Source organism: Colwellia sp. 12G3 (assembly GCF_002836775.1).
Lineage (GTDB): Bacteria > Pseudomonadota > Gammaproteobacteria > Enterobacterales > Alteromonadaceae > Colwellia.
Genome location: NZ_PJAQ01000007.1, coordinates 1 through 115,343 on the forward strand (window position 1 = coordinate 1; position 115,343 = coordinate 115,343).

The window sequence follows — 115,343 nt, forward strand, 5'->3', positions numbered from 1 at the left end:
ATCGATGATATTGGCGCTAATGAATTATTAATTTCATGGCTGATAACCCTGACCAAACTTTGCCATGCATTACGTTCTTCACTTCTCAAGAGGCTGCCAACGTCAGTGATGAATAATAGTTTATGGGGCTTTCCTGCTTCCCTAAATTCTTCAACATGCACATTGAACTTTCCTTGTTGATTGCCAAAGGTTAATGCCATAACTTTGCTTTGCCCATTACCGAGTTGCCTCAGTTGCTTTAACTGGTTTAGAGATGATCCAGATAATGACTTCCCCGTAATATGTAAAAGTTTTTCCGCTGTGGGATTAATGAGTACAGGCACACTATCAGCATTGAGTGCGATGATAGCGACATCAATATGATTAATAACAGTACGTAAGAGTAATTGGCTTTCTATCGACTCAAGACGCTGCTTACGGAGTCGGCTTGATAAGGTGTTGATTGAAGTAACTAACTCGTTAAGAGCGACATCGCCATGACTAGAGCGAGCTCTTAGTGTGTAATCTTCACGGATCATCGCATCAAGTAAGTTGCTTAAACTACGAAATTGGTAGGCTGATTTTTGATGTATTTGAGCATGACAATACAAAATACTGACACCACCCAACAATAGCGTAAGTAAAATCAAAAAAATTGAAATATCCGCAATAAACATCACTATGATTAACAAGATAAATGACGGTACAGAGGCAAATAACGATAAATGTACTAATTGTAATTCAAACGATTTTTTGGTTTGCATCGATGATCCATTATCCAAGGGGCGTTAAAAAGGTCGCTTAAATCATGACTAACTTATTTTTTCTAAGCGTCGATAAAAGGCACTGCGGCTTAACCCTAAAGATTTAGCGGCCTTCAAGGCATTACCATTAAAATAGCTAAGGCGCTGATCAATGATGGCTGATTCAATATCTGCTAGCTTTGCCAGCACTAAAGTATCCACTGCCGCTGTTGACTGTTTCTCTTGTTGACTTGGTAAACCCAGATCTTCAGCACTAATACTGTCTTTTTGACATAAGATTTGTGCCCGCTCCATCACATGGCTTAATTCTCTAATATTGCCAGGCCAATCATAGGCGCATAATGCTTTTTTAGCCGTATCACTGATGAGCAACGTATTTTTCATATTTTGTTTCGCGGCACTTTTTACCAAAAAAGATTCTGCCAACGGGATAATATCTTCCGCTCTATCCTTTAAATTAGGGATCTCAATCACGATTGTATTGATGCGATAAAGTAAGTCTTTCCGAAATTCACCGTTTTCAACTGCTTCGGTTAAATTAGCATTGGTTGCTGAAATTAAACGAACATCGACTGAAATCGTTTTATTTGAGCCAACTTTTTCAAATTCATTATCTTCAAGTACACGTAATAATTTTCCTTGTTGTGAATAAGGCGTGTTGGCAATTTCATCCAAAAATAATGTACCGCTATCAGCAAGCTCAAAGCGACCTATACGTGTTGATTTAGCATCAGTAAAGGCACCTTTTACGTGACCAAACATTTCACTTTCAAATAAAGTTTCAGTAACCGAGCCCATATTCACCGATATTTGATTAGCATTTTTACGTTGAGAATGTTCGTGAATATAGCGTGCAAACATGCTCTTTCCTGTGCCATTTTCGCCTGTTAACAATACACTTGCGTTACTTTTAGCGACTTGATTAATAACATGCATTGTTTGTTGCATCGCAGGTGATTGAGCAATTATTTCACCGTTAAATTCACTATCCACTTGTTGTTGTAGTAATTTATTTTGCTGAGAAAGTTTTTGTGAATTTTTTTCACTTTGCGCTAATTTTATTTGGTTTTTTATGATGGCAATAAGGCGATCTATATCCCAAGGCTTTTGCACAAAATCATTAGCGCCATTTTGCATGGTACTGACAGCAACTTCGATTGTCGCCCAGCCAGTCATGACAACAATAGGTAAGTTCTCATCTACTTTTCTGATTGACTCAATTAAGGCTAAACCTTCTTCACCCGATGTTGTATCGCTTGAATAGTTTAAATCCATTAAGGCTAAATCAACATTTTCTCTTTGTAGAGCGGCCAATGCTGCTTCAGGGGATTGCGTTAAAACAACCAAATAACCTTCACTTACCAATAGCATTTTTAAAGCAGACAGTATGTCAGTGTCATCATCAACTAATAATATTTTTTCTTTCATTACTGTCACTTATTTCTAATCGTTATTGCTTAAGTATATATTGATACGTCATCTATTTCTAAGTGATTAATTAGCGAGGATATATTAAGTCTATTAATATATCCTCTCTTATAAATTACTCGTAGTGCAGTGCATCACTAGGCTCTAATTGTAATGCTTTTTGAGTAGGTGCATAGGTTGCGTACATAACAATAGCGCCGATAAATACTGTTGTTGTTACAGCAATAATGATTAAAGAAAAATTACCTGTGCCAAATGTTTGCGACATCGCAAACCCCATACCTGTACCAGCCAAAATACCTGGAATACCACCCCACAATAATTGTTTAAATCCAGTCATTAGATACTCTTTGGTAATAATATCTTCATCTGCACCTAACGCGCGTTTAATGCCAATCTCTTGTGTTCTTTGATTGATGGTATTAGACATGACGCCATATATGCCACTCGCGGCAAGAAACGCTGCGGCTAAGCCAAACAATGAAATTAATTTACTAATAAATAAAATCGGCGCTGTATAACGTTCATTGCTTTGCTCATAGGTTTCAATTTTAAACGACGGTAATTGTGGATCGATAGACTGCAAAGTTTTACGCAATGTATTAGTCACCACAGATTGATCTGCTTTCATTTTAATTGCGATAGATATTTGATTACGCGGCAATTGGGTAAAAGGCCTAAATATTGTGGGCAGCCCCTTAGTTTCACGATTACCTTGTATGGTATTTTCAACAACACCAATAATTGATAACCACTTTACCTCGTCATTATTAGTCACTCTTAAGCGTTTACCAATAGGTGATTCATCAACAAAATTTGCTTTAACGAAACTTTCAGAGACTAACACCGAGCTTTTATCTAAACCGTGATCGGTATTGTTAAAGTATCTGCCCTGCTTTAGTTCAACCCCTAATTTGGCTAAGGCCTCAGGCATAATTGAGATATAGTTTACTTTCGGGAAGCTGGTGTTTTTGTTTTGTGTATATTCTTTTCCCTCAATCGCTATAGATGTTTTTAAGGCATAATCACCCGGCAATGCACTGGCTAACATGACACTTTCAACGCCAAGGCCATTTTCTAAACGGGATTTCAGTTGTTGTGAAAATTGTACTTTTTTCTCATCAGTGTCGTAATCCGACTCAGATAAAATGACTCTGGCAGTTAAGGTATTATCGGTATTTGCACCAATATCGTAATTACTCTGTTTATAGGCTGCATAAACCATCACACTGGCAGCAATGAGCACAGCCATTGAAATAAATATTTCACTAATCACTAATAACTTGTTTAATCTTCCTGCTTTTTTCCCTAACGCACCGCGCGTTCCATCGCGTAAAACGGCGTTAAAATCACCGCCTGAATTTTTCCATGCGGGTAACAATCCCGTCACTAATATAGTGCCGACAACAATCGCTAAAAATAATTTTATGGTGTAGGCGTCAAGGCCAAACTTCCACCAAAAGGCAGGTGGGTCAATAAAGAAAGTCGCCGTAATTGCTTCTGATATTTCTAAGCCCCAAGCCGCAACGAGTAGACCAATAACACCACCAAAACAGCAAATAATGATACTTTCCCACAGCATTTGACTGATTAATCGAGAGCGAGGAGCCCCTAAAGCTACCCTGATAGCGGTTTCTTTACCACGCTCTATCGCACGAGACAGTAATAAATTACCCACATTGATAGAAGCCAATACCAGAATGAATACCGCAACAATGTGCATTGAATAAATAACACCTTGCCCATTACCAGCCCCACTACCTGGAATAGTAGTAGCATATGCGCCAATACCTGTATTAGTTTCAGGATACTGTACAGCTATACGCGTCATAATAACGGAAAGTTGAGTATCAATCTCTTCTAGAGAAACCCCAGAGTTAATATGTGCAATACCACGTACTGATACCGATTGTTCTCGGGTTAGTTCATTGAGGTTATTTTTAAGTGGTAACCATAGCTGTGCTACATTTGGGAAAAAATATCCTTGTGGCATAACCCCAATAACACGATAACTTTCACTATTTATTTGTATATTTTGGTCAAGTACTTTGGCATCACCACCCAATTGGTTTTGCCATAAGTCATAACTAATCACCACAACCAACTCTGCTCCTGTAAGTGTTTCTGCCGTGGTAAATTCTCTGCCTAATAGTGGTTTTGTCCGTGTTATTTCAAATATATTTTCTTGTGCAAATACCCCGTTATATCGCCTCGCACCATCTCTGCCAGCAACATTAACGCTCTGGTTATAATAGGCGCCAAATTCAGATAAACCCTTGATACTTTTTTCAATCGCTTCATAGTCTAGAATGTTTACTTTGCTTTCGGTTTTAGTACCATTTTGTGAACCGCTGATGGTAATAATGGAATCACCATTCTCAAAGGGAAGGTCTTTATAGAGAACAGTATTAAAAAAGGAAAACATATAAACACTTAAACCTATGCCCGCCGCCATCACTAAGGTAGTTAATGCAGTAAAACCCGGTTTTTTAGCTAATAATCTCAGCGCATATTTAAAATCTTGAATAATCATAACAAGTACCTCTTTAAGCGACTGCTGTAGCAATTTTCGTTGCTGGAGCTTTGACATGATCTGCCACAACCTGACCATCAAGTATCTCGATAGTACGCTCTGCTTGCTCTGCCGATCTAGGGTCATGGGTAACCATGCAAATAGTCGCACCTTCTGCATGTAATTTTGCAAGTAATGCCATAACCGCAGCGGCATTTTTTGAATCAAGGTTACCTGTAGGTTCATCTGCCAGAATCATTGAAGGGTTACCTGCAATGGCACGAGCGACAGCAACACGTTGTTGTTGCCCACCTGATAGCTGTGAAGGAAAATGGTTGGCTCTGTGGCCCATATCGACTTTATCAAGGGCATTTTTTACCATTATTTTTCTTTCTTCTTTACTTAAATCTTTACGATAAGTCAGTGGTAGGTCTACATTCTCTTCTACATCAAGATCACTAATTAAATTAAATGACTGAAAGATAAAACCAATTTCCATATTTCTAATACGCGCTCTTTCTTTTTTAGAAATATCAGAAACATCATGATTAGCTAATTGATAATGTCCATTTGTACTGGTATCAAGTAAACCCAATAAAGACAATAAAGTTGATTTACCACAGCCTGAAGGGCCTGAAATTGAAACATACTCACCTTTGTTAATCGTAAGGGTGATATTACTGAGCGCATGTGTTTCTACATCTTCGGTATAAAAGACTTTTTCGATATTTTCTAACTTGATTAATGTGTTACTCATAGTGCTTTCCTTATTGTCTGATTTTATTGTCGTAGACTTTTAAAACTTTTAATACTGTTAATAAAAAATAACAGCTTAATTAATTCGTATTTTTTTATAGGTATCCCAGCTAGATGAATCTGAGATGATAATTCTTTCGCCAAGATGTAAACCTTCAACAACCTCAATCTGGCTAATTGAACCTTGTCCTAATTTCACCTTTATCCGCTCAGCAAATTGTCCGTCTTCGCTGAGTTTGTATAACGACGAATGACTTTGGCTTTGCGCGAATAATGGACGATTAACAAACAGCGTGTCTGCAATTTTGGTGATAGATATTTCACCCTCTACTGCGAGATCTGGTCGCGCTTCAACAGGTAATTCATCGACAAATTTAACGTCAACCTGCACATTACCGTTAACTACAGCAGGATCTACGCGCGTTACAACGCCAGCCACTTTGCTATTTCGTGTATCGATAACCACATGTTGGCCTATCACTACATTGCGTATTTGCAGCTCAGGTACTTGTAGTTCGGCAATAAGGGAGTCTTGCTGAGCGAGAATGGCAATATTGCCGCCCATAGCAATACGTTGACCTGGCTCTACCGCCACCGCTTGTACCACACTGTCGATAGTGGCATATATGTTCAAATGCTTAACTTGCTGTTCTGCACGTTCAAGCTCTTTACGCATTTTATTTAAACGAGCCATACGCGCTTCTTTTTGCACCTGAAGATTTTCGTTCATGGTGGTTAACACTTCTTGTTGTATTTGCCAGCGTTGTTTAAATTGAATCGTGGCTAAACGTGTTTGCTCATAATCTATTTTTGATATAACACCGCTACCTTTTCGAAAAAGCTCATTATGTGCTTCTTGTTTGAGTTTACTGCTTTCGTAATTAAGCTTGGCATCAAGCATTTGTGCTTTTTGAGCCAGTAATGCAGATTTCTTTTCAACCACATCAGCTTTAGCTTCAGCAAGTCTCGCTTCTAATTCCCAATGCGTCTCTTCTAGCAGTTGCTCTAGCTTAGGGTTACTGAGTTTTACAATAAGATCGCCTTTTTTTACAAATTTCCCTGCTTTGACGATGACACGCTCAACACGTCCTTCAACATTTGCAGAAAGCCATTCAATGTTATCGGGGATCAATAGGCCTGTACCGCGCACTGAAATTGAAAACTCGCCACGTTTTACCTGATCATAAACAAGAGTCTCACGGTCAACGGCAAAGTCAGCTTTACCTAGAAAAAGTAAATAATTACCTGCTAGTGCGCAGAGAACAAACATGAATCCCCAAAACACATACCTTTTGACGTTTGTTTTTTTGGCTTTAGCTATTGATATATCCACTATGACTGCTCCGCTAAAATATAAAATTAATTGTTTGCTTAGTTAGCTGTCTATTGCAGGCTCCGTGCCAGACAATTAACGCATTGATAAATAGGTGTATTTTAATTTAATAACAATTTACAGAGCCTAGTATCCCATTATAGGGAAAGCGTAAAAGTCGGTATAATCCCATAAATGGAATGAATAATTTAAGGGCGTAGATAGAAATTTCCAGCGAAGCTGAGACCAATAGAGTTGCTTTATTTGTGTCTCATGGCTTATGTCATGTTCATAAATTTTAATCTTATTTGAATTCAGGTTGTCGAGGGGAAAAATCAATTTGGCTTTCACATGATATTCAACCAACCCTTTTCCTGCGCTAGATCATTTGTATAATTACCTAAGTCACTTATTATTAAAGTAACGACCTTTTTTTGAAATGTATGATGACTAAATATATTAAATGGATAGTACTTATTGGTTTTATTGTTGGCGGATACTTTTGGTTTAGCCAAGAAAAACCAATAATGGTGACGGTAATACAGGCAAGTTATGGTGATGTAGAAAGCATTGTCGCCAATACTCGTGCGGGCACAGTATCATCATGCCAACGCGCTAAAATGTCATTTCCTATTGGTGGCACCATTGCAAGTATTGATGTCAAAGAAGGAGAGTTAGTTAGCCAAGGGCAAATTTTAATGAGCTTATGGAATGCAGATCGCCAATCTCGCATTTATGAAGCTAAAGCCTTAGTGATATCGCGCAGACAAACTAAGAACAGTGTTTGCATCAATGCCAAAAATGACACAAAAATATTAGCTCGCACTAAAAAACTTGTTACAGATAAGCTAACTTCACAAGAGAATTTAGATAATGCGTTGGCTAAATCTGAGGCATCTAACGCATCATGTGCCGCAGCTAACGCGCAAATTCATGTTGCCCAAGCAGTATTGAACACAACGCAAGCGAGTTTCGAACAAACTAAGTTATTTGCGCCTTTTGATGGCATTGTTGCTGAAATAACCGGTGAGATAGGTGAATATTCCACACCGTCACCACCGGGCATTCCTATGCCACCCGCAATAGATTTACTGACTCATCAATGCCATTACATTACTGCGCCTATTGATGAAGTTGATGCCGCAGATATTCAAGTTGGCGACCCCGTTATTATTCGTTTAGACGCTTTTCGAGAGCAAACATTTATCGGCACCGTTAAGCGTGTTGCGCCTTACGTGCAAGATTTTGCCAAGCAAGCAAGAACGGTTGATGTTGACGTAACTTTTAACAAGCAAGTCTTACCTAGACTACTCACTGGCTATAGTGCTGATATAGAAATAGTATTAGAAAAGCACGAAAATGTACTTCAAATCCCCACTGATGTTATTGTCGATAATCAGTTCGTTTTTATCATCAATCAAGACAGTCGCATAGAAAAAAGGGCTTTGAAGCTAGGGTTAAGTAATTGGCAACAAACCGAGGTAATTTCAGGTTTATCAGACCAAGATAAACTTGTGTCAACCTCTGGTAATAGTGCAATAAAACCTGAAGTTTTAGTAAGGGTAAGTGTAAATAATGACTCAGTTAACAATGACTAAGGTAATAGCGACTAAGCAAATAACGTTAAGCCATATTGATAAAACCTACCTAGTCGGTGAAAAGCCATTACATGTCTTAAATGATATTAGCCTGTCTATTGAGGCGGGCGAATACATTTCAATTATGGGGCCGTCTGGCTCAGGAAAATCGACATTATTAAACATGATTGGCTTACTTGATCGTGTCGATAATGGCAGTCTAGTCTTAGAAAATACAGAAACGACGGTATTAACTGAAGAGCAAAGGGCCAAATTAAGACGCAATTCACTGGGTTTTATTTTTCAAAACTTCCAACTTATTTCACGATTAACAGCATTAGAAAATGCGGAATTACCCTTGGTATTAGCCGGAGTTGACGCCAATAAAAGAAGTGAAATAGTCACTGAGTTATTTGAAAGCTTAGGTTTAGCCGATCGTTTACAGCATTTACCCAAACAACTTTCAGGTGGGCAATTACAACGTGTCGCAATAGCAAGAGCCATGGTGATGTCGCCGAAAATATTATTGGCTGATGAACCCACGGGAAATTTAGATCAAAAGTCGGGTAAAGAAGTGGTTGGTGTTCTTGAAGAATTAAACCGACAAGGCATTACCTTAATTATGGTGACTCATGACCATGAGCTTGGCGCCAGAGCCAATAGACAATTACAAATGGTTGATGGCGTAATTGTTGCTGACAGCGCCACTTGCATTGAAATAGGCACAAATAAGTGAAGTGGCGTGATAGCTGGCGCTTTAGCGCTCAGGTATTATTAAGACACAAAACCAGAACGGCGCTGCTGTCTTTCGCTGTTGCTATTGGTGTCTGCTCAGTATTGTTATTAACCAGTGTTGGCGAAGGCGCTCGTCATTATGTGAGTAAAGAATTCGCCTCTTTAGGTAGCGATATATTAATTATATTGCCCGGAAAAAAAGAAACCTCAGGTGGATCAATTCCTTTTTATAGTACAACACCTCGTGATTTAACTATAGAAGATGCCCAAGCGGTTAAACATTTATCCAGTGTTAAATCCGTTGCTCCCGTGATTGCTGGTACGGCTTTAGTCAGCCATAAAAATAAAAGCCGAGAAGTGATCGCTATAGGCTCTACTCAAGACTTTCTGAAGGTACGAAATTTAACACTCTCTCATGGTCGAGGTTTTAGCCAAAAGTCTGCTGATTTGGCCGAATCAATTTGTATTATCGGTGCTCAATTAAAAGATGATTTATTTGGTCAACAAAAAGCGATGGGACAGTGGTTAAAAATTGCTGAGCGCCGATATAGAGTGGTAGGAATATTAGAACAACGTGGTGAATCTCTCGGCTTAGATATGCGGGATATGGTCATTATTCCGATACGTAGTGCAGAATCACTGTTTAACTCACCGGCTTTGTTTCGTATTTTAATTGCATTAAAACCGCGCCAAGACGAGAGCCTAACCGAACAACGCATTTTATCGCTGATTAAAAAGCGCCATGATAATGAAGAAGACATTACCATTGTTAGCCAAAATGCGATGATGTCTTCATTCGATAGAATATCAAATTTTCTCACCGTAGCTATTGGCGTAATCGCCAGTATTAGTTTGGTGGTTGCGGGATTTTTGATCATGAACGTTAGCTATATTTCGGTGAGTAAAAGGCAGCAAGAAATTGGTTTATTGAAAGCCATAGGTGCAACCGCAACTGAAGTTCGTGTTATTTTTTTAACAGAGTCTGCTTTGTTAATTGGTTTGGGGGTCTGTTTAGGTCTAGCAGCTGGTTACACTATAGCGGCTTTGTTTAATCAGTTTATTGCCAGTTTTGTTTTGATAATCCCATGGTGGGCGGCACTAGCTAGTGGGCTAATGTCATTCGTTATCGGTTTACTTTTTACTTGGCTACCTGCAGCAAAGGCGGCTAGCCAAGATCCTGTTAGTGCGATGCGGGGTAATTAAATGCAATTTATTGATAAGCTTAATTGGATAAAAACATCATTATACTCACAACGAAAACGTACTTGGTTAACCGTTATCGGCTTTGCTACCGGTATTGCTGCCGTTGTTTTAATGAATTCAATAGGGGAAAGTTTACGGCAATATATTTTGAAAGAATTCACCCAATTCGGTAGTAATATTATTGCGGTGTCCCCCGGTAAAGCACAAACATTTGGCCTTGGCGGTTTATTAAAAACGGTTCGTCCACTGAGTTTGTCTGATAGCGAGCATTTACAAGCATTACCTGAAGTTGTTTTTACCGTGCCCGTTATCGCGGGAACCTCAAAGGTGCAAGCACAAGGGAAATTTAGACATACCGATGTGGTTGGCGTTAACCACATGGCCGCGGATGCTTGGCAACTTAATTTAGCAAGCGGTAGTTTTTTACCCGAAGATGATATTAACCGCCCTCGTCAATTAGCGGTATTAGGATCCTTGATAAAACAATCATTGTTTGGGCAATCAAATGCGGTGGGTCAATTTATTCATATTAGCGGAAGACGATTCCGTATTGTTGGCGTACTCCATGAAAAAGGCCAGTTTGTCGGTCAGAGCTTAGATGAGATGGTTTATATTCCGACCGCGAGTGCAATGCAATTATTTAATCGTGAAAGCTTGATGGAAATTGATATTTTCTACCATGAAAATATCTCATCTACTTTAGTAGCGAGTAAAGTAACACAACATTTGACTCGGTTACATGGTCGAGAAGACTTTACCATTGTCACCCAAGACGACATGATTTCAAGTCTTGATAATATTTTATCTATCATCAAAATTGCAGGCTCATCACTTGGTCTAATTTCACTGCTCGTTGGTGCGGTAGGCATAGCCACTATTATGTCAATAACAGTCAATGAGAGAGCCAGTGAAATAGGCTTATTAAGAGCCATTGGCTTTTCAACCACACTAGTAAGGCAATTATTTTTAATGGAAGCGGTGGTACTTGCGGTTGTTAGCGGCTTTATTGGATATTTAGTGGTGATGCTTTTATTACTCATCTCGACCTTTATTTTAGTCGATGTGCCCGTTGAAGCTGATATTGTCGTATTTCTCTTAACCTTAGTTTTTTCTGCTGTTATTGGTTTATTGTCTGGTATATATCCAGCAGTGCAAGCGGCAAAACTGCCCCCGATAGAAGCATTAAGAACACAATAATGTATAGGAATCCGTTTTAGTCTAAAAGTTAATGATGTAACAAACGCTTAGTTCAGTTATTTACCTCTTACTAAGATCACTTCGCATAGATATAGTCGATTAAATAAACTAAAATAACAGCAGTATTACTTTTGCGTGATGCACGCTTTGGTTGTGATAACTTTGAAATTTATCAGATATAGCTTATTGCTTTTTAATCGTTTTACGTGTTTTGGTATCTTATTTGTTGGTTTTATTATGCCAACTTATAGTAATGAGCACTCTTCAGAGCTTACTAATAAATACGCTATAGAATTGTTAACTGAGGACGATGGTTTTGTTTCTTCTGAGATATATTCGATCATTCAGGATAATCAGGGATTACTTTGGTTTGGCACCGCCGAAAATGGCGTGATGCGTTACGATGGCCGAAAAGTTACTCTCTTTGAATTTGATAGTATGAGTTCAAACGGTTTATCACATAATGGCGCTGGTAATCTCATGTTAGACCGTGACGGTAGAATATGGGTTGGCACTTGGGGAGGAGGGCTGAATCTTTATGAACCAAAATTAGGAACCTTTCAGCATTTTGTCCATGATCCTCTGCGCATTGATGCTATTTCATCGAACCGAATACAATCTTTATTTCATGACCAAGAAGGTTCTATATGGTTAGGCTCCTATGAGCATGGTTTAAATAAATATCTTGGTAATAATCGCTTTCAGCATATTGAAAAAGTTGATGAGGGAGCCGCGGGTTTATCCCATAATAGAATATGGGATATTGAAGACAATGGTAATGATAGCCTTTGGCTTGCGACTAGCTTTGGCTTAAATTTATACGATAAAAAAAATCATTCTTTTTCCTATTTTTTTCCTGACCCAGATAATCCCACAGCTACCGGCGCAAACGAAATCAGAAGTATTTTAAAAACGTCAAAAAATAAACTTTATATCGGTACACAAAAAGGTCCATTTGACTTTAATAAAGAAACCGGCCTTTTTACATCATTAAAAACTGCTGATGATCAAGACCTTGGTCAAGTGAACTCTATGATTGAAGATCAGCAAGGCTATGTTTGGTTTGTCACCAGTAAAGGCTTGTTTCGACAATCAAACATAAGTGCTCAAATTGATAATTTTGTTCTTGAGCATAATAATGACCTAAGAGTAATTTTCGAAGATAGCTCAAAAACGATCTGGGTTACCAGTGAAAATCACGGCATATATAAGATAGTGCCCCACCGTAAATTTAAATCTATTAATAACTCTGCACTTACAACGCCGAATGCCATCACAGTTGATGCTAATGGTGATTTACTCATTGTTTCTTCATCATCCCAATTATATAAATGGCACGTATCATCACAACAGCTAGAAACACTATCAGGCCCTATCTTTAGTCATGAAAATGGCTATGGCATAAATAGGTTGTTAGAAAAACCCATTATTATTCCAGCGGGTAATAATATTTTGTGGATTGCTCAGGATGAAGGTTTAGCAAAATTCAACTTACAAACTAAGCAGGTAGATCTATTAAGATACCCTAAATCAGATGCTAACTATAATGAGTTTCGAGAGATACGAGCGTTGAATACTGATCAATATGGAAACCTTTGGATAGGCACTTATAAAAATGGCGTTTATCGCTACGATCCTTCAACTAATATTTTTACTCACTTAGATGATTCTTTTGGGCTATCTCATCCAGAAGTATTAGAAATATTTAAAGATAACGAACAGAATATTTGGGTGGGTACCGGCAATGGTGTCAATCTTTGGGATGATATCAATCATCAGTTTATTTCATTTAAAAGTGATAATAAGAAAGCAGATAGCTTACTCGGAAAAATAGTTCAAGATGTGCATCAAGCTAGAGACGGAAAAATTTGGATTGCCACTCAAAAAGGACTCAATTTATACCTCCCAGAAACTCAAAATTTTAAGCATTTTGGCCGAAAAGATGGTTTACCTACTTCCTTAATACGTGCAATTGCAGATGATGAAAGAGGTCATTTATGGCTAACGACAAACAAGGGAATTTCAAGATTAAATCCATTATCGGGAGAAGTAGCTAATTTTGACAGTTACGATGGTTTGTTAGGTTTAAACTATTATGCAAATAGTCTTATAAGAGGCCATAATGAAACACTTTTTACCAGTAGTCAAAAAGGCATAGAATTCTTTAACACTTCGCATATAGAGACAAATAATAGCGAGTTTACTATTGTTTTAACTGGCTTTAATAAAATGGGCCAATCGGTAACACTTGAAAAGCCTTATTCTTATGTAACTGACATTCAATTATCTTATCTGGACTACTTTTTTTCTTTTGAATTCTCAGTCTTAGATTTTATTTCTCCTAGTAAAAATCAATATGCTTATAAACTAGAGGGCTATGATGATAATTGGATTGATATCGGCAATCGAAATGTTGCTTCTTTTACTAATTTAGATGGCGGCTCATATAAATTTTTAGTAAAAGCGACTAACAGTAGTGGTAAATGGGGAGAAAAATTACTGTCTATTAGCTTGTATATATCTCCACCTCCTTGGAAGACTTGGTGGGCGTATAGCTTGTATGTTTTAGTCACCGCACTTATCGTATTCGTTTTCATTTACTTCAGAACACGTATACACCGAACCGAAATTGTTAGACAAAAGCAATTTGTATTAGCACTTGAAGAACAAGTCATTGAAAAAACAGCCTCATTAAAAGCACAAGCTAATGACTTAATCGCTGCAAATAAAAAGTTAGAAGTACTTACCTATCAGGATGGCTTAACCGGGCTATATAATCGCCGTTATTTCGACAAAACACTGACAAAAGAAATCAAAAGACATTATCGTCAAAAGCAACCATTGTCCCTTATGATAGCCGATATTGACCACTTCAAACTCTTTAACGATTTTTATGGTCATCAGCAAGGTGATATATGCCTAAAAAAAGTGGCTCAATGTATTTCTGCTAACGTAGCGCGAACGACAGATGCTAATTGTCGTTATGGTGGTGAGGAGTTTGCAATTATCCTACCCAATACATCAGTGGAAGAATCAACTATTGTTGCTGAACGTTTATGTTTAGCCATCGAGAATATGAATATTGCCCATGAACAGTCTGAAACGTGCAAATTTGTTACCTTGACTATAGGCGTGGTGACTATCCCACCCGAGCAAAAAACATCGGTTGATTCAATTGTGTTGAGTGCAGATAATGCATTATATATTGGGAAATCCAAAGGAAGAAATAGAGTGGTACGAGCTGACAAGCCGATATAAACTATTCTTTTAAAATCAAAAACCCTACACCTAACCGACTACATACCGGACACCTTAAGAATAACGGAAAAAAAATAGTTTCTACCACTTTTGTACAAACAAACTTCCTAGTATTTTCTATAAAAAGTGTTATGCTAAATCCTCATCTAATGTCTGATTACCTCACAATTAAGGTAGATTTTTTGCTAGAGCTACCTAACCTCAAAAGCTTCGATAAAGAAGAGTTCAAACAACTGAATGTCGTTTCTTTATTTACCTTGGTAGGTATGGCAATTACTGCCATCATGGGACTTATTGGGCTGTTCAACGGAAATTTTATTTTAGCCAGCACTTTATTTTTCGCAAGCTTTATCTATTTCCTCGGTTATTACGCTTATCAAAAGTTCAACAATATAGAATTTAGTTCCGCAATAGTTCTCTATTCACTTTATTTATTAATGTTTTACCTTACCTACACTGGCGGTGTTGAAAACACAGGGCCTTTATGGATATTTATTGTTGCGCCTGTTTCCGTCTTTATTCATGGTTTAAAGCGCGGCTTGATTAATATTGCGCTATTCGTAACAATAATTAGTACCATAATGTTCATGCCAACCGAGATTATTGCTCATGCTGAGTACAGCATTGAGTTTAAATTACGTTTACTCTATTCTTTTTTAACGGTTACATTTTTGTCAGCCTTGTATGAATATTCAAGAGAAAAATCTTATAAACACGCACTGGAGTTAAGTAAAAAATATCAGCAGCTCGCTCATTTTGATCCCTTAACACAACTATCTAACCGTCGTGGTGCACTCTCCCTTTTAACGCAGGAAAAGTCGCGTATATCTCGTAACCAACAACCTTTTTCTATCATTTTATGCGATGTTGATCACTTCAAAAAAGTTAATGACCAATATGGGCACAATGCAGGGGATGCGGTTTTGGTTGAGCTTGCCAAAGTTTTTACTAAATACACCAGAGATCAAGATTGTATTGCTCGTTGGGGTGGAGAAGAGTTCATATTTATTTTGCCACAAACGCTGGCTGAAAATGCCAATATATTTGCAGAAAAAATCCAAGAAAGACTACAAGAGCATGTCGTTAATTATAAAGATGAAAAAATTAAAGTAACCGTTAGTATGGGCATTGAACAATTCAATGAAAATCAAAGCATTGATGAGGTAATCAACAATGCTGATAAGTATTTATATCAAGCAAAAAACGCGGGCAGAAATCAAATATTTCCAAAATTTTAATAGATACCCGTGCCACTTGACAGTGTTTGGATATAAATATTTAGTCTTTAAAACGCACCGCTAATACGTCACATTTTGCCCCGTGTAAAATGGCATTACTGGTAGAGCCTAATAGCAATTGCAAACCTTGCAATCCATGACTACCCGTTATAATTAAATCAACGTTCTCCTGCTCTGCAAAAGCTAATATTTCCCCACTGGTATGCCCTATAGGTATATGTAAATCTTGCTCGGTAATATTGAGCCTTTTAACCAAAGATTGCAGTACCTCTTTGGCTCGATCTTCTAATATCCGGGTAGTGCCAATGCTATCGGCAGAATCTAAGCCAGGAATAACACCGTATACACCACCATAATAAGCATTAGGGATAGGCTCTACTACGTGAATAACACTAAGTTTAGCTTGAGTGAATTGCTGTAATTGTGTGACCTTATCCTCAATATAGCTTTTAGTTTCATTAAGTTCTGTGGCAAATAAAATATGCTTATACATAAATTTCTCCTTCTCTTTTAAACAATCTTCTCTTTTAAACAATACCAATTTCACTAAATTAAAGTGGTATAACAATATTTTGCTTATAGCTTGCTTGCACAACATTAACTTTATGTTGGTATTTTAATTTTTGTGCGAGTATTTCCATAGCATCTTCCTCTCCATGTACCAGCACTACGGGTGGTTTATTTTCAAAACATTGATACCAATCCAGTAAGCCTTGTTGATCAGCATGAGCCGAAAAACCACCTATGGTGTGAACTTTAGCGTTCACTTGTATCTCTTCACCCCATAACTTAATGTTTTTACAGCCATCAACCAGTGACCGACCTAATGTTCCTCTGGCTTGAAAGCCAACAATCAGCACATGAGCATTTTCACGCCATATATTATGTTTTAAATGATGTTTTATTCGGCCACCAGTGCACATACCACTACCCGCAATAATGATAGCGCCAGAGTTAATTTGGTTAATTTTCATCGAGTATTCAGTCGTTTCTGACATATGAAGATTGGGTAAATCGAATAGTCCATCATTCTGTTGATTAACCTCAACTGCTTTTTTATCGTAGATCTCACTATGTTTAGCATAGACATTTGTCGCTTTTATCCCCATAGGACTATCGAGAAAAATCTGCCAATCATCGAGTTGCCACTCATCAAAATGTTGCTTAAATTCATAGAGTAACTCTTGAGTTCTACCGACAGTAAACGCTGGAATTAATATATTACCTTTGCCACTTTTAGCATTGGCAATAATCTCCCCCATTTCTTGCCAAGTATCCTGCCAACTGCGATGCAGTCGATCACCGTAAGTACTTTCCATTATGACTAAATCAGCATATTTAACTTCAAAAGGATCTCGTAGAATCGGCGCATTTTTATGACCTAAATCACCACTAAAGACGACTTTTTTACTAACGCCATTTTCAGTCAGTGTTAATTCAACGATAGCCGAGCCAATAATATGTCCCGCATCCCTAAGGGTTAGTTTAACGCCTTGACATATTTCCAACTCTTCATCATAAGCAAGCCCTTTAAAATACTGTAATGTTGTTTCCGCTTCTGCCGTTGTATAAAGAGGTTCAACTAATGTTGAGCCCTTACGCTCGCGCTTTTTATTTTCCCAACGCGCTTCTTTTTCATGAATATAACCTGAGTCGACTAGCATAATTTCGCATAAATCTACGGTGGCATTATGGGTATAAATAGCACCATGAAACCCCTCTTTCATAAGCATGGGTAATCGACCAGTATGATCAAGGTGCGCATGACTGACGATCACGGCATCTAGTTCTGTAACATCAAAAGGGAAGGCATCATGGTTGTGTCGCACATTTTCATGAGAGCCCTGTAACATGCCACACTCAAGTAGTATGTTTTTGTTGTTAACTTGCACCAAATAGCAAGAACCAGTGACTTCTCGAGTAGCGCCAAAAAATTTAATATTCATGTAATCTCCGTTGATAACTACTCAGTGAACTATTGCGGATAATAGGTATATTTGCTTGGCTTATAAGGTGCTAAGCTATAATTTGGCTGTAAAAAAGTGACCAAATCTATAAGTTCTGTCACTGTCATAACATCATTAAATATCTTCATTTTTGATCTTCCTTCTCCGGTTGTTTTCATGGCCGAATAAGGATACGACGATTTATGAGAAGGATTGATTACTGAAGTGAGCAACTCTGCGTAAGTAACTACTTGTGTTTTATCACCGCCAAGAGCAATTGAAATACTCTGATGTTTTTCAATATTATTATCCTCAATACCTTTAAGAGAATGACACGCTAAACATTGGTACTTTAAAAAAACCATTTTTCCTGAGTCAATATTGCCTTTGGGTAAGCTAAACCCTCTCGTGGAATCAACTCCCCTATCACAACTGAATAGTGTTAATGACATAACGATGAGTAAAGTAAACATAATATATTTCATTATTATTCCTCGATTGTCTTTTTCGGCTAGTATAATTAACTAAGCTAATTAGCCGTTATCGCTGCAGCTGTGGGGAAACTGGATTGTTAGAATGTAAGGGTTTTTGCTTGGCATGCTGGCGCTGTGTCTGCTGAGTTCACACGTTATATAAAACCAGTATATTCCGCACAAATTATTTACCTATCCCACTATAGGCTTAACTTTAAGTTTAGTAGAGCGGAGAAAATAACTCTAATCAAGGTGAGGAAATATTGATCAAGATCAATAACAGGCGGTGATTAGATTAACTGGTACTTTATTAAGACTCACGATGCAAAGTTAGGTCCTAATAACTGCCCAATAAAAGCATGAAGGATACTTTTATTTATTGCCTCAAGCGTACTGAAAAAATCGAGCGGCTATATAGGCGCTGTGGCTTTATCGACTAAATAAAGCATGGATTGATAGTCTATACCGGCATGATGCGATAATCCTATTTCACACGTTCGGCTATTGCTATAACCAACCGAACAATCCTTGGGCACTTGTTCTTTTAAGGTTGCCAAGGCATTTTCATTTAACTCTGGCGTAGTAAAGCCTTTATCTCCGGCAAAGCCACAACACTGAATATGCTCAGGAATAATGACATTGTTACTGCACAACTTAGCAAGTTGCTGCATTTTATCGGTTAAGCCCATTCGCCTGCTGCTACAAGTGACATGCAACATGATGGTGTCGTTTAATGGGGTAAACGTTAAGTGTTCAGCCAAGACCTCAATTACAAAACCTACTGGTTCATAAAGCGATAAACCTTCTGTCGCTGCTATATCTTCAAGTAACATTGATTTACACGGGCTAGTATCAATTAAAATAGGATATTGAACGTTTTCACTCAGCTTCGTTAGCATTGTTAATAGTGAACTGCTTTTATGCTCAGTTTTTTTAACATGCTTTTATTATTAAAGTAGGAATCAGTTGGCCATGCATAGGTGTTCTCCAAATATTTGTACAAGATAGTTTACAAAATATTCACTTGTTTTTTACTAAGTTATATTAAAATAAATCCTCTCTAAACAAGCAGTAACGTACTGAATAGCTGGATATAATTACAATAATGTAATGAAAGTGTAAAGAACACTGACAGTTGTATGATTAAAAAGTATCTCATAGTATGAATTCAAGCATCTGTAACCAAGTAGAAAATTTGGGCAGATGAAATGAATCTACAATTAAAAATTACAATAAAAATAATGAGGATTTCAAGATGTTCAAATACAAATCACTCCCACTAGCGATTGCGCTAGCTGGTCTATCTTGTAGCGCTATTGCTGAGAATCACCAAGCTGAAAACCACAATGGTGCATTCGACTTGGCAGTAGCTAACGAGTTCAAATTAATCGAAATGTTACGTAACTCTGGAAAAATATCGAAAGATGCCTCATTGAATGACGCAGAAATAGCACTTAGAGGTTATTTAAAAACACGCCAAGAAGCTGAACGTAAAAAAGTAAAACCTACTGATTTAAACATCGCTTCAAAACTAAGTGCGAATAAATCTAAATCGTTAACTCATTCAATGCAAAATGGCAAAGGTAATAAACTCGGCCAAGCAAAGAAAAACGCCCCCGCTAATATGGTGTTAGAAAATTATGCTGGCGCTAAGCGTACAGCGAAGATATTGGCCATTTTAATGGAGTTCCCAGATTTTCCACACAATTCAATACAACCTGGCGAATCAGGCATGTATTACGAAAATTATACGCCAGAGCATTATGCCGAAATATTATTTGGTGAAAGTGGTTGGACTGCGCCAAATGGTCATGTAGCCAATTCAATGAAAATGTATTATGAAGCACAATCTGGCGATAGTTACTCTGTTGAAGGTGCTGTTACTAATTGGTACATGGCATCAAAACCAGCAGCTTTCTACGGTAATAATGATGATGGCGATGCTCGTGCGTTAATAAGAGAAGCATTAGCCGCAGCAGCAGCCGACCCATCTGTTGATTTAAGTGAATTTGATATTGAAGACAGATTTGACCTTGACGGTGACGGTAATTACTGGGAGCCAGATGGACTGGTTGATCATGTCATGGTGTTTCATTCAAGTGTTGGTGAAGAAGCTGGTGGTGGTCAATTAGGTGAAGACGCCATTTGGGCACACCGTTGGAACTTAGGTGCGCCTTTTGCTATTCCTGGTACAACACCTGCTGTTGATCCTTTAGAACTTGGCGCAATGGGTGCTTACGATTATACAATTCAACCAGCTGACAGTGCCGTTGGTGTTGTTAGTCATGAGTATGCTCATGACCTGGGTTTACCAGATGAATACGATACAGAATATACCGGCCGTGGAGAGCCAGTTTCAAGCTGGTCTATTATGTCTAGTGGCAGCTGGGCTGGTCTTTTAGGTGGTACTGAACCAACAGGCTTTAGTGCATGGGCTAAACAAGAGTTGCAAGCAAGCTTAGGTGGCAATTGGATGCACGGAGCGACTATTCACATTGATGATTTAACCAGTGACGGTGTTACTGCTTTAATTGACCAAGCAGTGAGCAAAGGCGCTAATAACGACGCAATTCGTATTGATTTACCCGCTAAAGAAACAGTAATAGCGCCACCTACTAGTGGTGAATATGCTTATTTCAGTGGTTCTGGTAATGATTTATTCAATAGAATGGCAGGTGCTGTAGATTTGACAACAGCGACGTCAGCAACGGCTAAGTTTAAAGCCTGGTATGACATCGAAGCAGATTGGGATTATGCCTATGTATATGGTTACTCAAATGGCGTTTTCATTGGCATGTTACCAACAAGCGTATCAACCAACGACGACCCTAATGGAACAAGCAGAGGTAATGGCATTACCGGTAATTCTGGCGGTTGGGTTGATGTTGAAATCGATTTAACCCCGTATGCTGGAACGTCTGTTGAACTTTACTTCTTGTATGAAACTGATGGTTATGTAGCAAATCCAGGTCTGTACGTAGACGATGTTACGGTTGAAACAGATAACGGAATTGTCGCTATGGCTAATGCTGATGACACCGAAACATTCTTTGCTTACTTCGGTGGCTTTACTCTTGATACCGGTACTAGTTATAGCAATCATTATTACTTAGCAGAGTGGCGTACTCATCAAGGTATTGATAAAGGCTTGAGTCATATTAATGTTGCCGGCGAGAATATGGAATTCTCTGAAGGTTTGTTACTTTGGTATGTTGATGACAAATACACAAACAACCATGTAGGTGTTCATCCTGGAAACGGTTTCCTAGGTGTAGTTGATGCAGACCGTCATACCAATACTTGGGACGACAACAGTGCAGCATCTACTCGTTATCAAATCCATGATGCTACCTTTGGTCTCGACAAAACATCAAAGCTTCATTTAGATTTGAAAGCAAGCTACGGTATCTCGTTACGTGATAACTTTACTAAACGTAACCCTATGTTTGATGATAGTTCATCTTTCGTGAGCGACGACATCCCTGATGCAGGTCGTGCAGTACCGAACTACGGTTTGAAAATTCGTGTTTCTTCACAAAGTAAAGATAAGTCAGTTGGACAAATCTTAATTTATAAATAAATATAAAGTATATTAATTTATATTAAAAGCCGCTTTTATAGCGGCTTTTTTATTGGCTTTTTTATTGGCTTTTCATTGGCTTTTTATTGGTCATTCAAAATACCGTTACTTGAATCCGACCGCTATTTTGACTGAACATTTCTATCCGTAATATCTGCTTTCAGAATTTATATCTCTTTAGCCGTCGTCGCTTTATCCACTAAATAAAGAATGGATTGATAGTCTATACCAGCATGATGTGATAAACCTATTTCGCAGGTTCTGCTATTGCTATAACCAACCGAACAATCCTTGGGCACTTGTTCTTTTAAGGTTGCCAAGGCATTTTCATTTAACTCTGGCGTAGTAAAGCCTTTATCTCCGGCAAAGCCACAACACTGAATATGCTCAGGAATAACGACATTGCTACTGCATAACTTAGCAAGTTGCTGCATTTTATCGGTTAAGCCCATTCGCCTGCTGCTACAAGTGACATGCAACATGATGGTGTCGTTTAATGGGGTAAACGTTAAGTGTTCAGCCAAGACCTCAGTTACAAAACCTACTGGTTCATATAGGGATAAATTTTCCGTCGCTGCTATATCTTCAAGTAACATTGATTTACACGGGCTAGTATCAATTAAAATAGGATATTGACCGTTTTCACTCAACTCTGTAAGCATTGTTAACAGTGATTTTCTTTTCTGTTTAGCTTCATCAAACATACCTTTACTATTAAATGGCATGCCGCAACACTCACCACTAAAGTCAGGGCTAATAATGTCAAAGCCGGCCTTTTCTAACACAGCATAAGTCACTTCGGTTAATGAACGTTGCTCGGCTGCATCAAGAGCTTGCCCCATACTTCTGCTGGCACAACTGGGTATATAAACTACTTTTGGCTTGTTGTTCTTGTCGCTTGAAACAGCTTTAGGTTGATAGCTCGCTTTACTTGGCAGGTATTTGCTCCATAGTGGAATATTGTTTCCAGACAGCTTACGCACAGTGCCTGTTAATCCACCCATGGTTTTATTACCAATCAGCCGTTGACTAAAACCAGCAATAGCTAAAGAAACGCGTGTCATTTTTTCTATACTGGCAAAGTTATTAGCCAGCTTGTGTGATAGCCCATGGTATTTAGCATTGTTAATGTGGCGTAGCTCTCGAATAAGATCACCCGTATTAATCCCAACAGGGCAACGGTCTGCACATAAACCTGTTGCGGCACAGGTATCAATGCCTAAGTAATTGAAGTCTTTTTCAAGTTCACTTAATAATTGAGGATTATCACCCGAGGCTGTTAAACGACTAATTTCACGATACGTAGTAATACGTTGTCTTGGTGTCAGGCTTAAACCTTTTGAAGGACATACCGGCTCACAAAAGCCACATTCAATGCACTTATCAACAATGTTATGTGCTGCAGGGAGATTTTTTAAATTTTTGATGTGCGCTAATGGATCGTCGTTAATGATAACGCCGGGGTTGAGTAAGTTACTTGGATCAAATAAGGCTTTGATTTTCTTCATTAAGGCAAAACCTTGTTTACCCCATTCTAATTCAATAAATGGCGCCATATTTCGGCCCGTGCCATGTTCAGCTTTGAGTGAGCCTTGGTAATCTACCGCAACAAGTTGGCAAACATCATCCATAAAAGCCTGATATCGGTCTACTTCTGTTTGGGTTGAAAAGTCCTGAGTGAAAACGAAATGCAGATTACCATCAAGGGCATGTCCAAAAATAATGGCTTCATCATAATGATACTTTTCAAAAAGTGCTTGTAATTTAGCAACCGCATCTGCCAATTGTTCAACAGGAAAAGCAACATCTTCAATGATAACGGTAGTGCCTGTTTCTCGGACAGCACCAACGGCAGGAAAGGTACCTTTTCGAATAGCCCATAGTTGTGAGTACTCACTTGCAACATCGGTGAATTTAATCACATTGGTTTGCTCAAAAGTGCTTAACAAGGCTTCTAATGCTGCTATTTGTTCAGTTAATAAATTTTGATTGGCTGCGCGCGTTTCAATCAGTAATGCACCAACGTTTTTATCGAGTGATTTAATAAATTCAGGTAGGCCCGGCATATTACTAACAGAAGCTAACGAACGTCTATCCATCAATTCAACCGCCGATACATTAGCCTCAGCTAAAGCGCTTACCGCTGAGCAGGTTGTTTGCATATCAGCAAAGAATACTATCGATGAAGCACGGTATTTATGTTCAACCACAGTGTTATAAGTAATGGACGAAATGAAACCTAAGGTGCCTTCTGAGCCAATCATTAAATGGGCAAGAATATCGATAGGATCTTCAAAATCAATGATGGCGTTAATGGCATAACCGGTGGTATTTTTTAATCGATATTTATGTTTGATTAGCTCACTTAATTTTTCATCACTGCGGGTTTGGATGGCGAGTATTTTCAATCTTTCCAGCAGTTGCACGTGACTTTTTTCAAAAGCAGATATGCTAGCTGCATCAGCGGTGTCAAGTACACTACCATCATGTAAAACTAGTCGAATATTATCAAGTGTGTGGTAACTGTTTTGCGCGACACCACAGCACATACCACTGGCATTATTAGCGGCGATACCCGCTACCTTACAGGTATTAATGGAAGCGGGATCTGGGCCTATTTTACGGCCATAAGGTAATAAGTATCTATTTGCATCCGCGCCTATTACCCCAGGACCCAGTTTAATTTTTAGACCAAGATCTAATATCTCATGGTCACGCCAATTATTGGTCAGCATAATTAAAATAGAGTCAGACTGCGCTTGTCCTGAAAGACTGGTACCTGCGGCTCTAAATGTTACCGGTAATTTTTTTTGTGCCGCTGCCTTAATAACCCTAACGACTTCAGCTTCGTTATCTAAAATGAGTACTAATTGCGGTATTAAGCGATAGAAACTGGCATCAACGCCATAAGCTAAACGCCGAGTATAATCGCTAATAATGCGTTTTTCGGGAATAAACTCGGCAACTTCTTTAGCAAAAACTTGATAATGCTCAGATAACATAATATCTCTCAAATTAACTATTCAATAATAAAACAATCAGCGCTTTTGGGCCATGAGCACCATAAGCTAACGTTTGTTGAATATCCGCTGTTTTCGATGGACCTGAAATTAACACCACGTTAGTGGGTAATTTATCATGCCATTGTTCTGCTTCAATCAAACGAGCAAAGTCTGCATGTAACTTATTAGCATCAACAATAACAAAGTGCACTGACGGTACTAGCGATAAGCTTCTTGGCTCATTCTCATCAGGCCATAAAACAATAGTGCCTGTCGCAGCAATGGAGCAGCGTGAGCTTGATAAAGCCGCAGGACATTCATTAAAGAGTAATTCTTTATTATTATCAATCGAAAAATCATAAGGTTGTAGCTCTATATTGCTATCTAATCCATTAATAACTTCACGGTGAACATCGTTTCCGCCATAACATTTTTCACCACAAAGTAATGTCGTGATATTTAGCGCCGCAAGTTCCGCGCTAATGACCTCAGCTATATTCTCTTTCGTTGTTTGGATCACTTGTGCATGATTTTTCTCAAGTTCAGCAATAAACTGAGCAAGGTTTTCTTCATGACTGAACTCAGGGTAGATATAAGGAATTTCTTCAGGCAATTTATCATAATCCGCGCCGCTGACCTCCGCTTTCAATTTAGCAAGAATATTGCCACGAGCGTTGCTACTGATTGCATTGATGTCTGCTGATTTATTTGTCATAGGTTATCCTCGGCCGTGATCTGATTGCTTTTCTTGTTTGGACTTAAGCCGCTCATGTAAGGTTTTTGCTGCCGGTTTAGGCGCCGTTCTAACACTTGTCCAGCCACCCAATTTTTTCGGCATTAAAAAACGAAAGCGTGTTAATCCCCACATGGATAAGGCATACAGTGTTGATGATTTATGCACTTGCGACCAGACTTTCCAGATTAATGCTTCAACATGACTGCGACCTGCTCCCTGCCCTTGCATCACTTGAGGTTTATCACTTTTAGGTTTGACACTTTCTTCGCGCAAACGTAATAATATTTTAGGAATTGGGATTTTAACGGGACAGACTTCACCACACGCACCACATAAGGTAGATGCCGTTGGTAAATTACTGGTCGCATCAAGCCCTAACATGTGTGGCGAAATAATTTTACCAATAGGACCAGGATAAACGGTACCGTAAGCATGACCACCTATACGGGTGTAAACGGGACAATGGTTCATACAGGCACCACAACGAATACACTGCAAAGTTTGCCTTAATTCTTCATCGGCAAAGGCTTGGCTACGACCATTATCGAGTAACACCAAGTGCACTTCTTTCGGGCCGTCTTTTTCACCCTCTTTTCGCGGTGAATTGATCATATTAAAGTAGGTTGAAATAGCCTGACCAGTAGCACTACGTGTTAACAAACTTAACAAGGGTGGCACGTCTGATAAATGCTCCACTACTTTTTCTATGCCGGTTATCGCAATATGTAAATCCGGTATGGTGGTACACATACGGCCATTACCTTCGTTTTCAACTAAGCAAAGTGTACCGGTTTCAGCAACAGCAAAATTAACACCTGAAATGCCCACATCAGCCTGACAAAATTTGTCTCTAAGTATTGTTCTACCTTGTTGTATAAGGGTATCAACATCGGTACTGTACTCAAAACCTTCAATATTATCGGCAAATAATTGTGCCACTTGTTGTTTATTTTGATGGATCGCCGGCATGATAATATGGGACGGATGTTGCTTGGCCAATTGCACTATGTATTCGCCCATATCTGACTCAAGACATTCTACATTGCGCTCTTCAAGGTAGTCATTCAGTGCCGTTTCTTCTGACACCATCGATTTACCTTTAACGACGGTTTTACCCTTTTTTTGGGCAATCAGCTGGGCAATAATCTCATTGGCTTCGGTGATCGTTTCAGCCCAATGCACCTTAATGCCATTACTTTCAAGTTTGTCTTCTAATTGCTCAAGTAAATGCGGTAATTTTGCTAAACAACGTTGCTTAATTAATTTGCACTGTTCACGTAATACTTCAAGCTCATCTGCTGATGAAAAAGCGTCTTTACGCTTAGCCATCAAATAATCCATCGCCCCTCTAAAGTTTGATCTTAGCTCTTCATTGCCAAGGTCTCGGGTAACGTTGTCTCGAAAAGCTTTAGCTGATGCGGCATATTTACTTTCTGCTTCGTTAAACTGTTTCATAGCACTGCCTTAGCCGTTTTACCTTTTATGCGGTTAAGTAAATAACTAGCGATATGTTCACCGCGTAAGGACTCATTTTGATAATCGAGCGCGCCATTTATATTCATCATGCAGCCATGGTCAGCGCTGACATATCTAACAACATCACTTGCGACAAGGTTCTTACTTTTATCAGCGACCATAGCGGCAGAGATATCAGCATGTTTGACCGCAAAGGTACCACCAAAACCACAACATTCACTTTCATAGTCATGTAGCACTAATTCAACGTTCGCTAGTTGAGAAATTAATTTATTTCCGGTGATGTGAACACCCATCTCCCTTCTAGCCGCACAAGACGTATGTAAGGCAACACGCTCTTTTGGGCCTTGATCGATTGGTTTTAAACGCAACACATTTACTAAGAATTCGGTAAACTCGAAAACTCGCTGACAAAAATTTGTTATTTCTGCATTATTACCGACTGAATCCCCTACTGAATCACCGAGTAAATCAAGGTAATGATGACGCATCATGCCGCCACAAGATCCCGAAATAACAACAATAGGAATATCCAAAGGGAATTGTTTTACTTGGGCTAAAGCAACCGCTTTGGCTTCCTCTTTATAACCTGAATTATAAGCGGGTTGACCACAACAGCTCTGCCCTTGCGGATAGATAACTTCAATACCTTCGCGCTCCAATAACAGAATAGCATCCATGCCCGAATCAGGAAAAAAGCTATCGACGATACAGGTGCCAAATAAATAAACCTGCGTCGGTTTTTTAGGATAATTACGAAGATGCTGAGTGTTAACTTGTTGCATAGTTTGCTCTCTATTTTTAAATGTCTTTTAAACTTTGATTACTATTTACTTGGCCCTTTACTAGGCTAAGTTACTTAATGCGTTACTTAGCCTTTTATTTAGTTATAAAAGGGGATCGCTGATGTTAAATACGTTGATAGCAATTAAGCCAAGTACACCAACGGCCAGTACATAATAAATAGTGGGTAATATGGTTTTGCGCAATGTTCTGCCTTCTTGCCCTAATAAGCCCACGGTAGCGGAAGCGGCTACGACATTATGAATGGCAATCATATTACCCGCAGCAGCGCCTATCGCTTGTAAAGCCACTAACAAAGCACCTGAAACAGACAAGGCATTAGCTACTTCAAATTGAAACTGGCTTAACATCATATTACTAACAGTATTTGAACCTGCAATAAAGGCACCCAATGCACCAACACTTGGGGCAAATAATGGATATAGATCACCAAAGGTTTGCGCAACAAAACTTGCCATAGCAACAGGCATGGCTGCTAGATCAGCACCATTGACACCCGAATTAATTAAAATACGCACCATAGGAATGGTAAATACCAGCACAAAACCTGCACCTACTAAGGTAGTAGTTGACTGTTTAGCCGCATCAACAACTTGTTTAAATTTCATCTGATGTAAAAATAACGTCACGAGACAAACAAAAAACAAAATACCACCGGGTAGGTAAAAAGGCTGAACACTGGCGCTAATACCGACTTCACCCAAAATATTATTAAAGCCAAAGGAAATACTCTTTAACAACGCTTTAAACTCAGTTGAAACACGGCTAAGCACTAAAATTATTGCGACAAGTAAATACGGTAACCAGGCTCGCGTTAATGACATCGACTTTTTAGCTTCGTTATTATCTTGTTTGAATGATATTTTGCCTAACCAGTGCGCAGGCCACTGTTCTTTCGGTGCGAAATCCCACGATTTTTTGGGCATCAAAAAACCACGTTTTGCTAAGGGCACTACAATCGCCATACCGACTAACGCGCCAATGAGTGAAGGGAATTCAGCGCCAAGAAAAACGCCGGTTAGTGCGTAAGGGATAGTAAATGCTAAACCGGCAAACAGTGCGAAAGGCGTAATTTCAAAACCTTCTTTCCAACTTCTATTTTGACCAAAAAATCGCGTCAACATCACCACCATGAAAAGCGGCATTAACGTACCAACAATGGCATGACCAATGGCAACTTCAGAAGTAATTAACTGTAAAAATTGTTCCCAACTACTACCATTTGCAATTAACTGCTCCGTTAAATTACTTTTATCTAAGCCACTGCTGACACCTATAATAATGGGCGTACCTACCGCGCCAAATGACACCGGTGTTGACTGAATCATCATACCAATCATTACGGCCGATATGGCAGGGAAACCAATAGCCACTAATAAAGGCGCAGCAATGGCTGCAGGAGTACCAAAACCTGATGCTCCCTCAATAAAACAACCAAAAAGCCAAGCAATGATAATCGCCTGTACTCTACGGTCTGGACTGATATTAGTGAAACCGGCCCTTATCCGTAAAATGGCGCCTGAATGCTGCAAGGTATTAAGCAACATGATTGCACCAAAGATAATCCACAAAACGGCCATGGTGATCATTAACCCTTGAATTGAACTAGCAATGATTCGATTAAAACTCATTTCCCAGGCAAAAAAGGCTATTGCTGCTGTGACAGTATAAACAACAGGCATAGCCTTTTTTGCTGGCCAATGAAGACCTATAAGTAATATTGCCGACAGGGCAATAGGCATAAACGCGAGTAAAGCTTGTAGTGTAATTGACATATTTCTCTCTCCCCTACTTTTAGCAGGTGTTTTGTTACATTTTTATACAATCTAACCCTAACGACATTGTTTATATATAGCGCTATAATGAATTCATTATTAACTAAAAGAACATAATAGATGCCTAATGCTAGCGAATTAGCCTTATTTTCATTAATTGTTGAAGCAAAGTCTTTTAACAAAGCGGCCAAGTTGGCGGACATATCGCCTGCAGCACTTAGTAAGAAAATTTCAAAACTTGAGAAAACCTTAGGCATACAGTTACTGTATAGAACGACAAGGCGATTAAGTTTAACGGAAGCGGGAGAAGTGCTTTACAGCCACACTAAAGAAATTAATAACCAAGTAAATGATGCCGTGAGTGCGGTAAGTAGTTTTAGTGAAGGCTTAACCGGCACTATTAAAATGACGGTACCAACTATTTCAGGTGAACTTATCCTCGCGCAAGCGGTTGCGGAGTTTTGCCAACGGCACCCTAAATTACGTGTTGAAATGCGTTTAGAAAATGAGTTTGTCGACTTGATTAAAGAAGGGCAAGATTTAGCCATTAGAACCGGCGTGTTAAGTGACTCGAGTTTAATAGCAAAGCCTCTGCTGCAGTCTAACTGGATAGTGTGTTGTGCGCCCAGTTATATTGAAAAACATGGCACGCCACACACACCGCAAGAACTTTCCAGACATAACTGCATGGCCTACACCTATCAAGATAAAGGCGCCTATGATTGGTATTTTAGTCAGGCAGACGAAGAATATTATGTAAAAATATCAGGAAATTTTGCCACCAATAATTCACAAGCATTACGTAAAGCCGCATTGGCGGGATACGGCATAGTTTATATACCGCGCTGTAGTGTTTATGAAGATATGCAACAGGGTGACTTAGTACAATTATTACCTGCATTTCATGGCCGACAATTGGGGATTTATGCGGTGTATCCTTACACCAAACATCAATCGCAAAAAGTACGCTTGCTGATTGAACATATCAAAGATTGCTATCAACATAAGGCAGAGTATTTCTAATACTTTGCCATTACTTTAGGGTGCGTTAAGTGTGCAAGCGATTGACAGACTAATACGGAAATCGGCATCACTCTCAATGCTACAACTAACCCCATCAATGAACTATTAAATGTTAAAAAATCATCTTGTAGCTGGTGTACTTAACGCTACAATATTGTACATTCATCTAAATATTAAAATTTATTTTTGCAGCGTTCTCCCTGTTAAATTTTATTGCCAAAGCCCTAGACACTTAGTTAAGGCATTGTTAAACATGGTTAATTATTGACCGTGCCCGTGATTTAGCCTTTGATTTCATTAACTTTTTAATTTGATGTTTAGCCGTAATTAGACTTTACTTACTTATACAACATTTACCTTATAAAAGTATCTGGTTGATAATGAAATACATTCAAAATTTAAATTTAAAAGTGAAATTCACCTTATTATTTATCTTAATTGGACTCCTGCCTGCAATCATTATTGCAACGATATCTACGTCTAACAGTTCAAGTGACGTAACTATCAAGGTTTACAACCAATTAACGGCAATAAATCAGATTAAAAAACAGGCGATTATTACATATTTTGAAGAACGTCAGGGAGACATGGGTGTTTTAGTTAATATTGCTGATACATTAAAGACACGATCCTTCGAACAACTGACGGGCGTTAATACCTTAAAAAAATCACAAGTTCTCGATTACATCAATCACAATAATAACCAATTGAGAATTCTCGCTGCTGCCCCCTCACTACATAAATCATTATTTGGACTAAATACAAATTTCTCCAATAAAACAAAATGGCAGCAAGCATTAAGTGAAAATGATAAGTCATATAAATCACTACTCACCTATTTTGGTTGGTACGATTTTTTCATCTTAAATAATAAAGGTGACATCATATATTCAGTGACTCGTGAAAGTGATTTAGGCAAAAACGTCGTTAATGACCTTGGGAATACTTCTTTTAATCAAGCCTTTTCACGGGCAAAATCATCATCGTCTGATGATGTTAATTTTGCTGATTTCCTGCCATATCCTCCAAGTAATAACGAACCTGCGTCATTTTCAGTAAAAGCAGTTACCGTAAATAATAAACGCATTGGATATATTGCCTACCAACAACCCCTTGAAAAAATCAATTCCATTTTAGGTGATAGAACAGGACTTGGTACTTCAGGAGAGTCTTACCTGGTCGGGAGTGATAATAGAATGCGCTCCGATTCTTTTTTGGATCCAACAAAGTATTCGGTAAAAGCTTCTTTTGCCGATGATAACAAGGTAAACACCACCGCAACTAAAAGCGCTCTGCAAGGTAATAAAGGCACGGCAATAATTCAAGACTACAACAATAACGCGGTTGTCAGTAGTTGGGATTATATTCAGGTAGGAGACAATGTGAAGTGGGCGATTATTTCAGAAATCGATGTCACTGAAGCATTAAATCCTGTGACCTCGGATGGAAAAGAGTTTTATCGAACCTATATTGAAAAATATGGCTATTATGACTTATTTCTTATTAATCCTGATGGACATATATTCTACACTGTTACCAAAGAGGCCGACTTTAATACCAATATACTCAATGGTGCTTATGCAAGTTCAAATTTGGGTAGCTTAGTTCAACAAATCAGCCAAAGTAATAGTTACGGTTTTGTTGATTTCTCACCTTATGCTCCGAGTAATGATGATCCAGCAGCATTTATTGCTCAACCACTATTAAACAATAAAAATCAGCCTTCCATGTATATTGCCTTGCAACTTCCTCTTGAAGGTATACAGAGAATTATGGGTATTCGCGAAGGAATGGGCGAGACAGGTGAAAGCTACCTTGTTGGTGAAGATTTAAAAATGCGCAGTAATTCATTTCTCGACCCAGCAGGACATACGGTAAAGGCTAGTTTTGCTGGCTCTGTTGCCACAAATGGCGTTGATACAGAAGCTGCCAGACGCGCCTTAGCCAAAGAAAAAAATACAGACATTATCATCGATTATAACGGTAACCCTGTATTATCCTCTTTTGACTATATTGATTTTGGTCACTTCAAATGGGCGGTATTATCTGAAATGGATGAACCCGAAGCTTTTGCTTCTATCCATAACAACACTAAATTTATGATTATATTAATGTTAATTTTGGCCGCTTTCGTTGCCTTTATCGGCTTTTTTGTGGCAAAAAGAACGGCTACGCCAATTATTGAAATAGCAAATGTCGCTCAAGCAGTGGCGAATGGCGAACTTAATATAGAAGTAAAACAAACCTCTAATGATGAAGTGGGTGTATTGCAGTTGGCAATTCAGCAAATGATTTTAAACCTCAATAAGATGGTACAAAATATTTCAGGCGTTGCGCTACAACAAGCATCAACATCGGAAGAGCTCGCTGCAATCACCACACAAACAAGTGCTACAGTAACGGAGCAACAATCGATATCAGAACAATTAGCAACAGCAATGCAAGAGATGGGAGCGACCATTGGTGAAGTAGCGCAGAATACAACTAACACTGCAGCTGCAGTAGATGAAATTCAATTAATGGTTGTTGATGGTTCTCAAAAACTGGAGGGCACTTATAATTCCATTGTCGCTATGTCAGCTCAAATTCAAGAATCAGAGCAAAGTGTACAGAAAGTTAGATCAGATTTTGAACAAGTCGTTACTGTCTTAAATGTCATTAAGAGTATCGCCGATCAAACTAACTTATTGGCGTTAAACGCTGCGATAGAAGCAGCTAGAGCAGGAGAGCAAGGAAGAGGTTTTGCTGTGGTAGCTGATGAAGTACGCCAACTGGCAAAGCGTACCCAAGAAGCGACAACAGAAATTGATGGCATGATTTCAAATATTACTCTCGGCGCTAATTCATCAGTGGAGATAATGGCGAACAGTGTGACACAGGCTAGCGAAGTTCAAGCGAATGCCAAAGAAGCCACTGAGTTAAATCAAGTTATTGCGGGTAAAATGCAAAACATCAATGATTTAAGTATACAAATAGCCAGCGCCGCAGAAGAGCAAGCAGTGGTCGTTGAAGAAATTCTAAAGAGTGTTGAAACACTCAATTCTGGTGTAACCGAAACGAGTCAAGCGACCGATAATATCGCCGAATCTAGCGTCGAACTAGCCAGATTGGCCAGTGAATTAGAAAGTGAAATGTCATTTTTTAAAGTGTAGTTAACGGACTAATCAGGCCATACTTAGTCGCTATTGTTTATGAGTACCATTGTGTGGATGCCGACAATACAATGGTACTGTGTCATTGAAATTTTTAAGGTTCAATGTCAGCTTTTAATTCCTAAGAGTTAAGTACGAAATAGTTCAACGGACTTGTTAAAGCTAACAGCGAGTTCAGTCATTTTTAATGAAGTATCTCGACTTTCCATACTGCCTTGGCAAACCGCATCACCGACTGCTTTAAAATCTTCTACCCACGATCGCATATCAACCACTTGATTATGTGAATGCTCAGCCTGATTTGCAACGTCAGTACTTACACTGCTTAAATTCAATATGCTTGATTGAATAACTGACAATGACTCAACCGTTGCTTGTGACAAAGAAACCGCTTGGTCAGCCTGCTTTTGATTATTTTCCATCGAGGTGACTATTTGAGAAATGGCACTAACAATGCCTGCCAACATAGTATTAATTTCAATCGTTGACTGATGAGTACGCGTGGCAAGCGTTCTAACTTCATCAGCAACAACAGCAAAACCTCGACCAGACTCACCCGCTCTTGCCGCTTCTATTGCTGCATTTAGGGCTAATAAATTGGTTTGATCGGCAATACTCGCAATAGTACTGACAACAGTTGAGACTTGATCACCCGATTTTCGTAACTCAATTAGCATGCCCGATGATGCTTCAATATCATTCGCTAAGGCAGAAATACTTGTCGACGTTTTAGCGACTTGTTGTGCACCATTTTCAACAGCTTGTGCGCCTTCTTTCGCTTGCTCTGACGCATTATGTGACTGTTCAAAACCCTGTTCTATTTGGGCCTCTAAAGTCATCATACTTGATAATAACTGCTCTATTTTCTCATTCAACAGATTAACTTGTACGTCTGCATTTTCAGACGTTGAACCAAGCACATCAACCAGCTCATTGATATTATTTGCGATATTTCTGACATCGGTAATACCGCTATTAAACGCTCTAAGTAGGCGATTAACACTTTGTGCAGCAAGACCAATTTCATCATTAGAAAGCGTTGGCACCACTCTCGTTAAATCATAACTTTTCGCTACATGATCTAATTCTTCAGCAAGCGCCCGAATAGGTAAGGCAATTTTTTTATGAGAAAGGGTGTAAGCAACGCCAGCTACAGTCACTATGCTCGCAAGTAGTGCGAGAACCAGTAGTTGAATATCAGCAATTTCGGTATGGATTGCTGTTGAGCTATTGCTCGCATCTAGGCTGACATCATTACTTATTTGGGTTAACTTATTTGAGACATTTCTTGAGTATGTATCGACGTCAGCTAATATCTCACGCGCACCATCCCAATCAACCTCATCAGCAGTCATAACCCCATGAAGACGAGTCATCACGCTAACTAGAACCTTAATTTCTGCAACGATTGTTTGATGTTCTTGGTGCGATGCTAAAACACCATTGGCGACAAGTAATTCATCAAAATGTTGTTTGTTCTTACTCATCACACGGGTAAATTCATTCGCTTCAATCATAGTGCCATATAATCCGTAGGCCGCTATTTGTATTGCATCTAACGATTGTTTCACTTGTTGTAAATCATTTAACTCAGGCAAAGTTTCTCCAATGAACTGGCTAGTCCGCTGTTTTACCTCGCTCGCCGCACCAAATAAAGTCACTGAAGCCGCAATAGCGACAATTAACACTAGTAAGTAACCTAGTAAGACTTTTTTACTAATTGAAGCCATTCACTTCTCCCGAGCTTAATACGTTGAATGAAAGTACACTTAAATACTTATACACTAAAAAGAAATCAAGTATAGGATAGTGCCCATAAAAATCTATTTTTCTCAGATATTTACAGAGCTTCTATCGTCAACCTAAGTCGCTTAAATACCCCAAATAAATAGTTTATCAATAACATGAGGTGTACCTCCGAAATACTTTAAGCGGTAAAAAAAACTTTTGCAGCACAAGCCGACCAAGAGAGTTAACACAATAAGATCCGGTCAACCCAAGCCTAAAAAAAGAACAAGGTTTCTCTAGCCATCTCACTGATAAAGCGTTAATTTAGGCGACTGGTACAATCAGTAAGCTTATCTACAAGGGCTAAATAATGAAAAATACATTGGATAAATTTGATTATATTATTGTTGGCGCCGGCTCTGCTGGTTGTGTCGTTGCAGCGCGCTTATCTGAAGATCCCAATGTATCAGTGTGCCTTTTAGAAGCTGGAGGGCCTGATAAAAGTGTTTTTATTCATGCGCCGATTGGTTTAGCCGCCATGTTGCCAACTAAACTGAATAACTGGGCCTTTGAAACAATCCCACAGGCAGGTTTGAATGGTCGAAAAGGTTATCAACCAAGAGGAAAAACCTTAGGTGGCAGTTCATCCACTAATGCGATGTTATATGTTCGAGGCAATAAGTGGGATTACGACAACTGGGCTGCGCTTGGTAATGAAGGTTGGAGCTATGAAGACATACTACCTTACTTTAAAAAATCAGAAGCAAATGAAGTATTTAACGATAAATATCATAATGTAGATGGTCCATTAGGCGTTTCTAGTGCAAGTCATGCCAGTGACCTCAATCAGATGTTCATTGATTCATGTGTACAACAGGGTATTAAACATACCGATGATTGCAATGGCGCTGAGCAAGAGGGCGTTTTCTTATATCAGCGAACCATAAAAAATGGTGAACGTTGTAGTGCCGCCAAGGCGTATTTAACGCCTAATAAAGCACGAAAAAACTTAACCATTATTACCCACGCATTAACTGAAAAAGTACTTTTTGAAGATAAAACGGCTGTGGGTGTGCGCTACAAAAAAAATAATAAGACGATTGAAATCCTCTGTAATAAAGAGGTTATCCTCAGCAGCGGCGCATTTGGTTCGCCACAAATTTTAATGTTGTCAGGTGTTGGCGCCAAGCAACATTTAAAAGATAAAGGCATCACCAGTGTTCATGATTTACCTGGCGTTGGTCAAAACTTACAAGACCATATTGATTATGTGCAAACCTTTAAAGTGGATAGTCGCCACGATACTTTTGGTTTCTCCGTTAGAGGCAGCTTTAGAGTACTTAAATGGATATCCGAATGGAGAAAGACTCGAACGGGAAAAGTCACCAGTTCTTTAGCTGAATCTGGGGCTTTTTTTAGCACCGAAAGCGACTTAGTAGCGCCTGATGCGCAGCTGATATTTGTCCCTGCTATTGCTGATAACCATGCAAGAACGGTTAATTTTGGCCATGGTTACAGTTGCCATATTACCTTGTTACGCCCTGATAGTGTTGGTGAAGTAAAACTTAACAGTAGTAATCCTGAAGATTCCCTCGCGATAGATCCTAATTTCTTTCATCAAGATAAAGACATGGAAATAATCAAACGCGCCGCAAAAAAGATGCAAGATATTCTTGAGGGAAAGCCCTTTTCTTCCATTCGAAAGAAGATGCTTTATTTTGTTGAAAATGGTAATGACGAGCAACTTGAGAAAGATATTCGCAACCGTGCAGATACCCAGTACCACCCTTGTGGTACTTGTAAAATGGGACCAGTAGCCGATGAAATGGCTGTGGTAGATTCTCAACTAAGAGTACACGGCATGCAAAATTTAAGAGTGGTAGATGCGTCAATAATGCCTAAAATCATCACTGGCAATACCAATGCACCAACCATTATGATTGGTGAAAAAGCTGCGGATATGATTTTAGCAAATTAATATTTATGACTAACCAATTTAGAGGATTACATTGCTAAACATAGTCCATAAACATAATCATCAACCAACTTATTATTGAGTTTAGTGTTTTGGCGTAAGCAGTCTTCACGCTCAAAACCTAATTTCTCTAACAACTGATATGAACCAATATTATTCACCGAACAAGTAGCCGTTAACTTATTCACCCCCAACTCCGTAAAGGCATATTCTTTAAGCAGGCTTAACGCTTCGCTGGCAAACCCTTTACCTTGGGCACTGGGTTTCACCATAAAACCTACTTCAGCAATATTAGCCTGATGATTAACAATTTTCACCCCGATACTACCCAGTTTTTCACCGGTAACTATTTCGGTTATCCCCAACGTAAGCCAGTGTTCACTTGTTGCTGCCCAAGGTTGTGATTTAACCTCAAAAGCAGCCTTTGCCTCTGCATAAGTAAATGGCGTATATACGTGCTCCATCACCTGTGAAGACATTGATAGTTCGATAAATAGATCATAGTCAGAATGATCAAGGGGGGATAGTTGTATTCTTTTTCCGGTTAGTTTCACGTTATTTCCTTGGCTGTTAATTATTCCTATGTGGGCTTGAAAATAAGGCTGCTACATACGTTACCTCATCACGTTAATATCCCATACTTTCAATGCTGTAGAAACCATAAAAGAAAATGCCTATGAGAAGTGATTCATAACCGGTAAATGACGATGACAATTCCCGCACAACGCACTAAAAATAGAAATAAGCCGCTTAACTCTTTTTTTCACGTTTTTCAGAAAACCTTCCCTTTTTCGGTAAGCTCTATTTACCTAAAATCATACTTTTTATAATAACCCCTTTAAAATCAGCATACTAAAAACTGGCACACTATTCGCTCTATAGAGATTAAGTTACCTGGAATTATCGCTATCAACCTGAAGCTGTCTTAAAAAGCAGCATGGATATAAAAGCGTGGAGAGAAGCAACATGGATATCATAAAAACCACACCAGTGAAAAAACGCTCGTGGATAAAACCCGCAGCATTTATTGTTGGTGCTCTAGTGTTTAGTGTTTGGCAAATCACTCAAGCCAGTTCGGATACTAAGGTATCGCGCAGTGAATTGAGAATAGCTGCAGTACAAAAAAGTGATTTACCTTTTACCATTTCCGGCTTTGGCAAATTAATTTCTAAGCATAAACGTTTCTTAACATCACCAACGGTAGCCACAATTGAAGAAATTTTAGTGTTACCTGGCACACAGGTAATCGCTGATACCGTCATTATGAAATTAAGTAACCCTGATTTACGCCTACAAGTAAATAATGCACAAATGGAACTTGCTCGACACCAAGCTGGCTTGCGTGAGTTGAAGATTAATCAAAAAAGTGCCTATTTGGCGCATCAGGCAATACTAGTACAAATTAAATCAAACCTAGCGGCGGCAGAGTTAAAAGTTGAAGCACAATCAGGATTGGCCGCTAAAGGCATAGTATCATCGCTCGATTTTAAACGCTCTAAACTTGCCGCTACTCAACTAGCAGAGCAATTAGACATAGAGCAGCAAAGATTAGAGCACCTTCAAAGTGCTCACCAAGAAAAAATTAGCGTGCAAGGGCAATGGGCTAAACAGCTTGATGCCAACTTAGCATTAAAGCTGTCGTTACAAGCAGGCTTAGTGATTCGCGCAGATATTGAAGGGGTTTTACAATCAACGCCCGTCACCCTAGGACAAAGTGTCGCCGCAGGTGAGAAATTGGCACTGGTAGCAAGTAATAAAACCATGATAGCGCAACTGAAAATCCCTCAAAATGAGGCGCAAGATATTGCCATTGGCCATAAAGCGATAATCAATACCCGCAGTGCCTTTGTTAGCGGTGTAGTGAACCGTATAGATCCGGTGATTACTAACGGCAGTGTCGTTATTGATATCGATATTACCCAAGCATTACCCGTGAATGCCAGACCAGAGCTGAAAGTAGAAGGAAAAATTGAAATCGGCATGCTTAGCAATGCCCTTTACATAAAACAGCCTGTTGGCGTTAAAGCTCACTCAAGTAGTCAGGTTTTTACTTTACTTGCCAACCAACAAACTGCAACACTACGCACCATGAAGTTTGGTCGCGTTATTGGTAATAACATCGAATTACTTTCTGGTGCTAGTGAAGGTGAACAATTTATTGTTTCAGATACTTCTAGCTGGTCACCAAACCATAGCCTAACAATAACTGATTAATAGCCACTTATTATTAGTAACTAATTAATTAAAAAGGACTAAATCATGACCAAGCAAGCACTTATCGAACTTAAAAACATCCAAAAAGTTTATTCAAAAATAGACATGGAAACGCATGCGCTACGTGACATTAACATGGCAATTTTTGAGGGTGATTACCTCTCAATTTCTGGGCCATCAGGCTGCGGTAAATCAACCCTGTTATCACTGTTAGGTTTATTAGATACACCAACAAGCGGCAGTTACTTAATTAAAGGCCAAGAAGTAGCAAACTTAACGGCAGACGAGCGCGCTGAAATAAGAAACTTACATATTGGTTTTATTTTCCAAGCATTTAATTTAATTGATGAAATAAGCGTTTATGACAATGTTGCCTTGCCGTTGAAATATCGTGAGCCAAAGTTATCTGCGAAAGAAGTTGATGAGCAAGTGATGAGCAGTCTTAAAAAAGTAGAAATGCAGCACCGTTGTTCACACAAACCAAACCAACTTTCTGGTGGTCAGCAACAGCGTATAGCTATTGCCCGCGCACTCGTTGGCAAACCCAGTATTTTATTAGTGGATGAGCCTACCGGTAACTTAGATTCTAAAAATGGTGATTTAGTGATGGCTTTATTAGATGACTTAAATAAAGAAGGGACCACCATTTGTATGGTTACCCATGATCCGAGATATGCTGATCACGCTAAAATTAAATTGAATTTATTAGACGGTATTATTTTAGATAACATTGCCCTGGAAAGTGCCTTACAGGAGGCAGTATGAGATTTTTAATTAACGATATAAAAACCACTGCTGCGAGTTTATCTCGAGTACCTGGTTTTGTCTTAACCACTGTTTTTACCCTGTCATTAACCTTAGGTGTTTTATTAGCGGCCTTTAGTTTAAATCATTTATTGCTGTTTAAGGCGTTGCCTTATCCTGATGCTCAAAAGTTAATTTTAATGGAGCAAGAATTACAGGAAGGTGATAGAAAATTTTCTGGATCGCAATATTTTGTCGCGCAAAAGTTAATGTATCAAAAGCAAAAAAGCTTAGAGAGCATGGCGTTGGTTTTTCGTGATAACGCAATCTTGGCAAGTTTACGCGATAAACCGTTAACTGAGATCAGTTACGTTACCCCTGAATATTTTGACCTGTTAGGTACTCCCATGCTTATGGGGCGTGCTTTTACTGACCAAGAGAATATTGATAGCCATAAGGCCAATGCCTTAATTAGTGAACAGCTATGGCGTACACAGTATGGAAAAGATGCCAATATTCTCGGTCAGAGTATTACCTTAGGCGAACAGCAATATAAAGTAGTTGGTGTGGTCGCTTCGAGCTTTGCTGAGCCAAGCAACTTTGCTGACGATGCCAATTCACAAATCTGGTTACCATGGGATTTTCATGGCCAAGATGAGGAAAGCTGGAACTATGTATATAGTGCTACCTCAGCTATAGGTAAATTAGCGCCAACGTCATCAATAGCGCAAGTCACTGCGGAATTTAATACCCTTGTTGACCCTATCTTTCAACAAAATGGTCGAGTGGGTAAAGCGAAACATCAGGCAATTGTCGCTCAATTTCAAGATTTCCAAGTGGCCATCATTGGTGATAATAAATATATAGGTTTATTGGTGCTTTTGGGTGCTGGAGTATTGCTCCTCATTGCTTGTGCCAATATCGTTAACTTATTCTTTTCAAGAGCAGCGCAAAGACAGCGTGCTTTGGTGATACAAGCAACATTAGGCGCAAAACTTAAACATCTATTTTTCGATATTTGGTTAGAAAGTCTATTGTTATGTACCGCTTCAATGATTATTGGTTTAGTTATTGCGGGCTGGAGCATTGAGCTATTACGTAGTGTCGCCAGTCATGCACTACCGCGTTTATCCGAGTTGTCATTAGACTTAACTGCCGTCGCCTTTGCTGGTGTATTAACGTTAACCTTGTCACTCATATTTTCCGTTATTACCTTAAAACTGATTAACCATAAACAGTTAATTTCACAACTGCAATCTAGCGGTAAAGGTACTGGCGCACAAGTTAACGCTAAGGTACGTAATACACTCATTGCCAGTCAAATTTGTTTAGCAACGTTATTGTTATTAGTGACTAGCTTAGTGATGACTAACGCGCTTAACGTGTTAAATCACCCGCTAGGTTTTGATGATGAAAACCTGTACAACCTGAAGTTAGATATTGGAGAAGGTTATCCTGAAGATGAAGCTAAAATGCAACTTTCTCGTGATTTACTTAACCAGCTACAAAAAATGAATGGCGTATCAAAAATATCACGCGCTAGTAATCCTCCTATCAGGCGTGGCAGTAGCAACACCGGACTATTTAATAACGACAGTGTTAAGTTAGGTCACTTCTCTTTTGTATTCATTGATGACAATTATTTTAATACCGTTGGTTTAAAAGTGCTTGCTGGCCGCGGCTATAATCAACAAGATGTCAGAGACGATACTGACACCATTATTTTAAGCAAAGCTGCTGCGACAAAAGTGATTGCTGGCATAGGTAATGGTAACGGAAAAATTGAAGATATTATTGGTAAGGTGGTTTACTCTGCAGGTGGTGATACCTCGACAGTCATTGGCGTTGTAGACAATATTTACAACCCTTACAACCATGAAAAAACTCAGGGTGCTATGATGTATTTTTCGTCTTCTCGCACCAATTTCATTATCAGAATGCAAGATGGCAAGACTTTAGATAAATCACAGATTATTAATTTACTTGATGAGCACTTTGCTGAGGTTAAAGTATGGAAATTCACCTCTATTTCAGACATACATGAACAATTGGTTTACCAGAAAAAACTCACCTTATGGCTAAGTTTAGTATTAGGACTTTTTGCTTTGCTCTTGGCTGCCGTTGGTATTTATGGTGTTATTAGCTATAACAGTCAAATGCGCCGCTATGAATTAGGTATACGTATGTCACTTGGCGCGAAGAGTAAGCGTATTTTACTTGAGTTTATTGGTGAGTCATTTACCCCCATTGCTGCGGGTTTTGGCTTCAGTTTGCTGTTAGCTGTGATACTTTATAGTTTCGCACAGCAGCATATCAACCAATGGTTGAGTTTTGACTGGGTGATGGTATCAAGTTGCTTACTGGCATTAATCGCCATTGCGCTAGCTGCCTGTTACTTTCCAGCTAAAAAGATCATCGCCAGCGATCCGATTAAGGCACTGAGAAACGAGTAACAAACCATACTTTAAATTCGTCATTCCGGTTATTTCTTAAGCCGACGCGGAACGGATACCGCTTATGAGATAATGCAGACGGTACAGGAAGTACCTTATGAGATAATGCAGGAGCAATTATCCTGAGCAATTATCCTGAATGATTTTCTTTAAACACTAGACTCCCGATTAAACACTTCGGGAGTGACGGTAAGCAAATAGTTGCCGATAATAAGATCACATAAGAAAAACATAATGAAAAAAACAATAATTGTCGTTGATGACCAAAGTGATTTGCGATTATCCGCTAAATTTATTTTAGAAAACTACGGCTATAACGTTGTTGAAGCCGACTCTCCCCTACAAGCGCTTGAGGTTATAGCCGAACAAACGGTTGATTTAATGTTGCTTGATATGAATTTTCAGTACGATACCACGTCAGGCAAGGAAGGCTTGGACATGCTGAAAACCTTAAAAGAAAAAAATCATCACTTCCCCGTGATTGTCATGACCGCATGGTCAACGGTAGAAATTGCCGTTGAAGCCATTAAGTTAGGTGCGAAAGATTTCATTGAGAAACCGTGGAAAAATCAACGTTTGGTGCGAATAATTGAGCAACAATTTCAATTAGGCTCTGTGCAGTTAGAAAACAAAAGGCTAAAGGCACAACGTCCAACCAGCAACGTATTTATGCTAGGTGAATCTGCCGCAATGCAGTTAGTACTTACTCAAGCTAAAAAGCTTGCAGTAACAGACACTCCTATTTTAATTACCGGTGAAAATGGTACCGGAAAAAGTATGTTGGCTAAATTTATTCATCAACATTCGACGCGTTGTAATGAAAGTTACGTCACCGTGAATATGGGCGCCATTCCTGAAACCCTATTCGAAAGTGAACTGTTTGGTCATACCAAGGGCGCGTTTACCGATGCGAAAAAAGATCGTATGGGCCGTTTTGAAGCCGCTGAAGGTGGTAGTTTATTTCTCGATGAAATTGGTACCATTCCACTGAACTTGCAGCCAAAATTATTACGCGTGCTTGAATCAGGTGAATTTGAGCCAGTAGGCTCCAGTAAAACATTACAAGCACAAGTCAGGTTAATCGCCGCCAGTAATATCGACTTTCAACAAGCGATTGCTCAAGGTGATTTTCGCCAAGATTTATATTATCGCATCAATACAATCGTACTTGATATTCCGCCGCTTCGACGCAGAAAAGAAGATATATTGCCGTTAGCTCAACATTTTTTAGCAGAGAAAAGTCAGAAATACCATAAGTCGGATTTATTCCTATCGGAGCAAGCCAAAAAAGCATTAAACCATTACGATTGGCCAGGTAATATTCGTGAACTTAGCCATGTCATTGAACGCGCGGTACTATTAAGTGACAGTAACGAGATTGAAATAACAGGTTTAACAGACCAATTGTTAGACGGCACTCATAAAAGCAATGGCGAGATGCCCTTTATGACTATAGATGAAGCAGAGCAGCAATTAATTAAGCAAGCGTTACAAAAGTCTCAAGGTAAAGTCATCGAAGCAGGTGAATTATTAGGTCTGGGTAAAAATGCTATTTATAGACGATTAGAGAAATATCAAATTGACACAAAATCTTAATCCTAGTAGCAATGCTAATGCAAAAACTAATACTAGCATCAGTTTAGAGCGACGCTTTACCTGGCTTATACTCGCCAGCTTATTACCAACTTTAGTGTTGTTTATTGCCATGGGCATTGCCTTTGACTTTAAGCTACTGGGCTGGTCAACAGTAGGCTTGCTGCTTGCTATCATTTACACCTGCTTAGTCATAGCGCTCTACCGATTAGTTATCACGCCCTATTACAGTTTAACCAGCTTAACCGAAGCGTTAAAGATGGAAGATTATAGTCTTAGAGCTAAATCTCCTTTTAGTCGGGGTATCGTCGCTAAATTATTTAACGAGTTATCCAGTCTCAGCCAAAATTTGCAAGTGAGTAAAACCCGTTACGACCAACAAATGTTTTTACTTTATGGCTTAATTGAGCAGTTAGAATCACCGGTATTAGTGTTAAATCAAGATGATCAACTGCAACATGCTAACCCAGCGGTAAGCCAATTATTCTCAGTACCTTGGCAAACATTAAAACAAAGCCCTGCACAAAAATTAGGACTAAAAAAGCTTAATGGCTTTTGGGGATTTGATGAAAATAATCCGCTAAACGTTGGCAAGAAGTGGCAAATAAGACAAAGTGAGTACAAAGAAAATAACAATAACTACCAGCTACTTATGCTGAATAATATTAGTCAAGAGTTACAAAAAAATGAACAAGAAGCATGGCAAAATATTATCCGAATTCTCAACCATGAAGTGCGTAACTCTTTAACGCCTATTTCAGCACTGAGCCAAAATTTATTAGAAATGCCTGATCTCACCGCAGAGCAATGCCAGCAAGCGATTAAAATTATTGATAACCGTAGTAATAATCTCTTGGCATTTATTGATAGTTATTCAGATTTAGCCAAACTCCCTTCACCTAATACCCAGCAATTCGACTTAGCAGAATTATTACACGATATTGCTAACTTAGTGCAACAGGTAACAATTAAGCTAGCTAGCCCGTTAATTATCAAAGCAGATAAAGGCCAGCTTGAGCAAGTACTGCTTAACTTAATTAAGAACGCTAAGGAAGCACAGCGATCAAAGGCAAAGATAAATAAAGTTGTAGAACAAGCTTCAGAAGCAAGCAAGAACACCTTAGAGAAGGACATTGAAATTCAGGTTTTTAAAACCGAACAACAAGTGATTATTAAAGTGTTGGATCAAGGCTGTGGTATAGCTAATTCTGCTAATTTATTTGTGCCTTTTTACACCACTAAAGAAACAGGCTCTGGTATTGGTTTAGCCCTTAGTAGAAAAATAATAGCCAATCATCAGGGAGAATTGACGCTGACTAACAGAACGGACTTGGCTGATTCCACCGGTGCAGTTGCTACGCTAACCTTGCCCTTGGCTTTTAAATAATTAGCCGCACTACTGCGTGAACTACCTATGTTTATCTTTATAAATAAAGAAATCAACGAAGTAGAATAAAATTTAGCTATTCTGCACAATGTTAACTAATACCAAAAAGAAGACGTAATTTAGACGCTAAGTTATCTCTATGAATAATCCGCTTTGCCAAAGCCCGAAAGCGGGTACTCATACAATAGAATGATACTGACTATTTTATTTTCTGTATGACATTTTATTTTTCCAATTACCCAACAGTCTTTGATAAGTGCCATCTTTATGAATTTCGTCAATAATCAATGTGAGATTATCAATAACCTTTTGATTGGTATTCTTATTGCAAGCTAAATAAAATTCTGACCATAAATTACTAATCTCGTATTCTTTATGTAATTGATTGATATCAATGCCAGCCAATTTTGCTCTATAAGAGATTGTAATATCATCGGCAACGATAAAATCAATTTCCGAACGAGAGTAAAGGATATTGATTAAGGCATTAGAATTATCGAGTACATATAAATTGATACCCTCACTAAATCCCATTTCGAGTAATGCTTGATGAGGAGCATTATTGCGCTTTACTGCAGTGGTATACTTTTTAATATCTTCGAGACTACTTATCTTATAGTTCTGCTTGTTTTTAAGTCCCCAAACGATCGCTTTATTATTCTCAGTAATTCTCCCGATCCACGTAAACAAATTTTCTCTACTGGATAAACGAGCAATAGAAAAAATACAGTGATTCGGCTTTTTAAGGGCAAAATTATAGGCTACAGTCCAAGGATAAGCATTTATGCTATATCTATATTGGCTTCGCTTCATCACTTCAATCATCAATTCCGTCGTAAAACCAGATAAAACATTATTCTGGTCTACTATTTGATAAGGAGGAAAATGTTCTGTCACTAAAGCGACATCAACTTCTTTGGCACCAAAAACATCCACAGAAATAACAATGCACAAAGTTAGCAAAAACTTGCAACTTACTTTGTATTGAATATTAAATCGAACTAATAACTTAGTAAAATTCATCATAATGTTTAAATTACTAAATTTACTATGTAGGTGAGCTAAATCGTCTAGAGGCTCATAGTATACTATCTTTTTTATTCTCAACTAAACATCTCCAAGTTTCAGTTCAGCAAAACATACGTATTATTCATTTTACCATATAATATTAATAGTTTGAAAATACTGTAGGACCTAATGGGTAAGCAACTAATTATTAACATAAAATTTCACCTGATTTATACCAATAAAATGGTAAATTTAGTAATGGGTACTTAACTTTCGCCGTCTGAAATTAGCGAAGCGGATGTTAGCCATAACTACCTCTCATGTCAGGAATGCGCTGTTCAGGATTCAACTTAAATAGTACGAAATCCAACCAATAAAATTCATTCTACTGACTGATTACTTAAATAATATGAATAGCTATGGTAATAGTAGCTGAGCCAACATTGTATCGGTGCTCTCGCAAGATAAAGTCAACCATAGGGTTAATGAGTACGAGACCAGTACAATATGAGTTAAGCAACATGTTTTTAATGCGCGATCGGATACCCTAATGCTTCCCACTCGGGTAAACCTGAATGACTGACGCAGGTGATATTCTCTAGTCCCATCATTGCCAAATTAGTTAACGCTGTTTGAGACCGTCGACCAGAATGACAGTAAATATAAATGTGTTTAAAGTCTTTAAGTGCTTCGAGGTGATCGGGCTCTGTACCTAGTGGAATATTTTTACTGTTAGGAATATGACCCGTTAAATATTCTTCTTCTGTGCGGTTATCAATAATCAAATTATCAGGGTTTTCTTGTTGCCATATTTGATAAAGCGATGACATTGAAAAGTCTTCATGTACATAAATATTGGGATTAAAGTTAATGCCACAGCCTTCATTGGCAGGTACTGCTTCATTAATTTTTTTGGGTAAGGCTAAATTCAGATTATCCATAATATCAATAAAGTCAGCCAATGATTTTTGCTTGCCAAGTCGAGCGTTCCATTGCTTTTCTTCAGCAATAGTAGAGCTGGTATTGCCATTATAATCATGACCAGGGTAAACAACGGTCTCCTCAGGCAGGTTAAACAATTTTTCAGTAACACTACGGTATAAAACTTCTGAACTGCCCTGCTGAAAATCAGAACGACCACAACCTCTAATCAACAGTGTATCCCCCGTGAAAACCCTGTTATCAATATAATAACTCATGCAACCGCAGGTATGACCCGGTGTACTTATCGCTTTAATCTGAAAATGGCCGAGGGGAAGTTCATCGCCATCAAGGAGTTCAATATCAATAGACTTAATCGCAGCCGCTTTATTGTAAACAATTTGGGCACCCGTTTTTTGCCGCATTAAGCCTGCTGAGCTGATATGGTCGGCATGCACGTGGGTTTCAATAGCGTAAAGTAGTTCGATGCCAAGCTCTTCAATATATTGTAGGTCTCGCTTTAACTGCTCCTTAACGCCATCAATAATCGCGCCTTCATGGCTATTTGGATCAACCAACAAATAAGTGTAAGTACAGCTGTCTCTATCAAAGAATTGCTTTATATATAATGGCTTGATGGGTAATGGTTGCTGGCAGGATGAAATGGTCATAACTCTACTCACATATATTGATGTACATGTTAGTAAGTATAGTTAGTGCGATGAAATTTAGTCGAAGGTTTATGGCATATTTTTTAGTATTAATTAGGGCAATCAAAAAAGCGTAATAATCACTTACTACGCTTTTTTATTATTCGAATCTAAGACTCGATAAATAGTGTAACCAACAGCTGAACTACTGAAACATTGAACTTATATTTCTTTAATGCGTACGCTACCGCCACTGGTTTTTAATACCAACTCAGGACCACCACCATTAATAGTACCAATAATAGAACGTTTCTTCGTTGTGCCATTAACAGCAAACTCACTTGATACACGTCCACCACTGGTTTTAGCCGAAAGATTTACCGCGACATCTTTCGCTAAATAAGCAGTAATAGAGCCGCCAGAGGTTTTTACACTACTATCTTTAGTCGGATTCGTTGGTAATTTAAGGGTAATACTACCACCAGAGGTTTTAGCATCAATTTTTCCGATAATGTTATCCAAATCTAAACTGCCGCCAGAGGTTTTAATATCAACATCCCCGACCATATCCTCTAATGTAATTGAGCCGCCTGATGTATGGGCATCAACTTTCCCTTTCAGGTTTTCAATTTCAATAGAGCCACCGCTGGTATCAAGGTTTAGATTGTAATTTTCCGGTACGGTAACTTTATAAGTAACGCGTATATGATTATTACCGAAGCCAAAACTGCTACGGTCAAAATCACCTTTAATACTGACGTTTTCATCACTATTATTGAAGCTAACCTCCATATCATCTTCATTACTGCCAGTAATTGTTACTGCAACCAATACCGTTTCTTTTGCATGGGTATCAATATCTATAGCGCCAACATCGGTCGCTATTTTCAGTAAACCATCATTAGCGACAGTGAACTCTTTATTAATAGTTTTTGCTTGCAAGCCACCTGCAATTAACAACAGTGCTATCGGGGCATATTTAAAAGTATTTTTCGCGTTTAACATAGGGTATCTCCATATATCTTTATTATAATATTTCTATTTTAAGTGACTTATACCAAAGGTATTAATCTATTAATCACTTAGCAAGAATTGCGGTCATTGCTAAGTGAGATGCAACAAAAAGATAAAAGGTTTAAAACTATTTATACTTTATTTAAAAATTAATATTAACGCTACAAAACAGCCTATCTTTAAGCTCTAGGCTAACCATGAACTTAAGAAAAAACCACCAAAAATTAAAATAATAAAGAGTAACAATGCCAATATTAGCGGCTTAGGCCCAGCGGCTTTAATAGTCGCCCATTGAGTTTGTGCGCCTAATGCAGCCATTGCCATTGCTAAAGAAAATTGGCTAGCAAAACTGAATGCTACTTTAAGAACCTCTGGCAATATAACAATACTATTAATCATAGCGGTAGCCATAAAGCCAAAAACAAACCATGGAATAGTAATAACACTTTTTTCACGCTTAGCGCTTTTACTAACACCATTATATGCACGGTTAGCAATGCGATTCAGTCCTGCGCTTAGCATTAAAATAAATGGTGCTAACATCATCACTCGAATAAGTTTCACCACCACTGCTGTTTGCATGGTTTCGCCATTAATACTTTGTCCTGCGGCAACGGCTTGTGCTACTTCATGGGCGGTACTACCGATATAAATACCAAAAGATTGGTCGGTCATATCCACCCACTGATAAATAAATGGGTAGCTAAACATAGCTAAGGTACCAAACAGTACGACAGTAGCAATGGCAATAGTAATGTGTTCTTGCTTTGGTTTAAGTACCGATTCGGTCGCAAGTATGGCTGCGGCGCCACAAATAGCGCTGCCCGCAGCGGTTAAAATAGCAACATCACGATGCAGTTTAAGTACTTTAATACCAACAAAAGTGCCGACAGAAAAAACGGTAGTTATCACCACTAAATCAATAGCAACTGCTTGCCAACCTACTGCGATAATTTGCTGGAAGCTCAAACCAAAGCCAAACAATACAATACCGACCCTAAGCAGCTTTTGTTTACAAAACGTTGAGAACTGTTGGTCTCTTTCATCTTCAACTCTTAATGAAAAATGACCATAAAGCATGCCAAAAACAATAGCTAAAGGCAGTGCGCTCAAGCCAAAAGCGGAGATTGCTTCTACTTTTGCTAGGGCAATGGCTAATAAGGCAATGATGGGGAGAACTATATAGGTAGGCATAACGCACCTCTTTGCTAATGAATAGCGAATAAAGAACGACTTATTTAACTCATAAGCCGGTGACTATGTGTTTACCCGTCACTTTCAACCAGTAATCACTTTATGGAATATAATATAGCGTAAAGTTTTAAATAAGAATAATGGATTGATTCGATGTATAGTATTCAAAAAACCGAACTATAATTAATTCACTAAAACTGAGTTAACTAACGATGACTAATGTTAACTCTCCCTAAGGTAATTTAAGCCATGAGTATTTCGATAAAAAAGCTACAGTTGTTTGAAGCAACAGCGCGCTTAGGTAAATTAACTAAAGCAGCCAGTGAGCTTTCTTTAAGCCAGTCTGCCGCTAGCCAAGCGTTAAAAGAATTGGAAGAAAGTTTAGGTTACCCACTATTTGATCGCGTGGGCCGAGATTTATTGATCACTGAAAATGGTCTTAAGTCGCTACCTAAAGTGCGGCAAATAGCCGATTTACTCGATAGCCTAAAACTTGCTAACTTAAACACCATGAGTGGTGTATTGAGAATTGTCGCCAGTGCCACCATCGCCACTTATTTACTGCCTAAGCTAATAGCTAAGTTCGTAAAACTTTACCCAGACGTTGCCCCTGAAATACACATAGGTAATACCCAAATGGTGATAGATTACTTAGATAAAGGTAAAGCTTCTATTGGTTTAATAGAGGGGCCTGCCGTGCATAAGCACTTACAAATAACGCCGTGGCAACAAGACCAACTACAAATATTTTGTCCGCCTGATCACCCGCTCGCAAAAAAATCGACCATTAGCCTTGAGCAACTGCAACAACAATCTTGGGTATTGCGTGAACATGGCTCAGGTACACGAGCAATATTTGATGCCGCCATTGAACAAGCGGGTGCACAAATTAATTTAGGCATAGAGCTAACGAGGCAAGGTGCAATTAAAGAGTCGGTCAAAGCAGGTTTAGGGTTAGGTTGCTTGTCACAACTCACCATTGCTGAAGAGGTAAAAATAGGTAGTTTAGTGGCGCTGAAATCACCATTAAATTTATCGCGACGCTTTGCTTTAGTCACCCATAAAGATAGTCACCATAACTTGCTTGGCCAAAATTTTATCGATTACTTAAAATCAGCTCCCTCGTGTAAATAACGGCACAACAGATATCAAAAGGGCAATGAATATTATTCATTGCCCTTTTTTATTAGGGCTGAGCTAAACAGAATTTATCTTTAGCTTAGCCATTGTTATGTTTATATTTAGCTTTATACCAATCACACAAACTAAGTGATCATTTCTACTTGTTAAAAGTAATAATTACTGCGTTATTTATTTAATAATTAGAACAACTAGTTAGTTAAATAAATGCCTTGAACTTATCACTTTTTCCTACGTATAAAATAGGTCACTTAATTAATGTAATTGGTATTATTCATACCTAAGTGCTTTGATTGGATTTTTTCGCGCCACTTTAGCGGCATTACCACCAACAGTGCTCCAAGCAATAATCAGTGATAACAAACCAACGCCTAAACATATTGGTATCAACCAAATAGCATCTATGCGATAAGGGAAAGTTTCTAACCACGTTAACATTAAGTAAGCTGCAATAGGCCAAGCAATGAGGTTCGCCAGCATTACTGGTCTAGAAAATTGCCAGATAAGTAGGCCAACAATGTCTTTAACACTGGCACCCATCACTTTTCTAATACCAATTTCTTTGGTTCTTCTTTCTACCGTAAAAGCAGATAAACCATATAAACCTAAACACGCTATCACAATCGCGATTAATGAGAACACCAAGAATAACTGCGCAGTGGTGAGTTCATCATGGTATTGCGCCGCCATCATTTCGCTCAAAAACTGTAAGTTAATCGGCTGCATTGGTACGTTGTTCTTCCACACACCTTCAATGGCACTAATCAAATTGGGAATATTATTGGTATTAAAAGAGATATTGGCTACGCGAAAACGTTGTGGGTTCAACGTATAAACAGAGGCTCTTACACCAAACTTAATTGAACGAAAGTAAATATCTGGGATAACGCCAATGATAGTTAAATGCTGTGTTCCGCGGATATCACTTTCCAATGTTTTACCAATAGCCTCTTCTGCACTGCTGAAACCGAACTTTTTCAAAGCCGAACTATTGAGTATCACACTTGATTTACCCACTGAACCTTCGGGAGCTTTTTTTATGGTGTCAGAACCAAAGTTTTCATCAAACAAACGCCCTGCTATCGGCTTCACTTGATAAGCTTCAAAAAATCCATACCCCATATTATGGTAATTCATCAATTCAGCTTCATTAGCTCCTCCATTGACATGTGCTTCAAGTAGCTTGAAATTATTATTATTCTCATTGTCTTGCGATGGTGCCTCAGAAGAAAACGTTACACTCGTGACTTCAGACAAATTTAATAACTCTTGCGTTAAACTTGGTAAGTTATCCCCGGCGTTTCGAATACTAAGTACTAGCTTGTTATCACTTTCATAACCAACAGCCATGTTATTAGAGAAAATCGTTTGGCCATAAACAACCAAGGTTGAAATCACTAAAATAATGGATGTCGCGAATTGAAAAACGACTAATACGCTTCTAAATTTTGCCGAACTTTTCGACTCAACACTTTTACTCGATTTTAGAATTTGTCCCGGTAAGAAGCGTGATAAATACAATGCAGGATAGATGCCCGCGCCAATACCAACACAAACAGCCAGCCCAATTAAGGTGAATAATAAACTTGGATCATCCAATAAATGTAAAGCTAACTCTTTACCTAACACTTCATTATAAAAGGGTAATGCTAATTCAACAGCGACCAAGGCAAACAATAAAGAAAGTAAAACTAAGGCAATCGCCTCGCCTAAAAATTGAATAGCCACTTGGGTTCGGCTAGCGCCTAAGACTTTACGCATAGCAACTTCGCGCGCTCTTTTACTGGCTTTAGCGGTAGATAGATTCATAAAATTTATACAAGCAATAAGTAACACTAAGCTTGCGACAATAATAAAGGTAGTAATCATTTTACTATCACCCATGGGGGTTAAATCCCCGCCATTACCCGCTTGGCTTTTTGCATGTAAATGCAAGTCTGCCACTGGCATTACGTGCAGTTTAATGAAATCGGTAACCTGCTTATCTGAGGCTGTTTCACCTAAAATATTAACCAGCATCTCAACTAGTGGACTTTCATTATTCATCCAAAAATTAATACGCTCTTGTAATTGCTCCGGCACAATACCCTGATTCAATTTAAAGTAGGTATAGACGTTCAAACTAGTCCAAGTATTCAACATGCCATCATTATCGCTAAACAAAGCTGGCTGCAGATAAATCACCATATCGGTATTCAAATGCGTTGCATCAGGTAAATTTTTCATCACCCCAGTGATAGTCAAGGTTGCTGTATTTCCCGCAACACAACATACGGTAAGCGTTTCACCAATAACGTCACTTTTGCCAAAATATTTGTAAGCTAATTCTTCAGTGATAACCAAGTCCATTGGTTTATTAAACGAAGACTCTTTAGAGCCATGAATAAAAGGCAAATCAAATACATTAAAGAAACTGCCATCAACCATAGTGAATTGTTCTGGAAAGGCATTTTCATTTTGTCTTACTGTCATATCAAACTGAATAAAGCGTACGCCGGTTTCAATTTCATTTTTAGCATAATCACGGATCGCTTCCATCATGCTACCCGCCGATCGCACAGAATCAAACGGTTCTTGATTAGGAATAGAATAAGCGGTGTGTGTACGTACTAATTGACCATGGTCTTTAATCCAGGTATCAAAACCAGATTCTTGGCGAACAAATAACATGATTAAAATGCAGCTCATCAAACCGATGGCTAGACCAAAAATGTTAATAACCGAAAAAATACCGTTTTTAATGATATTGCGCCAAGCGGTAATAAGGTAATTGTGAAACATAAACTTCTCCTAATTCTCGATTAAGCCGTTTGCTCAGCAGCACGAACACTTTGTGCAACCACATGACCATCAAATAAATTAATAGTACGTCTAGCGTAATCAGCATGTGCAGGGCTATGTGTCACCATCACTATGGTGGTGCCTTCATCGTTAAGTGCTTGCAACATTTCCATTACTTCTTGTCCGTGGGCACTATCTAAGTTACCTGTGGGTTCATCGGCCAAAATCATTTTTTGATCGCCAACAACGGCTCTAGCGACGGCAACACGCTGTTGCTGACCGCCAGATAACTGACTTGGTAAATGTTTAGCGCGATGAGCAATACCGACTTTATCCATGACTTTGGCCACTTTAGCTTTACGCTCTGCTGCTGGAATTTTGTGATAAATAAGTGCTAACTCAATATTTTCAGCGACGGTTAACTCATCAATCAAATTAAAATTTTGAAAGATAAAGCCAATACTTTTTTTACGAATAACTGACAGCTGTTTTTCTGAATAACCCGCAACATTTTCGCCGTTAAAAATATAATCACCACTACTCGGTGAGTCCAACATGCCAATGGTATTAAGCAAGGTTGATTTGCCACAACCCGACGGTCCCATAATGGCAACAAACTCGCCTTGGGCAATTTCAATATTTACATTGTTCAAAGCCGATGTTTCTACGTCTTCGGTTTGATATACGCGTGTTAAGTTATGTAGTTGTAGCATGGTAAATTCCTTTGCTCTTCATGAGTCTTTTAATGTTCTGTTATTTGTTTAATTCGGTTATGAATTTTGTTTATTACGCTTTGATAAACTGGCGTTGTAGTTCTAATGATCATTAATTAAAGCTAAGTTTTTGCATCTCTTGGTAGCTGCTATAAGGGCTAGTGACTACTTGCTCATCTAATTCAAGACCTTCAATCACTTCAATAAACTGGTTGTTACGTCTGCCTAAGCGCACGTTACGTTTCACAGCTTCACTGCCATCAGGGCTAACAACAAACAGCCACTTGCCACCCGTATCTTGAAAAAATGCACCATTTGGGATCAGCAGTGCTTCACTGGCATCGCCGAGTGTTAGTTTGATTTGAATCGTTTGTCCGCGGCGAATACCTTCGGGTTGCTCGGCGATAAATTTAAAATCGACTTCAAATTGACCGTTTTGCACTTGTGGATAAACTTTGGCAATGACCAAGGAATAATTTTTATAAGTCGCCGTTTGACCAATATCAACGCGGCCTAGGTAGAACTCATCAATAAAGGCGGTTAGCTTATAATCGTTAGGTGTATCTATTTGACCGAGACGTTCACCACGGGCAATGCTCTGCCCTACTTCAACATTAAAGCCAGATAACGTACCGGCTACAGGCGCTTTAACATTCATGTTATCTAAGTTTTGGCGCGAAATGGCTAGGTTACTTTCTAAACGGCTACTGGTTTCTCTTAAAAACGTGAGTTGCTCACCTTGCATACGCGCATCTGATTGCTGACTTTCCATCGTTAATGCCAAACGATCTTTGTACCAAGTTAAGGTATCTTCACTATCTTCGACTTGCGTCTTGGTAATCGCTCCAGTGGCGATAAGTGATTGTGCGCGGTCAACTTGGCGGCTTAATAACTTAATTTGGTGTTTAATATCAACAATATTGCTTTTATGTTGTAAACGGTTTTGTTCGAGGTTTAATTCAATAGATCGCATATTATTTAGTTGCTCTGCTACCCGAGTTTCATTACCTAAAACACTGAGTTGCAGTGAAGCATTTGATAGCTCTACGATAAGATTTCCAGCCGTTAAACTCGCACCATCTTCGACGAGGATTTTTTCTACACGACCTCCTTCAATAGCATCTAAGTAAACTGTTTTTGCCGGAGTGACTCGACCACGGATAGGAATGAAATCTTCAAATACACCTGAAGTCACTTTTGAAATAACGATGCGACTATTATCTACCGATAAAACTTTACCTGTGCTTTTACCGGCAATCATATAGCCGGCAAAAACCACAATGAGGATTATCACCATAAGGCTGAGCCACTTTTTCATTGGGCTAACATTCGTGACTACTTTACGATCCATACCTGAACCCGAAACGGCTTTAGTTACAGAAGTAAGAGGAGTGCTGTTTTTTGTCTTGTTTACTTGGGTCATATTAACCTGTCATTAAGAAGTATTAGCTTAAGCCAATAGATAAACTTAACCTTAACAATCCAATAATCGTTCCAACTTGCAAGTCCTTGCTTTTATTACCTTTTAAAATAAACAGCTAAAATAAGTGCAATTTGAACTGTACGTTTATGAACAGTAGGTGTACGTTAATGAACACTTCGTGCTATATATTCACTAGAGCACAAGCATACAAATAGGAATTTATAGCGTGAAAAAAGAAGGCAGAATCCTCATTGTAGATGACGATGAAGATATTTTAACTGCGGGTAAACTACTGCTAAAACGCCATTTTTCACAGGTAAGTACCTGTAATGTGCCTGAGCATATTCCCCGTTTTATTAACGACCAACATTTTGATGCCATCATTTTAGATATGAATTTTGGTCCCGGTGAAAGCTCCGGCGCGCAGGGGTTTTATTGGCTACAAAAAATATTAGAGATTAAGCCACAAAGCGTAATCATCATGATCACCGCACATGGCGGCGTAAATGTTGCGGTTGATGCCATGAAGTTAGGCGCCACCGACTACATTGCTAAACCTTGGCAAAATGAAAAAGTGATTGCGACGGTTTCAACGGCGGTATTATTAGGTAGAAGTCGTAGTGAAGCGCAAACATTACGAGAAACTAACAAGGTATTAGTACAAGCGAGTAACTCGGCAAATCAGCAAAATATGCTGGGGCAATCTCAAGCGATGCAGCAAGTACAATCGTTAATTTCCCGCTGTGCACCAACCGAAGCTAATGTGATGATATTGGGTGAGAACGGCACAGGAAAAGAACTCGTTGCCAGAGAGATACATCAGCAAAGTACGCGTGCTCAACAAGTATTTATGTCGGTAGATTTAGGCGCAATTAGCGAGACTTTGTTTGAAAGTGAATTATTTGGCCATAAAAAAGGCGCTTTTACTGGCGCGCAGCACGATAGAATTGGCCGTTTACAAGCGGCAGATGGTGGCACGTTATTTTTAGATGAGCTAGGTAACTTACCGCTGCATTTACAAGCCAAATTGCTTACCGTATTAGAACAAAGAAAAGTAACGCCTCTTGGTGAAAATAAGGCGATAGCGTTTAATGTCAGAGTAGTCTCGGCTACCAACTTAAACCAAGAAACCTTAAAAGATGAGCAGCATTTCCGACAAGATTTATTATTTAGACTCAATACCGTTGAAATTAAGTTACCGCCTTTACGCGAACGCAGCGATGACATAGCGCTACTTGCTCAACATTATGTCGAGTTTTACGCCAAGAAATATCAGCAGCAAGGTAAGTGTACTAAGCAGCTCAGTACTGAGGCATTAACAGCCATATCTTCTTATGCTTGGCCGGGCAATATTCGAGAACTTCGCCATGCCATTGAACGTGCCATGATATTAAGCCAGTCTGAAATGCTCACAGCTGCTGACTTTCAGCTTGATGTTGTTAGCCATATTCAGCCGAGTACATCGACAGCAACAACAGAGGCAGAATTAGGCATAACAGCAGTACCACCAACAGTAGCCGTTGAGCCTATAGCAACTCAAAACGTTGAGATGACACTACCTACGGAACTCAACCTAGAGCAAATAGAAAAAAATGTTATTACCCTAGCATTGAAGAAACATCGTTTTAATATTAGCCACACAGCCAAAGAGCTTGGTTTAACACGTGCCGCACTTTACCGTAGGATGGAAAAACATGGACTTTAAACGCTTTTCACTCTTAATAGCCACGCGCACTATATTAGCTATGCTCACGCTAATTTTTTTGACGCAAGCAGTGCTGCATGAGGGTTATCACGCAACGGTACTCCTGCTAGCTGCAATACTAGTTATTCAGTTTTTTGAAATAATACGTTTTATTTCCAAAACGAATGCGGAGTTAGTGCGCTTTTTTGATGCCGTGCGTCATGCCGACTTTTCACAGCGATTTGAACTTAAGTCTCTGGGCACAGGGTTTGACGAATTAGGCTCAACCTTTACTGATATTTTAAAGCGAATCCAAGCGGTACGTTCAAATCAAGAAGCAGAGTTACGTCACATTAAAGCCGTTATTGAGCATGTGCCTGTCCCGCTATTAAGCATTGATCATAATGGTAAAATTACCTTATGGAACAACAGTGTTAGGCGATTATTTGGCACTAATGCCGTTACTCATATCGATGATATGGCAAAATTTAATGCGGATTTTCCGAAAAAATTACAAGGTATTTTAGCGGGTGAGCGTACGCTGGTGAATATCACCATTGATGATATGGAACATAAGTTAATCATTTCAGCCACTGAAATTATTACCGCAACACATAAAGAAACCTTGCTCAGTATGCAAGATATTCAAAGTGAACTTGCCCTCGCTCAACTGCAAGCTTGGCAAGATTTGGTCAGTGTTTTAACCCACGAAATAATGAACAGTATTACCCCAGTAGCCTCATTGGCTAAAACAGCAGTAGACTTAGTACAAGATGTGCAAGAAAAAACCCAGACCTTATCAGCTATTAGTGAAGAGATTCCTCAAAAATTAGCAGAGGAGTTAAGCGAGGAATTAGATGATGTATTATCTGCTGTCAAAACCGTCGCCAGACGAAGTGACGGTTTAATGCAGTTTGTCACCAGTTATCGTCGCTTAACACGCCTGCCCTCACCCAATAAAAAAACCATGTCGGTGGCGATTCTATTTGATCATGTAACCCGGCTAGCCAAGCAGAATTGGCAAGAAAGTGATATTGAATTAAGCTGCAGTGTTATGCCTCAAGCTTTAGATATTCATGTTGACCCTGACATGATCGAGCAAATACTACTTAACTTACTACTAAACGCCGAACACGCTCTAGCTAAAGTAGACCGTCCTATAGAACAACGAACTCTTGCTCCACAAATAATGCTAAATGCCTTTTTAAATGTCAGAGGTCATGTCGTTATTGAAGTGGCTGATAATGGTAAAGGTATTGAAGATGAAAATATGACGCAAATTTTTGTGCCGTTTTTCACCACAAAAAAAGAAGGCTCTGGTGTCGGTTTAGCCTTAACAAGGCAAGTAATGTTGGCGCATAACGGCAAAGTTGCTGTGCGTAATAATAACCAAGGCGGCGCAACATTTAGCTTAACTTTTTAATTTAACATGCTTACGCACTAGACTCCGGTACGTCACCCCGTGGTGTATTAATCGGACGTGCCATGGATGGCACTTATTAGACAATGCATGGAGCTTATCGCCCTGGATGCAGTTTTAAAAAGTGAAGGGTCATCGACCAGAGACTTCGAAGATGACGTTTACAGCAATATACTAAGTTAACTACATAGCGCTTAAATTTAATTATTAGCCTTCACTTTAGGTAAAGCCCATTGTTCAAATAGGCCATCACTGTTAGCAGTAACCGCTTTGTCTTGGTCTACATAAGCCACACTCAGTATTGATGACCGACCTCGTGTCATTGTCGATTGCCACTCAGCAATCAATGCGCCATCAGCTACTCGCCACAATTTAATAACCTGTTTAGGTGAGCCCGTTAACAACAGCGAATTATCACTGGAGAATAATGAATCATTAAACTCGAAAAATCGTAAATTAGTATCTAATGCTGATAAAATTTTTCCCGTCGATAAATCCCAAAAGGTACGGTCTTTTATCGCATCTAGGGTAAAAGCAATCTTAGCGTCAGCACTAATTTTGACATGATTAACCCTTGAACCATGAGAGAATTCATAAACATCTTCCCCTGAGCTTGTTTGCCATAAGCGCGCTGTTTTATCACTTGAACCGGTAAAAGCCATTTCACCATCGTCAGATAAGCTCACCGAATTAATATCTAATCTATGCTTTTCAAAAGTACTTACTTCGTTGCGTTTAACATCAATAATTCTGGCTTTCCCACTGCGAAAACCTAGTAATATTTTGCTGCCATTCGCTGAAATATCTATATCGTTAATGATGTTGTCTTCGACTTGCCACTCACCGATATGTTTATTGCCCTGCATCGAATATAAACGTACCGACACTTGATTTGAGACTAAATAAAACTGATTATTTTCACTAATATCAACTAATTCAATGAACTCAGCCTCTTTACCTGTTAAACAATGTGATGGTGATTCAACCTGCTTTTTATTCCATAAACACACTGTTTTACCATCAGCAACCAAATTAAACTGACCATCCTTAGACAGTGCTGCCGCGGTAATGATGTTATCACTATGACTTAAGGCTAATTCTGATTTACCCGTATGAACTTCTTGTTGGCTACAACCGAAAAGACTTAACGCGCTTATAACTCCTAATAGCGTGATAACTTTAACCATAACGAACTATTCCTTAATAAATATTCAATGACATTGGCGATTCAGTAGTGACTATAAACGATTACTGTCAGGCAGAAAATGAAACTGGGCGATAACCGTATAAAAATATATTTTAGGCTAGCCAATAAACCACATTCGGTAACAAAAACTCACTTTCGTGCACGCATTTGATATTAATCTCCCCTTAACGAAGCTTATGAATTATGGGGAAATAAAGGATATACCTAGGCTTGGGTGATGGAACCAATCATGAAACACATTGTGGACCTTAAAAAGAGTATGGCGCTATACCGTAATATTAAGCCAGGCGAGGAATTTACCGGTTATAAAAAATAGTTATAGTTCGCTAAATAAATGAACCTATTAATTAATTTATTGAGTAAATAAGTAGAATAATTGAGTAATCTAGACTAATAAATATAGTATTAATGGTTTTTAGTGTGTTGTTGCTGGTTTCTTTGGCTTTTTAGCAATACAATATCTTTATAGGGTACGCAATTCTATTAAAGCGAGTATTATTAGGATGGAGTTGTATAGAATCTATTGTTGGGGCAACTAATAAGGTGCTCCCAATATACGGTTTAGCTGTTATGTATCCAACAAATTTCTGATTATGTAATGGTGATAGCGAATCAGAATTAAATTTTTTCACCAAAAAAAAAGAGAATGTTATGAGTAAAGGTATAGTTAAGTGGTTTAATGCAGACAAAGGTTTCGGTTTTATTACTCCAGAAGATGGCAGCAAAGATTTATTTGTTCATCATTCAGAAATTCAAGCTGGTGGTCAATATGCTACTTTGGCTGACGGCCAAGCAGTAGAATACGAAGTTGGCGAAGGACAGAAAGGTCCATGCGCAAATAAAGTTGTAGCTGTTTAATTACTAGCATATAACAACTAGGTAAGCGGATGCGCTACGCGTACTCGCTTACCTAATCTTTATTTCATTAGACTGATGGAATATGACTGAAAATATTCAGGGTGAATAAGTTAATAATCACTATCACGCTAACGACACTTTTATCTGGGTGTGTTATTCCAGTGAGTTCCAGTTGCAGTAATACTCTCCCTTAGAAAATTCAAATAATGATTTTCCTCCTGAAGCACAAAAAAACCAACAAAAGAAGAATCATCGAGTAAGCTTGCTGAGACGAATACAAAATGCTCTGATTTAATAGGTAAATCTCAGAAATAATGCCTACGAAATAATGCCTACGAAATAAGAATGCATCGTACGATCCCCTTGATGAATTATAAAAATATCTTATCAAATAATTGCCACACCTACCAACTACCAACTACCACGTTATTTAATTAATAAGAGTTCATTCACTTTTTCTTGCGATAGTTTTTTAATATCTGACAATCTCACTCCTTATCATTAGGGCAAGACATCGCTAAGGCGTGCAATGTTTATCGCTCGACTTTATCCTACTGTTTTACGAAAAAATTGATTATTACACCATGACTCACCTCAAAGAATCAGCTAGATAATCCTTTTAAATCTAGGGTGCACAGCCAGATCTAAATTTCTTGTTACAAACTCCTGCGATAAAAACATTGCTAAACAAAAGCAAAAAACAATATAGTAGTATCACCAGCTACTACTATAAAATTAATTCAAATGATTAAAAATCAGGAAAGCCAACAGCAACTGCTAACCAGACAATTAAGTCAATTAGGCTTTACCCAATTAGAAAGTGAAGTTTATTTACACTTGCTAATTAATGGTGACAATACTGGCTATGCAGTAGCCAAAGGTATTGGTAAAGCGGTAGCTAATGTGTATAAAGCGGTAGAAGGTTTGTCAAATAAAGGTGCCATTGAGATCACCATTGGCGATAGTAAAATTTGCCATGCCACACCTTGGCAGCAAGTGTTAACCAACGCGCAATCTCGCTTTTCAGAAAATATCTCAGAATTAGAAGAGCAGTTAAAACGACTTCCTGCTCAACAAGACGACGAAAGTGTCTATCAATTAAAAAATACAGAGCAAGTTCTGGCTACGGCAAACTTAATCATTGCACAAGCAAGCGCAATTATTGTCGCTGAATTGAAACCCGAAGCTGCCACTCACTTTGCTCCGTTATTAGCACAAGCAGCAGCGCGAGGTGTTGAAGTGCGTGTTAAAGTTTATCAAGCTATCGATATTAAAGGCGCGCAAATAACACTTAGACAAAAAGGTGAGCAAGTCTACGCAAAAACGGACAATACCTCATTTAAGATTTGTGCAGATGGTAAAGAGTCGATAACGGCAATATTAAGCGCTGATTTTAATAATGTGATTCAGGCGTTTAAATCAAAAAGCGCACTAATCTGCATGGAAATGTATTGCGGACTCATTTACGAACTTATTCTTACCGACTTAAAACAAGCTATCCCTGCTGGCGATATCAAACGTTGCCAACAAATCTTAGATGAAACAGAACATTTACACCCTTTTTCAACTGAAAATAATGTTTTTACTGTATTTAAAGCACGTTATCAACAATAAAAATAAAACGACTGAATACTCAATATAAGGAAGATTACTATGAGCATAAGCATGAATAAAATAACTTATTTAGCCCTATTAACTTCAGTACTTACAAGCAATTTAGTACATAGCACTGAAGTAGCTGATTTCTCAACACTGACCAAATTCGTAGAGCAAGCAAAAGCAACGACACAATTACCATCAGGTACTGCTATTGCAATTATCAAAGACGGTAAAATCATCTATCAACACAACTTTGGTTTTAGCGATATAGCAGCGAAAAAAACGGTCACTAACGATACTGCCTTTTATGTCGCCTCTACCACTAAATCCTTTTATGCCTTAAGTACCTTAATTGATATCGAAAATGGTCAGCTAAAAGCAACAGATAGCTTAGCGACTTTATTCCCCAAGGGGGCTTTTTCGCAATTAACGCCAGCAGTAACCAACCAAATCACCGTGAAAGATCTATTGGTTCATGGCTCAGGCATAGAAAATGAAGATCTTGGTTGGGCGCTTGCTTATACAGGCATTCATGACTTATCGAGCCGACAGAAAATGCTTTTTGAGCAAACTACTGAGCTTGAAAAAACTAAACATGGTGAGTTTGATTACAGTAACTTTGGCTATAACCTCTTAAGTGTCTGGTCAGATTCACACAATAAAATCACTTGGCAAGAAAAAATACAAAACAATGTTTTCACGCCATTAAACATGACGCACACCAGTTCAATCATGTCTGAAGCGAGACAAAAAAATTGGGATGTTGCCAAACCTTACTCATTTATTAACTCAATGACTCATAAAATATCGGATCCACTTTACCTAGAGAAAGTAGATAACACTATGCATTCAGCAGGCGGTATGGTGACTTCGGCCAGTGACATGGCGCAAATGGTAATAGCACAGCTCAATCAAGGTAAAATTAACGGTAAGCAAGTGATCCCAGCGAACATCATTAAAACGTCGCAGACTCAGCAAATACAAACTGAGGGCAAATATGATGACTTCATTCGTGATGGTTATGCTTGGGGTTGGTATACTGGCGACTATCATGGCGAGCGCATGTTACATCACTTAGGTGGATTTGCCGGCACGCATGCATTGATTTCATTTATGCCTGACAAGAATATTGGTTTAGTGGTATTAAATAACGAAGATTATATTAGCAGACAAGTTACCGGTGCAATCAGCCATATAGCCTACTCGATATTATTAGAACAATCTGACGGTACTGTTGAGGCGCAAGTAGGCTTAGATAAAGTGACTTCTATTGTAGAAAAACTGCCTGCAGGGCTAGCTAAACATAAAGCGAAGCTAGCCAGTAGAGAGTGGCTATTATCTAATGATAAACAGGACTATAGCGGCAAGTACGCCCATCCAACGTTAGGCAATATAGAAGTGAGACTTGATAGAGATGAAAACTTTACCTTAACTTGGGGACAATTGAAAACCTTAGCAACGGCATTTACCAAACCTAATTCTATCCGTACAGATTTCATTATGTTTAACGGCAGACCACTACAGTTTAATCAAGTTGATAATAATATCGCGAGTCTAAGCTACGAAGGTAATACCTTTACAAAGCAATAACTAAAGTAAATCCGCAAGAGCATGTTCAATATCACAATGGTTAAAATGAAAACCATGACTGAGCAGCTTTTGTGGGTAAATTTTTTGGCTAGTCAATAATAACTCGGCACCTTGTCCCATTAAACTCTTAAGCATAAATGCCGGTACGCTAAACCAGGTAGGCCTATTCACTTGTTGACCTAGTGCTTTGGTGAATTTTTCATTGGTTATTGCCTGCGGTGAGGTGCAATTAATGGCTCCCTCAATAGTGTTGATTTGTAGGCTAAAATGGATTGCATGAATCATGTCGTCAATATGTATCCAAGACATATATTGTTGACCATGCCCCAACTTGCCTCCTAGCCCTAAAGCAAAGGGTAAACGCATTTTCTCCAGTGCGCCACCGTCACTCGCTAAAACCACACCAGTTCGCAATAAAACCACTCGACAATAGTCACTCGCTTGTAGGGCGAGGTCCTCCCATTTTTTACACAGTGTATGAGCAAAGTCAGTTTGGGTAACTTGCGCGTCTTCATGCGTTGACGCATCGCCTGTTTCACCGTAATAACCTATGGCTGAGCCACTAATTAAGCACCTTGGTTTAGTGATAGCACGTGTAATCATTGCAACTATTTGCTCAGTAATCGCCCATCGGCTCTGACAAATAGTTTTTTTTTGTGCGCTAGTCCAGCGTTTATCCACAATTGGCTCACCGGCAAGATTTATTATTGCATCAAAGTTATTTTGTTCTGGTAGCTGTTCAATAAATTCAATATTTTGAGGTAAGTACTGCTGTGCTTTTAATGTGTTGCGCGTTAGAACAGTGAATTGATATTTATGATGAAAGGCACCAATAAAGTGTCGACCAATTAAACCTGTACCACCGGTTACTAATATTTTCATTCTGCCTCCGCTAGACCTTCGTCTGTTATCCTTAATAATACGTGATATTGGCCATTGTCGATCAATTAATCTCTATAATTCATGCTAATCATTTAAAAATAATATAAAAATATATACCCGTTATCATTCAAGATGCCGGTTTGGAGTGCTTCTTTGATTGGTAACGGGTAAACACCACGGCATGAGTATTTTGTGTAGAAATGAGCAACAGTCAGTCAAGTTGCTTCAAATAAGTCCACAGAGCAGCCATTGTAATAGTCACAACTCAAATTAAGACCAAAGACTAGCTATAATTCAACTACCTGAGCGATACCACTTTATCATTACTTTATATTCATAACTTTCAAGAAGTGCCTATACTCATATTCTCTATTAACGAATTACTATAGAAAATGTGTTGCTGTAACTTAGTATGTGACTTTAATAGACTGAATTAATTATAATTGTTTTTAATCCGTAAAAGTTAATGGTCTAAAATGACTACAAAGAGAGATATATCATGATGCAATTTGGATTTAAAAATCTGTTACTTATGACGATCACCATATTGGTTGGATTGTCTGTCTCTTTAACAAGCTACTTTTCCTATGTTAAAGAAGAAACAGCATTAACCGCTTTCATTATTAAAGAAAACAGTCAGTTCGTTCAACAACAAGCGAAGCTTATTGAAAAACAATTGAATGAAAAAGCTTTAGGTCTGGCCCGAATTGCAAAACTGTATGATGACCAACGGGAAGAAGGCAGCACTGAAGATTTTGTTAAATTAACAGAGACCATTGCTTTTGCAATGAATCTTAATAGCTCTGCCATCGGTTTTGAAAGCGGTGTTGGCTACTGGAACCAAACTAGCGAAGTTTGGCCTAATCATATATTTGATGGTGATGTTAGAGATGAGTCTTATTACAAGTTAGCTCGTAAAAGTTCAGGTACAGCAATCAGCGAGCCTTATTTTGATTCTATAGATTATTGGATCAGTATCGTTCATCAAATAAAAAACGGTATCATTACTGTTGATATGAAATTGGCTTTTTGAATCAATTAGTTAAAGATTCAGCAGAAATCCCGGGGGCTGTAGCATTAATTTTTAATCATGATACAACAGTGTTAGCTTCAACGAATAAAGCGATTGAAACCAAAAAGCTAGCAACGAGTTATCCTTGGTTTAAAAAAGCAGCCTTAGGCGCTGTTAACCAAATAAGTGGTATACACACTTATCAATTGGATGGCGTAGATAAATTACTTTTTTCACATCGAATTCAGGTCGCTGATAAATATTGGTATTATACGCTGGATCTTGATACTGAAATTGCATATGCCAGTCTTTCTAAGGCGAAGGGAAGTGCCATTATCAGTACACTGGTAGCCACACTGATCAGTGTGGTATTGGTTTTCATTTTATTGCAAATCCTTTACCGTCCGATACTCGTTTTAAAAGAAACAATCACAGCGCTTTCTCAAGGTAATGGCGATTTAACACAGCGACTTAACGTACAAACAAATGATGATTTAGGTCAAATTGCAGATGGCGTCAACCGCTTTATAGAAAGTCTGCAATCGATGATGTTAGAAATTAAAGGTGCTACAACAGCACTAAACGGCAATATTTATAAATTGAAAGACCAATCAGAGCATAATACCGCTATATTGGATGGGCATGTTCAAGAAACAGAGCAAGTGGTAACGGCTATTGAAGAAATGAATGCTACTGCTGGCTCTATGGCAAATGATATTGCCAATGTCGCTCTACTGACTGATAACGCCAACAACGCCGGTCGTGATTCAATGCATACCGTAACTCAAGCTCAAGAAACTATTGCTGAATTGGTTTCAGACGTTGATAACTCTGTAGAAAGCGTTAGTGAAATGAGTAATAAGACTGATGGTATTAACTCCATCTTAAGTGTTATTGGCGGCATTGCGGACCAAACAAATTTATTGGCCCTTAACGCCGCTATTGAAGCTGCTCGCGCTGGCGAACAAGGTCGCGGCTTTGCCGTCGTTGCTGATGAAGTTCGTAATCTTGCCAGCAGGACAAAATCAAGCACTGACGAAATCGAAAGTGCACTCGCCAGCCTATTAAAAGGTAATCAAACGGTTGTTGATTCAATGAGTGTGACGAAAGAACGTTGTCAAAAAGCAGCAACAGGTGCAGGAGAAGTGTCAATGAGCTTGGATACAATGACAGGTATTGTGTCGGAGATTAATAATTTAAGTACACAAGTTGCCGCTGCGGCTGAAGAACAAAGCAATGTTACCCATGATCTCAGTAAAAATATGACAACAATTAGCAATATTGTCGGTGAGTTAGACCAAAACGGAAAACAAGTGCTTGAAGAGGTAAATAGTATTGATATTATAAATCAACAGCTAACAGAGATAATCAGTCGATTTAAAGTATAGATTTATTAATCCCTGTCAATTCAACACAGCTATTTAACTCGACCGAATAAGTTTCATCTACAAAAAGCCGTAGCACTTAGAAAGTGCTACGGCTTTTTATTTCCCAAGCTAGTTTCACTGATGTTGATTGTGGATACTTAAACAGACCATTTAGTGATTAAAAGCGCCAAGAGAAATGACAGCAAGACAACAAGACAACAAGACAACAAATAACACTGTAGCTGACAAAAAATCTACTTGAAATTCATATTTACCCTTTATAAATAAGCCTCTCAACATTGTGTAAATAGTCAAATTTAGTTTATAGTTAGTGGCAATTGAAAACAGGATATATACAGGATTTTTGTGGAAAATACTGACATAAATACATATGCATACCCCGCCAATAAAACCTGGCTTTTGTATTTTACCCTTTTTGCTAGTTATATAGTTTTTGGCCACCTTTTATCGTCCATTTCTTTTCAAAGTCAGATAGTCCCTATTTGGTTACCTGCGGGGATCGCACTTGTCGGTTGCTATTTATGGTGGTGGCGTTTTTTTCCCGCTGTATTTTTGGCCTCATTTATTTTTAATTTTTCTGTCACTCCAAACGTCGACTTATCTTTTTTATTTTCAGTAACCGCGCTACAAAATGCAATTATTGCCTGCGGTGCCGCACTACAAGCAATGGCAGGCAGTGCGCTGCTCCGGTACTGGCTTGGTAGTCCTATCAATCAAACGAAAAATAAAAAAACACTCTATTTTATCTTCGTCGTTGGCATTCTAGTTAATTTAATATCTTCCGTTATCGGGGTTAGTACACTTAGTGTTTTAAATCCACAATTCCCAATCGAAGATTTTTACTTAAATTTTATTTATTGGTGGTTAGGTGACTCATTAGGCGTATTAATTTCACTGCCTTTTATTTTTAGCTTACTTGACTTTCGCCAATTAAAAACCGAACAGCGCAAAGCCAGATGGATTATCTTATATTCAGTAAGTGCTTTATTTATCGTAGTTATTTTACTAACAAAAGTTTTCATTACTAACTCAAATACCAATACTAAGGAGTTCATCACCAAGGAATCAAACGTCATTGAAAATGGTATTTATCATCAAATAAGTGCAAGCATTGAGCAACTAAGCTTATTAGCCGCTTTTGTTCAGCACAACCCTGCTAGCTCACGTGAGCAATTTCATTCATTTGTTAATAAACTTTCACAAAGTTCTAACACGCTTAAAGCCATGTCTTGGAACCCACTAATTAATCAAGCTGAACAGCAAAACCATGAAACACAATTAGAGCAGTTCTATCAAAAAAAGATTACTATCCGGGGCGAACCGTTATCGATAAATGACGATTTGGTTTATGTAAAATTGATTAGCCCAGAAGAAAGTAATGTTAAAGCAATAGGTTTTAACGTGTACTCTAACCCTTCACGGAAAAACACTTTAGATAACATCATGGCTAATTATCAACCCCAAGCCACACCTATTATTCAATTGGTGCAATCATTCAAAAAAGAGCCCGCATTTTTATTATTTTTTCCGGTATTTGAACAAACGATTGACGGTAAAAAAACTTCAGATAAAAAATTAATTGGTTTTGCTACCGGTGTATATCTAGCAGAGAAAATCATCCGCAATGCCATCAGTGATTCCCAAGAAAAGTTATTTTATTATGAAGTTTTTGAACAAAATAATAAACAATGGTTCATATCTAATGACACTTTTCATAACGGTACTCATGAGTCAGCGTTGAAGGATGTAAACAAGCATTTCACTCATGACTTTAATGTCGCAGGGCAGAAATGGTCCTTGCATTTATTCGCCAATAAAAGTTATTTGACTCGGCAACAACATCAGAATTTTTTAAGATTTTTCTTGTTATTGGTGATCATTGCTATCACGATAATTACGTCACTCTTATTAATGCATAATCGGCAGTTACAGTTAAATAATCTTGTTAGCCAACGCACTAAATCCCTCAATGAGGCAATGCAAGAAGCAAATTATGCCAATAAAGCGAAAAGCCAATTCTTAGCTAATATGAGTCATGAAATTAGAACACCAATGAATTCAATGATTGGCTTTGCTCAACTGGCTAAAGTTTCCAACGATATGGAGGAAATTAAATCCTACCTGCAACATATTGATGTTTCATCAGACTTACTACTGCACATAGTGAATAACATTCTCGATATATCAAAAATTGAATCAGAAAAGTTACTTCTCACTAATGAATCGTTTGATATGCACTTGGTTTTAAAGCGTATTAATAGTTTATTTGAAGTAGAGGCTAGTAATAAAGCGCTCTTTTGGCACTTAAATGATAATTTGCCTACAGACCTTAATTTTTCTGGCGATCAAACACGTATTGAACAAATATTAATGAATTTATGTGGTAATGCGATGAAATTTACCCAAAGTGGTGGTATTTCAATCTCAGCTGACTTGATTACAATTGAAGATAATAAAGCGCACATTGCTATTAAGGTAACAGATACCGGTATCGGTATTGCCGCGGACAATATAGATAAGCTGTTTAAGCCTTTCACTCAAGCTGACACCTCAACTTCTCGTGATTTTGGTGGTACCGGCCTAGGCTTAACTATAGCGAAGAGGCTTAGTTTGCTAATGGCTGGAGATATAACCATAGAAAGTAAAGAGGGAGCTGGGACCAGCTTTATATTTACTTGTTGGCTGCCACTCACCCGAATTAAGCCTACAAAATCGGCTCCTGAAAGTGATTCATTTCGACAGATAGTAAGCGACAATGAAAAAAACTCACTGATTGATACTACTTCAAAAGAACAGGAAAGTGATGCAAGTAAAGGGCAGAATAAACTAACGAAGCTAAAAGTATTAGTGGCTGAAGACAACCGCATTAATCAAAAGCTCATTAGTATTGTATTAGCCAAGTTAGGCATTAAGGCTGTCATTGTTGAGAATGGACAATTGGCTATAGATTATTTACAAACAGAGCCCGTAGATGTCATTTTAATGGACTGCCAGATGCCGGTGTTAGATGGATATCAAGCGACACAGCAAATAAGAGCAATGCCTCAATATGCTGATTTGCCTATTTTTGCCTTAACAGCCGATGTTGATACGCGTAGTAAAGACAAAGCACTGTCGTTGGGCTTTACTAAGCATCTTGCCAAGCCCATCAACATTGAAAAATTAACCGCCTGCTTACTTGAAGTAGCGAAATAACTGGTTACTAAAGAATGATTAACCGCTTAATTTTTAATTACTAATTTTTAAGCGGCTTATGCCAAATATCTGCTAAACATCTTGACGAATAAGATAATCAAAAGCACCTAAGGCGGCATTGGCGCCACTGCCCATAGCAATGATGATTTGCTTAAATGGACTATCAGTGACATCACCTGCCGCATACACACCAGCAACTGACGTTTCACCTTTACTGCCTGCGATAATTTCACCACGATGAGTTAACTCGATATCACCTTGTAAAAATTCACTGTTTGGCATCAATCCTATTTGTACAAAAATACCCGCTAATGCTAATGCATGATTCTCACCTGTACTTCGGTCTGTATAACTTAAGCTGGTCACTCGTTTACCATCACCTAATACCTCGGTAGTTTGGGCATTAGTAATAATAGTGACATTGGCTAATGAGTTAGCTTTTCTCACTAAAACGTCATCTGCACGAAGCGTATCAGCAAATTCTAAAACAGTTACCTGCTCAACAATACCGGCTAAATCAATGGCCGCTTCGATGCCTGAATTACCGCCGCCAATAACAGCTACTGGCTTGCCTTTAAATAACGGTCCATCACAATGAGGACAATAGGCAACACCTTTACCGCGATATTCCTGCTCACCCGGTACATTCATTTCACGCCAGCGCGCCCCTGTTGCTAACACTACTGATTTACTTTTCAGTATTGCGCCATTTTCTAGGCTAACTTCAATTAAGCCCGTTTCTTCATTACGTTTTACTTTACTGGCTTTATTGCTGTTCATGATATCAACCTCATATTCACGAACATGCTCTTCTAAACTGGCAACCAGTTTTGGTCCTTGCGTGGCTTTCACCGAAATAAAATTCTCAATGGCCATAGTATCGCTAACTTGTCCGCCAAATCGGTCTGCTACCAAGCCGGTATTGATACCTTTTCGTGCCGCATAAATAGCTGCTGCCGCGCCTGCTGGGCCACCACCAACCACTAAAAAGTCATAGGTTTCTTTGTTCTCTAATGCTTTACTTTGACGAGCGCCGGCATTTTTATCGACTTTATTTAAGATATCAGTTAATGAAACACGGCCTTGGCTAAATGACTCTCCATTTAAATATACACTCGGCACTGCCATGACATCACGGTCAAACACTTCCGTTTGAAATAACGAACCATCAATCATAGTGTGTTTTATATTCGGATTAATGGCTGCCATCATATTTAGCGCTTGCACCACATCAGGACAATTCTGACAGCTTAGCGATATATAGGTTTCAAAGACAAAGTCACCTTGAAGGTTACGTACTTGTTCTATTTGCTCAGCATCAATTTTTAATGGATGTGAACCACTGTGCAATAACGCCATCACTAACGAGGTAAATTCATGCCCCATAGGTAAGCCGGCAAAACGCATTTCACTATTACTAGCGACACTACGCACTAGCATCGATGGTACTCTTTCGTTACTCGCTTGCTCAGTATTATTACCATCAATGGTGGTGACTAGCGGTGATAACGCAACAATTTGTGTCACTAGCTGGTTAAGTTCTTTTGCCTTAGGACTTTCATCAGTAAAAGTGATTAGCTCGACCGGTGTTTTTAAGTTATCTAAATAACCTTTCAATTGTGCTTGTAAATTTGTGTCTAACATAATGACCTCTATAGATATTTAATGGGAATGGAGAAAGTGATAAGGGAATAAAACTCGTTTAAATCAAGATCACATCAGGGGAGTTAGTTACTGTTGTGCTCTTAAGTTTGAACTTAGAGTTGAATTAAATGGCGCTTACTCGAGGCGCGAAGCATGAGCATAGATTTTCTATGTGATTGCTTCGCAACAAAGAGTAAGTGCTATTTAAACTAATCTATAGAAAACTTAACTAATCTTAATTTAGATTTTTCCTACTAAATCTAGAGATGGCGCTAGAGTCTCAGCACCTGGTTGCCATGCTGCTGGACAAACTTCACCGTCGTGCTCTGCTACATATTGAGCGGCTTTAACTTTACGGAGTAACTCAGCTGCGCTTCGGCCGATACCTAAGTCATGTACTTCAGCAATTTTTACTTCACCCTCTGGGTTAATAACAAATGTGCCACGAAGTGCTAAACCAGCTTCTTCGATCATGACACCGAAGTTACGTGTAATTGCGCCTGTTGGGTCACCAATCATAGGGTACTTGATTTTGTTAATAGTATCTGAAGTGTCGTGCCACGCTTTATGGGTAAAGTGGGTATCTGTTGATACTGAGTAAACTTCCACACCCATTTTTTGTAATTCGTCATAATGATCAGCCATGTCACCTAATTCGGTAGGACAAACAAAAGTGAAATCAGCTGGGTAGAAGAAAACGATTGACCATTTATCAGCAAGGTCTTTTTCGCTTAATTCAACAAATTCCCCGTTGTGAAAAGCAGTCGCGTTGAAAGGTAATAATTTAGTATTGATAATTGATTGGTTCATGATGAACTCCCGTTAAATGTTATTGGTAACTGTGTTTGAAACGTTAAAGCTGTTTCGTTGAAGACAGGACAATAGTAGAGTCAGAGCTTAAATTAGTATAATCGATAGTAATTATAAATATGATAGATAAAACCTATCACACTAAATGTAAGCAATGATCATGAGCTATTTGAAAGAAGTTAACTTGGAGTATGAAGGCTATAACTAACTAATAATACCGCTGAGGGATTTACGCACACTGGCTACAATGGATCGAACACATTGCATGCGTGAGTAATTAGGTCTAATCACCAAGGAGATGCCACGCACAGGCACAGGGGCTTGAAAATTTCCGTAATGAATAGTGTTACTGGCTAAGTTCCCTTGCGCAGCAAGCGCGGGCAATAGGGTAATGCCCATACCACTAGCCACCATATGACGTAGTGTTTCTAAACTTGTTGCTTGAAAACTATTGTCTTCTTTAGCACCCGCAGAAAAACAATACCCCATTGCTTGGTCTTTAAGACAATGACCGTCCGCTAAAGTGAGAATTTTTTCATCATGTAAATCTGAAAGTGATAGGCTCTTTTTATGAGCCAGTCGATGAGTTTTTGGTGTTGCCAGCATAAGCGGCTCATCAAACAACTGGTAGGATTCAAATTTTTCCATTTCTTCAAGATAGGGTAAAATTAATACATCTAACTTACCTTGGTCCAATTGCTGCAATAACACCTTAGTTTGATTTTCATGGAGAAAGAAGTTGATGTTAGGTAGCGTTGTATTTAAGTCTGCCATGATATGTGGTAACAAATACGGCGCTAACGTTGGTATTAAGCCTAAGTGTAAGTCGCCAGCAAAAGGGTCAAGCAAAGCTTTAGCACGAGACTCAAATTGCCCTGCCGCTTGCAATACTTTTCGTGCCTCTTGAACTAGCTGATCCCCTGCTGGTGTTAGCATAACATTACGGCGATGGCGCTCTACCAGTTGTAAACCTAACTGTTCTTCTAACTTCATTAACTGACCACTCAACGTTGGCTGACTCACAAAGCAAGACTGCGCTGCTTTACCAAAGTGTTTGTGTTTATCTATGGCCGTTAAATATTCTAAATCGCGTAACTTAATCATAGTAATACCAATTCAAATAAGTTTCTTTTCACTCAGCGAGAATTAAAAGGCTTAGAGGCAAGGCATTGATTGAAGAGAATAGTTATTCTATTGTCAAAATCAATAACGCAGCATATAAGCCTTTTAAACTCGCCCTTTGGGAGTTGGTCAGCAATTCGATAACCGCACATAATTTCCATAATATAGAATGAGTATATATAAAAAATTCTATTTGTTCTCAAACCGCTGACAAGCTCTGAGTGGGAACAAACTTACTTGATTTGGTATTTTAGCCTATCAATTAATAGGAAAACAGGGTGTTAGGCTATGGTATTATGTTCACGTTATGAAAGCGAGTTTCGATGCTTTAAAAAATGCCCTCTAACCAAGCGCTAGCCAAATACCAACAGCTACCATCAAACTACCGGCAATACGATTCATCCACTTGACGTTATCGCCGCGACTTAAAAATAACCGCAGACTTTTACCGCCAGCAGCATAAGCCATCATGCTAGTAAATTCGGTTACCATGATAACGCCGAGCAATATTAATAGCTGTGGAGCCACGTCGCGGTCAACACTAATGAAAGGAGGCAGTAGAGAGATCATAAAAGCCCAACCCTTTGGATTAGCAATTGCAGTAACAAATCCCTGGATAAATAAAGACCGTCGCTTAACATCACTTGGCTTATTATCGCCTATCGACATTTTACCTTTTGAACGCCACATGTTTAGGCCAATGTACGCTAAGTAAGCACCACCGACCCATTTCAACACTTCAAATATATCAGGGTAATTCAGCATAATACTGGCAACGCCAAGTACAGCTGCGATAGCAACAATGGCGACCCCTATTAGCTCACCAATCATCATCCACATGGTACGACGTACACCAATACTCATGCCTAAAGTCATCGCTAATGTCATGCACATGCCAGGGGTGATACTAACCAAGAAGAATGTGGGAATAAATATGGATAATAATGTTATGTCTATCAATTAGTTGCCTTGTTTTATTGTGGTTGAAAAGACATTAATAAATGGCTTTATTTTTCAACAGGTGACTCATTGCATCAGAAAATAAGCGGTGAAATTATAGGGTTGAAATCAGATGATTTTAGTCTAAAAAGCAACCAAAAATAATGACTACAATGCTATTTGGACTCTATAGTGATACTTAGTGTTTTGAAAGGCAATAATTAAAAATTTTAAGTGTAAGTAGCTAAGACACAATAAACTCATGATATGATCTTGGTGCATATTTATTATGAATTTAAGTCGTTAGAATAATATTTATAAGTAAGTATACTTACTGCATGAATAATATTTATAAGTAAGTATACTTACTGGATAAAAAACACCAACAAGATTTAAATACACAAAAGAGGCAACTATGAAAAATACTACAATGAAAACTATACTATTGATGTTATCTATTTTAGCTATAAGCAATGTAAGTGCCCAGCAATATATTTTCCCTAAAAATGGCCAAACTAAAGAACAGCAGCAACAAGATGAATATTCCTGTCATAGCTTTGCAGTTAGTGAAACTGGTTTTGATCCTACGGCTGTTCAGGCACCCGTTGCAGCAACAGCACCTCAGCCCTCCGCTCAACCAGCTCCTCAACGTAAATCAGGCTTGAGGGGAGCACTGAAAGGCGCTGCTGCCGGCGCGCTAATTGCCGAGGTTGGCGGCAATGATGTAAGTAATGGCGCAGCAAAAGGCGCAGCGGTTGGCGTAGTGTCTAGTGGAAGGCATAATGCAAAAGCAGCATCCCAAGCGGCTGAGCAGCAAAAATCCGTCGAGCAACAGGCTCAACAACAAGCGGCTCAAGCTCAACAATTATCAGATGAAAAATTGAATAACTACAATAAAGCGCGCAATGTCTGCCTTGATGCCAAGGGTTACAGTGTTAGTGGCTAGTATTTTTGGGTTAAATGGAATGTTGAAAGCGATAGGAAGTAATAATTGCTGAAGTTAATAATTACTGCGAGGTGCGAATGCCCTCGACAGTAATAATTATTTATCGATTAACGTAACATCGTAAACCAACCCATAACCATAGGTAGTAAAGGCATGGCAACAATTGCCACCAGAATCATTGCTAAATGAATGAATGAGCTAGTATCTTTAAAATCTTCTTCATGGTGTGACATGGTCTAGTTTCCTGTACAACAAATAAACAACTAAAATATGGCGCGCATTTTAGCCGATATTGATAAGTATAGACAGACAAACTTGATCTGGATCAAAGAAAGCTAGTAATATTAAAACAGTGGATTAAGGCAATAATAATAAATATTATTGCCTAGCCAATGGTTTACAGTAAATGCTCTAGCCGAGGTTGATCATATTTTATTTTAATGGCCGTTGGTTTAATGGTCGTTGATTAATCGGTTAATCGGTTAATCGTCTTTAAAAATACCTACATAGGTCGCTTGGCTATTAGACTTGCTAGCTCGGTACATACCTTTAGTGTTAAAAGGTAAGCTGATATTACCTTGAGTATCGATAATGATCACGCCACCTGTGCCGCCAATAGGCATGAGCACATCATGAATAACTTCTTTACCTGCTTGCTCAATGCTTTTTCCTTGATACTGTACTCTGGCACAAATGTCAGCGGCTACATTATAACGGATAAAATATTCACCATGGCCTGTAGCAGAAACAGCACATGAAGCATTATCAGCAAAAGTACCTGCCCCAATAACCGGTGCATCACCAATACGGCCATAACGTTTATTGGTCATGCCGCCAGTAGAAGTACCCGCAGCAATATTACCGAATTTATCAAGCGCAACAGCGCCAACAGTACCCACTTTATATTCAGTCTCTAAAGCAAAATGTGCGGCTTGATAGTCTTTATCTTCTTGCTTCGCTTTTTCCATTTTAGCTTTAGCGCGCAGTAATGATTTATATCTATCGTCAGTATCAAATACATGATTATCAACTAAAGCCATACCTTGGCTTTGGGCAAACGTTTCTGCGCCCGCACCACTTAACATAACGTGCACAGATTTATCCATCACTAGCCGTGCTAGGTTTATCGGATTTTCAATATGTTTAACGCCAGCAACTGCGCCTGCTTGACGATTTTTTCCATCCATAATAGAAGCATCCATCTCATGGGTTTCATCATGGGTATAAACCGCGCCTTTACCTGCATTGAAAAAAGGTGAGTTTTCGAGAATATTTATCGCTGTGCTTAACGCATCGAGGCTAGTACCGCCCTTTTCTAGGATCACATAGCCAGCTTCAACTGATTCCTTTAATTTCGCGCGATAAGCCGCTTCTTTTTCAGGGGTAAAACGTTCTTTTTGAATGGTGCCAGCACCGCCATGAATGGCGATAGCAAAAGGAACATCTTTTGCTAAGACCGTATTAGAAAATACCGTATTAGCAAAAGCTGATAAAAATAGACAAGTTAAGATAGGTCGCGTTTTTTTCATTATTATTCCTCGTTAATCTTAGATGGTGAATCTCATAGAGTTAATCTGCATTAAAGAGAGTGGGTTTACAACTTACTCTCGACAACTGCACTGATATTCCCGTTTAACAGCAAATAGAGAAATTGTTATACGGCTAAACAGGGAGGAATAACAAACTAAATCATGATAATACTAGCCACTAAATAAGCGACTAAGGTGAGAGCGCCACCAAACAGTGCATAGGGCATTTGGGTTTTAACATGTTCAAGTAAGTCGCAACCCGATGCAATGGCAGACACACATGTGGTATCAGAAATTGGCGAACAATGATCACCAAAGATACCGCCACCTAGAATCGCAGCAATCACCAATGAAGGCGGCAAACCTAACGCTTGAATTAATGGCACACCAATAGGAATTAAAATGGCGAACGTTCCCCATGAAGTCCCGGTACTAAATGAAATAACCGCACCTGCCAAAAACAACATAGGTACCACAAGAATTAACGGTAAATGCTCACCAACTATCCCTGCAATAAAGTAACCTGTACCCAGCTCTTTTAAACTTGCACCAAGGGTTAGTGACAATAAGACTATCGTAACCAAAGGCAGTAATTCAGCAATGCCTTTAAAACCTATTTCAACTAATTCTTTATGTTCAAATCGTTTAGAAAAACGCAATAAACAGTAACTCACCGCCAAGGCTAAACAGGTAGCATAAAGTACCGATTTGCTGCCGCTCCCCTGAGTGATATCACCATTACCACTCCAATACATAAAGAAAAACATACCAAAGATCATGCTCAACAATGGTACTAACATAAAGCGTGCTTTAGTGGCAGGTACCATGGTTTCTTGTAATATAGCTTGTGACAATGTTTCTTGAGGTACAGCTTGTTGTGAAACTGTTGATTGTTGAACGATTGTGGAGTCTTGCATGCAAGACTGCTGTGTTAATTCAGTCGCGTCTATATTTTGCTGTACTTGCGCATCAGCATTTAATGCTAACTCTGTCGCTCTCATCGGCCCATGGACTCGATCGGTTACTACCGTATAAACCACCATAAGCAAAGCGATGATGGCATAGAAGTTAAAAGCAACAGAACCCCATAGAATTGACACTGAAGACTGCCCTAATTCATAGTTATTAAGCAGTGCTAGCACATAAGCGCCCCAACCATTTAATAGCACCAAAATACATACAGGCGCACTGGTACTGTCAATAATATAGGCTAGGCGCGCACGACTCATTTTGAATTTGTCGAATAAATCCCGAGATAAAATGCCCGCAGTAAGTACGCTCAAGTTTGATTCTATAAAGATAACCATGCCAGTAAACATGGTCAAAGCACCGACTTGTCGTTTACTTTTGGCAATGCCTTTATTCACTAATTTTTCCACGGTGGCAGTAACACCACCTGAGTCTCTGACATATGCTAATAAAGCACCAATCAGCAAACTAAAAATCAATATACGGGCATTACCGCCAGAGCTGACCACACTGATAATACGTTCAATAAAACCAATGAAAGCATGAAAAATGGCATTACTGTGGTGTTGCGATGCTAATAGCAACTCAGAGGTAAATACGGCGGAAAGTAGTGCAAGAATGACTTCTTTTTTCCAAATAACAATAATAATAGCGACCAAAGGAGGCAGTACAGACAACCATTCCATAAAAGACCTTAAAGCATGAGTTTGATTTTTAGACCAACTGACTTGATTAGACTAATGCAATGAATCAAGTTAGTTGTAGAGGGGAGCAGTGTGGCAAATAGCTAAGGTAGATTCAATATATTTACAGTGTGAAAATGAAAAACCCGAAAAATTATAAATTTAACGGGTTTGTATTTATTTATCGAAGATAGATTTTGGCGTTATTTAATAGTAATCATCTTCTTTATTGTGCGCTTGTGGATCTTCAATTATATCGCTGATGTTAACTTCAAAATTATTATTATTGTTACAATCAACCATATAAATAGTATGTGTTGAGCCATCAACCCAAGTAACAGTACCACTACCTTTTTTACTGCCACATTTCATACCAATATGAATATCTTTAAATTCCATAAGCCCTCCTCGACGCTAACTTCAATGGTGTACTAAATTAGAATTCAATATAACCAACCCATAACTTTCACAGCCAACATGTTCGCTTTTTGAACGCTACGTATTTAAGTATAGTGTGGAAGTGATGGAATGCTAGTAGATTACTATTGGCATTTAAGCAAGAAGTTGCTCAATTGATCCAACTCACTCTAATGTATGGCAAAACTTATGGAATAAAAGTATTACCTAAGGTACAGCTTGCGCTCGCACCAGTTACAGCGGGCATATTACTATCTAAACCATGGTCAAAGGCGTAAGCAAGCCAAGCAAAGGCCATCGCTTCAAGAATATCACCATCAATATTCAAGGCTTGCATCGTATTGATTTCAAAAGCAGAACCGGATGTATTTAATCTGCCTTTAAGTGCATCAACTAGGGCGCTATTATGTACACCGCCACCACACAAGTAGACTTTACCTTGTGCAGTTAATGCCGTAATTTCATCACTGATAGTCTGTGCGGTAAAAGCCAATAGTGTCGCTTGGATGTCTATTGCCTTAACTACTCTATCGCTCTCTTCATCAATAGTGTTATCAGTTACTGCATGGTGTTGAGAGTCAGTGTGTTCTGTAAAAATAGCTAGTTGTTGTTCAAGCCAATCAAGGTGGAAGTATTCTCTTCCGGTACTTTTAGGCGCAGCACTTTTGATGTAATCATCTTGCATCAACTGCGTCAGTAACGTTTGATTAACTTGCCCCTTTGCCGCCCAAGCTCCATTTTCATCATAGCTTTTATCGCTGCATGAGTGATGTTTAGTAAACCAGTCATCAAGTAAAGCATTGCCCGGACCCGTATCAAAACCTAACACTGATTGATTAGTGCCTTGTGCTGGCAAAAAAGTAATATTGGCAATACCACCAATATTCACCACAAAGTTCGCATCAACTGCTTGAGCAAATAACTGTTGGTGAAAAATAGGGACTAAAGGCGCGCCTTGTCCCCCTAATGCCATGTCTTTACGACGAAATTGTCCCACTACACGAATCCCTGTCACTGTAGCCAACGTTTGGCAACAACCTATTTGTAGGGTGAAGGGGTTATTGCCACTGGGGCGATGACGAATGGTTTGCCCATGATTACCTATGGCAATAATATCGGTAGGGCTAAGATTTTCTTGGTTAAGTAATGTATTAATAGCTTGAGCAAACAGATGCGCTAATTCAACATCCAAATGAAAAGCGCGATCAACTTCATTGTTACCCGGTTGATAAAGTGAGGTAATTTTATCGCTAATAGCGTTGCTATAACTTTGATACAAACTGGCTAGCAATCGAGGTTGTTGCCCCTTATCGGTAAAGTCCACTAGTGCTAAATCAATACCATCAGCACTGGTACCTGACATTAAGCCAATGTAGTATTTTCCTTGCGCTATATTGTTATTGTTAGTCATTGGGGGCAATATCGTTTGCTTGAGTTGCCAATAATGCATTTTTGGCCCCTGATAATGCAGCTAATCGCTCATTTGCTAGCAAGGTGAAGTTAGCTTTGTATTTCTTCGCTATGGGCTTTGCATCCGGTAGTTTTACCGTGCGTGAATCACGATGTACACCATTGAGTAAAAATTCATAATGCAGATGCGGTGCTTGCGACATGCCTGTTGAGCCAACATAGCCAATAGTTTGCCCTTGCTTAACTCGATCTCCTTTTTTCACCGCTCTTTTAGAAAAATGTAAATACTTGGTCACTATACCGTTACCGTGTTGAATAAAGACATAATTACCGTTGTACTTATTAAAAGTAGAGTGAGTGACTTTACCATTACCCGCTGCCACCACTGGCGTGCCTCTTTTAGCTGCGTAATCAGTACCGCGATGTGCTTTCCAACGTTTTTGAATAGGATGAAAACGTTTAGGTTTAAAGCTAGAGCTTATATATTTAAAACTCACTGGCGCCCGTAAAAATGCCTTACGCATGCTTCTTCCGTCAGGACTATAATACTCATCATCGGTAAAACGAATCGCTTGGAACACTTCGCCTTGATTGGTAATTTCAGCAGCTAAAATATTGCCGGTACCAATATATTCACCTTCAACATATTTCTTTTCAAAGGTAATATGAAAGCTATCGCCTTCACGTATATCTAGCGCAAAATCAATGTCCCAACCAAAAGTATTAGCAAAATTAATAATTTGACTATCATTCAGTCCTGCACTCACACCTGCATTCCAAAAGCTCGACGTTATGGTGCCGTAGCTAAAACTTTCACGTATTTCAACTTCTTTACTTTCCCGATGAGATTGATAGCTATCGCCTACAAGATTAATAAATAAAGTATCAGTTTTAGATAAAGGGTATTCAAGTGCTGCTAATTGTTGCGTTTCATTGCTGGCAACACGCAATTGGTCACCAACATTAAGACTTTTCAATAACTGACTGTCGTCACCTTTAGCGGTACTCACCGCATAAGTAGTTTGTGCACTAAAACCTAAACGTTTTAATATTAATGCCAATGAATCACCACTGTGCACTTTTACCGTTTGCCAACTTAAACTGGCAAGCTCTTCAATAGAGTCTTGTATCTTGACCTTTCTTTGTAATTGACCGCTAGCTAAGCTGCCATCGTTTTGCGCGATTGAGGATTGAGCTAACGAAGGTAATGTTTCAGTCGCTATAGTCTTACTGGCTATAGTAATACTGCGTTGCGGTAAAGCGCTTTGCCTTAGTGCTTTTCCACCAGGCACTATACTCTCTGGTAAGGCTATCTGAATACGCTTTCCGACTTGGATATCTTCAATATCAAGACTTTCGTTACTCGATGGCATGATAAGTAAAAGGAATAAAAAACAACTACTGGCAATAATAATCCAACGATGTTGCTTGGGTAAGTTTTGAAATATTTCTAATAATTTTTTCAACAGGATTCGACTCGAAACGTTCATAGCGGGAGAAAATAAATAAATATCAAATTCAGGTAATCTACTGACTATATCAAAACTATGCCTAAACTACAGAAAAAATACCGCTATAACTATGGTTCTGGCCATTGCACATCAGAGTATGTGTAAACAAATGTAAGTGGCTTAAAGAACAAACTTTCGCTTTATTCAGTCTGTTTATCATCAGGATCATAAATTCTTTACTAAAAAAGCCATTATAAGGTTTTATCCCACCTGCAAAGTGCAGTAGAATTCGACCATTAAATAATCTTTACCTAGTCTATTAATCCGTTTGGTATAACCACTCAATTTATCAAAGTAGTGTGCGCCTTGTTTTCAGTGTACCACCCAGTAGTTATCATTTATTAAAAGACTAAGTACATAAAGCCAATCTGTGGAGTCCTAATGACCGACGTTAACCAAGCATTCGCCGAACTAAAGCGCGGAGCCGAAGAAATATTAGTAGAAGAAGAGTTATTAACAAAACTTAAAACGGGGAAACCGCTAAAAATTAAAGCCGGCTTTGATCCAACAGCGCCTGACTTACATTTAGGCCACACTGTTTTAATTAATAAACTACGTCAGTTCCAACAATTAGGTCATGAAGTTATTTTCTTGATTGGTGATTTCACCGGTATGATTGGTGATCCAACGGGTAAAAATGTTACCCGTAAAGCACTCACCAAAGAAGATGTATTAGCCAACGCTGAAACCTATAAAGAGCAGGTCTTTAAAATATTAGATCCGGCTAAAACAACCGTTGCCTTTAACTCTACTTGGATGGATAAATTGGGCGCTGCTGGTATGTTACAACTTGCCTCTCGTCAAACAGTAGCGCGCATGATGGAACGTGATGATTTTAAAAAACGTTACGCTAACGGCCAAGCCATTGCTATTCATGAGTTTATGTACCCACTAGTACAAGGTTGGGATTCTGTTGCGCTTGAGGCTGATGTTGAGCTGGGCGGTACCGATCAAAAGTTTAATTTATTAATGGGTCGAGAGTTACAAAAATCTGAAGGTCAGCGACCACAAACAGTACTAATGATGCCATTACTTGAAGGCCTAGATGGCGTGCAAAAAATGTCTAAGTCATTAGGTAACTACATCGGTATTACTGATACGCCTACCGATATGTTTGGCAAAATAATGTCAATTTCAGATGTATTGATGTGGCGCTACTACGAGCTACTTAGCTTTAAACCGCTTGAAGAAATCGAAGGTTATAAAACCGATATAGAAAATGGCAAAAATCCACGTGATGTTAAAATTGATTTAGCAAAGGAGCTTATTACACGTTTTCATGATGAAACTGCGGCACAAGCTGCACATGAGGAATTCATCAATCGCTTCCAAAAAGGCGCCTTACCTGATGACATGCCTGAGTTAACGATTACCGCTGAAAATGGTGAGATAGCCATTGCTAACTTGCTTAAAGAAGCTGGATTAGTGGCGAGTACTTCTGATGCCTTTAGAATGATCAAACAAGGTGCGGCTAAAATTGATAGCGAAAAAGTGACTGACCGTAGCTTAATCATTACTGCTGGCACGACCGCGGTTTATCAAGTAGGTAAACGTAAGTTTGCACGTATCACTGTAAGTTAATAACTCACAAAGCTTAGTCATCTCTATCAAGCCAGTAATGAACTTACTGGCTTTTTTTTATATCTTTTTTATACTGTTAGCTTATACCAATTTGATTAAATTTCTTCCCAACTCAGAGCTCTGCTCGATGTTCAATAACAAGGCAAATTTGTTTCGGTTTAGTCATTTTAAATCAAATAAACTTAACGATGTTAGTGAACATCGAGAAAGCTCCCAGAGGGCCAGTTTAAAAGGTTTACATGCTGCGTTATTGATTTTGATAAGGACGCTGCATGGATGCAGCTTATTAGAGAATGCAGGAGCTTATTCTCCTGAATAACCATTCTCTTCAATCAATGCCTTACCTCTAAGCCTTTTAATTCTCGGTGAGTGGGAAAGAACTTAATCAACTTGGTATTAGTTTACTTAATGGTAATTATTTGCAATAACGGGTTGTCTTATCCTTCAGTTGAGATAATGTAGAGAAATTGATTATGATCAGGGATGATACTCAAATGATTATATCCACACCTGTATCTATCACAGTCTACTGCTATTATTTGAAGCTAAGTATTTACTTAAATTTACGCCATCCAATGAATATGACTCAACAAAATGAGGTTTAAAATGACTAACCACGCCCAGAAACATCCAAAATATCGACGTTTTAGCGTCGTCAGCTCATTCTCTCTCTCTTTAGTTGCATTAAGCACGTTATGCTCAGTAAACGCTTATAGTCAGCAAACAGATCAAGAGCGCATCCAAAGTTTAGAGCAACGCTTATTAGAGCTAGAGCAACAAATACAAAAGAAAAACAGTCAAAACTCAGCAACAACTAAAGTTCAACCAAGCAAAGCCGATAGTGACAAAAAGGTCATAGTCATACCTAAGACCTCGCAACGACCGAGTCATGATTTTGAAGCACCTGATAAAAGCATAGTACTGAGTAATAGTGATACTACATTGCAGATTGGCGGACAAATTTGGTTAGATGCTATTTATAATAATGGAGAAATGACCAACCGTGCTGGTTTTCAACCATCATCCATTGCTTATGAGAATGATACCACTACAGACAACACCCTATTTAGTGTCGGCCAGTCTAATTTGTCTTTTAAAAGCTTTACGCCAACCAAGTATGGCGTAATGACCACTCGCTTTGAGTTTGATTTGTTTGACAGCCAGGGTAATGCTGGCATTAATCTTACCCATATGTGGGGGGAAATAGGTGACTTTGGTGCCGGTCAAACCTTTACCGGCTTTATGGACATTAATTCTTTCCCTAATATTTTAGATTTCTGGGGCCCAAACTCATTGGTATTCGCACGCCAGCCGCAAATTCGTTATAGCACTGATATTAGTAAAAGTGGACGAATAATGTTTACTGTAGAAAAGTCTGCCAGTGATTTTGCCGTACCAAGATATTCTACAGGTGAAATTCCGTATGATGATATTAATGAGTTACCTGACTTTACTGCCTCTTACTTGCACCGCGGTGATTTTGGTTACATAAATTCAGCAATGGTGTTTAGGCAACTGGGCTATAAAGCAACCATAAGCGGTACTGCAATTGAAGATACGACATTAGGTTGGGGACTCAATGTGACCGGTAAAATAGCAATAGCATCAGCTGACTCAATAAATTTTCAGCTGGCATATGGCGAAGGTATAGGCCGTTATATTAATGACACCTGCTGTAGTTATTACAGTGGTGATGCCGGAGTTGAAGGTGATGAAACAGGTGGTGTTGATGCCGGTTTAGATGGTAATGGTAATTTAACAGCAATTCCAGTTACTGCTGGCTTCGCTTTCTATAACAGACAATGGAGTAAAAAATGGAGTAGTGCCATTGGTTATAGTTACCTTAGCGTTGACAACCTAGTTACACAAAAAAACAAATCCATTAAAAATAGCTCCTATTCAACGGTTAACCTTATCTGGTATCCCGCGAGCCAAATCAAAGCAGGGGTTGAAATGCAATACGGTGATATACAAAGTAAAGCGCAATTTGAAGCTGATAACTTTAGATTTCAACTCTCTGTCGGCTTTAAATATTAACAAGGAAGTATTTTAATGAAATTTACGCATTATTTGATAATCTGCCTGCAGCTTCTGGTATTGACCTTTGCCAGCACTGTACTGGCAAAATCTCCACCAAAACCTCTTATACAAAGTATATTAGATGATGCCTACCATACGCTTAAAAAACAAAATCCAGGAAAAAATGCTGACTATATTCCTGCGTTAGCCAAAGTAGATTCAGCGTATTTTGGGTTAGCTTTGGTCACCCCAGATGGAAAAATTTATACCCAAGGCGACGTTAGCCAGCCCTTCTCTATTCAATCTATTTCTAAAGTATTCACCTTAGCGTTAGCGATGGAGCAAAAAGGCCCACAAACTATTGTCGATAAAATAGGAGTTAATGCCACAGGTTTAGCATTCAATTCAGTAACCGCGATAGAATTAAACAAAGCACGAAGTGTTAACCCTTTAGTCAATGCCGGTGCTATTGCCACCGTAAGCTTACTTGATGGTAAAACTGAAAAAGCTAAGTGGTCAGCACTTTCCATTTGGTATGATACCTTTGCCAACCGAAAGTTAAGTGTTTTGTAAGACGTTTATCAATCTGAGTCTGACACCAATGGTCATAACCGCGCCATCGCTGAGTTATTAACGTCGTATGACCGATTTTATGGTGATGTTGAGCTAAACCTTGCAGTATACACACGCCAATGTTCAGTTGCCGTTACCGCCAAAGATCTCGCCGTGATGGCATCAGTACTGGCCAATAACGGTGTTCACCCATTAACAGACAAACGTTTGATGAGTAGTGAAAATGTTTCACGCGTTTTAGCTGTCATGACAACAGCTGGTCTTTATGAAAATAGTGGCCAGTGGGCTTATCAAGTAGGTTTACCAGCCAAGAGTGGTGTCGGTGGCGGTATTATCGCGGTATCTCCAGGAAGATTTGCTATCGCCGTATTTTCACCAAGACTTGATTCCGCGGGGAATAGCATACGTGCACAACAAGCTATTGATTATATCGCAGAGAAATTACACGCTAATATTTTCTAAGGTACAGTAATAATTCCATCATCTCATTGCTTACCGTACTATATCAGCACAAGAAAAAACCAGTCATAATGACTGGTTTTTTATGTGAAGCACTAAAACATATCAGCGAACTTTAGCTTACAACGGGTGAACTATTTAAAAACTCGTTTGTTTCAATAGAAAAGCCACAAGTTTTCATCCACGTAATTGCCTCTGCAGTTTCAACAAACACTCTTCGTTCATAATTTCCCTCAGTTTGCGAAATCATATTTTCAAGCTGCATCGCTTTCCACGCAGATGGCGTATAAATATGGCAGTCTTTAATACAACCATTGTCCTTAAATTTCTGACAATGTTCAATAAGATGAGACTCCATCTCTGGAACACCTAACTCCCACTCATCCAGAAATGAGATGATTGCCCACTGTGTGCCATTTAAATGCTCTGTTTTCTCTCTAAATTCGTGGCAATATTTAATCGCCGCTTCTTCATTCCAGCAACCACTAAACCACTGCAAGACATAATTATCTTTTACTAAAATACGCCAATCACCATGTACTGAAAACATATAAATTTACTCATAAAGCGCGCTGATTGTGCACTGTAATGATTATTAAAGGGTGTTTTACCATTGAAGTAAAGTAATGGTTTTATTTAAAGTCACTAACCACATAACAATACTTATAGCCCTATTTTTTAAAAGGATTTAAGGAATTCATAGCGCCGTACATTTATTTACATAGCTTGATCTACATCATAACGGCTTTAAAGCACAAGCGTACACTGTGACATATTGTCGCAGTTGGCTATTTTTTTGCCACACTGCCTGAACACAGAGCTTTGGCGATTTCATGTTAGTAAATAAGTTTTATAGTGGCTTAATACGTTTCCCCCAACACACAGTGTCGACACTGAGAGTTGCGCTTACCCAGATATTGGTACTATTTTTATGTGTCATCATGCCAGCACAAGCACTTTTTGTTAGCCCGCCTAAAGACCCTATGCCATTAATTAAGGAAATTTTTGCAGAACAAACAAAGATTAGTGACAAACAAGCAACGAATAAAGATGGTCCCTTAGTTTGGACCGTTTTTAAGCAAGGAGATAATGGCGAAGAAATCATAGGTTACGCCTTTGAAACCAACGATATAGCTAGAATTCCTGCCTATTCAGGCGAACCAGTAAATATGTTAGTCGCTATTGATGCTAAAGGCGTTTATCTAGGTGCAAAAGTATTAGAGCATCATGAACCCATTATCTTAGCTGGCATTCCCGAAAGTAAATTACACGCCTTTACCGATCAATATGACGGCTTACATGTCCGTGACCGACTAAAAGTAGGCGGCAACAAAACCGAAAACGTTATTCATATCGATGGCCTTTCTGGCGCAACCGTTACCGTAATGGTGATGAATGTTGGCATTGTAAAATCAGCGACCAAGGTTGCTCGTGCGCTAGGTATCATTAGTGCTAGCCAAGAAGTCATTCAACCAATGGGCACTATTTATCCTGACGTGTTTGCCAAATCAGATTGGACTACCCTCACCGGTGATGGCTCTATTCGTAAGTTATATCTAAACAGAAAAACTGTTGATGAAGCCTTTGTTGGTACTGAAGCCGAACATGTTGAGGAAGCCAGTACAGATCAAAAGCAAGATATGTTTGCTGAGATTTATTTTGCACAATTAAACATTCCTACCGTGGGGCGTAACTTACTCGGTGATAGTGAATATGACTATATTATGTCTTCATTAAAACCTGGTGAACATGCCGTTATGTTGATGGGTACAGGTTATTCGTTCAAAGGGTCAGGTTATGTTCGCGGCGCTATTTTTGACCGTATTCAAATACTACAAGGTAGTGATGCCTTTGCCTTTAGAGATTTAGATCATAGCCGTGTACCTGATATTTATGTTGTCGGAGCGCCATCATTCACTGAGCGATCAATATTTATTATCCGTGAACACCACAAATTTAATCCCGCTTCTGATTGGCAGTTAGAGTTACTAGTTCGTCGTCAAACAGGTCCATTAGAGAGTATTTTCACCAGTTTTAAGTCCGATTATCACACGTTAGATAAATACCTAGACCGCCCACCAGTCATTATGCCTGAGCCGGAATTAACACTCGTACAACAAGTGTGGCAAGAGAAAGAAGCTGAAGTTATTGTCTTAATAGTTTTGCTGCTTATCGTGGTTATGAGTCTGTTTTTTCAAGATATTTTAGTGCGTCACCCAACCTTTATGCACAACTTCCGCCACTTATTCTTAATTATTACCGTGGTGTTTATTGGCTGGTCTTGGGGCGGACAACTCTCTGTAGTTAACGTATTTACCTTCTTACAAGCGTTTATGTCTGACTTTTCATGGGATTTATTTTTACTTGACCCCGTGATATTTATTCTTTGGGGTGCAGCTGCCGTTACCATGATTTTATGGGGCCGTGCCGTTTATTGTGGCTGGTTATGTCCCTTTGGCGCATTACAAGAGCTGATGAATATCTTTGCTCGTTACATCAAAATACCACAATTTGAATTGCCTTGGGCTGTGCATGAGCGTTTATGGGCAATTAAATATCTTATTTTATTGGCGCTTTTTGGTTTATCAATGGAGTCACTGTCACTTGCCGAGCAATTTGCCGAAGTAGAGCCATTTAAAACAACCTTTTTATTAAAATTTGATCGTGAATGGCCTTTTGTGCTGTACGCCAGTGCATTACTTATCATCAATATTTTCAATCGTAAGTTTTTCTGTCGTTATTTGTGCCCGTTAGGCGCAGCGTTATCAACCAGTAACAGCATTCGTTTATTTAGCTGGTTACGTCGTCGTCCTGAGTGCGGTCAGCCGTGTAAAACCTGTGCTAAAGAATGTGAAATTCAAGCTATTGATCCTGATGGCGTTATCAATATGCGTGAGTGTCATTACTGCCTAGATTGCCAAGTGACTTACTTTAATGAAGAAAAATGTCCGCCATTGAAAAAATTAGCAAGAAAGAAAGCAAAATACAAAGAAACTGAAATAGAAGCAGTAAATGTTGGCTAAGCCATACGTTCTGAAAATAATTTTAACAAATTTAACTAAATTAAAAGCAAAGTGGAGAAAACCAATGAGTAAAGAAGAGTTAGTACTGAATAATGACTCCAATGATGTGAAATTGGAAGATGAAGGACGCCGTAAATTTTTCGGTAAAACTGCACTAATAGGCGCAGGCGCTATTGCTGCCCCCATGACAGCCGCCATGTTTGCCTCAACGGCAAAAGCTAAGTCAAAAGAAGCAGGCTTGAGCCCTATTGTTCATCCTGGTGAACTTGATGAATACTACGGTTTCTGGTCTGGCGGTCACTCAGGTGAAGTACGTATTATGGGTATCCCATCAATGCGTGAACTAATGCGTATTCCAGTTTTCAACACTGACTCTGCGACTGGTTGGGGTTTAACTAACGAATCTAAGCATATTAAGGGCGAAAGTGCTGATATCATGATGGGTGATTCACATCACCCGCACATGAGTATGACTGACGGTCGCTATAACGGTAAGTATGTATTTATCAATGATAAAGCTAACTCTCGTGTAGCTCGTATTCGTTGTGACGTGATGAAAGTTGACAAAATGATCACTGTACCTAACGTACAAGCTGTTCATGGTTTACGTGTACAAAAAGTTCCTTTTACAAAATATGTTGTTTGTAATGGTGAATTTGAAATTCCAATGAATAACGATGGTAAAGCCGGCATGAAAGATGTCAGTACTTACCGTTCTTTATACAATGTTATTAATGCTGAGACCATGGAAATAGCTTTCCAAGTAATGGTTGATGGTAACTTAGATAACACTGATGCTGATTATGATGGTAAATACTTCGCTTCTACATGTTACAACTCAGAAATGGGCATGAACCTAGGTGAAATGATTTCTGCTGAACGTGATCACGTTGTAGTATTTAATCTTGCACGTTGTGAAGCTGCAGTTAAAGCAGGTAAATTCAAAACTTACAATGGCAACAATGTTCCAGTAGTTGATGGTCGTAAAGGCTCTGAACTAACGCGTTACATCCCAGTACCAAAATCTCCACATGGCTTGAACACTTCACCAGACGGTAAGTACTTCATGGCTAACGGTAAGTTATCACCTACAGTATCAATTATCCAAATTGATAAGTTAGATGACTTATTCGCTGATAAAATCAAACCTCGTGACACTATTGTTGGTGAGCCAGAGTTAGGTTTAGGTCCACTTCATACCGCCTTTGATAATAAAGGTAATGCTTATACAACGTTATTCTTAGATAGCCAAATTGCTAAATGGAATATCGAAGAAGCTATTCAAGCTTATCAAGGTAAAAAAGTTAACTATATCCGTCAAAAACTAGATGTTCATTACCAACCGGGTCACAACTCGACTTCTTCTGGTGAAACACGTGATGCTGATGGTAAATGGTTAGTGGTATTATGTAAGTTCTCTAAAGATAGGTTCTTACCTGTTGGTCCATTAAAACCAGAAAATGATCAGTTAGTTGATATTTCTGGCGATACCATGAAACTTGTACATGATGGTCCAACTTTCGCTGAACCACATGATGGTACAATTATTCATCGCTCTAAAGTTAAAACTAAAAAAGTTTGGACTCGTGATGATTCAATTTTCGCTCCTACTTTAGCGCAAGCTAAAAAAGATGGCGTGGATACCATGAGTGATAACAAAGTTATCCGTGACAAAAAAGATCCTAAGAAAGTACGTGTTTACATGACTTCAGTTGCACCAACTTACGGCATGAGCGAGTTCACCGTTAATTTAGGTGATGAAGTTACCGTTATAGTAACTAACCTTGATATGGTAGAAGATGTAACGCATGGTTTCTGTATGACTAACCACGGTGTTCAAATGGAAATTGGTCCTCAAGCGACTTCTTCTATTACCTTTATCGCTAATAAACCTGGTGTGCAGTGGTATTACTGTAACTGGTTCTGTCATGCACTACATATGGAAATGCGTGGTCGCATGTTCGTTGAAGCTTAAATTTTAATGCTTGTTGTGTATAGAGCCAGAACTGGTTCTGTCACGCAACTGTATTAAGCAAGCATGGAAGAATGTTTGTTGAAGCTTAAGCTTTAATATAATAACAATTAGTTAAAACATTAGAAGCCCAACATATCCCTAACAAGGAATATGTTGGGCTTTTTTATGTCTGCAGTTTAGTCAAATTGGTTCTGTCACACAGCGATACAATAAAAGTATGGAAATCAGAGGTCGTATTTTAATGAAAACTTAAAGGTAAGTAGATGAAAAAAAATAAATAATTTATAACACCTCAACCCTCCCCTATTTTGAGACACAAAATAACTACCATACCCCTTATTTATATCTGCTTTACACTAGTAATTTAATTAACATGAATGTAACGGAATTATTAATTATCTTCTCCTATAATATTATTGATTTTGAATTTTTTAGAAAATTATCTCCTCCAAAATACACAAAAACTTTAAGAAATCATTTGATAAGGACATATATGAAAGACTTAACAGCACATCTCAAAACCAAATATCTACCAATACTGCTAGTGCCATTTGCAATAGCTATTACGGGCTGTGGAAGTGATAGTGACCCAACGCCTACGCCTATGTTAGATACTGTTGCTCCTGTCATTACAATAACAGGCGAGAAAAATATCACAATTTTCCAAAACACGACTTATGCTGATCAAGGAGCAACAGCAACTGATGCCGTAGACGGTTCGGTTGCTGTAGTAACAACCGGTACGGTTAATGAAGCTGTCGTGGGTGAATATGTTTTAACATACTCATCGGAAGACATGGCGGGAAATGATAGTACTTCTACAAGAACAGTTACCGTAACACCTGTAACTATTAGCGGTACAGCCGCTGGTGGTGCCGCTATTGTGGGTACTGTTGTAGTTAAAGGCTCGCTTGGTGTAGTTAAGTCATCAGTGATTGAAGCTGATGGTAGTTATGAAGTAGATGTTACTGGCTTAACAGCTCCTTATCGTTTACGTGCAGAGGGTACTGTAGGTGGTAAATCATATAAGTTACATTCCTACACAGAAGAAGCCAGTGTTGGTGGTACAGTAAATATTACACCATTTACAGATTTAATTATTGCGAATACAGCACACCAATTAGCGGAGTCTTTTTTCGACTCAAACATAGATACTACTCTTAGCGCTGATGAATTAGACGCGCAAGAAGATGCTTTGCAGGTAAAATTACAAAACGTCTTTGATGCCTTAGGTTTAGACACTGCCATTAATTTACTTAATAGTAGCTTCAGTGCTGATCATTCTGGTGTAGATGCCGCGTTAGACTTAATTAATATTGAAACGGGTGATGATAATATTGCCACCATTACTAACCTACTTGATAACACTTCAATTACAGATGATATTACTGATTCGGATGATAACGACGTCGTTATTGAGGTTGATACTGGTGGTGTTGTAATAGCTGTGACGGATACGATTGCTATCACTAATATATTTGCAGCATTTACCAGTGAATTTAGTGACGGTTTACCGACACGTGATGATATTGAAGGTTACTTCAGCGATGAATTTATTAATGAAGATGGTTCGCGAAATGAGTTCTTAACGGACATTTTAACCGATCCAGACATGATAGGTATTTCATTCATTAGCCTAGCCGTTAATAATTTAGACTCTGACGCCGGCACTGCAATGGTAAGTTTTTCAGTTTCATTTAATGGAAAGGTTGATCATGAAAGTGAACAATGGTTTGTAACTAAAGATGAGACCTTGGGTTGGCAGTTATTAGGAGATCAAAAAATTGTCGAGTTAAATGACTTAAATTATCATTGTAATGATTATGATGGCGCTGACGAATTTGCTGGTGCCTGTGGCATTAATACCTCATTTGAAGATAATGATCTAGACAATAACGGCACCGGTGGTGAACCTATCTTATCGGCAAGTGTTGCCATTATTAGCGGAGAAGACGGTTCAGTTAAAGATATGTTCTATATTGGCACTGCCTCAACCAGTTCACAGGGGCATATCTATAATGAAGCTGAGCAACAGTATACTTGGGATTGGCGAGAATTTGGTACCGAAGCAGGTCAAATAGATCCTTCCATTTTCAGTGTTGGCGATACAATTGAGTACAATTTATATCAAGCTAATTTAGATCTGACCGATCCAGCAAATCCTGCCATTGTTGGTCAACCGCTTGTTACCTATTCAAATCCGGTAAATTATGAACCTCAAACAGTAGGTAAATATCCTGAGGCTACTCAGGCTACTATTGATAATATGAGCGACTTCACTTTTGGTGAAGATATTACTATTGCTTGGACTTTAGCTGAAGGTACCAATATTAGTGAAGTGCTTGTTCAAATAGATGATCCACAAGGTAACTGGGTATTGGGAGTATGGGACGAAATAAATGATTCATCCGCAACTAGTCAAACTATTGATGCGGCAATGTTTGATGAAGAGTTACTCGGTAATGATAGTTTTGACCCTACCAATGGCTATACAGTCATTGTGCGAATTTATGCTGAAGACTCAGTTACTGGTCAAGATCATTCAACAGATTACCGAGTTATGGTTCCAGCCTCAACATCAGGTGGTGACGGTACAACACCAACAACCTTAACCTGTAATTATGAATCAGGTTGGAATGATCTCGCCGATTTTGAATTAGGCGCACCAATCACCCCGAATTCATTTGCTGATTTTAATGAAGTTGTTGCTGCCTGTGGCGGTACCAACCTTGTAACAAAAGCTAATATTGCCGGTACTACCTTGTTAGATAATGGCGAAAGCACAATGTTTAATGATGATAATTTGGCAACAGAAGCTTCGCCAAGTACTGGTCAATTTATTGATGGAGCTGAGGTAATTGACTTTACTTGGTATATAGACACTGTTAATAACAGTACCTATATTATTGTTGAATCTAACAGCGACTTAGACAGTGATTTACCGGCCGGTTTTTGGTTGAGAGAAACTCGTGCAATTACCAATGTGGTTGGTACGCTAGGCGAAACAGGCACTACGTATAAAATGATCATGTATTCTGAACAATCTAATTATTCAGACGATGACCGTGCAGTTGGCGACGATGGTGAAATTTGGAATAGTCTTTATACCGTTGAATAAAGTAGTAATAAAGTTATTTTTAAAAAATATAACGATTAGTATTACCAGAAAATAGACAAAACCCCGTATCAAATTAGTTGATACGGGGTTTTATTTTATGTGGCGGCTGAGTTAATTAAGAAAAAGAATTGGTGCCCAGCTAATACATCTAGAGAATGACGGCGGGCATATAACGTTGTCTCTCTGCCAATGCTCACTTAGTCATTCCGGGTGTTACTTAAGCCTGAATACAGCTTTTAAATTTTCTTAAACAATCTTATTTTTCAATTTTATGAGTCTGTGCTTTGTTGAGCGCAATTTCATTGTCTAAATAATGCCTTTGGAGATAACTTTGTATCTCTGTTTTGTCTTGCTTCGAATACCATGGTCCATTAATTTCTTCGAAGTTATCTTTGGTATAGGTAGCCAATAAGTGCTGGTTAATGTCTTTTATGACTTGTTTACCAAACTCAGTTTTTGAGCAACTAAAATGTGCAATCAAAAAAGGCGGTGCGCCAGCTACATTAAATTGCTGCAACTTTTTTTGTTGTATTACGGTTGGGGTCATATCAACAGGTAGCGATAATAAATAATCTACTCTACCGGCATATAACATGGACTCCAGCGCTGACACTCGATGTGTTCCACCTCGATAATAAATATTAGCTTTACTGAGTTGGGCAATGTCTTTATCTAAATAACCGCCAAATGAAACGCCCTCAACTAAACCTATATGGTGATTGGGTTGGTTATCAAATAATGCTTTAATTGACTTGAGTTCACCTTGTTGATTAAACAGAGACGGTAATAATGGAGTATCTTGATTGAATCGATAAATTTTGTGGGTAAGATAGAAACTTTGAGGCAAAGAATAATAGGAATACTCCTCTCTCTCTTTAAGTTTTGCACGATTTGCAATACATGAGTTAGAAGATGTTTTCAGTAAATGGGTTATTCGCTTGAATGAACCCCGTTTCACTTCAATATCATACTTCTCTAACGCAAAAATAATCCGCCGTTCGACAGAAGTCGCGGCTGAGTTACTTGGTGACTTACGTTCTAATAAATTGAGGTTTTCGGTTTTATCTTCCACAAGCCAAATGATTTTTTCTTTGGCGCTTATTTGCAACGAGCAACAAAGAATAAAAAGCAAGAAAACTCGGTTTAGCGATGCATTCATTATTAAAATTTAATTACCTTATAATCAACTCCAGACAAGGGGGAGTTGCGTAGCTTTTAAGCATTTTATGATGGAGTACAATCTTTGTCCACAGATCCATGATATTTATACTCGCTCTACTCCAGAAGCAAGTTATCAGCAACTCAATTGCTAATGAAAGTACCTCCCTTGCTCTTTTATACGGCGGCAAGACGTCCAATTGAGCTTAGAGTCCTAATAGTTATGCAAAATACCGTTAATAGTTGGCTAATTATTTAGTGACAAATCCCCCAGTTAAAAACAAGTTGTTTAATCGAGATCAATTGATTTTCAACTAATAATGTTATGCTACTTTTAGTGACCCTTTTAAAGAATTATCGCTTTGCTTTTATTATCCAAACGCTTTGTAATATTACTGATAGCCCATATCTTTTGCGCTCAACCATTAGTGGCGCAAGAATATCAGTTATCGGCCATTGATAACTTACAGCACACCTTAGATAACAGCCAAGATGGCGATGTTATTACCTTAACTGCTGGCAAGTATTTAGGTAATTTTATTATTAACACGCAAATAGCGCTTGTTGGCGAGGAAGGCGGAGGGTTGGTGACGATTGACGCACAAGGAAAAGGCCATGCGCTTAGATTAAAAAATTCCCACATCACCATAGCTAATCTGAATATTATTAATTGGGGTGATGACTTAACCGAGCAAAATGCTGGCATCTACTCACATGACAAAGTAAATAACAAAAAAGCGACCGGTTTAATCATTAAAAATAACAGCTTATCGGGTGATGGTTTTGGTATTTGGTTGAATCATGTTACCAAAGCTACAATTTTCAATAATATAGTAAGAGGAAACATTAAGCTGCGCTCGTCCGATAGAGGCAACGGCATTCAAGTAGCCAATGTAACGCATAGTCATGTTTTTAATAACGAAACCTATGAAACACGTGACGGTATTTATGTTATTTCCAGTCAAGATAATGTCATTGAACAAAACACCATGCATCATTTACGCTATGGCGTACATTATATGTATTCCTACGACAATACCGTAAAAAACAATACCGCTTATAATACCCGTGCAGGTTATGCCCTGATGAGTTCTCGTCGGTTAACCATTACCGGTAATACAACTACCGATAGCGAAGATTATGGTTTTCTCCTGAACTTTATTACCGAATCAACATTTAGTCACAACCATATTAAAAACGTTTGGACCAAACCCGAAAACAAAGTACTTGGCCGTGATGGTAAAGGCTTATTTGTATATAACTCAGGTTATAACACGGTAAAACACAATATTATTGATACCGCTGAAATTGGTATTCATCTTACAGCAGGGTCAGAAAACATAAAAATATTCGGTAATAGCTTTATCAACAATCCCACCCAAGTTAAGTATGTTTCTAATAAGAAACAAGAGTGGAGCAAAGAGGGTAAAGGCAATTACTGGAGTAATTATTTAGGCTGGGATATGGATAATGATGGCGTTGGCGATACCATTTTTGAGCCGAACGACGGTATAGACAAACTCGTTTGGCAATACCCTGAAATGAAAATGATTATGGACAGCCCTGCTATTTTAATTTTGCGCTGGGTACAAAGGCAATTTCCGGTACTTAAACCGCCGGGCGTCAAAGACAGCTTTCCGTTAATGAGCGCGCCGAGTTTATCAAGTAATGAGCAAGCAGTGACATCACTTGTCGTTTCAACACCTACTGTTACTAAAAGTCACGCTGCCCAGACTGCAACTAGCGCAAGCTTGAAGGAATAATTTTATGAGTACTCCACTAGTATCACTCACCAATGCCGGTAAAAGTTACCCGCAACTCGATGCGTTAAAATCAGTGACAATGCACTTGAATCAAGGCGAGGTTATGGGTTTATTTGGCCATAATGGCGCGGGTAAAACCACCATGATGAAACTCATCTTAGGTGTTATCTCACCTAGTCGTGGCAAGGTTGAAGTAATGGGTATGGCGCCTGATTCAAAAGAAGCTTGGCATTGTCGTAGTAAAGTTGGTTATTTACCTGAAAACGTCAGCTTTTATGAGCAATTAACTGGTTTAGAAGTATTAACCTATTTTGCTAAATTAAAAGGTTTTGCGAAAGGAAACGCTAAAAAACATGCCATAGTTTTACTCGAACAAGTTGGCATCACCCATGCGATGAAAAGACCCGTAAAAACCTATTCTAAAGGTATGCGACAACGTTTAGGTTTAGCGCAAGCCTTTATCGGGGAGCCTAAATTATTATTACTTGATGAGCCAACCGTGGGTTTAGACCCTATCGCTACCCGAGATTTTTATCAAACAGTTGATCAATTAAAATCTAACGGCTCAAGCGTAATTTTATGTTCCCACGTTTTGCCCGGCGTTGAGCAGCATATTGACCGCGCCATGATTTTATCAACAGGGCAATTGTTAGCTATGGGTACATTGGCCGAATTACGCCAACAAGCGGCCTTACCTGTTGCTATTAAACCCTTTGGACTTAATGGCTCAGTTGCTAATGACAGTACACTTAATGGTTTTTTAACCGCTAATTGTCCAAACACATTATTAGTACCTGAACAGGAAAAAATTAAGGTATTAAAACAACTACTAAGCCATGAAGGCTTAGATGACTTACAGGTAGAAACCGCTAATTTAGAGCAAGTTTATCAGCACTTTCTTTCTAAGCATGAGCTCTCTTTACCTGAAAAGAAACATGAACAAGGAGCACAAGGCTAATGAGACAAATATTAACCGTTGCCAATAAAGAATTTCACGATGGGTTAAGAAATCGTTGGTTGATTTCTATTACCCTCATTTTTGCCTTGCTGTCTCTTGGTTTAACCTACTTTGGTGCTGCAGCTTCTGGCGCTGTTGGCGTAGCGTCACTTTCAACCACGGTTGCAAGTTTAGCCAGTTTAGCTGTTTTTCTTATTCCGCTCATTGCCTTATTACTGAGCTACGATAGCTTTGTTGGCGAACAAGAAAGTGGCACCTTGTTATTGTTATTGACCTACCCGTTAAGTAAAAGCCAATTATTACTGGGTAAGTTTATCGGACAAGGGAGTATTATCGCGCTAGCAACCTTACTTGGTTTTGGCTCATCCGCGATATTATTGTATTTTCAACTCGGTGATATACAGGTGCTCACTAGCTTCTCGGTATTCATCTTCAGTGCTATTTTACTGGGCTTAAGCTTTACCGCTATTTCTTATTTAATTAGCTTATCGGTTAGTGAAAAGTCTAAAGCGGCTGGTTTTGCCTTAATCACTTGGTTTTTATTTGCGCTTGCTTTTGATTTAGCTTTATTAGCCTTACTGGTTGGCGTTGAAAATGGTATTAGCCAAGCGGGTTTAACTCAGTTAATGATGCTTAATCCTGCCGACATTTTCCGTTTAGTAAACCTTTCCGGACTTGATAGTAGTGATGTTAACGGTGCGCTTGCTGTTGCCATTAACGCCAGCCTATCACAAGCACAATTATTCACCGCTTTATTGGCTTGGGTTGCATTACCTTTAACTATTGCCATTTTTATCTTTAAAAGGAAAAAACTTTAATGTCTGCTATTTTTAAAACGCTCAGTCTCAATATTTGTACTATTTTTTGTTTAGTTATTCTGTCTGCTTGTTCAGATAACTCAGCACAACAAACCGTTATTCATAAAGCAGTTGCCATGGAAAGCAGCGATGAATGTCATTTATGTGGCATGCTCATCACCCATTTTGATGGCCCTAAAGGCGAAGTGTTTAGAAAAGAACAAGGCGATAAAGTCTTTAAATTTTGTTCTACTCGCGACATGTTTAGCTATTACCTAGATCCTGAAAACACCCGTAACATCAGTCAAATGCTAGTGCATGATATGAGTAAAATGCCTTGGGGTAGTAACAGTATTGATGATACATACTTTATTGATGCGAAAAATGCTTGGTATGTTGTGGGCTCGGAAAAAACAGGCGCTATGGGCAAAACCTTAGCCAGCTTTAGTTTACAAACTGATGCTCAAGCGTTTGCTACTGAGTTTGGCGGTACAGTGCTTAGTTTTAAAGAAGTGAATCAAGATAGTCTTTGGTAAAAAGAGATTAAATAACCTGAACTTCGGATAAGCGAATTTGCCCAATAACGCTATTTAAGCGCCTATCAGCGTTATTTTTACTCCCAATAACCTGTTATTGGTTTGTAAAAATATCTTAATAGACACTTAAATTTCGTCACTGGAACTTTAAGTTACTTTGTTCACCTAACTTCAATAAGTTACAAAACTCTTATCCAAACCTCAGGTTAAATAAACCTTAAAAGATCTAAGTGACATTAAATTTTTTCTACGCGATAGCCTTTCGCTTTTAATAAGGCTAAAACACTTTCATTACCTGCTAAATGTGCAACCCCCACTAAAACAAACTCTTTATTACTGCTTTTACCATTACCAGCAAACATCGCTTCAATATGAGGGATCCAATTTTTATTTCTATCGGTCAGTAATTTTTTAAGTGTTTTAGGGTCGTCTTCCATCGGCGTAATAGCTAAGGTCTTAAGTTGCTTTTCATCACCTGCTCGCCAGGCTTTAAGTAAACCTAAAAACAGGGTTTTAAAATCTTTCATTTGCTCAAGATTTGACTTGATAAAACGTTCTTCATCACCAATGCCCATAGTCGCAATCATATTCATTTGAAACTCGACACTTTCCAAATAGGCTATCGATTTTTGATCCTTATTCGCAAGTTTACTGTAAAAAGCATCAACACCCTCTCCAGATAACTGTGCATGTTGCGCTTCTAATAACGCCAGCATGGTCAACAAAAAACCAGGTTTGAAGTGTTCAAACATGGTTAAATTAACGCCTAATGAAGCAATATGCTGACTGAGTTTTTGCTTCGTTTTCGCTGAAATAAAATCACCAATCGTTTCTCCATTACCATATGCCATTTGTTGCATCATTTTCATTTGGAAATCAGCATCACTAGCGTCAGGTAATTTAGTTTCTAAAACTATGCTATCGCTTTTTTTATAGGCTTCATCAAACTCTTTTGGTAAAGGAAATTCTGAGGCAGGTAGGATATGTACGGTACCGCCAATAAAAATATGGTCATTGCCTTTACTGACTTTCCAAACAGATGATTGTGCTTGAATGGTTAACGGCAAAAAACACATGGTAATGAGTGTTGCAACAATAAATACATGCTTGGCAGTACTTTTAATCATTTAATATCCCTATTGTTTTCAGTGGTAAAAAATTCATCAACATTTCGGCTCTTTTATAGCGCATTGCAGTTGTTCATGTAAACTCCCTTTTTAATTTATCGCGATAGATTAAGGGATTATTCAATTGATGGTTCATATATATATAATGATTTATGTAGGTTTCCCTGTTCAAACCTTAAGCCAGTTGTTAGGCTAACGTTTTACTTCTATCGTGCTAATGACTCTTTATTGACTAACTTACTTACGGCAGTAACATTGCCGATAAAATTATTATTACTAAGCCTATTTTTATCAGGTTGTGGTTCAATGAAAAACCCTGTGACTTATCATAGTAGTTTTGATTTTTCTCAGGTAAAAAAATACAGTTTTTACCAAAGCGACTCGACCTTTTTTGACAGCCAAAGCCTGAGCCATTCACAACGAAATCGTATTGAAATAGCGATAGAAAAAAGTCTTAATGCACAGGACTTTGTATATAGTGACCTTGAAAATGCAGATATTATCATCACATATCACCTAGTTAAGAGAAATAAAAAAAACTACCAAGACTATAACAAAGCGGTATTATTTTGCCCACATTGTCTAAAGGCTAATACTTGGCAACAAGACAACAATGCGTGGTCTGTTTATCCCGGAGGTTTGATTATTGATTTAGTCGATCCGAAAAAAAACCGCTCTGTATGGCGCAGTATATATCCTCTCAAATATAAACAAAAAGATAATAGTAAAATACAAAATGAAAAAATAATGGAGGCTGTTGATATTATGCTGATGCAGTATCCTGGAAAATAAAACACTGTTTCGACAATATTTATTTAACTTGAGCTCTATTCAAGTTGCTTTTCCCGATTTATAATACTCAATTAATATAACATAAGAATCTTACTCATATATGAACTATCCAGATGACGAAACAGGCCAAGTATTAGCCGAAATGCACCAAGCAGGTATCGACTTGAGTCAATCACACGATGTGGTATTTTTTCATTTGTTTGAGAAAGAAAGTCAAGCACAGGCTATGGTTGCTCACATAAAAGAACACTTGCCCGAAGTAATATGTAACTTACACCCAGATGAAACGCCTAATGTTTGGGATGTCGATTGCACCGTTGTTATGACACCATCACACGAAGCGATTGTTAAACAAGAAGAAGCTTTTGAAAAAATCGTTACCCAGTTTACGGGTTACACCGATGGTTGGGGGATTGAAGCTTAATTATCGCTTCACAATAATACTCATGTTTAGCTTTTACCTAAAAAAATACTCCATGTATGTCTTCATAGCGGCTGAGTCTGTCGCACTGTCTCTGTGTACGCGTCATGGTGTGATGTTCAATCGTTTTCGCAAATTCTTTGTTATTAGAATTGTGCGAAGTGTGGGTGCACGTGTAAACCTTACCGGCACTATCGATGCAGATACTGATATTTTAATCGTTAATCATCAAAGTATGTTTGATATTTTCTCGCTTGAAGAGGCGGTAGGTTTGGATACTCGCTTTATTGGTAGAACAGGGATTATGGATAAATGGCCCGTTTCTCGTATTGTCGATAGGGTTGGCCATATTACCGTCGATCAAAAAGATCGTCGCGCCATCATTCAATTATTAAAAGATGTTAAAGTCTGCAAAGGTAAAAAAGTAATCATATTTCCTGAAGGGACTCGCTCACAATCAGGAAAAATTGAACCGTTTGAAGCTGGTGCAAAATTATTGGTTGAAAAGCTAAAGCTTAAAGCCCAACCCGTTGTGATTAAAAATATCTTAGATATTTATAACGAGTCAGATAAAACCGCTACTTCAGGTACTATTGAAATAGAAGTGTTACCCGCAATTACTATTGCTGATGATTGGTACGCGCAAACTCACCAACAAATGAATAAGACCTTTAGCCAATAGCTATATAGATATTGGCTAATTAGTTTGTCTGCTGACTGTTAATAAAACGCATAAACGACTCACACATGCGTTTTACACTCTCTTGCATTGTTACTACAAATGCCAAACAGTATTACTGCACGCTACTCTAGATAACCTGAACTTCGGATAAGCGAATTTGCCAAACAACGCTATTTAAGCGCCTATCAGCGTTATTTTTACTCCCAATAACCCGTTATTGGTTTGTAAAAATATCTTAATAGACACTTAAATTGCGGCATAGGTATGAATGTTGGTCTACGCTACCAAGACATGGGTGAGTTAACCCTGAAATCACCCAATGTAGGTATTAGCTCCTCATTTTAACCCAGCTAATTTCAAGGCTGTAGATGGTTAACAGGAAACTTCAACTTTTCTCTTTGCTTTTTTCTTTACTTGGTTTTTCAACAATATGAAAAGCCGGTAAAGAAACATGCCAATAGATAGCAGCCAAGCGTAAAACCAATGCTGCAGAGATAGATGCGACCATAGCGTGGTTATCGCTCCAACCTAACCAATGTAATAAAATAAATAAGCTACCTCCCAACATGGCTGCCAACGCATAAATTTCTTCACGTAAAATCATTGGAATTACGTTACACAATATATCTCGAATCATACCGCCAGCAACCCCAGTAATAGTGCCTAACACGACAGCAACAGGAATAGGTGCGCCCAAATATAACGCCTTCTGTGTACCTAAAACGGCAAATAAAGCTAAACCGAGTGCATCCGCAATAAGTAAAAAGCGTTTAGGAATTCTTTTCGGCTGCCTGATAAGTACAATGGTGAGCACCGCGGTCGCTAAAATAACATAGAGGTAGTAAGGTTTTACCACCCAGAATACCGGAGTTTGTAAAATAACATCACGAATAGTTCCCCCTCCAACCGCGGTCACTGAAGCGAGTACCACAACACCAAAAGGATCAAGTTGATAACGCCCAGCCATAAGCGCGCCTGATAAGGCAAAAACAATAATGCCAAAGATATCTAAGTAGAATAAAAATTCATTCATGGGAAGTCCAAATCCACTAAGGGTTAGATGCTAACTGCCAGCTTAGCGCTAACAGTGCGAGTAAAAATAAACTGCTATAGAAAGAAAAATTAACTTTTTGAGTCGCTTTAATAATATCGCGTGGCTCTGGTTGTTTGCCTAGATCATTAAAAGCCAATTTACGTAACTTTTCCTCTTGATACATGGCGACTCCACCTAATCTTACCGTTAACGAAAAAGCATGGACTGCAATAACAAAATCATTATTGAGTTTGAAAAAATGGCCTCGCGTTAATCGCCAAAATAATAAACTTCCCTGCCCTAACGTACTTAGCAAGATCAACAATGCCATTAAGCGACCAGGTAACCATTGTATTATCTGGATAAACAGCTGGCTATAAAAGCCAAAATGCTTATATTGCGCTAACTTTGTATTCCAACAATAGTGCATTTCTAACAGTAGTCTGTAGCTCAGCGTTGCTAATGGGCCAAAAGCGACAAAGATAAAGCTAACCACATAAATTTGCTGAACACTCCGAAGTAGCTGCATTTCAATTGCCGCTTTACTTAAGCCGACTTGTGACAACTGTTCGGTTTCTCTCAACAACAATGGCTTGAGTGTTTGCTTCACTAGATAGTTTTGTTTCGCAACCAAGGCTTGAGCAACACGCTTATTAATTTGCCCTAAGTTTAGACTGCCTAGGGCAAAATAAAGTAATAGCCCTTGCCAGATATAATCAACCGCAACAAAGTCAGCGAATAGCCATAAAATAATAGCTATCGGTACTAAGGTGACTAATACCGCTAATAAGCCAGCGATGGTTTGATGCGATGTACCATGTTTACTGTTATTTACTTTATTGCCTAGTTGTAAGCAATAAAATTGGAAAAAACGTAACGGCTCATGCGCAATAAAGTGACTAACTAAGAACTTAATGAGCAGCACTACCATGAGGATTAACACATGATAAGTAAAAGGCGTTAACTCGGTGAGTACTGTCATTGATTATCCCTTTTGCTTTGTTCTAGAGAGTTAAAGGCTAAGTGTTTTGCCTTTAAGTTGCTCCAACATATTGAGTACCAACTGCGATGAGTTAACCGCCGCTGTTTCTAAATATTCTTCAAAAGTATGTGGTGATTCTTTACCAGCAATATCCGAAAGTGAACGAATAATCACAAACGGTGTTTTAAGCTGTAAACAAGCTTGGGCTATAGCAGCACCTTCCATTTCAACCGCAGCCATTGTGGGGAAGTTAGCGCGGGCTTTCGCGACATCTTCTTCTTTAGTCATAAAAGTATCACCTGTAGTGATTAAACCTGTTACTGCAGTAATGCTCTGTCCGGCGGTCTGGCTTAATTTTTCAATACCAGCTTTGGCTGCTGCGACTAAATCATCGTGTGGCATAAATGCCGCAGGATTAGCGGGTAATTGCCCTACTTCATAGCCAAATGCGGTAAGATCAACATCGTGATAGCGTACTTCTGAGCTCACCACAATATCACCTACTTTTAATGCCGCATCAAAGCCGCCAGCTGAGCCAGTATTAACCACGTAATCAACCTGAAAACGGTCTATTAATATTGCTGTTGCTAGCGCCGCCGCAACCTTACCAATGCCTGATTGAACAATAACAACATCACTGCCATCCAACTGACCTTGATGAAAAGTGTAACCTGCATGCTCGGTGCTTTTGGCATCAGTTAACTTTGCCTTTAAAATGGCAACTTCTGGCTCCATTGCGCCAATAATTCCTGCTTTCATGATAATTCCTAACTGTGTTTAATGTAATTTATGTAAAATAATGATAACTGTTTATTTTATTGCCCTATGACAAAAGCATAAGTTCTTTATACGTATTCTCGCAGTCCGTAAAAAACTAGGTTATCGATAAATTGAATGCTTTCTATCGAGAGACTATTTTCCGTGGTCTGTGCTAACAATAATTGTGTTAACGCCTTACCATCACCACCCGTTAAGATTATGCGGTCAACGCCAGCTAATTTCTGTGCTTGTACAATCGCTTGTTCAATCATACCTATAGTTGCAGCCCAACAAGCGTTATTAACATTATCGGTAGTATTAGTGCCAAAGGTTACCTTGGCTACCGTTTTACTCTCTGCATGCACTAAAGTGCTGTGACTTAAAATACTGTTAAAGAGTGCTTTAATGCCAGCTAATATCCAGCCGCCTTGGTGCTGGCCATTACTCGCCAGTAAGTCCACTGTGGTCGCAGTGCCCGCATCTATAATTAATACGTTTTGCTTTGGATACAGAGTTATCGTGCCCAATAATGCTAGCCAGCGATCGATACCTAAGGTCGTTGGCTGCTGATAAGCTGAAATCAACGAATTTTTTTTCTGTTCACTATGCACTTGTTTAAAAATAATTTTTTGCGCTACACACCAATGTTCAAGCTCAGTGGTTAATGTTGATTTAGCCACATTAGCCACTATAACTCGACTAGCTTTAGTGAAATGCTGGGTAAAATAGTCTACATTAAAATCGTTATTATTCAGTTGCGTAGTCGCTGATAATTGCCCTTCAATAAGTTGAACGTATTTCGTTCGGCTATTACCAATATCTATTAATAAGATCATTCATCCATCCTTAGACTTACTTCGCCGCCGTAAACGGGTTTAACTTGACCATCAACTTCTAACAGTAAAGCACCTTGGTTATTTACACCTCGACATATACCGTGAGTTACACGCTCCCCTGTTATCAATTTGACCCGCTTATTTAAAAAAGCATCATGGGCATGCCATTCATCCAACATAGGTACTAACCCCTCTTGCTGGTGTTGATGTAATCGCTTTCGTAAGCAACTGATTAATTGAGCACAGAGCGCATTTCTATCAATTGCGACTTTACTGTGTGACTGTAAGTCTGTCCATTTTTGTTCAATTAATTTACCTGCTTCTTCTGGCATATGCAGATTTAAGCCGATGCCAATCACGCAGTGACTAGGCTCTAACGCCTGACCTTCGAGATCAATTAAAATGCCCGCAAGTTTTACGCCATCGAGGTAAATGTCATTTGGCCACTTCAGTTGAACTTGTATATTACTGTGGGCTTTTACCGCATCACTTACGGCTAATGCTGTGACTAAACTTAACCCCATAGCCGCTGATAAACCTTGCTCTAAATACCAGTACATAGACAAGTAAATTTGCGAACCAAAAGGCGATATCCACTGCCTACCACGACGCCCTCGGCCAGCGCTTTGATATTCAGCTAAACAAACTTGCCCTGGCGATACTTGATTAGGCAAACGCCTCATTAAGTAATCATTGGTAGAGTCAATTAAGCTATGCACTTCAATCAACGGCCAGTCATTTTGATTTTTAGCCTGTTTACTCACTTCATCGGCTAATAGGCTGATAATTTTTTCTTTCTCTAATAAGTACAGCGGTTGCGCCAACTTATAACCTTTGCCAGTGACACTGTAGATATCTAGACCAATTTCAGTTAACACTTTAATATGTTTAGCGATAGCTGTACGACTGATCCCTAACTGCTCACCGAGTAACTGTCCTGACACAAATTGGCCGGCGGCTAATGCCTTAACTAAATGTTCTTTCACTGCTTTAGTCATCGCACTTATCCCCACCCAAGTTAATATTGTCGATAGGATTAAAATCAGTCAGCGATGAAAATGATCTTTCACCTTGCTGCGTAATCATGCGTACTTCTGGCGTTAAAGATACTGAGAATTTTTCTGCTACTTTTCGTTGGATATATTTAGCTAAACTAATAATATCGGCTCCTAAGTCACTCCCATAATTAACCAGCACTAAAGCTTGTTGCTGGTGAACACCAACATCCTGATGGCGATAGCCTTTTAGTCCGACTTGATCGATTAGCCAACCAGCGGCTAGTTTTATTTCGCCATTTTTTTGTGGATAATGAGGCATGTCAGGATATTGTTTTTGTAGTTTAGCGAAGTGGTCTTCATTAACAATAGGGTTTTTAAAGAAGCTGCCTGCATTAGGTAATACTTTAGGATCTGGTAACTTGCTACTACGCAATTTAATAACTTGGGTCATCACCTGCTTAGCAGTACTATCTTTGGCTAGGATGTCTAACCCTGCGTAAGAAAGGTTTGCTTGCCATGCTTTAGGGAAGTTAAAAGTCACCTGAGTAATCAGGCCTTTGTTATAGCGTTCTTGCTTAAAAACACTATCACGATAAGCAAATTTACACGCCTGCTTTGTTAGCGAGTGCATGGTTTTACTAGCAAATTCATACCATTGTACATCTTGACAATAGTCTGCAAACTCTACGCCGTAAGCGCCAATATTTTGTACCGGTGCAGCCCCAATACTACCGGGAATCAAGGCTAAATTTTCTAAGCCAAAAATACCTTGTTCTAAACAAAAACAAACAAAATCATGCCAATTTTCTGCTGCGCCCGCCGTAACGATAAAATGATCATCTTGTTCATCAATTTCAATACCGGTAAATTTCGGCTGAATAATAATCGGCGCTTGAGCTTCTACAAACAATGTATTACTACCTTCGCCAAGAATATAAAACTTGCCTGAGGTATTGCCAGCAGTTAACTCAGGTAATTGCTGTAATTCAGCGAATGTACTGGGAAAATAAATATGCGAGCAGCTCGCCTTAATGTTAAAGCTGTTACTGCTTTGTAGGGAGTAATTTAAGTTTGAGTGCATAGCCATGAGAATGAAAAATGAAAGAATCATTATTGTACTGAAAAATCAGCTGAACACCAATTATTCACTACGATACCGCAACAATAACTAGGGTCTGTTGATCTTTCGCGGTTAAATTTTGTTCGCGATTAAATTTTGTTCGAGATTAAATATAAACAACATTACTGGCTGGTATGCCTGAGTGCATAGAAAGCGTGAGTCAATAATATAGCCATGTATAATTTTACCTAAAAGTAAATTGTTACTAGTTTATCTCGATTTGAAATAGATAGTAATATAACATCACTTAAAACAAGGGTTAAATAATGATACAGAAAATAGTTAATATTTAACCCTTGTTTAGCCATTGCCTAGTCAACTTCTAGCATTATATATTTTACTATTGAGCACATTATTGAACACCTATGAAAGATAACATTGATCATTACTTATCATGGGTCGACGGTAATAACCAGCTACGGTCTCAATTGTTGTCACCCACAAATGATCAATTAATCGTCGGTCGCTCACCTTTAGCAGATATTGAGCTGATTAATGCCGGTATATCTCGTCAACACATGAAAATATCATGGGATGAAGAACACTTAGTGATCACCGATCTTGATTCCAGTTTTGGCACTTGGATCGACAACGAAAAACTGGCGCCCAACCAGAGTAAAACCATATATAACGATACCGAAATAAGACTGGGTAATTTAAGCGTATGGTATGAAATGCATGGCAAAGTTAACACAGATAACACAATGCAAACCTGCTTTTTCACTAGTGATGAAGAGCCTGAAATTGAATTGTCTGTTGCAATCAATACTTTTAGAACAAACTTACAACAGCAATTACAAAATCATTTAGGTATTCAATCGCTTCCCTCTGAGCTAATGCAAGACATTGATAAAAGTTTATTAAACTTAAATACCGAACAACAAGCGGTATTAAAAGAACAGCAAACGCTACATTCTATTAGTTACATGCTAAATAGAAGTTTAACGACGGAAGAACTCACTGAAACTGCCCTTAATCTCGTCAGTAAAGTATTAAATGCCGACCGAGGATTTATATTACTCGCCCCAACAAATACCGTTATTGATTCAGCTTTTGAGCTTATTTCATCCAGAAATTTCAATACTGCCGACCAACAGCAAGAACTCCAGCTAATACATGAACACAGTAATGTATTGATAGATAATTGCCGACAACAAAATAAAATCCTTATCGTTGGCGATGCAAGGCTTAATAATCCTCAATCAGGTATAGGTAAAATACATCAAAGTAATAGTCGCAGCATCATAGTTATACCATTACAACAAGATAACCAAGTAATAGGCATCATTTATCTCGACAACCAAAGTCAGGCACATTATTTTAAGCCTAAACAATTACCTTTTTTACAAACCTTTGCCGCTCATACCAGTATTGCCTTACATAATGCACAGTTATACAAACGTGTAACTACAGATGATCTTACCGAACTTTATACCCGTAGTTATATAGATAATCACATAAAGCAAGAAATTCAACGCGCACAAACACAGCAAACCCCTCTTACGGTATTAATGTTAGATCTTGATCATTTCAAACAAATCAATGACCGCTTTGGTCATATAGGCGGTGACCTTGCTTTACAAGCATTTTCAAAAATAATTAAAAGCCAGCTACGTGATTGCGACCGAGCGTGTCGATTTGGCGGCGAAGAGTTTTTAGTGGTGCTGTCTGGCGCAAATCTTCAAACGGCTAAACTATGCGCAGAACGCATTCGACAGGCAGCAGCACAAGCCCTGATAAAAAAAGATCAAGAAATCATCACAATAACTGTTAGTATCGGTATATCAAATTACAAAACAGCCCATGGCAAGCAAGCGATTCTATTATTAGAAGAGGCAGATAAAGCTTTATATCTAGCCAAAGAACAAGGTCGAAATAAAGTGATAGTTTATACCCGTGCCACTTGACGATGCTCGTTTCAGGAAGCCTGAGCGAATCATAATCAAGGCACATTTTTTTGTTAAGGGTTATTCCCTTAAAAACAAATGTAACGACGGGTATGTTTTGCTCAGGTTTCCCCCGAGGGCTGGTTTATAAACGCTTTATGCTACGTTATTGATTTCGACAAGGGAACAACCATTCTCTTCAATCAATGCCTTGCCTAAAGGCGTTTATAATTCCAGCTGAAATCTGCATCTTCAGGTGGCACGGGTATATTGTTAAACGTTGCTCGTTAAACCTTGCTAATTAAGCGTTTTCAGCGACCAAAAATATGAGACCAATAACCTCAAATGATCACAGTAAACGCTCACTATAAAAATTGTCCACAATGTTTGTTTCAAAATGCAATAACTAACACAAGCTGCGATATTTGCGATTGGTTACTGCTTGATGATCTTGCTATAGATGATATAGATAAAACCCAATGTCCTGAACACGACCCTGACCAAACACAACAACCCGATGACTACCTAAACAATAAAACAGCAGAGCCTTCAGCTAACACGCCTACAAGCAAATTTAACCTCACCGGAGAACTCGCGCACTTCGAGGTACTTGAAACACTTGGGCAAGGTGGCATGGGCGCAGTCTATCGCGCAAAAGATAAAATCCTAGAACGCAATGTTGCGTTAAAACTGTTAAAAACTAAAGCGGACGCTAGTCAAACAAACAACGCTATGTTGCTCGACGAAGCTCGCTTGGCGTGTAAGCTCAACCACCCCAACATAGTGACCATATACGATGTCGCCAGAGCACAAGACAACAATTTTATCATTATGGAATGGGTTGACGGTCAATCGCTCGACCAGCTTATTCCTCCCGAAGGATTTCCACTTGAAACGGCGATAGATTACGCCAGCCAAATAATTGATGGCATCGCTTGTGCGCACCAAAGTCAAATTATTCACCGTGATATCAAGCCACAAAACATCATGTTAACGGTTGATGGCACCATTAAAGTACTCGATTTTGGTATTGCTGGCCTAATTGCACATAATGATGAAAATAAAAATCAGAGCAAGCCATTAACCCATCTACCAATCGACCAAACTACTACTAGTGGTGCGTTTACCGGTACGCCCGGTTATATATCGCCTGAACAAGCACTAGGTAGAAAAAACGTAGACCAAACTTCCGATATATTTTCTTTTGGCATCTTGCTCTACCAAATGCTCACGGGTAAGCGTCCATTTGAGGGTGATAGTGGCAAAGAGCGTAATCAGGCCATTATTATCGGCGACTATACCAAGCTTCCGACTAAATTACCTATCGACCTACGCGCTATTGTTGACCATTGTTTAGCCCATGCCAGAGAAGACAGGTATCAATCTTCTGCCACATTAAGTAACGACTTACATAACTATCGTAATGGCGAACCTGTTTCTGTAATAACCAGCCGCCGTTATTGGCTAAAAAAGAAAACCATAAAACACAAATGGCCAGTAATGTTGTTGCTATTATTAAGTGTGGGCGGCATTACTGGCTTGGTTTGGCAACAAGTTCAAGCGCATCAACAACAAGTGCGCGAACAACTACTCACCACTTTTACCAGCAGAGTAGAAAGCCTAGAAGCGAACGTGCAAATGAGTCGCATGGCGCCTCGTCATGACATTACCAGCGAAACAGCGCTATGGCATCAGCAAATCGCTAACCTTAACAATGAAATAGAAACATTAGGAGAGTCTGCCTACGGCCCTGGTCATTACGCGATTGGCCGAATGTATTATGCCCTACAAGAATACGATAGCGCTTTAGCACACAGTCAACAAGCATGGCAAAGTGGTTTTCAGCAAGCGCGAGTCGCGTATAATTTAGCCTTAAGTCATGGCGCTATTTATCAACAACAAAAAGCCATTATTGATAACATCAGCAGTAAATCGGCTAGAAAAGATAGAATGGCGCTGTTAGATAAAGCCCACAAACAGCCAGCCATTGAATATTTAAGCCAAGGTTTGGCGGGCTCACCGTACCAAAGCTATACCAAAGCGTTATTACAGTATTATCAAGGGGAAGAGCAACAAGCCTTAACCACCCTTGAACAGGCTGACGATTTACCGGTATGGTTTTATCAACATCATATTTTGCGCGGCGATATTTATTTAGCTAAGGCAGAAAAAGCAGGGGCTAATCACTCAGCTAAAGATAAAGAAAGTAACGCAGCCTTAGCCTTACAACATTATGCAAGCGCCGCGGTAATAGGTCGTTCGGACTTGCAGTTACAATTAAAACCATTAGCGGTGTATTTTCGCCAATTAACCAATGCGGTCTATAGTAAACAACAAGGCTTTGAACACACCTATCAACAAGCGATACACTCTTTGGATAATGCCCATATTATCGCCCCGAAAGATCATCAAGCTTATTTTATTAAAGGCCAGTTATTATCAATAAAAAGTGATTATCAAGACCAGCATGCTGGCGATCCTATGCAAAGCCAACAACAAGCGATTGAGCAATTGCAATTGGCCTTAGTTTATTCGGCGGATAACGCCAATATATTACAGTCACTTGGTTTAGCTTATTTTCAAAAAATCAAATTATTACAAGATAGAGACTTTGCTGTTGGGCAAGAGTTTAATATTGCCATTAAATTTTTCGAGCAGATCCCAAAACAATACCGCGATTATTTTTACTTTAATAACTATGCCAGTTTACTAAGAGAATTAGCGATAAAAAAGGCTAAACAACAGCAGACCATGCGAGCTAATGGGTATAGCGCTGATAAACAAGGCGCAACAAAAGATAACCATTTATTGGCGGATAACCTTGTTGATAACATAGCGGAGCACTCTGATGAACATTTCACTAAAGCAATTAAGGCCTATCAACAAGCTAGTGCATTACAGCCGCAACGCATTGGCGCTAAAAATAATCTAGCATCGATTTATTTACTTTGGTCTGAGTTTATTCCCCCTGAACAGGCTCAAAAGAAATTGCAACAAGCCATTGCGGGCTATAAAAAAGCGTTATTGTTAAACCCTGAGCATTTTGTCGTGAATTATTATTTAGAATT

Annotated in this window: 83 protein-coding genes and 1 pseudogene (1 of these 84 running past the window's edge); 40 read left to right on the forward strand and 44 right to left on the reverse strand. The window is 38.7% G+C overall.

Annotated features, from left to right (window positions below):
- From CXF71_RS02415 to CXF71_RS02435, 5 genes are all read right to left on the reverse strand, one after another.
- The coding region (locus CXF71_RS02415; protein ID WP_157826683.1) for a PAS domain-containing protein at positions 1 to 743 on the reverse strand (743 nt) is incomplete at its 3' end.
- Between the two features lie 48 nt (positions 744 to 791).
- Positions 792 to 2,171 carry a sigma-54-dependent transcriptional regulator gene (locus CXF71_RS02420; protein ID WP_101231407.1) on the reverse strand — a complete coding sequence of 460 codons (1,380 nt, stop codon included), beginning with the start codon at positions 2,169 to 2,171 and terminating at the stop codon, positions 792 to 794.
- A gap of 115 nt (positions 2,172 to 2,286) precedes the next feature.
- Entirely contained in the window at positions 2,287 to 4,704 is a 2,418-nt protein-coding gene (locus CXF71_RS02425; protein ID WP_232771352.1) for an ADOP family duplicated permease, read from the reverse strand.
- A 13-nt stretch (positions 4,705 to 4,717) separates the two neighbouring features.
- Positions 4,718 to 5,440, reverse strand: a complete 723-nt coding sequence (locus CXF71_RS02430; RefSeq protein WP_101231409.1) for an ABC transporter ATP-binding protein — start codon at positions 5,438 to 5,440, stop codon at positions 4,718 to 4,720.
- A 75-nt stretch (positions 5,441 to 5,515) separates the two neighbouring features.
- On the reverse strand, positions 5,516 to 6,709 hold the full coding sequence (locus CXF71_RS02435; RefSeq protein ID WP_101231410.1) for an efflux RND transporter periplasmic adaptor subunit: 1,194 nt from the start codon (positions 6,707 to 6,709) through the stop codon (positions 5,516 to 5,518).
- Between the two features lie 485 nt (positions 6,710 to 7,194).
- Here CXF71_RS02435 and CXF71_RS02440 point away from each other — a divergent pair, with 485 nt between their 5' ends.
- The 6 genes from CXF71_RS02440 (at position 7,195) to CXF71_RS02465 (ending at position 15,959) form a co-directional block, all read left to right on the forward strand.
- Positions 7,195 to 8,349 (forward strand): efflux RND transporter periplasmic adaptor subunit, encoded by a 1,155-nt coding sequence (locus CXF71_RS02440; protein WP_101231411.1) that lies wholly within the window; start codon positions 7,195 to 7,197, stop codon positions 8,347 to 8,349.
- Complete coding sequence (locus CXF71_RS02445) at positions 8,327 to 9,064, forward strand: ABC transporter ATP-binding protein (RefSeq protein ID WP_101231412.1); 738 nt, start codon at positions 8,327 to 8,329, stop codon at positions 9,062 to 9,064. Before CXF71_RS02440 ends, CXF71_RS02445 begins: the two co-directional genes overlap by 23 nt.
- Positions 9,061 to 10,266 (forward strand): ABC transporter permease, encoded by a 1,206-nt coding sequence (locus CXF71_RS02450; protein ID WP_101231413.1) that lies wholly within the window; start codon positions 9,061 to 9,063, stop codon positions 10,264 to 10,266. The genes CXF71_RS02445 and CXF71_RS02450 overlap by 4 nt, the downstream gene beginning before the upstream one ends.
- The gene (locus CXF71_RS02455; RefSeq protein WP_101231414.1) at positions 10,267 to 11,463 is read left to right on the forward strand and encodes an ABC transporter permease; all 1,197 of its coding nucleotides are present in this window, start codon (positions 10,267 to 10,269) and stop codon (positions 11,461 to 11,463) included.
- 237 nt (positions 11,464 to 11,700) lie between these two features.
- Positions 11,701 to 14,721 (forward strand): ligand-binding sensor domain-containing diguanylate cyclase, encoded by a 3,021-nt coding sequence (locus CXF71_RS02460; protein WP_232771353.1) that lies wholly within the window; start codon positions 11,701 to 11,703, stop codon positions 14,719 to 14,721.
- A 182-nt stretch (positions 14,722 to 14,903) separates the two neighbouring features.
- Positions 14,904 to 15,959: a GGDEF domain-containing protein gene (locus CXF71_RS02465; RefSeq protein ID WP_232771354.1), complete on the forward strand. Its 1,056-nt coding sequence runs from the start codon at positions 14,904 to 14,906 to the stop codon at positions 15,957 to 15,959.
- A gap of 40 nt (positions 15,960 to 15,999) precedes the next feature.
- Here the strand turns inward: CXF71_RS02465 and CXF71_RS02470 are convergent, their stop codons facing one another.
- From CXF71_RS02470 to CXF71_RS02485, 4 genes are all read right to left on the reverse strand, one after another.
- Positions 16,000 to 16,452: a universal stress protein gene (locus tag CXF71_RS02470; RefSeq protein WP_157826684.1), complete on the reverse strand. Its 453-nt coding sequence runs from the start codon at positions 16,450 to 16,452 to the stop codon at positions 16,000 to 16,002.
- A gap of 58 nt (positions 16,453 to 16,510) precedes the next feature.
- Positions 16,511 to 17,905: an MBL fold metallo-hydrolase RNA specificity domain-containing protein gene (locus CXF71_RS02475; protein ID WP_101231417.1), complete on the reverse strand. Its 1,395-nt coding sequence runs from the start codon at positions 17,903 to 17,905 to the stop codon at positions 16,511 to 16,513.
- Positions 17,906 to 17,934: 29 nt separating this feature from the next.
- The gene (locus CXF71_RS02480; RefSeq protein ID WP_101231418.1) at positions 17,935 to 18,390 is read right to left on the reverse strand and encodes a cytochrome C; all 456 of its coding nucleotides are present in this window, start codon (positions 18,388 to 18,390) and stop codon (positions 17,935 to 17,937) included.
- A 398-nt stretch (positions 18,391 to 18,788) separates the two neighbouring features.
- Entirely contained in the window at positions 18,789 to 19,277 is a 489-nt protein-coding gene (locus tag CXF71_RS02485) for a (Fe-S)-binding protein (RefSeq protein ID WP_198559819.1), read from the reverse strand.
- Between the two features lie 356 nt (positions 19,278 to 19,633).
- On the opposite strand from CXF71_RS02485, the gene CXF71_RS02490 reads away from it, so the two are divergent.
- Entirely contained in the window at positions 19,634 to 21,958 is a 2,325-nt protein-coding gene (locus CXF71_RS02490; protein WP_101231419.1) for an immune inhibitor A domain-containing protein, read from the forward strand.
- Between the two features lie 167 nt (positions 21,959 to 22,125).
- Here the strand turns inward: CXF71_RS02490 and CXF71_RS02495 are convergent, their stop codons facing one another.
- The 5 genes from CXF71_RS02495 to CXF71_RS02515 form a co-directional block, all read right to left on the reverse strand.
- Positions 22,126 to 24,960: an FAD-binding and (Fe-S)-binding domain-containing protein gene (locus CXF71_RS02495; protein WP_101231420.1), complete on the reverse strand. Its 2,835-nt coding sequence runs from the start codon at positions 24,958 to 24,960 to the stop codon at positions 22,126 to 22,128.
- A 13-nt stretch (positions 24,961 to 24,973) separates the two neighbouring features.
- Positions 24,974 to 25,675 carry a LutC/YkgG family protein gene (locus tag CXF71_RS02500; RefSeq protein WP_101231421.1) on the reverse strand — a complete coding sequence of 234 codons (702 nt, stop codon included), beginning with the start codon at positions 25,673 to 25,675 and terminating at the stop codon, positions 24,974 to 24,976.
- A 3-nt stretch (positions 25,676 to 25,678) separates the two neighbouring features.
- Positions 25,679 to 27,151, reverse strand: coding sequence for a LutB/LldF family L-lactate oxidation iron-sulfur protein (locus CXF71_RS02505; protein WP_101231422.1), 1,473 nt, complete (start codon positions 27,149 to 27,151; stop codon positions 25,679 to 25,681).
- Positions 27,148 to 27,957: a (Fe-S)-binding protein gene (locus CXF71_RS02510; RefSeq protein WP_101231423.1), complete on the reverse strand. Its 810-nt coding sequence runs from the start codon at positions 27,955 to 27,957 to the stop codon at positions 27,148 to 27,150. The genes CXF71_RS02505 and CXF71_RS02510 overlap by 4 nt, the downstream gene beginning before the upstream one ends.
- Positions 27,958 to 28,059: 102 nt before the next feature.
- On the reverse strand, positions 28,060 to 29,751 hold the full coding sequence (locus CXF71_RS02515) for an L-lactate permease (RefSeq protein ID WP_101231424.1): 1,692 nt from the start codon (positions 29,749 to 29,751) through the stop codon (positions 28,060 to 28,062).
- Between the two features lie 120 nt (positions 29,752 to 29,871).
- On the opposite strand from CXF71_RS02515, the gene CXF71_RS02520 reads away from it, so the two are divergent.
- Positions 29,872 to 30,774, forward strand: a complete 903-nt coding sequence (locus tag CXF71_RS02520) for a LysR family transcriptional regulator (protein WP_101231425.1) — start codon at positions 29,872 to 29,874, stop codon at positions 30,772 to 30,774.
- 380 nt (positions 30,775 to 31,154) lie between these two features.
- Positions 31,155 to 33,926, forward strand: coding sequence for a methyl-accepting chemotaxis protein (locus CXF71_RS02525; protein WP_101231426.1), 2,772 nt, complete (start codon positions 31,155 to 31,157; stop codon positions 33,924 to 33,926).
- 128 nt (positions 33,927 to 34,054) lie between these two features.
- Here the strand turns inward: CXF71_RS02525 and CXF71_RS02530 are convergent, their stop codons facing one another.
- A complete protein-coding gene (locus tag CXF71_RS02530; protein ID WP_101231427.1) occupies positions 34,055 to 35,656 on the reverse strand; it encodes a methyl-accepting chemotaxis protein in 1,602 nt (533 codons plus the stop codon).
- A gap of 368 nt (positions 35,657 to 36,024) precedes the next feature.
- Here CXF71_RS02530 and CXF71_RS02535 point away from each other — a divergent pair, with 368 nt between their 5' ends.
- Positions 36,025 to 37,632 carry a GMC family oxidoreductase gene (locus tag CXF71_RS02535; RefSeq protein ID WP_101231428.1) on the forward strand — a complete coding sequence of 536 codons (1,608 nt, stop codon included), beginning with the start codon at positions 36,025 to 36,027 and terminating at the stop codon, positions 37,630 to 37,632.
- A gap of 26 nt (positions 37,633 to 37,658) precedes the next feature.
- Here the strand turns inward: CXF71_RS02535 and CXF71_RS02540 are convergent, their stop codons facing one another.
- Positions 37,659 to 38,183 carry a GNAT family N-acetyltransferase gene (locus tag CXF71_RS02540; protein WP_101231429.1) on the reverse strand — a complete coding sequence of 175 codons (525 nt, stop codon included), beginning with the start codon at positions 38,181 to 38,183 and terminating at the stop codon, positions 37,659 to 37,661.
- Positions 38,184 to 38,595: 412 nt separating this feature from the next.
- On the opposite strand from CXF71_RS02540, the gene CXF71_RS02545 reads away from it, so the two are divergent.
- The 5 genes from CXF71_RS02545 (at position 38,596) to CXF71_RS02565 (ending at position 46,020) form a co-directional block, all read left to right on the forward strand.
- Entirely contained in the window at positions 38,596 to 39,843 is a 1,248-nt protein-coding gene (locus tag CXF71_RS02545; protein ID WP_101231430.1) for an efflux RND transporter periplasmic adaptor subunit, read from the forward strand.
- A gap of 45 nt (positions 39,844 to 39,888) precedes the next feature.
- On the forward strand, positions 39,889 to 40,608 hold the full coding sequence (locus tag CXF71_RS02550) for an ABC transporter ATP-binding protein (protein WP_101231431.1): 720 nt from the start codon (positions 39,889 to 39,891) through the stop codon (positions 40,606 to 40,608).
- Positions 40,605 to 43,040, forward strand: a complete 2,436-nt coding sequence (locus CXF71_RS02555) for an ABC transporter permease (RefSeq protein WP_101231432.1) — start codon at positions 40,605 to 40,607, stop codon at positions 43,038 to 43,040. Before CXF71_RS02550 ends, CXF71_RS02555 begins: the two co-directional genes overlap by 4 nt.
- A 234-nt stretch (positions 43,041 to 43,274) precedes the next feature.
- The gene (locus CXF71_RS02560; protein WP_101231433.1) at positions 43,275 to 44,636 is read left to right on the forward strand and encodes a sigma-54-dependent transcriptional regulator; all 1,362 of its coding nucleotides are present in this window, start codon (positions 43,275 to 43,277) and stop codon (positions 44,634 to 44,636) included.
- Positions 44,620 to 46,020: a sensor histidine kinase gene (locus CXF71_RS02565; protein ID WP_101231434.1), complete on the forward strand. Its 1,401-nt coding sequence runs from the start codon at positions 44,620 to 44,622 to the stop codon at positions 46,018 to 46,020. The genes CXF71_RS02560 and CXF71_RS02565 overlap by 17 nt, the downstream gene beginning before the upstream one ends.
- A gap of 204 nt (positions 46,021 to 46,224) precedes the next feature.
- Here CXF71_RS02565 and CXF71_RS02570 read toward each other — a convergent pair whose 3' ends face one another.
- The 4 genes from CXF71_RS02570 to CXF71_RS02585 form a co-directional block, all read right to left on the reverse strand.
- Positions 46,225 to 47,046 (reverse strand): substrate-binding periplasmic protein, encoded by an 822-nt coding sequence (locus tag CXF71_RS02570; RefSeq protein ID WP_157826685.1) that lies wholly within the window; start codon positions 47,044 to 47,046, stop codon positions 46,225 to 46,227.
- A 509-nt stretch (positions 47,047 to 47,555) separates the two neighbouring features.
- Complete coding sequence (locus tag CXF71_RS02575; RefSeq protein ID WP_101231436.1) at positions 47,556 to 48,620, reverse strand: MBL fold metallo-hydrolase; 1,065 nt, start codon at positions 48,618 to 48,620, stop codon at positions 47,556 to 47,558.
- A 201-nt stretch (positions 48,621 to 48,821) separates the two neighbouring features.
- Positions 48,822 to 49,604: a DUF4097 family beta strand repeat-containing protein gene (locus tag CXF71_RS02580; protein ID WP_101231437.1), complete on the reverse strand. Its 783-nt coding sequence runs from the start codon at positions 49,602 to 49,604 to the stop codon at positions 48,822 to 48,824.
- A gap of 195 nt (positions 49,605 to 49,799) precedes the next feature.
- Positions 49,800 to 50,807 (reverse strand): YeiH family protein, encoded by a 1,008-nt coding sequence (locus CXF71_RS02585; protein WP_101231438.1) that lies wholly within the window; start codon positions 50,805 to 50,807, stop codon positions 49,800 to 49,802.
- A gap of 249 nt (positions 50,808 to 51,056) precedes the next feature.
- Between CXF71_RS02585 and CXF71_RS02590 the strand changes: the two genes are divergently transcribed.
- A complete protein-coding gene (locus CXF71_RS02590; RefSeq protein ID WP_101231439.1) occupies positions 51,057 to 51,941 on the forward strand; it encodes a LysR family transcriptional regulator in 885 nt (294 codons plus the stop codon).
- Between the two features lie 276 nt (positions 51,942 to 52,217).
- On the opposite strand, the gene CXF71_RS02595 is transcribed toward CXF71_RS02590, so the two are convergent.
- The 3 genes from CXF71_RS02595 to CXF71_RS02605 all read right to left on the reverse strand — a co-directional run bounded on the left by CXF71_RS02595 (position 52,218) and on the right by CXF71_RS02605 (position 56,864).
- The gene (locus CXF71_RS02595) at positions 52,218 to 54,728 is read right to left on the reverse strand and encodes an ABC transporter permease (RefSeq protein ID WP_101231440.1); all 2,511 of its coding nucleotides are present in this window, start codon (positions 54,726 to 54,728) and stop codon (positions 52,218 to 52,220) included.
- A gap of 20 nt (positions 54,729 to 54,748) precedes the next feature.
- Positions 54,749 to 55,441, reverse strand: a complete 693-nt coding sequence (locus tag CXF71_RS02600; RefSeq protein WP_101231441.1) for an ABC transporter ATP-binding protein — start codon at positions 55,439 to 55,441, stop codon at positions 54,749 to 54,751.
- 112 nt (positions 55,442 to 55,553) lie between these two features.
- Entirely contained in the window at positions 55,554 to 56,864 is a 1,311-nt protein-coding gene (locus tag CXF71_RS02605) for an efflux RND transporter periplasmic adaptor subunit (RefSeq protein ID WP_101231442.1), read from the reverse strand.
- 226 nt (positions 56,865 to 57,090) lie between these two features.
- Here CXF71_RS02605 and CXF71_RS02610 point away from each other — a divergent pair, with 226 nt between their 5' ends.
- A complete protein-coding gene (locus CXF71_RS02610; protein WP_101231443.1) occupies positions 57,091 to 58,569 on the forward strand; it encodes a sigma-54-dependent transcriptional regulator in 1,479 nt (492 codons plus the stop codon).
- On the forward strand, positions 58,559 to 59,971 hold the full coding sequence (locus CXF71_RS02615; RefSeq protein ID WP_101231444.1) for a sensor histidine kinase: 1,413 nt from the start codon (positions 58,559 to 58,561) through the stop codon (positions 59,969 to 59,971). The genes CXF71_RS02610 and CXF71_RS02615 overlap by 11 nt, the downstream gene beginning before the upstream one ends.
- Positions 59,972 to 60,168: 197 nt before the next feature.
- On the opposite strand, the gene CXF71_RS02620 is transcribed toward CXF71_RS02615, so the two are convergent.
- On the reverse strand, positions 60,169 to 61,155 hold the full coding sequence (locus CXF71_RS02620; RefSeq protein ID WP_101231445.1) for a WD40 repeat domain-containing protein: 987 nt from the start codon (positions 61,153 to 61,155) through the stop codon (positions 60,169 to 60,171).
- 671 nt (positions 61,156 to 61,826) lie between these two features.
- Here CXF71_RS02620 and CXF71_RS02625 point away from each other — a divergent pair.
- The 3 genes from CXF71_RS02625 to CXF71_RS02635 all read left to right on the forward strand — a co-directional run bounded on the left by CXF71_RS02625 (position 61,827) and on the right by CXF71_RS02635 (position 65,222).
- Positions 61,827 to 62,033: a cold-shock protein gene (locus CXF71_RS02625; protein WP_101227592.1), complete on the forward strand. Its 207-nt coding sequence runs from the start codon at positions 61,827 to 61,829 to the stop codon at positions 62,031 to 62,033.
- Between the two features lie 744 nt (positions 62,034 to 62,777).
- Positions 62,778 to 63,647 carry a TrmB family transcriptional regulator gene (locus tag CXF71_RS02630; protein WP_101231446.1) on the forward strand — a complete coding sequence of 290 codons (870 nt, stop codon included), beginning with the start codon at positions 62,778 to 62,780 and terminating at the stop codon, positions 63,645 to 63,647.
- 39 nt (positions 63,648 to 63,686) lie between these two features.
- The gene (locus CXF71_RS02635) at positions 63,687 to 65,222 is read left to right on the forward strand and encodes a serine hydrolase domain-containing protein (protein WP_101231447.1); all 1,536 of its coding nucleotides are present in this window, start codon (positions 63,687 to 63,689) and stop codon (positions 65,220 to 65,222) included.
- Here CXF71_RS02635 and CXF71_RS02640 read toward each other — a convergent pair whose 3' ends face one another.
- Positions 65,223 to 66,104 (reverse strand): TIGR01777 family oxidoreductase, encoded by an 882-nt coding sequence (locus CXF71_RS02640; RefSeq protein ID WP_101231448.1) that lies wholly within the window; start codon positions 66,102 to 66,104, stop codon positions 65,223 to 65,225.
- Between the two features lie 499 nt (positions 66,105 to 66,603).
- Between CXF71_RS02640 and CXF71_RS21605 the strand changes: the two genes are divergently transcribed.
- The 3 genes from CXF71_RS21605 to CXF71_RS02650 all read left to right on the forward strand — a co-directional run bounded on the left by CXF71_RS21605 (position 66,604) and on the right by CXF71_RS02650 (position 71,699).
- Complete coding sequence (locus CXF71_RS21605; RefSeq protein WP_232771355.1) at positions 66,604 to 67,137, forward strand: hypothetical protein; 534 nt, start codon at positions 66,604 to 66,606, stop codon at positions 67,135 to 67,137.
- Positions 67,134 to 68,504, forward strand: coding sequence for a methyl-accepting chemotaxis protein (locus CXF71_RS02645; protein ID WP_232771356.1), 1,371 nt, complete (start codon positions 67,134 to 67,136; stop codon positions 68,502 to 68,504). Before CXF71_RS21605 ends, CXF71_RS02645 begins: the two co-directional genes overlap by 4 nt.
- A 345-nt stretch (positions 68,505 to 68,849) precedes the next feature.
- On the forward strand, positions 68,850 to 71,699 hold the full coding sequence (locus CXF71_RS02650; RefSeq protein ID WP_101231449.1) for an ATP-binding protein: 2,850 nt from the start codon (positions 68,850 to 68,852) through the stop codon (positions 71,697 to 71,699).
- Positions 71,700 to 71,771: 72 nt separating this feature from the next.
- Here the strand turns inward: CXF71_RS02650 and ahpF are convergent, their stop codons facing one another.
- The 4 genes from ahpF to CXF71_RS02670 form a co-directional block, all read right to left on the reverse strand.
- Positions 71,772 to 73,343: an alkyl hydroperoxide reductase subunit F gene (gene ahpF, locus CXF71_RS02655; protein WP_101231450.1), complete on the reverse strand. Its 1,572-nt coding sequence runs from the start codon at positions 73,341 to 73,343 to the stop codon at positions 71,772 to 71,774.
- Between the two features lie 240 nt (positions 73,344 to 73,583).
- Complete coding sequence (gene ahpC / locus CXF71_RS02660; protein ID WP_101231451.1) at positions 73,584 to 74,153, reverse strand: alkyl hydroperoxide reductase subunit C; 570 nt, start codon at positions 74,151 to 74,153, stop codon at positions 73,584 to 73,586.
- Between the two features lie 204 nt (positions 74,154 to 74,357).
- Positions 74,358 to 75,257, reverse strand: a complete 900-nt coding sequence (gene oxyR, locus CXF71_RS02665; protein ID WP_101231452.1) for a DNA-binding transcriptional regulator OxyR — start codon at positions 75,255 to 75,257, stop codon at positions 74,358 to 74,360.
- A 360-nt stretch (positions 75,258 to 75,617) separates the two neighbouring features.
- Positions 75,618 to 76,235: a LysE family translocator gene (locus CXF71_RS02670; protein WP_101231453.1), complete on the reverse strand. Its 618-nt coding sequence runs from the start codon at positions 76,233 to 76,235 to the stop codon at positions 75,618 to 75,620.
- 394 nt (positions 76,236 to 76,629) lie between these two features.
- On the opposite strand from CXF71_RS02670, the gene CXF71_RS02675 reads away from it, so the two are divergent.
- Positions 76,630 to 77,160 (forward strand): hypothetical protein, encoded by a 531-nt coding sequence (locus CXF71_RS02675; protein ID WP_101231454.1) that lies wholly within the window; start codon positions 76,630 to 76,632, stop codon positions 77,158 to 77,160.
- Positions 77,161 to 77,267: 107 nt separating this feature from the next.
- On the opposite strand, the gene CXF71_RS21790 is transcribed toward CXF71_RS02675, so the two are convergent.
- From CXF71_RS21790 to CXF71_RS02700, 6 genes are all read right to left on the reverse strand, one after another.
- Positions 77,268 to 77,393, reverse strand: coding sequence for a hypothetical protein (locus tag CXF71_RS21790; RefSeq protein ID WP_269800791.1), 126 nt, complete (start codon positions 77,391 to 77,393; stop codon positions 77,268 to 77,270).
- A gap of 249 nt (positions 77,394 to 77,642) precedes the next feature.
- Complete coding sequence (locus tag CXF71_RS02680; RefSeq protein ID WP_101231455.1) at positions 77,643 to 78,689, reverse strand: isoaspartyl peptidase/L-asparaginase family protein; 1,047 nt, start codon at positions 78,687 to 78,689, stop codon at positions 77,643 to 77,645.
- 155 nt (positions 78,690 to 78,844) lie between these two features.
- The gene (locus CXF71_RS02685; protein WP_101231456.1) at positions 78,845 to 80,344 is read right to left on the reverse strand and encodes a Na+/H+ antiporter NhaC family protein; all 1,500 of its coding nucleotides are present in this window, start codon (positions 80,342 to 80,344) and stop codon (positions 78,845 to 78,847) included.
- Positions 80,345 to 80,548: 204 nt separating this feature from the next.
- Positions 80,549 to 80,740, reverse strand: a complete 192-nt coding sequence (locus CXF71_RS02690; RefSeq protein WP_101230229.1) for a hypothetical protein — start codon at positions 80,738 to 80,740, stop codon at positions 80,549 to 80,551.
- 205 nt (positions 80,741 to 80,945) lie between these two features.
- Positions 80,946 to 82,169, reverse strand: coding sequence for an anhydro-N-acetylmuramic acid kinase (locus CXF71_RS02695; RefSeq protein WP_101231457.1), 1,224 nt, complete (start codon positions 82,167 to 82,169; stop codon positions 80,946 to 80,948).
- Complete coding sequence (locus CXF71_RS02700; protein ID WP_101231458.1) at positions 82,162 to 83,658, reverse strand: peptidoglycan DD-metalloendopeptidase family protein; 1,497 nt, start codon at positions 83,656 to 83,658, stop codon at positions 82,162 to 82,164. The genes CXF71_RS02695 and CXF71_RS02700 overlap by 8 nt, the downstream gene beginning before the upstream one ends.
- Positions 83,659 to 84,060: 402 nt before the next feature.
- Here CXF71_RS02700 and tyrS point away from each other — a divergent pair, with 402 nt between their 5' ends.
- The 3 genes and pseudogenes from tyrS to glsA all read left to right on the forward strand — a co-directional run bounded on the left by tyrS (position 84,061) and on the right by glsA (position 88,314).
- A complete protein-coding gene (tyrS, locus tag CXF71_RS02705) occupies positions 84,061 to 85,260 on the forward strand; it encodes a tyrosine--tRNA ligase (protein WP_101231459.1) in 1,200 nt (399 codons plus the stop codon).
- A gap of 606 nt (positions 85,261 to 85,866) precedes the next feature.
- Complete coding sequence (locus CXF71_RS02710; protein ID WP_101231460.1) at positions 85,867 to 87,297, forward strand: DcaP family trimeric outer membrane transporter; 1,431 nt, start codon at positions 85,867 to 85,869, stop codon at positions 87,295 to 87,297.
- Between the two features lie 15 nt (positions 87,298 to 87,312).
- Positions 87,313 to 88,314, forward strand: a pseudogene (glsA, locus tag CXF71_RS02715) (glutaminase A).
- 112 nt (positions 88,315 to 88,426) lie between these two features.
- Here glsA and CXF71_RS02720 read toward each other — a convergent pair.
- Entirely contained in the window at positions 88,427 to 88,861 is a 435-nt protein-coding gene (locus CXF71_RS02720; RefSeq protein ID WP_101231461.1) for a hypothetical protein, read from the reverse strand.
- Between the two features lie 283 nt (positions 88,862 to 89,144).
- Here CXF71_RS02720 and nosR point away from each other — a divergent pair, with 283 nt between their 5' ends.
- The 3 genes from nosR to CXF71_RS02735 all read left to right on the forward strand — a co-directional run bounded on the left by nosR (position 89,145) and on the right by CXF71_RS02735 (position 96,427).
- Positions 89,145 to 91,334, forward strand: a complete 2,190-nt coding sequence (gene nosR / locus CXF71_RS02725) for a transcriptional regulator NosR (RefSeq protein ID WP_232771358.1) — start codon at positions 89,145 to 89,147, stop codon at positions 91,332 to 91,334.
- Between the two features lie 64 nt (positions 91,335 to 91,398).
- Positions 91,399 to 93,309 (forward strand): TAT-dependent nitrous-oxide reductase, encoded by a 1,911-nt coding sequence (nosZ, locus tag CXF71_RS02730; protein ID WP_101231497.1) that lies wholly within the window; start codon positions 91,399 to 91,401, stop codon positions 93,307 to 93,309.
- A 493-nt stretch (positions 93,310 to 93,802) separates the two neighbouring features.
- Positions 93,803 to 96,427 (forward strand): immunoglobulin-like domain-containing protein, encoded by a 2,625-nt coding sequence (locus CXF71_RS02735; RefSeq protein WP_157826686.1) that lies wholly within the window; start codon positions 93,803 to 93,805, stop codon positions 96,425 to 96,427.
- Between the two features lie 256 nt (positions 96,428 to 96,683).
- On the opposite strand, the gene CXF71_RS02740 is transcribed toward CXF71_RS02735, so the two are convergent.
- Complete coding sequence (locus CXF71_RS02740; RefSeq protein ID WP_101231463.1) at positions 96,684 to 97,586, reverse strand: hypothetical protein; 903 nt, start codon at positions 97,584 to 97,586, stop codon at positions 96,684 to 96,686.
- Positions 97,587 to 97,947: 361 nt separating this feature from the next.
- Between CXF71_RS02740 and CXF71_RS02745 the strand changes: the two genes are divergently transcribed.
- The 4 genes from CXF71_RS02745 to CXF71_RS02760 are packed head-to-tail and all read left to right on the forward strand — an operon-like array spanning position 97,948 to position 101,639.
- The gene (locus CXF71_RS02745; protein WP_101231464.1) at positions 97,948 to 99,348 is read left to right on the forward strand and encodes a nitrous oxide reductase family maturation protein NosD; all 1,401 of its coding nucleotides are present in this window, start codon (positions 97,948 to 97,950) and stop codon (positions 99,346 to 99,348) included.
- A gap of 4 nt (positions 99,349 to 99,352) precedes the next feature.
- The gene (locus tag CXF71_RS02750) at positions 99,353 to 100,306 is read left to right on the forward strand and encodes an ABC transporter ATP-binding protein (RefSeq protein ID WP_101231465.1); all 954 of its coding nucleotides are present in this window, start codon (positions 99,353 to 99,355) and stop codon (positions 100,304 to 100,306) included.
- On the forward strand, positions 100,306 to 101,124 hold the full coding sequence (locus CXF71_RS02755) for an ABC transporter permease (RefSeq protein WP_101231466.1): 819 nt from the start codon (positions 100,306 to 100,308) through the stop codon (positions 101,122 to 101,124). The genes CXF71_RS02750 and CXF71_RS02755 overlap by 1 nt, the downstream gene beginning before the upstream one ends.
- Complete coding sequence (locus CXF71_RS02760) at positions 101,124 to 101,639, forward strand: nitrous oxide reductase accessory protein NosL (RefSeq protein ID WP_101231467.1); 516 nt, start codon at positions 101,124 to 101,126, stop codon at positions 101,637 to 101,639. Before CXF71_RS02755 ends, CXF71_RS02760 begins: the two co-directional genes overlap by 1 nt.
- 236 nt (positions 101,640 to 101,875) lie before the next feature.
- Here CXF71_RS02760 and CXF71_RS02765 read toward each other — a convergent pair whose 3' ends face one another.
- Complete coding sequence (locus CXF71_RS02765) at positions 101,876 to 102,766, reverse strand: TraB/GumN family protein (protein ID WP_101231468.1); 891 nt, start codon at positions 102,764 to 102,766, stop codon at positions 101,876 to 101,878.
- A 228-nt stretch (positions 102,767 to 102,994) separates the two neighbouring features.
- Here CXF71_RS02765 and CXF71_RS02770 point away from each other — a divergent pair, with 228 nt between their 5' ends.
- The 3 genes from CXF71_RS02770 to CXF71_RS02780 all read left to right on the forward strand — a co-directional run bounded on the left by CXF71_RS02770 (position 102,995) and on the right by CXF71_RS02780 (position 104,661).
- On the forward strand, positions 102,995 to 103,558 hold the full coding sequence (locus CXF71_RS02770) for a DUF4136 domain-containing protein (RefSeq protein ID WP_232771359.1): 564 nt from the start codon (positions 102,995 to 102,997) through the stop codon (positions 103,556 to 103,558).
- 100 nt (positions 103,559 to 103,658) lie between these two features.
- Positions 103,659 to 103,982 (forward strand): ribonuclease E inhibitor RraB, encoded by a 324-nt coding sequence (locus CXF71_RS02775; protein ID WP_101231470.1) that lies wholly within the window; start codon positions 103,659 to 103,661, stop codon positions 103,980 to 103,982.
- A 52-nt stretch (positions 103,983 to 104,034) separates the two neighbouring features.
- Positions 104,035 to 104,661, forward strand: a complete 627-nt coding sequence (locus tag CXF71_RS02780; protein ID WP_232771360.1) for a lysophospholipid acyltransferase family protein — start codon at positions 104,035 to 104,037, stop codon at positions 104,659 to 104,661.
- 385 nt (positions 104,662 to 105,046) lie between these two features.
- Here CXF71_RS02780 and CXF71_RS02785 read toward each other — a convergent pair whose 3' ends face one another.
- From CXF71_RS02785 to murB, 6 genes are all read right to left on the reverse strand, one after another.
- Complete coding sequence (locus tag CXF71_RS02785; RefSeq protein ID WP_101231471.1) at positions 105,047 to 105,694, reverse strand: trimeric intracellular cation channel family protein; 648 nt, start codon at positions 105,692 to 105,694, stop codon at positions 105,047 to 105,049.
- A 16-nt stretch (positions 105,695 to 105,710) separates the two neighbouring features.
- Positions 105,711 to 106,676 carry a cobalamin biosynthesis protein CobD/CbiB gene (locus CXF71_RS02790; protein WP_101231472.1) on the reverse strand — a complete coding sequence of 322 codons (966 nt, stop codon included), beginning with the start codon at positions 106,674 to 106,676 and terminating at the stop codon, positions 105,711 to 105,713.
- A 30-nt stretch (positions 106,677 to 106,706) separates the two neighbouring features.
- Positions 106,707 to 107,435, reverse strand: a complete 729-nt coding sequence (mtnN, locus tag CXF71_RS02795) for a 5'-methylthioadenosine/S-adenosylhomocysteine nucleosidase (RefSeq protein ID WP_101231473.1) — start codon at positions 107,433 to 107,435, stop codon at positions 106,707 to 106,709.
- Positions 107,436 to 107,521: 86 nt separating this feature from the next.
- Entirely contained in the window at positions 107,522 to 108,271 is a 750-nt protein-coding gene (locus CXF71_RS02800; protein WP_101231474.1) for a pantothenate kinase, read from the reverse strand.
- Positions 108,268 to 109,269 carry a bifunctional biotin--[acetyl-CoA-carboxylase] ligase/biotin operon repressor BirA gene (gene birA / locus CXF71_RS02805; protein WP_101231475.1) on the reverse strand — a complete coding sequence of 334 codons (1,002 nt, stop codon included), beginning with the start codon at positions 109,267 to 109,269 and terminating at the stop codon, positions 108,268 to 108,270. The genes CXF71_RS02800 and birA overlap by 4 nt, the downstream gene beginning before the upstream one ends.
- Positions 109,262 to 110,380 carry a UDP-N-acetylmuramate dehydrogenase gene (gene murB / locus CXF71_RS02810; RefSeq protein ID WP_232771361.1) on the reverse strand — a complete coding sequence of 373 codons (1,119 nt, stop codon included), beginning with the start codon at positions 110,378 to 110,380 and terminating at the stop codon, positions 109,262 to 109,264. Before murB ends, birA begins: the two co-directional genes overlap by 8 nt.
- Before the next feature lie 374 nt (positions 110,381 to 110,754).
- On the opposite strand from murB, the gene CXF71_RS02815 reads away from it, so the two are divergent.
- Together CXF71_RS02815 and CXF71_RS02825 are read left to right on the forward strand one after the other, a co-directional pair.
- Positions 110,755 to 112,296, forward strand: coding sequence for a diguanylate cyclase (locus CXF71_RS02815; RefSeq protein WP_101231476.1), 1,542 nt, complete (start codon positions 110,755 to 110,757; stop codon positions 112,294 to 112,296).
- 324 nt (positions 112,297 to 112,620) lie between these two features.
- Positions 112,621 to 115,343 carry the 5' portion of a serine/threonine-protein kinase gene (locus tag CXF71_RS02825; RefSeq protein ID WP_101231477.1) on the forward strand. The gene runs 787 nt beyond the window's last position, so only the first 2,723 of its 3,510 coding nucleotides appear in the window; the start codon lies at positions 112,621 to 112,623; its stop codon lies beyond the right edge, outside the window.

Coding starts and splice junctions, on each gene's coding strand:
- CXF71_RS02485 (WP_198559819.1), bottom strand. CDS start 19,277: ATGCTAACGAAGCTGAGTGAAAACGTTCAATATCCTATTTTAATTGAT.
- CXF71_RS02790 (WP_101231472.1), bottom strand. CDS start 106,676: ATGACAGTACTCACCGAGTTAACGCCTTTTACTTATCATGTGTTAATC.
- CXF71_RS02475 (WP_101231417.1), bottom strand. CDS start 17,905: ATGAATATTAAATTTTTTGGCGCTACTCGAGAAGTCACTGGTTCTTGC.
- CXF71_RS02515 (WP_101231424.1), bottom strand. CDS start 29,751: ATGTCAATTACACTACAAGCTTTACTCGCGTTTATGCCTATTGCCCTG.
- CXF71_RS02460 (WP_232771353.1), top strand. CDS start 11,701: ATGCCAACTTATAGTAATGAGCACTCTTCAGAGCTTACTAATAAATAC.
- CXF71_RS02635 (WP_101231447.1), top strand. CDS start 63,687: ATGAGCATAAGCATGAATAAAATAACTTATTTAGCCCTATTAACTTCA.
- mtnN (WP_101231473.1), bottom strand. CDS start 107,435: ATGAAAGCAGGAATTATTGGCGCAATGGAGCCAGAAGTTGCCATTTTA.
- CXF71_RS02435 (WP_101231410.1), bottom strand. CDS start 6,709: ATGTTTGTTCTCTGCGCACTAGCAGGTAATTATTTACTTTTTCTAGGT.
- CXF71_RS02740 (WP_101231463.1), bottom strand. CDS start 97,586: ATGAATGCATCGCTAAACCGAGTTTTCTTGCTTTTTATTCTTTGTTGC.
- birA (WP_101231475.1), bottom strand. CDS start 109,269: ATGACTAAAGCAGTGAAAGAACATTTAGTTAAGGCATTAGCCGCCGGC.
- CXF71_RS02555 (WP_101231432.1), top strand. CDS start 40,605: ATGAGATTTTTAATTAACGATATAAAAACCACTGCTGCGAGTTTATCT.
- CXF71_RS02430 (WP_101231409.1), bottom strand. CDS start 5,440: ATGAGTAACACATTAATCAAGTTAGAAAATATCGAAAAAGTCTTTTAT.
- CXF71_RS02445 (WP_101231412.1), top strand. CDS start 8,327: ATGACTCAGTTAACAATGACTAAGGTAATAGCGACTAAGCAAATAACG.
- CXF71_RS02530 (WP_101231427.1), bottom strand. CDS start 35,656: ATGGCTTCAATTAGTAAAAAAGTCTTACTAGGTTACTTACTAGTGTTA.
- ahpF (WP_101231450.1), bottom strand. CDS start 73,343: ATGTTAGACACAAATTTACAAGCACAATTGAAAGGTTATTTAGATAAC.
- CXF71_RS02500 (WP_101231421.1), bottom strand. CDS start 25,675: ATGACAAATAAATCAGCAGACATCAATGCAATCAGTAGCAACGCTCGT.
- CXF71_RS02755 (WP_101231466.1), top strand. CDS start 100,306: ATGAGACAAATATTAACCGTTGCCAATAAAGAATTTCACGATGGGTTA.
- CXF71_RS02480 (WP_101231418.1), bottom strand. CDS start 18,390: ATGAAATATATTATGTTTACTTTACTCATCGTTATGTCATTAACACTA.
- CXF71_RS02685 (WP_101231456.1), bottom strand. CDS start 80,344: ATGGAATGGTTGTCTGTACTGCCTCCTTTGGTCGCTATTATTATTGTT.
- CXF71_RS21790 (WP_269800791.1), bottom strand. CDS start 77,393: ATGTCACACCATGAAGAAGATTTTAAAGATACTAGCTCATTCATTCAT.
- ahpC (WP_101231451.1), bottom strand. CDS start 74,153: ATGAACCAATCAATTATCAATACTAAATTATTACCTTTCAACGCGACT.
- CXF71_RS02505 (WP_101231422.1), bottom strand. CDS start 27,151: ATGAAACAGTTTAACGAAGCAGAAAGTAAATATGCCGCATCAGCTAAA.
- CXF71_RS02785 (WP_101231471.1), bottom strand. CDS start 105,694: ATGAATGAATTTTTATTCTACTTAGATATCTTTGGCATTATTGTTTTT.
- CXF71_RS02675 (WP_101231454.1), top strand. CDS start 76,630: ATGAAAAATACTACAATGAAAACTATACTATTGATGTTATCTATTTTA.
- CXF71_RS02520 (WP_101231425.1), top strand. CDS start 29,872: ATGCCTAATGCTAGCGAATTAGCCTTATTTTCATTAATTGTTGAAGCA.
- CXF71_RS02455 (WP_101231414.1), top strand. CDS start 10,267: ATGCAATTTATTGATAAGCTTAATTGGATAAAAACATCATTATACTCA.
- CXF71_RS02510 (WP_101231423.1), bottom strand. CDS start 27,957: ATGCAACAAGTTAACACTCAGCATCTTCGTAATTATCCTAAAAAACCG.
- CXF71_RS02600 (WP_101231441.1), bottom strand. CDS start 55,441: ATGCTACAACTACATAACTTAACACGCGTATATCAAACCGAAGACGTA.
- CXF71_RS02630 (WP_101231446.1), top strand. CDS start 62,778: ATGATTAAAAATCAGGAAAGCCAACAGCAACTGCTAACCAGACAATTA.
- CXF71_RS02525 (WP_101231426.1), top strand. CDS start 31,155: ATGAAATACATTCAAAATTTAAATTTAAAAGTGAAATTCACCTTATTA.
- CXF71_RS02545 (WP_101231430.1), top strand. CDS start 38,596: ATGGATATCATAAAAACCACACCAGTGAAAAAACGCTCGTGGATAAAA.
- CXF71_RS02615 (WP_101231444.1), top strand. CDS start 58,559: ATGGACTTTAAACGCTTTTCACTCTTAATAGCCACGCGCACTATATTA.
- CXF71_RS02470 (WP_157826684.1), bottom strand. CDS start 16,452: ATGTATAAGCATATTTTATTTGCCACAGAACTTAATGAAACTAAAAGC.
- CXF71_RS02570 (WP_157826685.1), bottom strand. CDS start 47,046: ATGATGAATTTTACTAAGTTATTAGTTCGATTTAATATTCAATACAAA.
- CXF71_RS21605 (WP_232771355.1), top strand. CDS start 66,604: ATGATGCAATTTGGATTTAAAAATCTGTTACTTATGACGATCACCATA.
- CXF71_RS02710 (WP_101231460.1), top strand. CDS start 85,867: ATGACTAACCACGCCCAGAAACATCCAAAATATCGACGTTTTAGCGTC.
- CXF71_RS02640 (WP_101231448.1), bottom strand. CDS start 66,104: ATGAAAATATTAGTAACCGGTGGTACAGGTTTAATTGGTCGACACTTT.
- CXF71_RS02720 (WP_101231461.1), bottom strand. CDS start 88,861: ATGTTTTCAGTACATGGTGATTGGCGTATTTTAGTAAAAGATAATTAT.
- CXF71_RS02800 (WP_101231474.1), bottom strand. CDS start 108,271: ATGATCTTATTAATAGATATTGGTAATAGCCGAACGAAATACGTTCAA.
- CXF71_RS02420 (WP_101231407.1), bottom strand. CDS start 2,171: ATGAAAGAAAAAATATTATTAGTTGATGATGACACTGACATACTGTCT.
- CXF71_RS02700 (WP_101231458.1), bottom strand. CDS start 83,658: ATGAACGTTTCGAGTCGAATCCTGTTGAAAAAATTATTAGAAATATTT.
- CXF71_RS02585 (WP_101231438.1), bottom strand. CDS start 50,807: ATGCCTACCTATATAGTTCTCCCCATCATTGCCTTATTAGCCATTGCC.
- nosR (WP_232771358.1), top strand. CDS start 89,145: ATGTTAGTAAATAAGTTTTATAGTGGCTTAATACGTTTCCCCCAACAC.
- CXF71_RS02590 (WP_101231439.1), top strand. CDS start 51,057: ATGAGTATTTCGATAAAAAAGCTACAGTTGTTTGAAGCAACAGCGCGC.
- CXF71_RS02605 (WP_101231442.1), bottom strand. CDS start 56,864: ATGACCCAAGTAAACAAGACAAAAAACAGCACTCCTCTTACTTCTGTA.
- CXF71_RS02735 (WP_157826686.1), top strand. CDS start 93,803: ATGAAAGACTTAACAGCACATCTCAAAACCAAATATCTACCAATACTG.
- CXF71_RS02535 (WP_101231428.1), top strand. CDS start 36,025: ATGAAAAATACATTGGATAAATTTGATTATATTATTGTTGGCGCCGGC.
- CXF71_RS02750 (WP_101231465.1), top strand. CDS start 99,353: ATGAGTACTCCACTAGTATCACTCACCAATGCCGGTAAAAGTTACCCG.
- tyrS (WP_101231459.1), top strand. CDS start 84,061: ATGACCGACGTTAACCAAGCATTCGCCGAACTAAAGCGCGGAGCCGAA.
- CXF71_RS02765 (WP_101231468.1), bottom strand. CDS start 102,766: ATGATTAAAAGTACTGCCAAGCATGTATTTATTGTTGCAACACTCATT.
- CXF71_RS02495 (WP_101231420.1), bottom strand. CDS start 24,960: ATGTTATCTGAGCATTATCAAGTTTTTGCTAAAGAAGTTGCCGAGTTT.
- CXF71_RS02625 (WP_101227592.1), top strand. CDS start 61,827: ATGAGTAAAGGTATAGTTAAGTGGTTTAATGCAGACAAAGGTTTCGGT.
- CXF71_RS02690 (WP_101230229.1), bottom strand. CDS start 80,740: ATGGAATTTAAAGATATTCATATTGGTATGAAATGTGGCAGTAAAAAA.
- CXF71_RS02775 (WP_101231470.1), top strand. CDS start 103,659: ATGAACTATCCAGATGACGAAACAGGCCAAGTATTAGCCGAAATGCAC.
- CXF71_RS02780 (WP_232771360.1), top strand. CDS start 104,035: ATGTATGTCTTCATAGCGGCTGAGTCTGTCGCACTGTCTCTGTGTACG.
- CXF71_RS02550 (WP_101231431.1), top strand. CDS start 39,889: ATGACCAAGCAAGCACTTATCGAACTTAAAAACATCCAAAAAGTTTAT.
- CXF71_RS02815 (WP_101231476.1), top strand. CDS start 110,755: ATGAAAGATAACATTGATCATTACTTATCATGGGTCGACGGTAATAAC.
- CXF71_RS02575 (WP_101231436.1), bottom strand. CDS start 48,620: ATGACCATTTCATCCTGCCAGCAACCATTACCCATCAAGCCATTATAT.
- CXF71_RS02440 (WP_101231411.1), top strand. CDS start 7,195: ATGATGACTAAATATATTAAATGGATAGTACTTATTGGTTTTATTGTT.
- CXF71_RS02425 (WP_232771352.1), bottom strand. CDS start 4,704: ATGATTATTCAAGATTTTAAATATGCGCTGAGATTATTAGCTAAAAAA.
- CXF71_RS02620 (WP_101231445.1), bottom strand. CDS start 61,155: ATGGTTAAAGTTATCACGCTATTAGGAGTTATAAGCGCGTTAAGTCTT.
- nosZ (WP_101231497.1), top strand. CDS start 91,399: ATGAGTAAAGAAGAGTTAGTACTGAATAATGACTCCAATGATGTGAAA.
- CXF71_RS02595 (WP_101231440.1), bottom strand. CDS start 54,728: ATGTTTCACAATTACCTTATTACCGCTTGGCGCAATATCATTAAAAAC.
- murB (WP_232771361.1), bottom strand. CDS start 110,380: ATGATTCTTTCATTTTTCATTCTCATGGCTATGCACTCAAACTTAAAT.
- CXF71_RS02490 (WP_101231419.1), top strand. CDS start 19,634: ATGTTCAAATACAAATCACTCCCACTAGCGATTGCGCTAGCTGGTCTA.
- oxyR (WP_101231452.1), bottom strand. CDS start 75,257: ATGATTAAGTTACGCGATTTAGAATATTTAACGGCCATAGATAAACAC.
- CXF71_RS02580 (WP_101231437.1), bottom strand. CDS start 49,604: ATGTTAAACGCGAAAAATACTTTTAAATATGCCCCGATAGCACTGTTG.
- CXF71_RS02760 (WP_101231467.1), top strand. CDS start 101,124: ATGTCTGCTATTTTTAAAACGCTCAGTCTCAATATTTGTACTATTTTT.
- CXF71_RS02560 (WP_101231433.1), top strand. CDS start 43,275: ATGAAAAAAACAATAATTGTCGTTGATGACCAAAGTGATTTGCGATTA.
- CXF71_RS02695 (WP_101231457.1), bottom strand. CDS start 82,169: ATGACTAACAATAACAATATAGCGCAAGGAAAATACTACATTGGCTTA.
- CXF71_RS02680 (WP_101231455.1), bottom strand. CDS start 78,689: ATGAAAAAAACGCGACCTATCTTAACTTGTCTATTTTTATCAGCTTTT.